At 70.3% G+C, this 113,522-nt stretch carries 111 protein-coding genes and 2 pseudogenes (2 of these 113 running past the window's edge); 53 read left to right on the forward strand and 60 right to left on the reverse strand.

Annotated features, from left to right (window positions below; genetic code table 11):
- Window positions 1-1,799 carry the final stretch of a PDDEXK-like endonuclease domain-containing protein gene (locus F4560_RS41995; protein ID WP_184928568.1) on the forward strand. It extends 3,253 nt beyond the left edge of the window, so 1,799 of the gene's 5,052 nt are visible here — the last part of the coding sequence; its start codon lies beyond the left edge, outside the window; its stop codon occupies window positions 1,797-1,799.
- A gap of 231 nt (window positions 1,800-2,030) precedes the next feature.
- Here the strand turns inward: F4560_RS41995 and F4560_RS46410 are convergent, their stop codons facing one another.
- From F4560_RS46410 to F4560_RS42020, 5 genes are all read right to left on the reverse strand, one after another.
- A complete protein-coding gene (locus tag F4560_RS46410; protein WP_312869803.1) occupies window positions 2,031-3,437 on the reverse strand; it encodes a plasmid pRiA4b ORF-3 family protein in 1,407 nt (468 codons plus the stop codon).
- 78 nt (window positions 3,438-3,515) lie between these two features.
- Window positions 3,516-3,959 carry a hypothetical protein gene (locus F4560_RS42005; protein WP_184928569.1) on the reverse strand — a complete coding sequence of 148 codons (444 nt, stop codon included), beginning with the start codon at window positions 3,957-3,959 and terminating at the stop codon, window positions 3,516-3,518.
- Window positions 3,960-4,045: 86 nt separating this feature from the next.
- On the reverse strand, window positions 4,046-4,810 hold the full coding sequence (locus F4560_RS42010; protein WP_184928570.1) for a hypothetical protein: 765 nt from the start codon (window positions 4,808-4,810) through the stop codon (window positions 4,046-4,048).
- Complete coding sequence (locus tag F4560_RS42015) at window positions 4,807-5,133, reverse strand: hypothetical protein (RefSeq protein ID WP_184928571.1); 327 nt, start codon at window positions 5,131-5,133, stop codon at window positions 4,807-4,809. The genes F4560_RS42010 and F4560_RS42015 overlap by 4 nt, the downstream gene beginning before the upstream one ends.
- A complete protein-coding gene (locus F4560_RS42020) occupies window positions 5,130-5,816 on the reverse strand; it encodes a YbaB/EbfC family nucleoid-associated protein (RefSeq protein ID WP_184928572.1) in 687 nt (228 codons plus the stop codon). The genes F4560_RS42015 and F4560_RS42020 overlap by 4 nt, the downstream gene beginning before the upstream one ends.
- Before the next feature lie 186 nt (window positions 5,817-6,002).
- On the opposite strand from F4560_RS42020, the gene F4560_RS45880 reads away from it, so the two are divergent.
- Entirely contained in the window at window positions 6,003-6,134 is a 132-nt protein-coding gene (locus F4560_RS45880; RefSeq protein WP_281392002.1) for a hypothetical protein, read from the forward strand.
- Here the strand turns inward: F4560_RS45880 and F4560_RS42025 are convergent.
- The 8 genes from F4560_RS42025 to F4560_RS42060 all read right to left on the reverse strand — a co-directional run bounded on the left by F4560_RS42025 (window position 6,083) and on the right by F4560_RS42060 (window position 14,621).
- Window positions 6,083-6,874 carry an ESX secretion-associated protein EspG gene (locus F4560_RS42025; RefSeq protein WP_184928573.1) on the reverse strand — a complete coding sequence of 264 codons (792 nt, stop codon included), beginning with the start codon at window positions 6,872-6,874 and terminating at the stop codon, window positions 6,083-6,085. The two genes, F4560_RS45880 and F4560_RS42025, sit on opposite strands and share 52 nt — an antisense overlap.
- Complete coding sequence (locus tag F4560_RS42030) at window positions 6,871-8,154, reverse strand: PPE domain-containing protein (RefSeq protein ID WP_184928574.1); 1,284 nt, start codon at window positions 8,152-8,154, stop codon at window positions 6,871-6,873. The genes F4560_RS42025 and F4560_RS42030 overlap by 4 nt, the downstream gene beginning before the upstream one ends.
- 10 nt (window positions 8,155-8,164) lie before the next feature.
- Window positions 8,165-8,752, reverse strand: coding sequence for a DUF3558 domain-containing protein (locus tag F4560_RS42035; RefSeq protein ID WP_184928575.1), 588 nt, complete (start codon window positions 8,750-8,752; stop codon window positions 8,165-8,167).
- Window positions 8,749-9,054 carry a PE domain-containing protein gene (locus tag F4560_RS42040; RefSeq protein ID WP_184928576.1) on the reverse strand — a complete coding sequence of 102 codons (306 nt, stop codon included), beginning with the start codon at window positions 9,052-9,054 and terminating at the stop codon, window positions 8,749-8,751. Before F4560_RS42040 ends, F4560_RS42035 begins: the two co-directional genes overlap by 4 nt.
- A gap of 773 nt (window positions 9,055-9,827) precedes the next feature.
- Window positions 9,828-11,939 (reverse strand): 3-hydroxyacyl-CoA dehydrogenase NAD-binding domain-containing protein, encoded by a 2,112-nt coding sequence (locus F4560_RS42045; protein WP_184928577.1) that lies wholly within the window; start codon window positions 11,937-11,939, stop codon window positions 9,828-9,830.
- The gene (locus F4560_RS42050; protein ID WP_184928578.1) at window positions 11,936-13,156 is read right to left on the reverse strand and encodes a thiolase family protein; all 1,221 of its coding nucleotides are present in this window, start codon (window positions 13,154-13,156) and stop codon (window positions 11,936-11,938) included. Before F4560_RS42050 ends, F4560_RS42045 begins: the two co-directional genes overlap by 4 nt.
- Window positions 13,157-13,239: 83 nt before the next feature.
- Window positions 13,240-13,689, reverse strand: coding sequence for an ABA4-like family protein (locus tag F4560_RS42055; protein ID WP_184928579.1), 450 nt, complete (start codon window positions 13,687-13,689; stop codon window positions 13,240-13,242).
- Complete coding sequence (locus F4560_RS42060) at window positions 13,686-14,621, reverse strand: hypothetical protein (RefSeq protein ID WP_184928580.1); 936 nt, start codon at window positions 14,619-14,621, stop codon at window positions 13,686-13,688. Before F4560_RS42060 ends, F4560_RS42055 begins: the two co-directional genes overlap by 4 nt.
- Before the next feature lie 91 nt (window positions 14,622-14,712).
- Between F4560_RS42060 and F4560_RS42065 the strand changes: the two genes are divergently transcribed.
- Window positions 14,713-15,351 carry a MerR family transcriptional regulator gene (locus tag F4560_RS42065; RefSeq protein WP_184928581.1) on the forward strand — a complete coding sequence of 213 codons (639 nt, stop codon included), beginning with the start codon at window positions 14,713-14,715 and terminating at the stop codon, window positions 15,349-15,351.
- A gap of 297 nt (window positions 15,352-15,648) precedes the next feature.
- On the opposite strand, the gene F4560_RS42070 is transcribed toward F4560_RS42065, so the two are convergent.
- Both F4560_RS42070 and F4560_RS42075 read right to left on the reverse strand, forming a co-directional pair.
- Complete coding sequence (locus tag F4560_RS42070; RefSeq protein WP_184928582.1) at window positions 15,649-16,896, reverse strand: ribonuclease D; 1,248 nt, start codon at window positions 16,894-16,896, stop codon at window positions 15,649-15,651.
- A 67-nt stretch (window positions 16,897-16,963) separates the two neighbouring features.
- Complete coding sequence (locus tag F4560_RS42075; RefSeq protein WP_015099292.1) at window positions 16,964-17,680, reverse strand: response regulator; 717 nt, start codon at window positions 17,678-17,680, stop codon at window positions 16,964-16,966.
- A gap of 254 nt (window positions 17,681-17,934) precedes the next feature.
- On the opposite strand from F4560_RS42075, the gene F4560_RS42080 reads away from it, so the two are divergent.
- A complete protein-coding gene (locus tag F4560_RS42080) occupies window positions 17,935-19,098 on the forward strand; it encodes a dipeptidase (RefSeq protein ID WP_184928583.1) in 1,164 nt (387 codons plus the stop codon).
- 25 nt (window positions 19,099-19,123) lie between these two features.
- Here F4560_RS42080 and F4560_RS42085 read toward each other — a convergent pair whose 3' ends face one another.
- Window positions 19,124-19,660 (reverse strand): DUF3000 domain-containing protein, encoded by a 537-nt coding sequence (locus F4560_RS42085; RefSeq protein ID WP_184928584.1) that lies wholly within the window; start codon window positions 19,658-19,660, stop codon window positions 19,124-19,126.
- Between the two features lie 96 nt (window positions 19,661-19,756).
- Here F4560_RS42085 and hemE point away from each other — a divergent pair, with 96 nt between their 5' ends.
- The 3 genes from hemE to hemQ are packed head-to-tail and all read left to right on the forward strand — an operon-like array spanning window position 19,757 to window position 22,966.
- Window positions 19,757-20,827, forward strand: coding sequence for a uroporphyrinogen decarboxylase (gene hemE, locus F4560_RS42090; protein ID WP_184928585.1), 1,071 nt, complete (start codon window positions 19,757-19,759; stop codon window positions 20,825-20,827).
- 10 nt (window positions 20,828-20,837) lie between these two features.
- Window positions 20,838-22,256, forward strand: coding sequence for a protoporphyrinogen oxidase (gene hemG / locus F4560_RS42095; RefSeq protein ID WP_184928586.1), 1,419 nt, complete (start codon window positions 20,838-20,840; stop codon window positions 22,254-22,256).
- Between the two features lie 17 nt (window positions 22,257-22,273).
- Entirely contained in the window at window positions 22,274-22,966 is a 693-nt protein-coding gene (gene hemQ / locus F4560_RS42100) for a hydrogen peroxide-dependent heme synthase (RefSeq protein ID WP_184928587.1), read from the forward strand.
- A gap of 40 nt (window positions 22,967-23,006) precedes the next feature.
- On the opposite strand, the gene F4560_RS42105 is transcribed toward hemQ, so the two are convergent.
- The 10 genes from F4560_RS42105 to F4560_RS42150 form a co-directional block, all read right to left on the reverse strand.
- Window positions 23,007-26,225 (reverse strand): S8 family serine peptidase, encoded by a 3,219-nt coding sequence (locus tag F4560_RS42105; RefSeq protein WP_184928588.1) that lies wholly within the window; start codon window positions 26,223-26,225, stop codon window positions 23,007-23,009.
- A gap of 278 nt (window positions 26,226-26,503) precedes the next feature.
- Complete coding sequence (locus F4560_RS42110) at window positions 26,504-29,755, reverse strand: S8 family serine peptidase (protein ID WP_312869804.1); 3,252 nt, start codon at window positions 29,753-29,755, stop codon at window positions 26,504-26,506.
- 755 nt (window positions 29,756-30,510) lie between these two features.
- The gene (locus F4560_RS42115; protein WP_184928589.1) at window positions 30,511-30,855 is read right to left on the reverse strand and encodes an SCO6045 C-terminal-like domain-containing protein; all 345 of its coding nucleotides are present in this window, start codon (window positions 30,853-30,855) and stop codon (window positions 30,511-30,513) included.
- Window positions 30,852-31,649 carry an MbnB/TglH/ChrH family RiPP precursor modification enzyme gene (locus tag F4560_RS42120; protein ID WP_184928590.1) on the reverse strand — a complete coding sequence of 266 codons (798 nt, stop codon included), beginning with the start codon at window positions 31,647-31,649 and terminating at the stop codon, window positions 30,852-30,854. The genes F4560_RS42115 and F4560_RS42120 overlap by 4 nt, the downstream gene beginning before the upstream one ends.
- Before the next feature lie 239 nt (window positions 31,650-31,888).
- Entirely contained in the window at window positions 31,889-32,821 is a 933-nt protein-coding gene (locus tag F4560_RS42125) for a TIGR04222 domain-containing membrane protein (RefSeq protein ID WP_184928591.1), read from the reverse strand.
- Window positions 32,778-33,719 (reverse strand): TIGR04222 domain-containing membrane protein, encoded by a 942-nt coding sequence (locus F4560_RS42130; protein ID WP_184928592.1) that lies wholly within the window; start codon window positions 33,717-33,719, stop codon window positions 32,778-32,780. Before F4560_RS42130 ends, F4560_RS42125 begins: the two co-directional genes overlap by 44 nt.
- 139 nt (window positions 33,720-33,858) lie before the next feature.
- Entirely contained in the window at window positions 33,859-34,830 is a 972-nt protein-coding gene (locus F4560_RS42135; protein ID WP_184928593.1) for a TIGR04222 domain-containing membrane protein, read from the reverse strand.
- Window positions 34,831-35,075: 245 nt separating this feature from the next.
- Window positions 35,076-35,513 (reverse strand): peptide-methionine (R)-S-oxide reductase MsrB, encoded by a 438-nt coding sequence (gene msrB / locus F4560_RS42140; protein ID WP_184928594.1) that lies wholly within the window; start codon window positions 35,511-35,513, stop codon window positions 35,076-35,078.
- A gap of 31 nt (window positions 35,514-35,544) precedes the next feature.
- On the reverse strand, window positions 35,545-35,856 hold the full coding sequence (locus F4560_RS42145; RefSeq protein WP_184928595.1) for a hypothetical protein: 312 nt from the start codon (window positions 35,854-35,856) through the stop codon (window positions 35,545-35,547).
- 39 nt (window positions 35,857-35,895) lie between these two features.
- Window positions 35,896-36,840: an asparaginase gene (locus tag F4560_RS42150; RefSeq protein ID WP_184928596.1), complete on the reverse strand. Its 945-nt coding sequence runs from the start codon at window positions 36,838-36,840 to the stop codon at window positions 35,896-35,898.
- Window positions 36,841-36,916: 76 nt separating this feature from the next.
- On the opposite strand from F4560_RS42150, the gene F4560_RS42155 reads away from it, so the two are divergent.
- A complete protein-coding gene (locus F4560_RS42155) occupies window positions 36,917-37,561 on the forward strand; it encodes a GntR family transcriptional regulator (protein ID WP_184928597.1) in 645 nt (214 codons plus the stop codon).
- Between the two features lie 5 nt (window positions 37,562-37,566).
- On the opposite strand, the gene F4560_RS42160 is transcribed toward F4560_RS42155, so the two are convergent.
- Together F4560_RS42160 and F4560_RS42165 are read right to left on the reverse strand one after the other, a co-directional pair.
- Window positions 37,567-37,755 (reverse strand): DUF397 domain-containing protein, encoded by a 189-nt coding sequence (locus F4560_RS42160; protein WP_184928598.1) that lies wholly within the window; start codon window positions 37,753-37,755, stop codon window positions 37,567-37,569.
- Window positions 37,756-37,778: 23 nt separating this feature from the next.
- Complete coding sequence (locus tag F4560_RS42165) at window positions 37,779-38,633, reverse strand: helix-turn-helix domain-containing protein (RefSeq protein WP_312869805.1); 855 nt, start codon at window positions 38,631-38,633, stop codon at window positions 37,779-37,781.
- A gap of 183 nt (window positions 38,634-38,816) precedes the next feature.
- On the opposite strand from F4560_RS42165, the gene F4560_RS42170 reads away from it, so the two are divergent.
- Window positions 38,817-39,092, forward strand: coding sequence for a hypothetical protein (locus F4560_RS42170; RefSeq protein WP_184928600.1), 276 nt, complete (start codon window positions 38,817-38,819; stop codon window positions 39,090-39,092).
- A gap of 71 nt (window positions 39,093-39,163) precedes the next feature.
- Here the strand turns inward: F4560_RS42170 and F4560_RS42175 are convergent, their stop codons facing one another.
- Complete coding sequence (locus tag F4560_RS42175) at window positions 39,164-40,333, reverse strand: acyl-CoA dehydrogenase family protein (RefSeq protein WP_184928601.1); 1,170 nt, start codon at window positions 40,331-40,333, stop codon at window positions 39,164-39,166.
- Window positions 40,334-40,353: 20 nt separating this feature from the next.
- Window positions 40,354-41,505 carry an acyl-CoA dehydrogenase family protein gene (locus F4560_RS42180; protein ID WP_184928602.1) on the reverse strand — a complete coding sequence of 384 codons (1,152 nt, stop codon included), beginning with the start codon at window positions 41,503-41,505 and terminating at the stop codon, window positions 40,354-40,356.
- Window positions 41,506-41,584: 79 nt separating this feature from the next.
- On the opposite strand from F4560_RS42180, the gene F4560_RS42185 reads away from it, so the two are divergent.
- Complete coding sequence (locus tag F4560_RS42185) at window positions 41,585-42,199, forward strand: TetR/AcrR family transcriptional regulator (protein ID WP_184928603.1); 615 nt, start codon at window positions 41,585-41,587, stop codon at window positions 42,197-42,199.
- Here the strand turns inward: F4560_RS42185 and F4560_RS42190 are convergent.
- From F4560_RS42190 to F4560_RS42205, 4 genes are read right to left on the reverse strand one after another with little or no spacing between them, the layout of a single operon-like run.
- Window positions 42,168-42,890 (reverse strand): ESX secretion-associated protein EspG, encoded by a 723-nt coding sequence (locus F4560_RS42190; protein ID WP_184928604.1) that lies wholly within the window; start codon window positions 42,888-42,890, stop codon window positions 42,168-42,170. The two genes, F4560_RS42185 and F4560_RS42190, sit on opposite strands and share 32 nt — an antisense overlap.
- 16 nt (window positions 42,891-42,906) lie before the next feature.
- Window positions 42,907-44,205: a hypothetical protein gene (locus tag F4560_RS42195; RefSeq protein ID WP_184928605.1), complete on the reverse strand. Its 1,299-nt coding sequence runs from the start codon at window positions 44,203-44,205 to the stop codon at window positions 42,907-42,909.
- Between the two features lie 31 nt (window positions 44,206-44,236).
- Window positions 44,237-44,785, reverse strand: coding sequence for a DUF3558 domain-containing protein (locus tag F4560_RS42200; protein ID WP_184928606.1), 549 nt, complete (start codon window positions 44,783-44,785; stop codon window positions 44,237-44,239).
- 18 nt (window positions 44,786-44,803) lie between these two features.
- On the reverse strand, window positions 44,804-45,259 hold the full coding sequence (locus F4560_RS42205; protein ID WP_184928607.1) for a hypothetical protein: 456 nt from the start codon (window positions 45,257-45,259) through the stop codon (window positions 44,804-44,806).
- A 261-nt stretch (window positions 45,260-45,520) separates the two neighbouring features.
- Here F4560_RS42205 and ligD point away from each other — a divergent pair, with 261 nt between their 5' ends.
- The 6 genes from ligD to F4560_RS42235 all read left to right on the forward strand — a co-directional run bounded on the left by ligD (window position 45,521) and on the right by F4560_RS42235 (window position 51,540).
- A complete protein-coding gene (gene ligD, locus F4560_RS42210; RefSeq protein WP_184928608.1) occupies window positions 45,521-46,534 on the forward strand; it encodes a non-homologous end-joining DNA ligase in 1,014 nt (337 codons plus the stop codon).
- Window positions 46,535-46,597: 63 nt separating this feature from the next.
- The gene (locus tag F4560_RS42215) at window positions 46,598-46,822 is read left to right on the forward strand and encodes a hypothetical protein (protein ID WP_184928609.1); all 225 of its coding nucleotides are present in this window, start codon (window positions 46,598-46,600) and stop codon (window positions 46,820-46,822) included.
- A 171-nt stretch (window positions 46,823-46,993) separates the two neighbouring features.
- On the forward strand, window positions 46,994-47,191 hold the full coding sequence (locus tag F4560_RS42220; RefSeq protein WP_184928610.1) for a DUF8847 domain-containing protein: 198 nt from the start codon (window positions 46,994-46,996) through the stop codon (window positions 47,189-47,191).
- A 128-nt stretch (window positions 47,192-47,319) separates the two neighbouring features.
- Window positions 47,320-50,091, forward strand: coding sequence for a glycosyl hydrolase (locus tag F4560_RS45265; protein ID WP_184928611.1), 2,772 nt, complete (start codon window positions 47,320-47,322; stop codon window positions 50,089-50,091).
- Window positions 50,092-50,208: 117 nt separating this feature from the next.
- Window positions 50,209-50,814: a DUF2238 domain-containing protein gene (locus F4560_RS42230; RefSeq protein WP_184928612.1), complete on the forward strand. Its 606-nt coding sequence runs from the start codon at window positions 50,209-50,211 to the stop codon at window positions 50,812-50,814.
- A gap of 45 nt (window positions 50,815-50,859) precedes the next feature.
- A complete protein-coding gene (locus F4560_RS42235; RefSeq protein WP_184928613.1) occupies window positions 50,860-51,540 on the forward strand; it encodes a DUF6319 family protein in 681 nt (226 codons plus the stop codon).
- A gap of 352 nt (window positions 51,541-51,892) precedes the next feature.
- On the opposite strand, the gene F4560_RS42240 is transcribed toward F4560_RS42235, so the two are convergent.
- The gene (locus F4560_RS42240) at window positions 51,893-53,410 is read right to left on the reverse strand and encodes an alpha/beta hydrolase (protein ID WP_246477954.1); all 1,518 of its coding nucleotides are present in this window, start codon (window positions 53,408-53,410) and stop codon (window positions 51,893-51,895) included.
- A gap of 118 nt (window positions 53,411-53,528) precedes the next feature.
- On the opposite strand from F4560_RS42240, the gene F4560_RS42245 reads away from it, so the two are divergent.
- Both F4560_RS42245 and F4560_RS42250 read left to right on the forward strand, forming a co-directional pair.
- Complete coding sequence (locus tag F4560_RS42245) at window positions 53,529-54,440, forward strand: EamA family transporter (RefSeq protein WP_184929717.1); 912 nt, start codon at window positions 53,529-53,531, stop codon at window positions 54,438-54,440.
- Window positions 54,441-54,443: 3 nt separating this feature from the next.
- On the forward strand, window positions 54,444-54,881 hold the full coding sequence (locus tag F4560_RS42250) for an iron chaperone (protein ID WP_312869807.1): 438 nt from the start codon (window positions 54,444-54,446) through the stop codon (window positions 54,879-54,881).
- 3 nt (window positions 54,882-54,884) lie between these two features.
- On the opposite strand, the gene F4560_RS42255 is transcribed toward F4560_RS42250, so the two are convergent.
- Together F4560_RS42255 and F4560_RS42260 are read right to left on the reverse strand one after the other, a co-directional pair.
- A complete protein-coding gene (locus tag F4560_RS42255; protein ID WP_184928615.1) occupies window positions 54,885-55,958 on the reverse strand; it encodes an ATP-dependent DNA ligase in 1,074 nt (357 codons plus the stop codon).
- Between the two features lie 44 nt (window positions 55,959-56,002).
- Window positions 56,003-56,743: a pyrimidine reductase family protein gene (locus F4560_RS42260; RefSeq protein WP_184928616.1), complete on the reverse strand. Its 741-nt coding sequence runs from the start codon at window positions 56,741-56,743 to the stop codon at window positions 56,003-56,005.
- Between the two features lie 39 nt (window positions 56,744-56,782).
- Between F4560_RS42260 and zapE the strand changes: the two genes are divergently transcribed.
- The 3 genes from zapE to F4560_RS42275 all read left to right on the forward strand — a co-directional run bounded on the left by zapE (window position 56,783) and on the right by F4560_RS42275 (window position 59,864).
- A complete protein-coding gene (zapE, locus tag F4560_RS42265; protein ID WP_184928617.1) occupies window positions 56,783-57,793 on the forward strand; it encodes a cell division protein ZapE in 1,011 nt (336 codons plus the stop codon).
- Window positions 57,794-57,861: 68 nt separating this feature from the next.
- Window positions 57,862-58,104 carry a DUF3040 domain-containing protein gene (locus F4560_RS42270; protein ID WP_184928618.1) on the forward strand — a complete coding sequence of 81 codons (243 nt, stop codon included), beginning with the start codon at window positions 57,862-57,864 and terminating at the stop codon, window positions 58,102-58,104.
- A 122-nt stretch (window positions 58,105-58,226) separates the two neighbouring features.
- Complete coding sequence (locus tag F4560_RS42275) at window positions 58,227-59,864, forward strand: ABC-F family ATP-binding cassette domain-containing protein (protein WP_184928619.1); 1,638 nt, start codon at window positions 58,227-58,229, stop codon at window positions 59,862-59,864.
- A 50-nt stretch (window positions 59,865-59,914) separates the two neighbouring features.
- Here the strand turns inward: F4560_RS42275 and F4560_RS42280 are convergent, their stop codons facing one another.
- The gene (locus tag F4560_RS42280) at window positions 59,915-60,901 is read right to left on the reverse strand and encodes a hypothetical protein (RefSeq protein WP_184928620.1); all 987 of its coding nucleotides are present in this window, start codon (window positions 60,899-60,901) and stop codon (window positions 59,915-59,917) included.
- Between the two features lie 324 nt (window positions 60,902-61,225).
- On the opposite strand from F4560_RS42280, the gene F4560_RS42285 reads away from it, so the two are divergent.
- Window positions 61,226-62,089: a COX15/CtaA family protein gene (locus tag F4560_RS42285; RefSeq protein WP_184928621.1), complete on the forward strand. Its 864-nt coding sequence runs from the start codon at window positions 61,226-61,228 to the stop codon at window positions 62,087-62,089.
- Here the strand turns inward: F4560_RS42285 and F4560_RS42290 are convergent.
- The gene (locus F4560_RS42290; RefSeq protein WP_312869808.1) at window positions 62,086-62,802 is read right to left on the reverse strand and encodes a histidine phosphatase family protein; all 717 of its coding nucleotides are present in this window, start codon (window positions 62,800-62,802) and stop codon (window positions 62,086-62,088) included. The genes F4560_RS42285 and F4560_RS42290 overlap by 4 nt on opposite strands.
- A gap of 73 nt (window positions 62,803-62,875) precedes the next feature.
- On the opposite strand from F4560_RS42290, the gene F4560_RS42295 reads away from it, so the two are divergent.
- A complete protein-coding gene (locus F4560_RS42295; RefSeq protein ID WP_184928623.1) occupies window positions 62,876-63,511 on the forward strand; it encodes a ceramidase domain-containing protein in 636 nt (211 codons plus the stop codon).
- Here the strand turns inward: F4560_RS42295 and F4560_RS42300 are convergent.
- Both F4560_RS42300 and rocD read right to left on the reverse strand, forming a co-directional pair.
- Window positions 63,477-64,850: a DUF2252 domain-containing protein gene (locus tag F4560_RS42300; protein ID WP_184928624.1), complete on the reverse strand. Its 1,374-nt coding sequence runs from the start codon at window positions 64,848-64,850 to the stop codon at window positions 63,477-63,479. The genes F4560_RS42295 and F4560_RS42300 overlap by 35 nt on opposite strands.
- Window positions 64,851-65,041: 191 nt before the next feature.
- The gene (gene rocD, locus F4560_RS42305; RefSeq protein WP_184928625.1) at window positions 65,042-66,289 is read right to left on the reverse strand and encodes an ornithine--oxo-acid transaminase; all 1,248 of its coding nucleotides are present in this window, start codon (window positions 66,287-66,289) and stop codon (window positions 65,042-65,044) included.
- A 141-nt stretch (window positions 66,290-66,430) separates the two neighbouring features.
- Here rocD and F4560_RS42310 point away from each other — a divergent pair, with 141 nt between their 5' ends.
- The 8 genes from F4560_RS42310 to F4560_RS42345 all read left to right on the forward strand — a co-directional run bounded on the left by F4560_RS42310 (window position 66,431) and on the right by F4560_RS42345 (window position 72,546).
- Entirely contained in the window at window positions 66,431-67,300 is an 870-nt protein-coding gene (locus F4560_RS42310; RefSeq protein ID WP_184928626.1) for a PPK2 family polyphosphate kinase, read from the forward strand.
- 144 nt (window positions 67,301-67,444) lie between these two features.
- Window positions 67,445-68,524: a lactonase family protein gene (locus tag F4560_RS42315; RefSeq protein WP_184928627.1), complete on the forward strand. Its 1,080-nt coding sequence runs from the start codon at window positions 67,445-67,447 to the stop codon at window positions 68,522-68,524.
- Window positions 68,525-68,581: 57 nt separating this feature from the next.
- Complete coding sequence (locus F4560_RS42320; RefSeq protein ID WP_184928628.1) at window positions 68,582-69,322, forward strand: SGNH/GDSL hydrolase family protein; 741 nt, start codon at window positions 68,582-68,584, stop codon at window positions 69,320-69,322.
- 17 nt (window positions 69,323-69,339) lie between these two features.
- Window positions 69,340-69,642: an ArsR/SmtB family transcription factor gene (locus F4560_RS42325; protein ID WP_312869809.1), complete on the forward strand. Its 303-nt coding sequence runs from the start codon at window positions 69,340-69,342 to the stop codon at window positions 69,640-69,642.
- Window positions 69,639-70,094: an SRPBCC family protein gene (locus F4560_RS42330; protein ID WP_184928629.1), complete on the forward strand. Its 456-nt coding sequence runs from the start codon at window positions 69,639-69,641 to the stop codon at window positions 70,092-70,094. The genes F4560_RS42325 and F4560_RS42330 overlap by 4 nt, the downstream gene beginning before the upstream one ends.
- A gap of 73 nt (window positions 70,095-70,167) precedes the next feature.
- Window positions 70,168-70,962: a HipA family kinase gene (locus tag F4560_RS42335; RefSeq protein WP_184928630.1), complete on the forward strand. Its 795-nt coding sequence runs from the start codon at window positions 70,168-70,170 to the stop codon at window positions 70,960-70,962.
- Window positions 70,946-71,335, forward strand: coding sequence for a DUF3037 domain-containing protein (locus F4560_RS42340; protein WP_184928631.1), 390 nt, complete (start codon window positions 70,946-70,948; stop codon window positions 71,333-71,335). Before F4560_RS42335 ends, F4560_RS42340 begins: the two co-directional genes overlap by 17 nt.
- A gap of 71 nt (window positions 71,336-71,406) precedes the next feature.
- Window positions 71,407-72,546, forward strand: a complete 1,140-nt coding sequence (locus F4560_RS42345; protein ID WP_184928632.1) for an LCP family protein — start codon at window positions 71,407-71,409, stop codon at window positions 72,544-72,546.
- 161 nt (window positions 72,547-72,707) lie between these two features.
- Here F4560_RS42345 and F4560_RS42350 read toward each other — a convergent pair whose 3' ends face one another.
- Window positions 72,708-73,052 carry a hypothetical protein gene (locus tag F4560_RS42350; RefSeq protein WP_184928633.1) on the reverse strand — a complete coding sequence of 115 codons (345 nt, stop codon included), beginning with the start codon at window positions 73,050-73,052 and terminating at the stop codon, window positions 72,708-72,710.
- A gap of 195 nt (window positions 73,053-73,247) precedes the next feature.
- Between F4560_RS42350 and F4560_RS42355 the strand changes: the two genes are divergently transcribed.
- From F4560_RS42355 to F4560_RS42365, 3 genes are read left to right on the forward strand one after another with little or no spacing between them, the layout of a single operon-like run.
- Window positions 73,248-74,015: a 3-hydroxybutyrate dehydrogenase gene (locus F4560_RS42355; RefSeq protein ID WP_184928634.1), complete on the forward strand. Its 768-nt coding sequence runs from the start codon at window positions 73,248-73,250 to the stop codon at window positions 74,013-74,015.
- A gap of 52 nt (window positions 74,016-74,067) precedes the next feature.
- A complete protein-coding gene (locus F4560_RS42360; RefSeq protein WP_184928635.1) occupies window positions 74,068-75,420 on the forward strand; it encodes an MFS transporter in 1,353 nt (450 codons plus the stop codon).
- A gap of 4 nt (window positions 75,421-75,424) precedes the next feature.
- Window positions 75,425-77,278: a helix-turn-helix domain-containing protein gene (locus tag F4560_RS42365; protein WP_184928636.1), complete on the forward strand. Its 1,854-nt coding sequence runs from the start codon at window positions 75,425-75,427 to the stop codon at window positions 77,276-77,278.
- On the opposite strand, the gene F4560_RS42370 is transcribed toward F4560_RS42365, so the two are convergent.
- The 3 genes from F4560_RS42370 to F4560_RS42380 are packed head-to-tail and all read right to left on the reverse strand — an operon-like array spanning window position 77,275 to window position 79,829.
- Window positions 77,275-77,715, reverse strand: a complete 441-nt coding sequence (locus F4560_RS42370; RefSeq protein WP_184928637.1) for a hypothetical protein — start codon at window positions 77,713-77,715, stop codon at window positions 77,275-77,277. The genes F4560_RS42365 and F4560_RS42370 overlap by 4 nt on opposite strands.
- 15 nt (window positions 77,716-77,730) lie before the next feature.
- A complete protein-coding gene (locus F4560_RS42375) occupies window positions 77,731-79,224 on the reverse strand; it encodes a carboxylesterase/lipase family protein (protein WP_184928638.1) in 1,494 nt (497 codons plus the stop codon).
- Window positions 79,221-79,829, reverse strand: coding sequence for a TetR/AcrR family transcriptional regulator (locus F4560_RS42380; protein ID WP_184928639.1), 609 nt, complete (start codon window positions 79,827-79,829; stop codon window positions 79,221-79,223). The genes F4560_RS42375 and F4560_RS42380 overlap by 4 nt, the downstream gene beginning before the upstream one ends.
- A gap of 53 nt (window positions 79,830-79,882) precedes the next feature.
- On the opposite strand from F4560_RS42380, the gene F4560_RS42385 reads away from it, so the two are divergent.
- Window positions 79,883-80,236, forward strand: coding sequence for a GatB/YqeY domain-containing protein (locus F4560_RS42385; protein WP_184928640.1), 354 nt, complete (start codon window positions 79,883-79,885; stop codon window positions 80,234-80,236).
- A 67-nt stretch (window positions 80,237-80,303) separates the two neighbouring features.
- Here F4560_RS42385 and F4560_RS42390 read toward each other — a convergent pair whose 3' ends face one another.
- Window positions 80,304-81,605 (reverse strand): tannase/feruloyl esterase family alpha/beta hydrolase, encoded by a 1,302-nt coding sequence (locus F4560_RS42390; protein WP_376775401.1) that lies wholly within the window; start codon window positions 81,603-81,605, stop codon window positions 80,304-80,306.
- A 137-nt stretch (window positions 81,606-81,742) separates the two neighbouring features.
- Between F4560_RS42390 and F4560_RS42395 the strand changes: the two genes are divergently transcribed.
- Both F4560_RS42395 and F4560_RS42400 read left to right on the forward strand, forming a co-directional pair.
- Window positions 81,743-82,678, forward strand: a complete 936-nt coding sequence (locus tag F4560_RS42395; RefSeq protein ID WP_184928642.1) for an extracellular catalytic domain type 1 short-chain-length polyhydroxyalkanoate depolymerase — start codon at window positions 81,743-81,745, stop codon at window positions 82,676-82,678.
- A gap of 112 nt (window positions 82,679-82,790) precedes the next feature.
- Entirely contained in the window at window positions 82,791-83,057 is a 267-nt protein-coding gene (locus F4560_RS42400; protein WP_184928643.1) for a hypothetical protein, read from the forward strand.
- A 74-nt stretch (window positions 83,058-83,131) separates the two neighbouring features.
- Here F4560_RS42400 and secA2 read toward each other — a convergent pair whose 3' ends face one another.
- The 3 genes from secA2 to F4560_RS42415 form a co-directional block, all read right to left on the reverse strand.
- Window positions 83,132-85,450, reverse strand: coding sequence for an accessory Sec system translocase SecA2 (gene secA2 / locus F4560_RS42405; RefSeq protein WP_184928644.1), 2,319 nt, complete (start codon window positions 85,448-85,450; stop codon window positions 83,132-83,134).
- A 77-nt stretch (window positions 85,451-85,527) separates the two neighbouring features.
- Window positions 85,528-86,709 (reverse strand): MFS transporter, encoded by a 1,182-nt coding sequence (locus tag F4560_RS42410; protein WP_312869811.1) that lies wholly within the window; start codon window positions 86,707-86,709, stop codon window positions 85,528-85,530.
- A 129-nt stretch (window positions 86,710-86,838) separates the two neighbouring features.
- A complete protein-coding gene (locus tag F4560_RS42415) occupies window positions 86,839-89,805 on the reverse strand; it encodes an acetyl-CoA carboxylase family protein (protein WP_184928645.1) in 2,967 nt (988 codons plus the stop codon).
- A 156-nt stretch (window positions 89,806-89,961) separates the two neighbouring features.
- On the opposite strand from F4560_RS42415, the gene F4560_RS42420 reads away from it, so the two are divergent.
- Together F4560_RS42420 and F4560_RS42425 are read left to right on the forward strand one after the other, a co-directional pair.
- Window positions 89,962-90,906, forward strand: a complete 945-nt coding sequence (locus F4560_RS42420) for a sporulation protein (protein ID WP_312869812.1) — start codon at window positions 89,962-89,964, stop codon at window positions 90,904-90,906.
- A gap of 15 nt (window positions 90,907-90,921) precedes the next feature.
- Window positions 90,922-91,194, forward strand: coding sequence for a GlsB/YeaQ/YmgE family stress response membrane protein (locus F4560_RS42425; RefSeq protein ID WP_033442749.1), 273 nt, complete (start codon window positions 90,922-90,924; stop codon window positions 91,192-91,194).
- 193 nt (window positions 91,195-91,387) lie between these two features.
- On the opposite strand, the gene F4560_RS42430 is transcribed toward F4560_RS42425, so the two are convergent.
- Complete coding sequence (locus F4560_RS42430; protein ID WP_184928646.1) at window positions 91,388-92,029, reverse strand: TetR/AcrR family transcriptional regulator; 642 nt, start codon at window positions 92,027-92,029, stop codon at window positions 91,388-91,390.
- Window positions 92,030-92,117: 88 nt separating this feature from the next.
- Between F4560_RS42430 and F4560_RS42435 the strand changes: the two genes are divergently transcribed.
- The 9 genes and pseudogenes from F4560_RS42435 to F4560_RS42475 all read left to right on the forward strand — a co-directional run bounded on the left by F4560_RS42435 (window position 92,118) and on the right by F4560_RS42475 (window position 100,892).
- The gene (locus tag F4560_RS42435; protein ID WP_184928647.1) at window positions 92,118-93,263 is read left to right on the forward strand and encodes an acyl-CoA dehydrogenase family protein; all 1,146 of its coding nucleotides are present in this window, start codon (window positions 92,118-92,120) and stop codon (window positions 93,261-93,263) included.
- Between the two features lie 12 nt (window positions 93,264-93,275).
- Window positions 93,276-94,478, forward strand: coding sequence for an acetyl-CoA C-acetyltransferase (locus F4560_RS42440; protein WP_184928648.1), 1,203 nt, complete (start codon window positions 93,276-93,278; stop codon window positions 94,476-94,478).
- On the forward strand, window positions 94,479-95,240 hold the full coding sequence (locus F4560_RS42445; protein ID WP_184928649.1) for an SDR family NAD(P)-dependent oxidoreductase: 762 nt from the start codon (window positions 94,479-94,481) through the stop codon (window positions 95,238-95,240).
- Window positions 95,241-95,321: 81 nt separating this feature from the next.
- The gene (locus tag F4560_RS42450; protein WP_184928650.1) at window positions 95,322-96,515 is read left to right on the forward strand and encodes a hypothetical protein; all 1,194 of its coding nucleotides are present in this window, start codon (window positions 95,322-95,324) and stop codon (window positions 96,513-96,515) included.
- Window positions 96,512-97,975, forward strand: coding sequence for a vWA domain-containing protein (locus F4560_RS42455; protein ID WP_184928651.1), 1,464 nt, complete (start codon window positions 96,512-96,514; stop codon window positions 97,973-97,975). Before F4560_RS42450 ends, F4560_RS42455 begins: the two co-directional genes overlap by 4 nt.
- Window positions 97,962-98,720 carry a hypothetical protein gene (locus F4560_RS42460; protein ID WP_184928652.1) on the forward strand — a complete coding sequence of 253 codons (759 nt, stop codon included), beginning with the start codon at window positions 97,962-97,964 and terminating at the stop codon, window positions 98,718-98,720. The genes F4560_RS42455 and F4560_RS42460 overlap by 14 nt, the downstream gene beginning before the upstream one ends.
- A gap of 22 nt (window positions 98,721-98,742) precedes the next feature.
- Window positions 98,743-99,333 carry a TetR/AcrR family transcriptional regulator gene (locus tag F4560_RS42465; RefSeq protein ID WP_184928653.1) on the forward strand — a complete coding sequence of 197 codons (591 nt, stop codon included), beginning with the start codon at window positions 98,743-98,745 and terminating at the stop codon, window positions 99,331-99,333.
- Window positions 99,330-99,899 (forward strand): DinB family protein, encoded by a 570-nt coding sequence (locus F4560_RS42470; RefSeq protein WP_184928654.1) that lies wholly within the window; start codon window positions 99,330-99,332, stop codon window positions 99,897-99,899. Before F4560_RS42465 ends, F4560_RS42470 begins: the two co-directional genes overlap by 4 nt.
- Window positions 99,900-100,050: 151 nt before the next feature.
- Window positions 100,051-100,892 (forward strand): annotated as a pseudogene (locus tag F4560_RS42475) (IS5 family transposase).
- Window positions 100,893-101,121: 229 nt separating this feature from the next.
- Here the strand turns inward: F4560_RS42475 and F4560_RS45270 are convergent.
- The 3 genes from F4560_RS45270 to fabG all read right to left on the reverse strand — a co-directional run bounded on the left by F4560_RS45270 (window position 101,122) and on the right by fabG (window position 103,507).
- The gene (locus tag F4560_RS45270; protein WP_184928656.1) at window positions 101,122-102,069 is read right to left on the reverse strand and encodes a cold-shock protein; all 948 of its coding nucleotides are present in this window, start codon (window positions 102,067-102,069) and stop codon (window positions 101,122-101,124) included.
- A gap of 221 nt (window positions 102,070-102,290) precedes the next feature.
- Window positions 102,291-102,743 (reverse strand): MaoC family dehydratase, encoded by a 453-nt coding sequence (locus F4560_RS42485; RefSeq protein WP_184928657.1) that lies wholly within the window; start codon window positions 102,741-102,743, stop codon window positions 102,291-102,293.
- A gap of 2 nt (window positions 102,744-102,745) precedes the next feature.
- Window positions 102,746-103,507, reverse strand: coding sequence for a 3-oxoacyl-ACP reductase FabG (gene fabG, locus F4560_RS42490; protein ID WP_184928658.1), 762 nt, complete (start codon window positions 103,505-103,507; stop codon window positions 102,746-102,748).
- A 105-nt stretch (window positions 103,508-103,612) separates the two neighbouring features.
- Between fabG and F4560_RS42495 the strand changes: the two genes are divergently transcribed.
- Both F4560_RS42495 and F4560_RS42500 read left to right on the forward strand, forming a co-directional pair.
- Window positions 103,613-104,428, forward strand: coding sequence for an SDR family NAD(P)-dependent oxidoreductase (locus F4560_RS42495; protein ID WP_184928659.1), 816 nt, complete (start codon window positions 103,613-103,615; stop codon window positions 104,426-104,428).
- Window positions 104,429-104,432: 4 nt separating this feature from the next.
- A complete protein-coding gene (locus F4560_RS42500) occupies window positions 104,433-105,386 on the forward strand; it encodes a quinone oxidoreductase family protein (RefSeq protein ID WP_184928660.1) in 954 nt (317 codons plus the stop codon).
- A 60-nt stretch (window positions 105,387-105,446) separates the two neighbouring features.
- Here F4560_RS42500 and F4560_RS42505 read toward each other — a convergent pair whose 3' ends face one another.
- Entirely contained in the window at window positions 105,447-105,884 is a 438-nt protein-coding gene (locus F4560_RS42505; RefSeq protein ID WP_221483849.1) for a DUF6319 family protein, read from the reverse strand.
- A gap of 79 nt (window positions 105,885-105,963) precedes the next feature.
- Between F4560_RS42505 and F4560_RS42510 the strand changes: the two genes are divergently transcribed.
- Window positions 105,964-106,311: a DUF6401 family natural product biosynthesis protein gene (locus F4560_RS42510; protein ID WP_184928662.1), complete on the forward strand. Its 348-nt coding sequence runs from the start codon at window positions 105,964-105,966 to the stop codon at window positions 106,309-106,311.
- Between the two features lie 151 nt (window positions 106,312-106,462).
- On the opposite strand, the pseudogene F4560_RS46800 reads toward F4560_RS42510, so the two are convergent.
- From F4560_RS46800 to F4560_RS42540, 6 genes and pseudogenes are all read right to left on the reverse strand, one after another.
- A pseudogene (locus F4560_RS46800) lies at window positions 106,463-107,211 on the reverse strand (IS30 family transposase); the annotation flags it as partial.
- Between the two features lie 204 nt (window positions 107,212-107,415).
- On the reverse strand, window positions 107,416-108,390 hold the full coding sequence (locus tag F4560_RS42520) for a mechanosensitive ion channel family protein (protein WP_184928664.1): 975 nt from the start codon (window positions 108,388-108,390) through the stop codon (window positions 107,416-107,418).
- A 128-nt stretch (window positions 108,391-108,518) separates the two neighbouring features.
- A complete protein-coding gene (locus tag F4560_RS42525; protein WP_184928665.1) occupies window positions 108,519-108,749 on the reverse strand; it encodes a hypothetical protein in 231 nt (76 codons plus the stop codon).
- Between the two features lie 19 nt (window positions 108,750-108,768).
- Window positions 108,769-109,968, reverse strand: coding sequence for a S8 family serine peptidase (locus tag F4560_RS42530; RefSeq protein ID WP_184928666.1), 1,200 nt, complete (start codon window positions 109,966-109,968; stop codon window positions 108,769-108,771).
- A 140-nt stretch (window positions 109,969-110,108) separates the two neighbouring features.
- A complete protein-coding gene (locus F4560_RS42535; protein WP_184928667.1) occupies window positions 110,109-111,293 on the reverse strand; it encodes a cation:proton antiporter in 1,185 nt (394 codons plus the stop codon).
- Between the two features lie 5 nt (window positions 111,294-111,298).
- Window positions 111,299-111,781 carry a cation:proton antiporter regulatory subunit gene (locus F4560_RS42540; RefSeq protein WP_184928668.1) on the reverse strand — a complete coding sequence of 161 codons (483 nt, stop codon included), beginning with the start codon at window positions 111,779-111,781 and terminating at the stop codon, window positions 111,299-111,301.
- A gap of 20 nt (window positions 111,782-111,801) precedes the next feature.
- Here F4560_RS42540 and F4560_RS42545 point away from each other — a divergent pair, with 20 nt between their 5' ends.
- Entirely contained in the window at window positions 111,802-112,908 is a 1,107-nt protein-coding gene (locus tag F4560_RS42545) for a DUF1015 family protein (RefSeq protein ID WP_184928669.1), read from the forward strand.
- A 218-nt stretch (window positions 112,909-113,126) separates the two neighbouring features.
- Window positions 113,127-113,522, forward strand: partial view of a MarR family winged helix-turn-helix transcriptional regulator gene (locus tag F4560_RS42550; protein WP_184928670.1) — the 5' portion only. Its footprint extends 33 nt past the window's final position; only the first 396 of its 429 coding nucleotides appear in the window; its start codon is at window positions 113,127-113,129; the stop codon falls past the right edge of the window.

Consider the following 113,522-nt stretch of genomic DNA (forward strand, 5'->3'; position numbering starts at 1 on the left):
CGGAGGTGGCGTCCGGTTCGCTGGAGGAGATCTTCAAGCGCATCGACACCGACCTGTCGGACATCCCGAGCTACCTGCGCACCGAGTTCACCCCGCGCTCCAGCGTGTTCTCCATGCTGCGCACCAGGTTCGGGCAGGTGGTGCGGCTGCGCGAGCACTTCCGGTGCATGCCGGAGATCATCACGTGGTCCTCCAACGAGTTCTACCGGGACGCGCCGCTGGTGCCGGTGCGCCAGTTCGGGGCCGACCGGCTGCCGCCGCTGCGCACGACGTACGTGCGCGGCGGTTACTCGGAGGGGGCCAACGCCCGGCTGGTCAACCGCCCCGAGGCCGCGGCCATCGCGGAGTCGGTGGCGGCGTGCCTGGACGACCCCGCCTACGAAGGCAGGACGTTCGGCGTCGTGGTCCTTCAGGGACAGTCCCAGGTCGAGCTGATCCAGCAGGAGCTGATCGACCGCATCACCCCGGCGCAGTGGGACGAACGGCGGCTGCGCATCGGCACGCCACCGGACTTCCAGGGCGACGAGCGCAACGTCGTGTGGCTGTCCCTGGTGGTGGGGCCCGAGCAGAACTTCGCGTCGCTGACCAGGCGGGAGTTCCAGCAGCGGTTCAACGTGGCCGCCTCCCGCGCCCAGGACCAGCTGTGGCTGTTCCACTCGGTCACGACCGACCGGCTGAGGGCCGGCGATCTCCGGCATTCGCTGCTGACCTACCTGTCCACGGCGGGCTCCGTTCCGGTGCCGCCGATGCCCACCGCCGTCGACCCGGACAACCGCCACCCGGACTTCGACTCCCTGTTCGAGCAGCGCGTGTTCCTCGACATCACCGCCCGCGGCTACCACGTCACACCCCAGGTGGAGACCAACGGCAGGCGGATCGATCTGGTGGTCACCGGCGCGGCGGGCAAGTTGGCCGTGGAGTGCGACGGCGACGCGTTCCACTCGACGCCGGAGCAGCGGTCCGCGGACCTCCAGCGCGAGCAGGAGCTGAAGCGGTGCGGGTGGACGTTCTGGCGGGTTCGCGGATCCACCTATTACCTCGACCGCGTCGCCGCGCTCGCTCCGCTGTGGGAAACGCTGGACCGCCTCGGCATCGGGCCGATCGGCTCAGGTGTCGGCGACGGCACCCCGACCGCGACGGTGTGGACCCCGACCGCGCTCGACCGACCCCGGCCCGCGCACCCCGACACCGGCACCGATGACCCGGAGGACGACACCGCCGCCGGATTCGCGGACGCCCGCACTGCGGAACCCGTCGTGGCGGAACCCGTTGTGGCCGAACCCGTTGTGGAAGAGCCGGCACTGACCGAATCCGTTGTGGCGCAGCCGGCCCTGACGGAACAGGCCGTGGTGGAATCGGCCGTTGCGGAGCCGATTCCCTCCGGCCGACACGTCGCGGACGACCGTGTGCGTGACCTCTTGGTCGAGGAGTCCCGCCGCAGGCCGCTGCTGACCGAGGACGTGTGCGACCTGTTGGGCGTCGACACGACCACCGCCAGGGACGTGCTCAACGCGTTGGTGAACACAGGAGCACTCCTCAGGTCGGGGAGTCCGCTCGGTGCCAGCTACCGCCCAGCGGAGCAGCAAGAGGCGCCGGTGGCCGACCAACCGGAGGACCCGAGGCTCGACGTGGTCCGGCGGTTGGCGAGCCGGGTCGGAGGTGTCGGCAACGCTGGGGTGCGAGACGCCCTCGGTATCAGCGCGGGCGAGGCCCAGTTGCTGCTTCGTGCGCTCTACGAAGCCGGTCAAGTGGATCGGATCGGCTCGAAAGGGGCGCGTGTGTACCGGCGGAGGCGCTGATCCACGTGTGACGACCGGTGCGGAGTGGCGAATGAGCGATAAGTCGGTGCGTGACATCTTCGACGTGCGAGCGCGACTGGTCGACGACTACCGCGGCTTCACATCGGCCTTTGTCGGAATCCGGGATACCAGGGTTCGACCACCCGGTGCGGGTTCGACTTGTCCTGGCTGCGGGAGATGGCGGCGCCGGTCGGGCGCGTTACCCGCCGGACCGGCGCGGCGAGGCGGGCGTCATGGCTTGACCAGGACCTTCGCCCGGCGTTCGAGGTACTCGTTCACCTCTTCGGCGTCGAAGGCGGCCGGGTCGAAGTCGGCGGCCGAGTCCAGATCGAGCCACTCCAGCCGTTCCGCGTGCTCGGGGTGCTCCGGGTCGGCCAGCACGTCGCACAGGTTCGCGTAGCCCCAGATGCCGCCGCTGTCCTCCGGCGGGGCGGCACGGCGGCCGGTGAGGCAGCGGGGGTAGGCGGCACCCGGTTCGGCTTGGACGACGTCCTCCACCACGATGTCGTGGTCCCAGGCGTCGCCGAAGTCGTACAGGTAACCGACGCGGTCCTTCGGCGCTTTCGCAGCGTCGGCCAGCGTCACGGTCGCGGCGTCGCCGTGGCCCAGTTCCGGGTCAGGCATCCCGTACTCGCCTTCCGGGGTGTCGAAGACCCACATGTGGTAGTCCTCCCAGGCGAACGCGTCCTGGATGATCTGGTGCAGCCGCACCAGCGACGTGGAGGACGGCACTTCCAGTCGGCGCCAGATCGGCGGCTTCGACCCGCGCAGCGTGATCTTCAGCCGGTGCACGCTGGTGTCGAGGGCGGTCGGGGCGGCGGGAGGGAGCAGCTCCAGCCGCTGCTCCAGCAGGGCGAGGTGGGACCGCATGTCCTCCACCTGGTCCGGCTCGACCGGGCACGGCTCGCGCTTCAACGCGTCCTCGACGATCGCGCGTGCCTGTTCGGGCGTGTACTCGCGGAACGGGAAGCCGAACTCGGCGGCCGCGTGGACGTACCCGGCCCGGATCGGCTTCGGCTGGTCGCTGACGAAGCAGTCCTTGACGCCGCCGAGGTCGTGGTCGATCAACAGGACGAGGACGTGTGGCTTGCGGCCGTACGAGAAGGTCAGCGCCAGCCCTTCCTGGGCGCCGCGCGGGTCCGCGTAGCCGAAGCACGCGCCGACGGTCGGCTTGCCCACCGCCCGCACCCACTTCGGGTCCCGCAGCCCGCTAGCGACGAGGCGGTCGGCGGCCTGGGACGCGACCGGCCGCACCTCCGGCGGCGCGAGCACCGCGAACGACCGCGCCAGCGCGAGCGCTTCCGGCCTGCCCGTGGCCTCGGCGTCGGCGATCATGGCCGCCACCATCTCCGGGAAGTCCTGCGGATCGGTGCTGTCGCCCATCGCGCCCAGGAACTCGGACGCGCACAGCTCGGCCTCCAGCGGTCCGCAACCCTGCTCCAGCAGTGGCGTGAAGACGTCGAGGAACGCCATCGCGAGGTCCGCCACCGGCTGGATGAAACCCGCTGTGGTCAGGCGCTCCAAAGCGTCCGGCACGTCGCGGGCGGCATCGACCAGTCGCAACACCTGATCGGGTGCACCCTGATCCGCCAGCATCGCGCGGAGATCGGACAAGGTCGGTTCGACATTGTTCGGCACCCGCGTCATCGTGCCACGCACGTGACGGGGCGTTGCCAGGGCTCCCAGAGGCGCCAGGAACGCAGTGGCCACCCCCGGTCAGCCACGCCACTGAGGCCTGGGTGTTGGCGCAATAGGCAGTCGGAACAGCGCGCGTCCAAGGAAGAAGAGAACGCCCGCTGCCACCGAAGGCGCGGCCAGCAGGAACAGATAAGCCCACACACCACTGGTGAACCCGACCTGCCGACTACCGCTTGTCACCGTCATGACCAGCAGGAACCAAGCGATGACGGCGACGATCACCGCACCCGTCCAACCGCCCGCCAGCGCGCGCCTCGCCACTCTCGCGCCGTTCACGTCGAGGTACTCGCCCCGGACGTAGGACCGTGCCGCCAGCAGGCTCACAGAGGACAGGAACACCGCGAACATCGAACCGCACCCGGCGATCCAGACCAACGCGTTGATCGGGTGGTAGGCCGTCGGCAATGCCCGGCCGAACCCCACGATCGCCCATCCGAGCGCCAGGCAAGCCACGAGGCCCACCGCGCCGAGTACGCCGCACAGGCCCCGGATCCTCCGAGCCTGGGCAGCCGGTATCCACACATAGAGGGGAGGTGGTCCCGGGTACGTCACGAGCCGGGTCGCCAGTCCGAGCCGTCCCCGTCGGTGACACTCGCGTCCGCCATGTCGGCGGTGTTCGGCATCGCCCACGTGGAGCCGAGGTCGTGGATCTTCTGCCGGATCGCGGACTGCTCGGTCTCGATCGTGTTGACGTGCGACTCCAACGCCATGACCGTCGCGGCGATAACGCCGATCGTCGCGGCCACCGTTCCGACGATGAACGCGATCGCCGCGGGGATGCCCACGAGCGTGCACGCGGCGGCCACCGCGGCGACGATGCCGACGACCAGGCCGGCGAGCGCGAAGCCCATCGCCATCCAGAACATGTCGATCGAGTTCGCCAGGCTGTTCAGGGACGAACGCAGTTGTCCGGCGATGTCCTTCACCGAGTTCAGCCCGGCCGCCTGTGGTGGCACCGTCGCCTGGTAGGCGCGGGCCGCGCGACCTTCCCACTCGATCGTGGTGCGGAGCTTGTCCAACCCGATCGTGCCCGCGATGTCGCCGAGTGCGTTGCCGACCTGCGACACCCACTGCTCGCCGACGTTCTTAAGGCGGTCCGAGTCACCGGGCTGCTCCCACAACAGCTTGACGCGGTCCCACAACTCGCGCAGCTTCTCGTTGAGCAGCTGCATGCCGCGGATAATGGGGTCGACGAGGTACTCCAGCGGCGCGGGAACCCAGCTCATGACGCTGTTGACCTGGTCGAAGAACCTCGTGGCGTTCTGGTCGATCTCCTGCGACTTGCGGTGCGCCTCCTGCACGAGCGGGTTCATCGGCCACCGCCGTCGGTGTGGATGTTGTTCATGGCGTGCCGGTTCGCTTCCTCTTCGGCTTCATAGGTGTTCGCCGCCGCCTGGAGGGTTTCGCTGAGGCTGCCGAACGCCTGGGTCGCCTGGGCAAGCATGTCCTCCAAGGCCAGGCGAGCGTCGTTGTACGTGCGGTCCAAGCCGCGGTCGACCGCCCACAGCGACAGGTCGGCGCCGGTCAGAACCAGACCACCGATCGCGGAGCGCGGGCCGTCGAGGTTGTCGGCTGCGGTCGCCCACGCGGTGGCGTCGGACCGCATCGCTTCGAGAGCTACGGAGACATCGGTCATGGCAGCAACCCCACTCGGCGCAGCAGTGTGTCGGGATCACTCACCAGCGCGGTGAGTTCGGTGATGGCGGGGCTCTGCGGACCCTGCGCCAGGTCGGCGGGAACGTTCTGGGCGCGCAGGTTCCGCAGCACTTCCAGGAACTCCTGCTGCATCTCCGTCACGCGAGCCGAATGCGTCCAGGCGGGATCGATCTCCAGGTTGAGGACCTGTCCCCGGTGGATCGTGCCGCGGACGTGTCCACCCCGGCTCTCCACCGTCAACGGACGGTCCACGGCCTCGGTCATCCGCTGCGTGAACTCGGCCAAGTCGGCGCTGACGGCGGCCATCAACCGCAACGCCTGCTCGGGCGTGATGCGTTCGTGGGACTGAGGTGGCGGCATCTCGCGCTGTGGCGCGGTTTCGGCCGGCCGCTCGACCTGCTTGGCCAACGCCGACATGGCGGCCGCGTTCGCGGCTTGGGTGACCGCCGAGCCCAGGACACGAGGGTCGACCGACTGCCGCCACTGCGCTGCGATGGTGACCGACTGGACCTCCGCCTCGTCGTTCACCGCCACGGTGACCACGCCATCCGGGTCGCGTCCCGCCAGGAGGTCCTGTCGCCTGTCCGGTTGCTCCGTTGACCGCGGTGGTGACCGGTCCTCCTCGTCGCCGTCCTCGAAGCCGAATCTGAATTCGCCGCTCACGTCTCCCCTTGCGGTCGGTGATCAGATGGTTTCGCAAAGTAGCGCGCATCGTGGGGAGCCGGTAGGCAATCAGCGGCAATTCCGGACAGGTTTCCCGTTCTCCACCTGTTCGGATGAGCGGCTCCAGCACACGCCCACCTGGTCACCGCGGTGCGGTCACTCCGGCTGCGGCCCTAGGCTGAACCGGTGACGCCCGAGAAGCCCGTCGAGGGCATGACGATGGCGGAACTCCTGACCAACCAGATCGATCAGAAGTCCGGCGACGGTCAGCGAGCCGAGGCCCTGTCGGTCGACGCGAGCAGCTCCGACACGGCGTGAACGAGTCGGGGCTGGTCGGCCGGGCTCAGCGTGGCCCACTCCCGGCCGTCATTGGAAGGGCGGCGGGTGAACTGCCACCGCCCCTCGGCGCTGTCGTAGAAGGACACCGCGTACGGGCCGCGTCGTCGCGGTCCCGACCGACCGTGCCGCACGGACCGCGAGGCCGTGCCGAACTGGCCCATGCGCGTCACGCCGCCGAGCACCTGGGAGACCTTCTGCGCGTCGGCACGGGCGAGCCCGCTCTCCCGCAGCGCGTTCTCCATCCGTGACACCGACTGCCCGGCCACCGCGGCCCGGTCGAGGTCGGCGGCCGGCACGCTGACCGACCGCGAGCGCGGCGTCGGGTGCGGGGGCAGCAGGCCCACAACCGAGGCGACCAGCGCTGTCTCGTCGATGCCGGCGAGGCTGAGCCCGTCGGCGGTGAGGACTGCCAGCACGGCTCGACTGGACCTGGCGGCGGCGACCGCGCGCACCCTCGGACCCCCGTCCAGGCGCAAGCGCGCGTCGACCTCGCGCTCGGGGTGGGCCAGCAACGCCAGCCAGTCGGCGAGGCGCGCGTCGAGCGCGCCCCGTGCGGCCAGACCGCGCGCCTCCAACTCACGCCACGCGCCCTGGAAGAGCGCCCGGCGTTCGTCCAAGGTGCCGCCGTGGGACGGGATGGACAGGATCGTGGGGTAGTCGCCCGGCCTCAGGTGGTCCCAGCACAGCTCGAACTCCAACCGGGACAGCGTGACCGTCACCGGTCGTCTTCCCCGATCACCGGCGGTGCGACCCGGGGGATGCTGTCCGCGCCCCAGACGTCGTCCAGTTCCTCGAGGTACGGCGCGGTCCGGTGATCGAGGTCGTCCTCGCCCTTGGCGGCCTGCGGGGTGGCCGCCAGGCCGGCCGCGGGCGGAGGACTGCCCGCCGTGGCGCGGGCGGCGGCGGCGTTCGTGCGGCTCGACCGGGTGTCGTCGCCGACTCCGGTCGACCCGCCGGACCCGGGTGGTGTGGCGGTGACGCCGCCTCCGGGTACGCCGGGGGACAACGGTTTCGTCCCCCTCCCGCCCGCTCCGCGTGCCATGCCGCCCATCACGCCGCTCCCCGCTTTCTCCGACGAGCCACCGGGGCGGCCGGTCGGCGTGTGGGTCGGCAGGCGGGTCGCGGGTGGCCGGTTTCCCGGTGGGGCAATGCCGACCGGTGCGGTGGCCGGGGGAGCGGGCGCGTGCTGTGGCAGCGTGGCCTGACCTGGCGGCAACCGCGAAAGGGCTTCCTGTGGCGTCGTCGCGGCGGATGTGGCGGTCCGGCCGACCTCGCGCCCCTCGGTCACCGCACCACCCGAGGGCTCGACCGACCCCGGCGCTTCCCCCTCGGACGTCGTCGGACGTTCCTGTCTGGCTGTCCCGGTCGTCTCGACCCCGTGCCGCTCGACTGCGGGCGGCTCCACCATCTGCGTGGTCACCGACGGCGGCGGCACGAACTCGCCGAGGGAATCCACCGCAGCCGACGCCCGTTCGCGGTAGCCGATCATCACCGCTACGGCCAAGCGCTTGGCCTCCTGCGCCTGCGCCTCCTGGAGGTCCTGGTCGGTCTGGCCACCGACGAGGTGCGTGAAACCGGCGGGGATGCCCCACAAGTCGTCATTGGCGGTCGAGGTCACCTTCACCGGTTCCGGCATCTCGCCTTTCGCGTCCACATAGGACAAGGCTTGTGCCTCGAACGAAGCCCGGGTCACCGTGGCGGCGGTGCACGCGTCCTCGGCCCACTGCACCAAGGGCGCATTACTACTGGTGAACCGTTCGCCCGCCGCACCCTGCCACACCGCGCCGGATCGGCGGATCGTGGTCTCCAGCTCGACGCGAGCGGTCCGCATCACGTCGAGGAACTTGGCCCATGCGTCGTCGACGGCCTGGGCCGCCGAGTACCCGGGACCACCGTGGATCTTGTCGTACAGCTGTCGGTGTGACTGCGCGTCGAAGTTGTGGTTCCCGATGCTGCGGCCTGTCCGGTGTCTGCCTGAGTCGTGCTCCGAAGTCGCCATTGCCGCCCCCTCACTTCAGCAGGTTCTCCATCGCCGCCTCGACCACCTCGCGCGCTCCGGCGCAAGGTGCGGGGAAGCGGTCCTCGTACGTGGGCAGTACGGAGAACGTCGCGGCCAGGTACTGCCCCTCAGCGGTGTCGACCATGACGTCACAGCGGCCTTCGTCCTTCGGCAGGGTCACCGTGATGGCGGGGAAACCGAGCACCGGATCGGTCACGGCCGCCTGTCCGGTCCGCTCGCCGTCGGTCCACGCGGAGATGCCCTCGGTGGTCACGGGAACGAGATGGCTGCTGGCTCCGATGACCGTCCACGAGCAACCCTTGGCCCGGTAGAAGTCGCTGTCCACGACACGGCCCGCCCGGTCGATCTTCAGGACGGGCAGTTGCTCGGCGGTGAGCAGACCGCAGGGATCCGTGCCGCCGAGTTCGACCTCGCGCGGACGGTCGGGAGGCGGCGTCGAAGACGGTGAAGTGCCGGGGAACGAGCCTGCTCCACTCGCCGAACGCGGAGTGCCGGCCGTGGTGTTGCACCCGGCGACGAGGATGACAACCGCTGTCGCGCAGAGGACGGGGTGGGGTTTCGCTGTCCGGAGACTCATCGGTCGCCGACCTCGCGGAGCTTCCGGATCACGTCGGTGTTGCCGTCCTCGACGAGACCGTAAGTCTTCGCCGCGGCCATGAGTTGCTCGATGTTGGCGTTCAACTCGCCGAGAAACCTCTCCGTGACGTCGAGTGCGTGCATCGAGTGGTCGGTGAACACGCCGGCGGCGTCCCCGGAGACTTCGTCATCGGCGAGGGGCCGCCCTCGGAGGGAATTGCCGTGCTCCTGAAGGAAATCCGACACGGAATCGCGCACCCCCTCGTAGCTCGCGATGAGGTCCAGCAGCTTCTCCGGCTCCACCTGCATGCTCGTCAGTTGCGGTGCGGGAGGTCCCGCAGGTTGGCCGACACGCTGATACGGCACGATGTCCGCTCCCCCTTGCGAGAATGGCTCCCGTGTGCGATCCGGGTGTGACTGCGTATGGAGGTTCTCATGTCGGACGACCTCGATGGTCCGCAATTCACGTGCAGCCCACGAATGGCGTACATCGTTGGATTCTTGCGAGCGGGTTCGCCCGTAGGAACCAGATGGCACTAGGCAGAACCGGTGTTCCAGGTGCTTCCGTGCAGGGCAGAACTAGGTCATTTGGGCTGGTGACGCCCGTCTTTCGAGGTTCCACCGCGAGTGGATCCGGTATCCCGTCGGACGTTTGCGATCTTCAGGGCGACGCTTCGAACGAGTGAATCGGAACCGTCAGGGCCGTGGGTCCATAACGGGTTTACGACGGTATGGTGCACGCTTGTTCGACTATTCGATCCAATATTCCACCTGATTGGGTCCGGTGTCGGGTCGTTACCGATTGGCGCTGTTCACTCGGCGGAGTCGGGCCGTGAGGTGCGGGCGGGCGCGACGTTGGCCGCCTCGGGTGGCGATGGCTTGGGCCAGGGATTCCAGGACCCTGGCCACGCGCGCGGGACGAACGCGTCCGCCGCGTGCTGGAATCGGCCGAGGCTCTCGCGGTTTGGCACTGCTCCGCGCACCGGGCGCAGTGGCGGTGGTGTTCGCGGTAGTCGTCCAGCGGAACGCACTGTGCCCCGGCCGTCGCACGACAGCCGGGGCACAGGGAACTGGGATCAGGCAGGAACGGACGCGACGCCGGGAGCCAGGAAGCGCTTGCCGGTCACCTTCTCCGAGATGCCCGAACGGTCCAGGTACGGGGTGATGCCGCCGAGCCAGAACGGCCAGCCGGCGCCGAGGAGCATGCACAGGTCGATGTCCTGCGCCTCCGCGACCACGCCTTCGTCCAGCATGATCCGGATCTCTTCGGCCATCGCCTCCAGCGCCCGCGCGAAGACCTCTTCACCGGTCAACGGCTTGTCGCCGAACGACCACAGCGCCTGCACCTCGGGGTCGACCGTCTGCTTGCCGGCCGAGTCCCACTGGTAGACGGCGGTCTTGCCGGCCTTCACGAACGCCTTCATGTTCTCCGACACGCCGAACCGGTCCGGGAACGCCCGGTTCATCGTCTCGGCCACGTGCAGCGCCACAGCGGGCCCCACGAGCTGGAGCAGGATCAGGGGCGACATCGGCAGGCCCAGCGGCTCGGTGGCCTTGTCCGCCACCTCGAACTGCGTGCCCTCGTCGATGGACTTCACGACCTCGCCCATGAACCGCGTCAGCAGCCGGTTCACCACGAACGCCGGCGCGTCCTTCACCAGCACCGAGGACTTCTTGAGCTGCTTGCCCACCGCGAACGCCGTCGCCAGCGTCGCGTCGTCGGTGCGCTCGGCCCGCACGATCTCCAGCAGCGGCATGATCGCCACCGGGTTGAAGAAGTGGAAGCCCACGACCCGCTCGGGGTGCTTGAGGCCCGACGCCATCTCGGTGATCGACAGCGACGACGTGTTGGTCGCCAGCACGGCCTCGGCCGACACGTGCTCCTCGACCTCGGCGAACACCTTCTGCTTCACGCCCAGGTCCTCGAACACGGCCTCGATGACGAAGTCCGCGTCCGAGAACGCCGCCTTGTCCAGCGAACCGGACACCAGCGCCTTGAGCCGGTTCGCCTTGTCCGCCGACACGCGCTTCTTGCCGAGCAGCTTGTCGATTTCGCCGTGCACGTACCCGACGCCCTTGTCCACCCGCGCCTGGTCGATGTCGGTGAGCACCACCGGCACCTCGAGCCGCCGCGCGAACAGCAGCGCCATCTGCGACGCCATCAGGCCCGCGCCGACGATGCCGACCTTGGTCACCTTGCGCGCCAACGACTTGTCCGGCGCCCCCGCCGGCCGCTTGGCCCGCTTCTGCACCAGGTTGAACGAGTAGAGCCCGGCCCGCAGCTCGTCGCTCATCACGACGTCCGCCAGTGCCTCGGTCTCCGCCGCGTACCCGGCGTCCAAGTCGTTGGCACGGGCCAACTCCAGCAGCTCAAGAGCCTTCAACGCACCCGGCGCCGCGCCCTTGGTCTTGCCCTCGACGATGGCCCGCGCACGCGCCACAGCCGCGTCCCAGCCGGCACCGCGGTCGATCTCACGACGCGGGGGCACGACGTCGCCGCGCACCACGGAGGCCAGCCACAGCAGCGACTGCTCCAGGTAGTCCGCCGAGTCGAACAGCACGTCCGCGATGCCCAGGTCCAACGCCTGCTTGGGGTTGAGCATCTTGTTCTGGTTCAACGCGTTCTCGAAGATCACGGTGACCGCGTCGTTCGCGCCGATCAGGTTCGGCAGCAGCTGCGTGCCGCCCCAACCGGGGAACAGGCCGAGGAACACCTCGGGCAGCGCGATGGCCGCCGCGTTGGACGCCAGCGTCCGGTAGTGGCACGACAGCGCCAGCTCCAGGCCGCCGCCCATCACCGCGCCGTTGACGAACGCGAAGGTCGGCACGGACGACTCGGTGAACTTGCGGAACACATCGTGCCCGAGCTGTCCGATGGTCAGCGCCTGCTCGCGCGCCGTAGCGCCTTCGACGGCCGTCAGGTCCGCGCCCACGGCGAAGATGAACGGCTTGCCGGTGACCGCGATCGCCGCCGGGGACGCCGCCACGGCCTCGTCGAACGCGGCGTTCAGGCTCACCAGCGACTGCGGGCCGAACGTGGACGGCCGGGTGTGGTCGTGGCCGTTGTCGATGGTGATCAGCGCGACCTCGCCGTCGACACCGGGCACGGAGATCAGCCGGGTGCGGGCGTGGGTCACGACCTCGTCGGGGAAGAGGGCCTTGGCCTCGTCAGCGGTCAACGTGGTCACTTGTTCTCCCCGTTCCACAGCGGGTTCTCCCAGATAACGGTGCCGCCCATGCCGATGCCGATGCACATGGTGGTGATGCCGTAGCGCACGTCGGGGCGCTCGGCGAACTGCCGCGACAGCTGGGTCATCAGCCGCACGCCGGACGACGCGAGCGGGTGGCCGGTGGCGATCGCGCCACCCCACTGGTTGACCCGCGGGTCGTCGTCGGCGATGCCGAAGTGGTCCAGGAAGGCGAGCACCTGCACGGCGAACGCCTCGTTGATCTCGAACAGGCCGATGTCCTCGATGGACAGACCCGCGCGCTTCAGGGCCTTCTCCGTCGCGGGCACCGGGCCGATCCCCATCACGTCGGGCTCGACGCCCAGGAACGAGTAGCCCACCATGCGCATGCCGACCGGCAGGCCCAGCTCGCGGGCGGTCTCCTCCTCGGCCAGGATGCAGCCGGTCGCGCCGTCGTTCAGGCCCGCGGCGTTGCCCGCGGTGACCCGGCCGTGCGGGCGGAACGGCGTCTTCAGCTTGCCCAGGTCCTCGACCGTGGTGCCGGGACGCGGCGGCTCGTCGGCCGTCGCCAGGCCCCAGCCGTGCTCGGTGGACCGGGTCGCGACGGGCACGAGCTCCGGGCCGATCTTGCCGTTCTTCACCGCGTCGGCGTACTTGGCCTGCGACGCCGCCGCGAACGCGTCCGTGCGGTCCTTGGTGATGGCCGGGAACCGGTCGTGCAGGTTCTCCGCCGTCGAGCCCATGACGAGCGCGGACGGGTCCACGATCTTGTCGGACAGGAACCGCGGGTTCGGGTCGACGCCCTCGCCCATCGGGTGCCGGCCCATGTGCTCGACACCGCCCGCGATGACCACGTCGTACGCGCCGAACGCGATGCCGCTGGCCGACGTCGTCACGGCCGTCATCGCGCCCGCGCACATGCGGTCGATGGCGTAGCCGGGCACGGACTTCGGCAGGCCCGCGAGCAGCGCCGCCGTGCGGCCGATGGTCAGGCCCTGATCACCGGTCTGCGTGGTGGCCGCGATCGCCACCTCGTCGATCCGCTCCGGTGGCAGCTCGGGGTGGCGCCGCAGCAGCTCGCGGATGACCTTGACGACCAGGTCGTCGGCACGGGTCTCCGCGAAGATTCCCTTGGGGCCGGCTTTGCCGAACGGCGTGCGCACGCCGTCGACGAAGACCACGTTTCGAACGCGTGCCGGCGCTACTGGTGCGGCCACGGCGTCTCCTCCACTTGTGGTGACGATTCGCCCGAACGGCGGGGCGCGACTCCTACCGATCGGTAACACAACTCTAGCCCCTGTTACTGACCGGTAACCACCGTGCCCGCCCTGTCGGGTCGGTCACAGAACGCGCGGACGGCCAGGAACAGCGCGAAACCGAACGGGGACATGATGATCGTGAACGCCAGCAGCGGGCCCATGAGCAGGGGGTGCAGCCCCAGTCGGCGGCCCTCCCGGTACATCCACGCCCCGATCAGCAGGTCCCACGCGATCACCTGCGCCCAGATCGCCGCGGCGCCCCAGGACGTGGCCAGGAACTCTCTCAGCGTGTCCAGGTTCGGACTGCTCATCGTCGCCCACAACTCCGGCAGGTGCGCGGCGACCAGGATTGTGTAGACGATCAGCGGCGGCACCGCGATCAGTGGCGACGACACGATTCGGGCCGTCACCGACCACTTCGGTGTGAAGATCATCAAAGCCCAGAAGGGCACGGTGAGCCAGAACGTGATCTCGAACAGGAATCCGGTCATGCCCGCATCTCCTCGGTCGTCTCGGTCGTCTCGGTCGTCTTGGTGGTCCCGGCCGTCGTGCCGGGTGTCGCGCGCAGCGCACGCGCGACGACCGCAGCGGTCCACGTGAGCACGGCCAGCGCGCCCAGCGCGGTGAGCAGGTCCGGGCGCAACAGCGGCTGCCCGCGCAGCGCCTGCCACGTCAGCAGCGCCATCAGGCCCGCGTAGCCGATGGCGAGGCCCCAGATGAGCTGCGGCGTGGCGCGCCGGCGGAACAGCATCGCGGCCAACGGGAGGAGTTGGAGCGCGTGGATGCCGATGAAGTGCGGGATCCGCAGGTCGCCGCCCGTGGTGCTCCACCCGGTCACCGGCATCTGCGGTCCGCCGTCGGGCACGCCGACGCTGTGCGCGCCCATGATGCCGCCGCTGCTGTTCTGGCCGGGCGCGGGCGTGGTCATCATGAAGCCGAGCGCGAGGCCGACCAGGGTGATGCCGGTGCCGAGTCGGATCGCGAGACCGGTGGCGCGCTCCGCGAACCTCGTGAACAGCAGTGTGACGGCGATGAGCGCGTGCATGACCCAGACGACGGCGATGGTGACCGCCATGGCGCGCCACAGCAGCTGGTCGAAGGGGGTGGCGACGTTGAAGTGGCTCGCCCTGCCCCGGATCACCTGGCCGACGACGATCGCCATCTCGGCGGCGCTCGCCACCGCGAGCACGGTGCCCGCCCACCAGCCGGTTCGGCGCAACCTGGTGGTGAGGGTGAGCATCCACGCCAAGGTGACGCCGTAGAGGGCGAAGGACACCGCGAACTTGAACGGCTTGAACCAGATCGGGGACCCCGCGACAATCCGGTCGTCGATGATCAGTCCCGCGAGGGACACCGGGATCAGGGTCAGCATGAGCAGGGAGAAGAGCATCAACGGCGGATGTGGGCGAAGGAAGCGGATCACGGTCGGCTCCTCGTACGGATAGCGGCACTTTCCACTATTAGATAGTTACAGTATCCGTACTGAGAGTCGTCTCAGAAAGGGACGCGTGTCGATGCGCATCGCCGAGTTGAGCCGTCGCAGCGGCGTGCCCGTGCCGACGATCAAGTTCTACCTGCGGGAGGGCCTGCTCCCGGCCGGGCAGCTGACCAGCCCCAACCAGGCCCGGTACTCCGACGCGCACCTGCACCGGCTGCGGCTGGTGCGGGCGATGGTCGAGCTGGGCGGGCTGTCGATCGCGGCCGTGCGCGAGGTGCTGGGTGCGTTGGACGACCCGGCCAAGTCCATGCAGAAGGCGTTGGGCACGATCTCCGCCGCCGTCGCGCCGCCGGACTTGGGCACCGAGGACGAGGTGGCGCACCAGCAGGTCGAGGAGTTCCTGGCGCGGCAGGGGTGGGTGTCCCGTCCGGCGTCGTACGCGCACAAGGCATTGGTCGGCGTGCTGGCCACGGCCCGGGAGGTCGGGCACGAGCGGTTCACGGACCTGCTGGACGGGTTCGGACGGGCCGCCATGCCGCTGGCGGAGGCCGATATGGAGTACGTGCTGGCGGCGAAAACCAAGGACGGCGCGCTGGAGGGCGTCGTCGTGGGGACCGTGCTGGGTGACGCGGCGATGGCGGCGGTGCGCGCCATGGCCCGGCGTGAGCTGTCGGGGCGGCTCACGGGCGAGGAGGACGAGCCGCAGCCCTGCTAGGAGCCGGCCGACGCCGACCCGGTCGTTCGAACACCTGACCGCGCGAGTCGAACGTCCAGGCCCCGCGTGTCGAACCCTCAGACCCCGTGAGTCCTACGTTCAGAACGCGCGAGTCGTACCTTCAGGACCACCGTGTCCTACGTTCAGGACCCCCGAATTCAACGCTCAGAACAGCCGATCTTGTACTGAGCGTTGAACTCGGGGGTCGCGAACGTAGGACTCACGGGTCCTGAACGTAGGACTCGCGGGGTCTGGAGGTTCGACACGCGGGGCCTGAGCGTTCGACTCGCGCGGGGGTTAGGGCTCTGGGGCTGGGGTTAGGGCCTTTGACAGGACGTCGGCGGTGAGGGTGATCTGCCAGTTGCGGGCGCCGCCGGCTCGCAAGGTCGCGGCCACGCCCTCGGGCGAGACGTCCTCCGGCGGCTGCCAGCACGTGCGGCGCACGAGGTCAGGCAACAGCAGGTTCTCGACCGGCAGGGTGTTCGCCTCGGCTACCGCCGTCAACGCCGTCCGTGCGGCCGCCAGACGGGCCGCGGCGGCCGGGTCCTTGTCGGCCCACCGGTTGGCGGGCGGAGGACCGTCATGCTGCTGTGAGGGCTCCGGAAGCTCGGACTTGGGCAGTGCCGCGGCGCGTTGCAACGCACCGAGCCACACGCCGACCATGCGCCGTTGCGCCCGACCCCGGAACACCGGCAACGCCGACAGCGTCGCCTCGTCCGCCGGAGCACGCACGGCCGCGTCGACGAGCGCCGCGTCCGGCAGCACCCGGCCCGGCGCGATGTCGCGTTCACGGGCCAGCGCGTCCCGGGCCTCCCACAGCGCCCGCACCGCGGCCAGCTGCCGGGGGTTGCGGATCCGGTGGATGCCCGACGTGCGGCGCCAAGGCTCCACACGTGGACGCGGCAGGGGCGCCAGGCGGGCGGCCTCGAATTCTTCGAGCGCCCACTCCAGCTTCCCCTGCCGCTTCAGCTCCTGTTCGAGCACGTCACGCAGCTCGACCAGCAGTTCCACGTCGAGGGCGGCGTAGTTGAGCCAGTCGGCGGGAAGGGGGCGGCGCGACCAGTCGGCCGCACCGTGCCCCTTCTCCAACCGGTAGCCCAAAAGCCGCTCGACGAGCGTTCCCAGCGCCACCCGTTCGAACCCGGCCAGCCTGCCCGCCAGCTCGGTGTCGAACAACACGCTCGGACGAAGCCCGAGTTCGGCGAGGCACGGCAGGTCTTGCGACGCCGCGTGCAGCACCCACTCGGTCCCGTCCAGCGCCTCGACCAGCGGGTCTATCCGGCCGCCAAGGGCGATCGGATCGACCAGCACGGTCCCGGCGCCCGCCCGGCGCAATTGCACCAGGTAGGCCCGTTGCGAGTAGCGGTATCCCGAGGCTCGCTCGGTGTCCACCGCAACCGGACCCGTCGCTCCGGCGAGCGCATCAGCGGCACGCCGGAGCGACGGTGCGTCGGCGACGACAGGCGGAACGCCGTCAGCGGGTTCCACCAGCGGCACCGGATCAGCACCGGTTGGTTCGGTTGGCTCGTCGGAGGGTACGTCCACGGCGGAAGACCCTACGACGAACGCACCACTCGCGGGTGTGTTCGGCCGGTTCAGTGTGCCGACCTGCTCAGCGGATCACGCCGGCACGCATGGCCAGCGCCACCATCTGAGCCCGATCCCCGGTGCCCAGCTTGCGCCCGATCCGCGACAGGTGAGACTTCACCGTCAGCGCGGAAAGGCTGAGCGCTTCGCCGATTTCCTTGTTGCTCTGGCCATCGGCGACCAGCTGGAGGACCTCGACCTCACGCGCGGACAGTTCCCGCGGCGTGTTGTCGGTGCCCGGCACCCTCGTGCCCGCAGCAAGCACGGGCGCAACGCTCGGATCTGCGTAAACGCCACCATCGAGCACCCTGCGCACCCCGTCGGTGACCACCATCGGAGAGGCGGACTTCAGCAGGTACGCCTGAGCGCCCGCCTGGAAGGCCGACCTGACCGCATAGGGGTCGTCGGAGGACGCGAGCACCACGATGCGGGGCCAGCCCTGGGCACGGAGTTCCGTGACCAGGTCGATGCCGGTGCCATCCGGCAGACCCAGATCGAGGATCGCGAGGTCGCACGGTCCTGTCGCGAGTGCCCGCGCCCGAGCCTCCGCGACCGAAGCCGCCTCATGCACTGTCCCGGCTCCCATCTGGGTGAGCCGAGCCGATATCGCCTCCCTCAGCAGTGGGTGGTCGTCGACCACCAGCACTGAAAAAAGCTCCTCCCGCGGATGCGGGACCATGTTCGCCGGCAACGAGCCGGCTGGCGTGGTACGAACGGCCTGACCTAAGCCGACGGCAGCCACGTCACTACCTCCCTGGAGTCGGTCGTGCCCCCCGACCGGCACCGGGACTTTCGTCCAATCAGCCGCGCCACTGATCGACCGAAAGTGGTGTCGTCTGGGGCAGCGTAGCCGCCCAAGCGGGTCTACGGGACGATCAATCGGGTATCTATCCCGAATGAGTTGTCACTGATCGCTCCTGTTGTCACACGATCGGCTGACAACTCGATAGGGCGGGTAACGCGAGCGGTTCTCACGACGACATCTAGGAGTTGCGGGTGGCGAGCACCACAGGTCGAGCCCGAGCCGAGGAACTGCTGGCCCGAGTGCCCCTGGTCGACGGGCACAACGACCTGCCCTGGGCGCTACGGGATCTGGTCACCGAGGGGCAAATCGGTGAAAAGTCAACACCGGGTGACCTGGCCGCCGCCGTCTCCGTCATCGACCTGACGACGCGGCAGCCGGCGTTGCAGACCGATCTGGTACGGGCGCGCGACGGCCGGTTGGGGATGCAGTTCTGGTCCGTCTGGGTCCCCTGCCGACTGGCGGGCGACGCAGCCGTCACCGCCGTCCTGGAGCAAGTGGAGTTGGTCCACGACCTCGCCGCGCGGTACCCGGAGCACTTGGCGATCGCGACCACGGCGGACGAGGCCGAACGGGCGTTCCGGGACGGGCGGATAGCGTCGCTGATCGGGGCGGAGGGCGGACACAGCATCAACGGCTCGTTGGACGTGCTGCGCGCGCTGCGGCGGCTGGGCGTGCGGTACATGACCCTTACTCACAATGAGAACACCGAGTGGGCCGATTCGGCGACGGACGAGCCGGTGCACGGCGGGCTGTCCGACTTCGGTCGGGACGTGGTGCGCGAGATGAACCGGATCGGGATGCTGGTCGACCTGTCGCACGTGGCGCCGTCGACGATGCGGGACGCGCTGGACGTGTCGTCCCGGCCGGTCGTGTTCAGCCACTCGTCGTGCCGGGCGGTCGCCGACCACCCGCGCAACGTGCCGGACGACGTGCTGGGACGGCTCAGGGACAACGACGGCGTGTGCATGGTGACGTTCGTGCCGCAGTTCGTGTCCCAGCCGTACGTGGAGTGGGATGCCCGGCTCAAATCCGCGATGGACGCGGCGGGGGAGAGCCACAACGACCTGGACGCGCGGCACCGGTTCGCCGACTCGTGGCCGGACGCCGGCCCGACCCCTCGCGTGACGATGGACGACGTGGTCGAGCACCTGGAGCACGCGCGTGAGGTGGCCGGGATCGACCACATCGGGCTGGGTGGGGACTACGACGGGACGCGGAGCCTGCCGGAGGGGATGGAGGACGTGTCCTGCTACCCGAGCCTGATCGGGGCGCTGCTGGACCGGGGTTGGAGCGAGGACGACTGCGCCAAGCTCGCCGGCCGCAACGTCCTCCGCGTCCTCCGCGCCAACGACTGAGTCGTGGCTGATGGATAACCGCGGGTCAGCGGAGGGTGGTCACGCCTACCGGAGGGAGGCCTACGGCGGTGGCCATGACGTCGAAGAACGCGGTGCCGTGGGTGGCCAGTTCGGCGGTCTCGGCGGTCCATGAGGCGCGTAGTTCCAGGTCGTCCGTGCGCGCCGGGCCGGCGATGTCGCCGAAGCGGGCCGACGACGTCTGGGTGACAGTGCCCCCCAGCGCCAGGAACGCGGCCCCGGACACTTCCAGTGCCTCCACCAGCCACGACCAGCCGACCTCGGGCAGCAGCGGGTCGGCGGCCAGTTCCGCGTCCAACTCCACCCGCACGTACGCCACCAGTCGGAACACGCCGGACCAGGCCTCGACCCCCTCGGGATCGTGCAGCAGCACCAGCCGTCCGGTGGACAACTCGTCGGCGGGCCCGGTCACCTCCGCGGTCAACGCGAAGGACCAAGGCGCAAGCCGCTGCGGCGGGCGCACCTCGGTCAACTCCAGTTCGGGTCGGGTTCGCACCGACCGGAGCGTCGCCACCGCCCGCTGGAACAGTTCGGGCTCCGTCACACCACGGACTGTAGGCCCCTAAACCTCGGAACGTGAGCGCGGCACGCCGGACCTCACGACGCCGCTCGTCCAACGCGTGGGACGATGGGAAACGAGATGAACGACATCACCGAAGCCGAAGCCCAAGCCGGAACAGAAGCAGAAGCGCCGCTGCTGGTCGCGGCGCGCGGCGGCCGGCCGTCGCGCACCCCGGTCTGGTTCATGCGCCAGGCGGGCCGCTCCCTCCCGGAGTACCGCAAACTGCGCGAAGGCACCGCGATGCTGGACGCCTGCATGGATCCGGACATGGTCTGCGAGATCACCATGCAGCCCGTCCGCCGCCACGACGTGGACGCCGCGATCCTGTTCTCCGACATCGTCGTGCCGCTCAAGGCCGCCGGTGTCGACCTGGACATCGTGCCCGGCACCGGGCCGGTCGTGGCCAACCCGATCGCCACGGAAGCCGACGTCAAGGCCATCCCCGAGCTGCACGAGGAGCAGGTGCAGCCGGTGGTGGACGCGATCGGCCTGCTGAACAAGGAGCTCGGTGACGTGCCGCTGATCGGCTTCGCCGGCGCGCCGTTCACCCTCGCCTCCTACCTGGTCGAAGGCGGCCCGAGCAAGCACCACGAGCGCACCAAGGCGCTTATGCACGGCAACCCCGACCTGTGGCACGCCCTGCTCGGCCGACTGGCCGACATCACCGCCGAATTCCTGCGCGTGCAGGTCCAGGCGGGCGTGAAGGCGGTGCAGCTGTTCGACTCCTGGGCCGGCGCGCTGTCCGAGCGCGACTACCGCGAGTTCGTGCTGCCGCACTCGACCAGGGTGCTCAGCGGCATCACGGGCGTGCCGCGCATCCACTTCGGCGTCGGCACGGGCGAGCTGCTGCCCGCGATGCGCGAGGCCGGCGCGGACGTGGTGGGCGTCGACTGGCGCACGCCGCTGGACGTCGCCGTCCAACGACTCGAGAACGCCGCGCCCCACCTGCCGAAACCGGTGGTGCAGGGCAACCTCGACCCGGCGCTGCTGTTCGCGGGAGTGCCCGCGTTGGAACGCGAGGTCGCCCGGATCAAGCGCGAGGGCGAGGCCGCCGCCGGCCACATCTTCAACCTCGGTCACGGCGTGCTGCCCGACACCGATCCGGACATGATCACCCGGGCCGTCGAGCTGGTGCACCGGCAGGGATGACGGCACCACGATGAGAGCGCTGCGAGTCGCGGTGGTCGGGGGCGGGATCTCCGGCCTGGCCGCCGCGCACCGGCTGCGTCAACTCCTCGGCCCGTCCGCCGAGATCACCGTGTTCGAGCAGGCCGAGCGGCTGGGCGGCAAGCTGCGCACGGTCGAGGTCGCCGGACGTGCCTACGACGTGGGCGCGGAAGCGTTCCTGCACCGCCGTCCCGAGGCCGCCGACCTGATCGCCGAGGTCGGCCTGGCCGACCAGGTCGCGCACCCGACGAAGGCGTCGTCGAGCATCCACGCCGACGGCGACACCCGGCCCATCCCCTCGCACACCCTGATGGGCGTCCCCGCATCGGTGGAAGCCGTGCGCCAGGTGCTGTCCGGCGAAGGCCTGCGCCGGGTCGCCGCCGAACCCGACCTGCCACCGATCCGGCTGGACGGCGCGGACGTCGCGGTGGGCGCGCTGCTGACCGAACGCTTCGGCCCCGAGGTGGGACAACGCCTGGTGGGGCCGCTGCTGGGCGGCGTGTACGCGGGCCGCACGGACGTCCTCGGCCTGCGCGCGACCATGCCGCAACTGGCCTGCGCGCTCGACTCGGGCGTCGGCTCGCTGATGGCCGCCGCCGCGACCGTGATGCCCGCTCCGCCCCAACCGAGGGCCACCCGACCGCCGGTCTTCGGCACGCTCCGCGACGGCCTGTCGACGCTGGTGACACGCCTCGCCGAGGTGTCGAGGCCGGACATCAGGCTCGGCCTGCCGGTGCGCGCCCTGATCCGCCGGGGGCAGGACTGGCGGCTGGAGATCGGCTCCGCCGCCGCGCCACGGCACCTGGACGTGGACGGCGTGGTGCTCGCGGTGCCCGCGCCCGCGTCCCGCAAACTGCTCGCCGACGTCGTGCCCGCCGCGTCCCGCCGCTACGCCGAGGTGGAGCTGGCGTCGATGGCGCTGGTGGCGCTCGCGCTGCCGCCCGGGACCGAGCTGCCCGACCGTTCCGGCGTGCTGCTGGCGGAGGGTGAGAAGGCGGCGGACGGCGTCCCGTTCACCGCGAAGGCGTTCACCTTCTCCAGCCGCAAGTGGGCGCACCTGGCCGGGGAACCGGTGCTCGTGCGCGGCAGCGTCGGACGGCACGGCGAGACGTACCTGTTGCAGCGCGACGACGAAGACCTGGTCGCAGCGGTCCGGCACGACTTGCACCAGTTGACCGGGATCACGGCCGAGCCCATCGACACCGTCGTGACGCGCTGGGGCGGCGGCCTGCCGCAGTACGGCGTGGGCCACCTCGACCTGGTCAAGGGCATCGAGGACGCGGTCGCGGACGTGCCCGGTCTGGCCGTGGCGGGCGCGACGCTGCACGGCGTCGGCATCCCCGCGTGCATCGCGACGGCGGACGCCGCGGCGGCCCGTGTCGCCGCTCACGTGCTCAGCCGCGTTCGCTGAGTGAGAGGATTGACCGCATGGCCCGCCTGAACTTCAACGAGCTCAACGACACCATCCGCTACACCATGTGGTCGGTCTTCCGGGTGGAGCCCGGTCGCCTGCCCGACGACCGCGGCCCGGCCGCGTCCGAGGCGCAGGAGTACCTGGACGGCCTGGAGTCCAAGGGCGTCGTGGTGCGCGGTGTGTACGACGTGGCGGGCCTGCGGGCGGACGCGGACTACATGATCTGGTGGCACTCCGAGGAGATCGAGCAGGTCCAGCACGCGTACAGCGGGTTCCGCCGCACCGCCGTCGGCCGCGCGTCCACCCCGGTGTGGAGCCAGGTCGCGCTGCACCGGCCCGCCGAGTTCAACCGCAGCCACATCCCGGCGTTCCTGGCGGGCGAGGACCCCCGCAAGTACGTCTGCGTGTACCCGTTCGTGCGGTCCTACGAGTGGTACCTGCTGCCCGAGGAGGACCGCCGCCGCATGCTCGCCGACCACGGCAAGGAGGCGCGGGACTACCCGGACGTGCGGGCGAACACCGTGGCGTCGTTCGCGCTCGGCGACTACGAGTGGATGCTGGCGTTCGAGGCCGACGAGCTGCACCGCATCGTGGACCTGATGCGGCACCTGCGGAACACCGAAGCGCGGCGGCACGTGCGCGAGGAGATCCCGTTCTACACGGGCACCCGCGTGCCGGCCTCCGAACTGGTCACGAACCTGCCGTAGTGGGGGAGGGGCGTCCGACGTGGACGCCCCTCCGCAGCGGCTAGCCGGTGATCCGGTAGGCCCTGATCACCGAGTGCTCGAACGTGTTGCCCTTGCTGTCGGAGCCCTTGGCCCGCAAGGAAGCGAAGCCCGCCCGGTCGTTGCGCACGAGTGCCGTGCCGCCGACCACCGGGACCTCGGACCACGTCTTGCCGTCGTCGAACGACACGTCGACCTTGACCCTGCGCACCTGGCCGTTGTCCGCGCCCTGCTGCTGTTCCACGGTCAGCGGGATGCGCAGCACCCGGCCCGCGGGCGTGCCGCCGTTGCCGTCGAGCTTGGGCGCGAACCGCACCACCGACAGCGGCAGTTTGCGGCTCTGCCCACCGGCCACGGTGTCGGAGCGGAACGTCCACGCGCCGGTGACGCGGGTGCTGAAGTCGGAGACTCCCGGCGCCCGGACGAGGTCCACCTCGGCCCGGAAACCGGCCGGGCCCGGCGGCACGGTGAACTCCCCACCTGGATACGCGATCTCGCCGACCTTCTGCCCGTCGCGGTAGAGGGTCGTGCGGGCGGAGTCGATGGAGGTCCAGCCGGAGTTGTTCGCGGCATCGTTGACCAGCGGCACATGCACGGTGATGTCGTCGCCGAGTCGGGCGAGGTAGTCGTAGCGCGATGGAGGCAGGCCAGGGCCGAACACCGGGAAGTTGAACCGCTCCTCGTGCGTGCGGCCGTCGCGGTAGGTGCGCCCCTCGATCGAGAAGTCGGCCACGGGACCGGCAGCGGGGTCCGACTGCGACATCAGCCAGTGCCACCGGAAGCCGTCGCCGGTGAGGTAGTCGACCGCGTCGCCGCCCGCGGGCACGGGGTACAGCGTGCCCATCGGGCTGGAGCCGTCGGGTGCGATGGGCAAGCCGCCGTGCCTGACCTCGTGCCCGGCCGGCGTGGGTCCGAACGTCGTCCGCACCTCGGCCAGGTCACGCCGGGAGGGCGTGCGCACGAAACCGGTCGGCACCTGGCCGTGTTCGAGCCACGCGAACCGGTAGCGGACCACGGTCGTGCCGACCGGCCTGCCGGTCATCTGGGTCGACATCATGAAGTGGGCTTGGTCGTCCGGCAGCGCCGGGCCGACGCCGCCGAGCGTCAGGTTGTCGGGGAATCCCTCGAAGAACAGCATGCCGAGCCCGTACCGCGTGTCGTGGTAGGCGCGGGTGAGGCTGAGTTCGGAGAGCCCCGGTGTCGGGTCCGGATCGGGTGCGGTGATCCTGACCGGCTTGGCGGTCCGGGCGTCGAAGGTGATCGACGTGTTCCCGGTGACCGACAGGGACGGCTGGAACAGCACGGCGATCGGGCCGTCCTGCGGGTCACCGGTCGTCACGTCCGCGGCCACCACGTAGTCACCCTTGGGCAGGCGGGTGGTGAGGGTGTTGTCGGTGCCGGACAGGGACTTGAACACGCCGTTGTCCATGCCCATCACGACGCCGCTGTAGCCCGCCGGCGCTTGGCCGTTCGCGTCGACGAACGTCGTGGTGACGTCGTAGCTCTCCACCTCGCGGTCGACGCTGACGGGCGTGCGCAGGACTTCGCCCGCGATGACAGCGCCGGAGAACGCGCCCTCGGCCGTGCCGACCCTGGTGTCGGCGGTGACGGACACCGTCGCCTCACCACCCGCCGGGACGGTGACCGTCGCCGGGGTGACGGTGAACAGGCCGGCGGGCGCGGGCTCGCCGCGCGGACCCTTGGCCTCGACCGAGACGGGGAACGTGACCGGGGCCGCGCCGCTGTTGCGGTACGTCAGTTCCTTGGTGATCGGGGTGTCGTCGCCGTGCGGCCACTGCTGGAAACCCATGGCGAGGCTGGTGGGCTCGGATGTCACCGTGGTGGTGAGGGCTTCGGTGAGGTCCACGCGGCCGGCGCCCTGGTCGAACGCCGTCAGCGCCGGGTTGTCCTTCGCCGAGGCCATGAGCGTCGCCTTGATCCGCGCGCCGGTCCAGTCGGGGTGCTGCTGGGCGATGAGCGCCGCCGCGCCCGCGACGTGCGGGGTGGCCATCGAAGTGCCGGACATGGACACGTGGTCCTCGTCGACCGGGGTGCCGATCCGGCCGGTGGAGGACTTGGCCGCGACGACGTCCACGCCCGGCGCGGTGATGTCGGGCTTGACCGCGCCGTCGCCGGCCCGCGGACCCCGGCTGGAGAACGGCGCGATGCCGTCCTCGCGGTCCACCGCGCCGACGGTGAGCGCGGCGTCGGCGCTGCCGGGTGAGCCGATCGTGCCGCCCCGGCCGGAGTTGCCGGCCGCGATCACGAACAGCGCGCCGGTCTGCGCGGACAGCGTGTTCACGGCCTCTTCGAGCGGGTCGACGCCGGGGGTGTCCTCACCGCCGAGGCTGAGGTTGACCACGTCGGCGCCCTGGTCGACGGCCCACTGCATGCCGCCCAGGATCCAGGATTCCGCGCAGCCGTAAGCGCCGCACACCTTGCCGTCGAGGATCTCCGCACCCGGTGCGACGCCCTTGTACTTCCCGCCCGCACTGGCGATGGTGGCGGCGACGTGCGTGCCGTGGCCGACCAGGTCGGCGGTGTCGGGTTCGTCGGTGAAGTTCCGCTCCGCGACCTCCTTGCCGGCGAGGTCGGCGTGCCCCTGGTCGACGCCCGTGTCGAGGACGGCGACCTTCACACCAGCGCCGGTGAACCCGGCCTGCCAGGCCGCGGGCGCGCCGATCTGGGCGGTGGAGCGGTCGAGGTCGGGGTGGCGCACGCCGTCGAGCCAGATCTTCTCGACGCCAGGATCGTCCACCAGGGACCGGAACGTCGTGGCCGCGTCGGCTTTCGCGGTTCGCGTCGCCACGGCGCCGACCGCGGGCAGGGCTCGGGTGACGTGGACGCCGGTCGGCGGCCGGCCGGTGATGATCAGCGGCATGGTGTCCCGCTTCGCGTCGTCGTAGCCCGCCTCCACGAGCCCGGTCACGTCGAACAACCGCGGGTCGAGCCTGCCGTTCCCGAGCGCCCGGGTCGCGTCACGCGGGACGACGTGCAGCCGTCCGTCGCGGTTGTACTTGTGGAAGCCGATCCGTTCGCGGCCGGGGCCGGGAACGACCGAGGTGAACGCCGAGCCGTGGAGCACGACCCGGTCACCCGTGATGAGGGTCACGGTCGTGCCGGGGGTGTCGCGGTGCGCCGGTTCCGGTGTCGCGCCGGCCACTCCGGTGGCAGTGGTGGTGACGAGCCCGGCGGCGGCCAGCACGGCCGCGGCGACTCGTCGTGATCTAGCGGTCAACACAGATATCCTCCCGGATCTGTTGTGCGCGGTGGAAAAACGCGCAGCCGGAAGGCGCCGCTGACCCAAGGCGGCGGGAATTGCCGGAACAGTCGAAGCCCCCCAACGACTTCGACGCTATCCACCCGCAATGGTGAGTTCAGCGTCTTTTCGTGGGTAGTCCGCCACTCGATCAGCCCAGCTATTGATCACTCAAAGTCGCGGTGTCGGGCGAGAGGGGGCATCCATGTGAGTGAATGCCCCCTCTCGTCAGGGGTTCCAGCGATTTCCGGGATTCCGCATCAGGCGATCTTGTATGCCCGGATCACGGTGTGCTCCAAGGCGTTCCCATTGCTGTCGGTCGCCTTCACCCGCAGCGACCCGTACCCCGCCGCGTTCGGGTTGGCGATCGTGGCCACGCCCGCGGACACGGTCACCGGGGTCCACGTCGTGCCGTCGTTGAACGACACCTCGACGTCGATCCGGTCCACCCGGCCGTTGGTCGCGCCCGCCTGCTGCTGCACGGTCAGCGGCACGCGCAGCGACTGACCCCTCGGGGCCGCACCCGCCACGTCCAACTCCGGCGTGAACCGGACCACCGACAACGGCAGCGGCACGTACGCGTCGCTTGCCGTCGTGGTGGAGTTGAACGTCCACGCGGCGCTCACCTTCGTGGCGAACTCCGACGTGCCGGTCGACCGCACCGCGTCCGTCTCCAGCCGGTACGCCGCCGTGCCCGCCGGCACCTCGAACAGCCCGTTCGCCGCGTACGCCGTCTCACCGACCCTGACACCGTTGCGCAACAACGTGGTCCGCGCCGACGACACCGCCGCGTTGCCGCCGTTGCCCGCACGGTCGGTGAACAGCGGCAGCGCGAAGCTGATCCGGTCACCGTTGCGCGACAAGTAAGGCGACCGCGACACGGGCAGCGCGGGGGAGAACACCGGATCGTTGAACCGCTCCTCGCTCGCCCCACCCCGCTGGTAGGTGCGCTCCGGTGACGTCAGCGTCGCCTCCACCGCGCCGTCCGCGCCGAACTGGATGAAACCCCACGACCAAGCCAGATCCGTGGTGATCCGGCTGACCGCCTCACCCGGCGCCGCCACGTCCGGCAGCCAAGCCCAGCCGCCGACACCGCCCGCGGTGATCGGGTTGCCGCCGTGGCCGTACTCGCGGCCCGTCGGTCCGGGACCGAACTTCGTGCGCACTTCGGCCAGGTCCGCCGCGGCCGGCGCGCGCGTGAACCCTGTCGGCATGCTGCCTTCCATCGACCACGCGAATCGGTACGTCACCGGCTTGTCGCCGTCCGGCGTGCCGCGGAACTGCGCGCCCAGCAAGCCGGTCACGTCACCGGCGGGCAGTTGCGGACCCGAGTGCGCGATGGACACGTTCGGACCGAACCCGCCGAGGAACGCGGTGCTCACGCTGGCCGTCCGGTCACCGTGGCGGCGCACCATCGTGACGTCGCCCAACGCCTCCGCCGCCGCCGGATCCGGCGCGGTGATCTTCAACGGCTTCGCGGTGCGGGCGTCGAGCACCACAGAGGTGTTCGCCGTGACGGACAGGCCGGGCCGGGGCAGCAGCGCCAGCCGGGTGTCGTCCGTCTGCACGTCGGAGTTGGTGAAGTAGTCGCCCTTGGGCAGCCGCAACGTGAACGAGCCGTCCGCGTCGTAGGGGAAGGCGAACGTGTCGTTGCTCAGCCCGATGATCGACGTGTAGTAGTCGACCGACGGCACGCCCTTGTCGTCCAGGAAGCTGAACGCCACGTCGTAGCTCTCCACCTCCCGGTTCACGCTGAGCGCGGTGCGCAGCGGCGTCACCCCGCCGGTCGCCACCACCGACCCGACGTACAGGCCGTCCGCCGAGCCGAGCCGGGTGTCCGCGGTGACCGTGGCTGCTGCCTCACCGCCCGCCGGAACGGTCACCTTCTCCGGTGACACGCTGATCAGACCCGCGGGCACGGCCGCGCCGCCCGGACCCTTCACCTCGGTGGTCAGCGTCAACGTGACCGGCGCCGTGCCACCGTTGCGATAGGTGACCGTCTTCGTCACCGGCACGTCGTCGTTGTGCGGCCACTTCTGCAAACCCATTGCCAGGCTCGCCGGCTCCGCCGTGACCGCGACCTTGAGCGCGTTGGCCACGTCCACCCGGCCCGAACCCTGGTCGAACGCGGTCAGCACCGGGTTGTTCTTCGCCGACGCCACCAGCGCCGCCTTGATCTGCGCGCCAGACCAGTCCGGGTGCTGCTGCGCGATCAACGCCGCCGCGCCCGCCACGTGCGGGGTCGCCATCGACGTGCCCGACATGGACACGTGACCGTCGCCGACCGGCGTGCCGATCGAACCAGTGCTCGACTTCGCGGCCACGATGTCCACGCCCGGCGCGGTGATGTCCGGCTTCACCGCGCCGTCGCCGACACGCGGCCCACGGCTGGAGAACGGCGCGATACCGTCCTGCCGGTCCACCGCACCCACCGTCAACGCCGCGTCCGCGCTGCCAGGCGAGCTGATCGTCTCCGGACGGCCGTTGTTGCCCGCCGCGACCACGAACAGCACGCCGGTCTGCGCGGACAGCGTGTTGACGGCCTCCTCCAACGGGTCCATCTCGGCCGTGTCACCGCCGCCCAGGCTCAGGTTGACGATGTCCGCGCCCTGCTCGACGGCCCACTGCATGGCCGCCACGATCGCCGACTCCGTGCAGCCCTCCATCACGCACACCTTGGCGTCCAACAGGTCCGCGTCCGGCGCGACGCCCTTGTACTTCGCGCCCGAACCCGCGATCGTCGCGGCGACGTGCGTGCCGTGGCCGACGCCGTCCGCGTTGTCCGGCGCGTCGGTGAAGTTCCGCTCCGCGACCTCGTGACCGGCCAGGTCCGGGTGGTCCTGGTCGATGCCGGTGTCCAGCACGGCGACCTTCACGCCCTTGCCGGTGTGCCCGGCCTGCCACGCGGCCGGCGCGCCGATCTGCGCGGTGGACCGGTCCAGGCTCGGCCGGCGCAACCCGTCCAGCCACACCTTGCGCACGCTCGCCCTCGACACGAGCGTGTGCCAGGTGTCCGTCGCCTGGGACTTGACCACCTGCGCGGCGTACGAGCCGACCGCGGGCAGGGGGAGACCGACGCGCAGACCCGGTGTCGCCGGTGGGTCGTCGCCGGTCACGATCAGCGGCACGGTGTCGCGCTTCGCGTCGTCGTACCCGTACTCGATCAGGGTCGTGACGTCGAACAGCCGCGGGTCGAGCCGGCCTTGGGAGACCGCTTTCGCCGCGTCGCGCGGGACGACGTGCAGGCGCCCGTCACGCCGGTAGCTGTGGAACACGGTCCGTTCTCGTCCGGCGGCGGGGATCAGCGTGCTGACCTCGTCACCGAGGAGCACGACCTTGTCGCCGGTGATCAGCGTGACTTCGTGGTGATCGGCCTGCTCGGCGGTCGCCTTCTCAGCCTTGGTCGCGGTCGGGACGTCCTCGGCTCCCGACACGCCTGGGCTGCTCGCGGTGAGGCCTGCCGCGACCAGCACGGCTCCCCATGTCATACCGCGCCAACGTTTGCTCTTCACTTTCTCGAACCTCCCGGTGAGGTGCCGCGCATGGCGGAACGCGGCCGGAAGGGCGTGCGATCCGCGGTCGCGGCAGCGGATGTACCGGGAGCGACGTTGCCCTTGACCTCACCGACGCTAGAGGCTTCGGAGGAGGCGGACAGCCGCTGATTGGTCGGTATGTTCTTGACCAATTCAGCGGAGTCGGCCGTTCACTCAGCGTTCGGATACTGCGCCGTGAGGATCAACTGAGATACCTGCCTGCGGACCACCGGCTGGGCAGTCCGGACCGTTGGGGTAGACCATTTCGGGGTGGAGGGGGATGTGGCGGTCCACCAGCAAAGATCCGGATTGGTCTAGTAGCCGGAGGGCGGCTGTGACCTCCCTGGCGGGCAGGTCCTGGACGGGTGCGAAACCCTGCACGCCTCCGGTCGGCTCCATCCGCGCGCCGCACGAGTCGTCGGGGGCGGTGCCGGTGCACGTCGTCTCAACGGCCCTGGTTGACGGGTGCAGCTCCAGTACGGGGGTCACGCATCGGCCGTCCCAGCAAACCTCGATCGTCCCGGACACGACGCCGGGGTGTTCGACGTCCACGTTGACGCCGAGGGGCGTGCCGATGTCAGTGCAGGGTGTCGTGCCTCCACCGACGTTCGCCGTGCCGCACGCGGTGGCGAGTAACAGGACGCCCAAGGGCCAGGTCCGCTTCCACATGTCAACGGGACGGAAGCCGGGTGCTTTCTGGTTGCGCGGTCGGTTGGCGCGGTCGGTTGGCGTGCTCAGGTCGAGCGTTGCCACCAACGCTTCTTCTTCGGCGGCTTGAGCTCGCCACGGGCGACGGCCCAGTCGGCGAACCTGGCGGCGTCCTCGCGGAAGCGCGTGCCGTCCTCCTTGGGGTGCGTCTCGGCGTAGGCGTCGAACAGCGGCCGGAAGCGTTCGCCCAACTCGTCGGCCACGTCGGGGCGCACCATCTCCACGATCCCTCGCCGTTTGTTGCGCAGCGCCCGTTTCTCGATACGCACGCGGTCTTCGTCGAACCCCGGTGGCGTCGCGCCGTCGGCCAACAACGCCCGCAGCAGCTCGGTCTGAGCCGCCGCCAACCGGTCGCGCTGGGGTTGGGTCATCCCAGTACTGCCCTGATCGCGGCCAGTTCACCGGCCAGTTCGGCGTCGGCGGGGTAGTGGTCGTCGCGTTCGAGGAGGACGCCGGGCGGGTCGACGCGGGTGCGGAGTTGGGCGAGCACGTCCAGCACTTCGGGGCGGACGGCGTGGGCGTGGGTGTCGTGGTAGACGCCCTGGTGCTCTTCGCCGCCGGCGACGTGGACGTAGGCGAGGCGTTCGAGGGGGATTTCGTCCAGGAAGCGGGAGACGTCGGTGCCGAGGTTGCGGGCGTTGGCGTAGAGGTTGGCGACGTCGATCAGGAGGCGGCAGTCGGTGCGGTCGACCAGTTCGGCGAGGAACTGGCCTTCGGTGAGCTCGCCGTCGGGCCATTCGAGGAGCGCGGCGACGTTTTCGAGGGCGAGGGGGACGGGGAGGTCCTGCTGGGCGGCTTTGACGTTGGCGACCAGGACGTCGAGCGCGTCGCGGGTGCGGGGGAGGGGCATGAGGTGCCCGGAATCCAGCCCGCCGGCGCGCACGAAGCAGACGTGGTCGCTGACGAGTGGGGCGTCGAGGGCTTCGGCGAGGGCGGCGAGGTGCGCGACTCTTTTGTGGTCGACCGGTTCCGCGCCGCCGAGTGAGAGTGAGACTGCGTGCGGGAGGACCGGGAGGCCGCGTTCGCGGAGGAGCAGGACGGATTCGGGCAGGTGGGAGGCGTGCAGGTTCTCGGCGACGACCTCCACGAAGTCGACGCCGGGCAACCGTTCGACGGTGAGATCGATCTCCGGCCGCCAGCCGATACCCACACCCAGCTTCTCCACGAGCGACCCGCCCTTCCCGCTGCTACGGTGCTTCTGATCTTCAGAACTGCCTGCCCCGGCAACACTTTCGGGTGATCATCACCGAAATATGTACGGAAACACTGTTACCACCACTCCGTTGAAAGAGTAAGGAGCCCGGCAACCACACCAGTCCGCCAACACCCCGTCCAACCACCCTCCAATCACCCTCCAATCACCCTCCGCCCAGTCGCCTGATCAGTCGCCAGACCCTCGCCTGATCAGTCGCCCCCACCACCACCCCCACCACAGCTGCTACCCCCACCGCACGACGACCCACCGCTGTCCGAGCTGGAACTGCTCCCGCTGTCCGAGCCGGACCCACCACCACAGCTGCTGCTGGAGCAACTGCCACACCCACCGCCGCACGAAGCCCCACCGGTCGACCCCTGCCCCTGCGACCGCCGCCGAAGCGTCGCCGCAGCTGCCGGCGCGATGCCCAGCAAATCCCACACGTGCCGGCGCCCGACCCGGCCCAGCAGCCCGTAGTAGGCCACCAGCGCGACCCGGTCCGCCGCCCCCACCACACGCCCCGGCCCCTTCGCCCCGGCCCTGCCTGTCGCGGCTGCCGCGCCCGATGACACCGCGGCCAACCGCAGGTGGCGCACTGCGGCCCGTCCCGAGCCGGTCAGCGGACGCGCCGCGCGGGTGAGCATGATCGACACCACCAGCGCGCCCACCACCGTTCCGCCGGTCACCGCGAACGGCAGGTCCAGCGCGATCGCGGCGATCAACGCGGCCACGGTCGACAGCATCACCAGCAGCCGGAGTCCTCGCGCTGTGCGCCGGCGTCCGGCCGAGACCACCAAGCCGCGGGCGATCAGGTGCTGGCGGAGCTGGCTCGTCTCGGGGCCGCCGGCGGTCGCGGTGATCAAGTCGCCCAGCGGGCGGGAGAGGGAGTTGAGGGCGCGTGCCTGGAGCGGGGTGCGTGGCTGGGTGCGGGAGTGGACGGGGCTGGCCAGGCCGTCGCGGGAGATTCGTAGGGCGCCGGCCTCGATCAGTGACACGACGGCGACCTCGGCGGCCCGGCCTGGGCCGCCGACCAGGAAGGCCTGCTCTTCCGGGCTCAGGCCGGTGGTTTGCGGCGGGCCGGCCTGACCCTGCCACGGGTCAGGCGTCGAACCCGCCGAAGTCGGAGTCCACGAACTCGCCACCGTCATCACCCTCCAACCACTGCGCGGCCAACCAACCACCCGCGAACCACCCACCGGCCACCAACAACCCGTTGCGGCGCTGCCAGCGTTGCGGTTCGACGACCACGGCACGCCTGCGCCGGGGAAGCGGATGCTGGGACGTTTCCGCAGGTGCGATCGGTTCCACCCGTTCGCCGTCGAACACCCCCGTCGCCGCCCGCGCCGACCCCTTATGCGGAGCGGGCGGTGACGGGGGAGCCGGCGGAACGGACATGCGAGCCAGGCCGTAACGGGCGGTCACCTCGGCCGGGTCGACCGGGGCGAGGCCCGCGGTGGCCTCCTCGTACGCCCGCGCGCCCCTCCTGGTCAGGACGGGCGGCGGACCCAGCAGCAGCAAAACCACGAGCGCAGCGGTTACGGACAGTGCGGTTGCTGTCTGCCAACCGGGTTGACTTGCGAAAACAGCCACCACGGCGAGCAAGAGCAGTGGGACGACGGCCAGCGCCGCCCGTACCAGACGCCGACGCGGCGCCACCAGCAGACCACCGGCCACCAGACGTTGTCCGATATGCCGGGCCGGTCCACTGGTGGCCACACCGACCACCAACTCGTCCAGATCCCGAGGCCGGTCGAGCCTGGCCAGCACGACCGACTGCAACGCGGTCACCGGATGTTCCGGAACAGAACCGGGCACCGCCGCGACCGTCGCCCCCGACACCCTCGCCAGGTTCTCGGCCACCAACCCCGACACCGCCACCTCGACCGCACGCACCGGCCCACCGCCGAGGTAACCGATCTCCTCGAACGTCAACGGCCGGTCGGGCACGGCGCCGGTGACCCGCTTCAACCACAGCCCCACCACCACCGCGACGACGAGCGCCGGGCCGTACCACCACAGGAACGTCGACGAGAACGTCATGGCGCCACCCTAGGAGCCGTCAGGCCCGGAACCGGTCCCGATCGGCCAAGCCGTAAGGATCGGCCAAGCCGTAAGGAGTCGTAAGGAGCGGAAGGGAGCCGGTGGGGACGATGAGCACCGGTCAGCTTCCGCCGCCGCGTCAGCTTCCGCCGCCGCCGCCACCGCAGCCCCCGCCGCCGCCACCGCAACTGCTGCCACTACTACTACTGCTGCTGCTGCATGTGCTCGCACTGCTGCCGCACCCACCGCCCGTAGCGGAATACGTCCCACCCGCGTAAGCACCACCCGAAGCCGCACGACGACGAGAACCCGCGCGGACACCGGAACGCGGAAGCGGCGCGGTACGGGCAGCGGCACGCAGCGAGACGTCCGGGTGCGCGTTGAACCCGTCGAGAGCAACCAGCTCGGCGGCGTTCACCGAACCGGTTGCTCCCGACCCCCCGGTCACCCCGCCCGCGCGGGCTTTCGCCACCGCCTCACGACCCGAAGCGGTGAGCGTCGAAGGCGCCACCTTCACCAACAGCGCGACCAGCACCCCGGTCAGCACGAGCTGCAACGTCAACCACCCCACGGGCGCACCGATCGACAGCCCGTTCACCCACCGCACCACACCGACGACGAACAACAGCGCCATCGGCACGACACCCACCCGCAACCGCGACTTCACCACGTCCTGCGCGACCAGGTAGTCCATTGAGGACAGTCGACGGCCGACGTCGAGAGTCGCGTCGTGACCCGACACCGACGTGATGAGCAGCGTCAACGTCCGGTGCTTGTAACGGGTCGCGTCGGCGAGAACGGCCTTGTCAACCGGGTGACTGGCAACGGCGGAACCAGCGGAACCAGCAGAACCGGCGATCCGCACGGCCCCATTGCGCGCGGGCGCCAGCGTGCCCGCCGCGATGAGCCCGGCCACCGACGTCTCGGCCACCCGTCGTGGCCCGCCGGTCAGGTAAGCGATGTCAAACAGGCCGAGCACGCCTGCGGGGACGACTCCCCGTGCCCCTCGCAGGCGCACTCGGACGAAGATCGCGAACCCCAGCGTCACCGCCAGCGCGATCCAGTACAGATCCAGGAACTCCGGGCCCGAAAGCCCCCACGGTCGCTCCACGGTCCACCCCCTGTGGGCCTCGGTGGAACCAGCAGGTCCACCAGCTCAGGAGGCAATCGTGTGCGCCAGGCCACACCCCAGCAAGAGGGCTTTAGCAAGCCTTAGGGTTCACGACCCGGTGGCGTCAAGCGAACGTCAGGATGACGAAGCGCCGTCCACGCCGCCCGAACCTTCACCGTCAGTGCCCTTGAAGATGCGCATGATTCCTCCTGGTGTGGATCTCGACATCATTCGGAGTAGCGCCCTCAGTCTGCTTGACCGGCCGGGCTTTCGACCAGACGCAAGCTGATCGAGTTGATGCAGTACCGCTGGTCCGTTGGCGTCGCATAGCCCTCACCCTCGAAAACGTGCCCGAGGTGGCTGTGGCATGTGGCGCACAACACTTCTGTCCGGACCATGCCCATGGCCCGGTCCTCGCGAAGGATCACCGTGTCCGCGTCCGCCGGCGAGAAGAACGACGGCCAACCGCAGTGCGAGTCGAATTTCGCGTCGCTGCGGAACAGCTCGGCCCCGCACGCACGGCAGCTGTAGACGCCCTCGGACTTGGTGTCCGTGTACTCGCCGACGAACGCCGGTTCGGTGCCCGCCTCGCGCAGCACCGCGTACTCCTTGGGCTTCAGGATCTCCCGCCACTCCAGCTCGGAGTGGACCACCTTCGGGGTGGCGCCGACGACAGGTTCCATGGCTCCAGGTTAGTCCGACTCAGCCGAAGACTCAGCCGAAGAAGACCGTGATCAGGTCGCCCAGGTAGTACCAGACGCTGACCGCGACACCCAGCAGGATCAGGCCGACCACGACCACCGCGAGCTGCCTGCGCAGACCGCCCGCCCGGTTCGCCGAGTCCGCGAACTGCTCGACGCCCGCCAGCGACCCCTCGATGGTGAGGTTCGGGGGCTGTCGCTTCATCCGGTTGAGGTGTTCGGCGAACGCCTTGGTCTCGGGGTCGTCTGGGTCGAGGCCGATCAGCTCGTCGTCGAGGTCGCCCAGTGGGCGCTCGTCCGGTCCGTCGGCGGTGGCGCTGGCCATGACCTCAGCGTAATGGGCGTTTCAACCGCGGGGCAGGGCCTAACCGACGAGAGCGGGGGAGGGCTTGATCGCACCCACCGCACGGCCGTGACCGAGCACGGGGAACGTGGCCAGCTCGTCCGGCGCCCGAACGCCGAGCCGACGCAGCGCGGCCACCAGCACCACGGCCCGTGCCCTGCTGGACCCGTCCGCGATCTTGCACGCCACGGCCTCACCGGTGGGCAGACCGATCGCGTAAACGCCCTCCGCGCCGTCCTTGGCCACCGCGCCAGGGATCGCCCGCATCAACTTCGTGACGTCGCGGTTCGTGCCGCCGACCCACTCCGGGTGGCGGTTCATCGCCTGCGCGATCCGCTGCTCAGGGCCTTCCGACGCACCCGCCAACGTCCCGAAAGCCCTGGCCAGGCCGGTGAGGCTGATCCCGAACAACGGCGCGCCGCAGCCGTCCACGCCCTCGGCGCCGATGCGTTCACCGGCCAGTTCCTCCAACGTGTCGCGGACGGCGCGCTGGAGGGGGTGGGCCGGGTCGAGGTAGTCGCGCGTCGACCAGTCGTTGACGACGCAGGTGGCGAGCATGGCGGCGTGCTTGCCCGAGCAGTTCATGTACTTCGGGGCCTTGGTCCGACCGGCCGCGAGGTGCGCCCTGAGGGCGTCTTCGCCGATCGGCAGGTCGGGCGTGCACTGGAGGGCGGACTCGTCCAGGCCGTGCCGTTCGAGGATCCGGTGGACGCCCTCGATGTGGAAGTCCTCACCGGAGTGGCTGGCGCAGGCCAGGGCCAGCAGCTCGCCGTCGAGGTCAAGGCCGTGGCGGAGCATGGCCAGCGTCTGGATCGGCTTGTTCGAGGAGCGCGGGTACGTGGTGTCGTGCGGCCGGCCGACGGAGAACACCTCACGGCCCGCCGCGTCCAGGACGATCACCGAGCCGTGGTGCACGGACTCCAGGAACTCGCCTCGCCACACCTCGGCGACCAGTTCGTGTGCCATGCCGACCCCTCCTCGATGTCCTGCCAACTGTCGACAGTTAACATGGCGGGGGTTGCCTGGCGCTAGGGAGACGTTCGTGACACCTCCGCTGCACATGAGCTTGGCCGGTCAGACCGTGGACGTGCTCCGCGAGCTGGTGCTGACGGGCGACATCCCGCCGGGCGCGCGCGTGAACGAGGTCGAGCTGGCCCAACGGCTCGGCATCTCGCGCGGACCGCTGCGTGAGGCGATCCGACACCTGGCGTCCGAAGGGCTGCTCGTGCTCGCGCCGCACCGGGGCGCATCCGTGCCGGAGGCCGACGCAGCCGACGTGCAGGCCCTGTTCGAGCTGCGGACGGCGCTGGAATGCGCGGCGGCCGAGCTGGCGGCTTCACGGCGTTCGGACGCGGACGTGGTGCGGCTGCGTGCGGTCTGCGAGGAGTCGCGGCGGGCGTACTCAGCGGGAGAGCGCTTCCCGTACCGGCTGGACTTGGCGTTCCACCAGGCGTTGTTGGACGCCGCGCGCAGCCCTCGGATCGCAGAGCAGGTGCGGTTGGTGCAGCAGCGGGTGGTGTTGCTGCGCAGTGGTTTGCGGGACGACCCGCCGCACCAGCAGGCGTCGTTGGACGATCACGACGCCCTGGTGACGGCTATCGCGGCCGGCGACCCGCCCCGCGCTTCGGACGTGATGCGCAAGCACCTCGCCCGCGTCTGCGCCCAGATGCTCACCAGCCTGGGCTGACCGACCTACTGGTCGAGTCCGGCGAGGAACTTCCGCCACTGCTCGATCGTGAACGACAGCGTCGGTCCGGTCAGGTTCTTGGAGTCACGCGCGGCGACGCCATCGCCCACCGGCGCGATCTCCACGCAGGACGGACCTTCCCCGCTGAAGCTGCTCTTGCGCCACGCCGCATCCGACAGATCCCCATGCTTCACAGTCGCCCCAACCTCCGTTTTTCCTAGCCAGCGGCAATCTCGGTGATCAGAGCCACCGAGTCGTCAGGGCTCTTGGCCACCGCCACCAGGTGATCGAACTCAGCCCGGAAGTGCTTGATGTCGACGTCCGACTCCAAGAATATCTCACCTGCCTGGCCGTCGACGTGGATCAGGTCGGTGTCCAACGGGTCCTCGAAGTCCATGACGATGAACTCGCCCGGCATCCCGGGGTGCGCGCCCGAGCTGAACGGGATGACCTGGATCGTCACGTGCGGAACTTTGGCCGCTTCGACCAAGTGCTTGAGTTGCGTCCGCATGACGTGCCTTCCACCGACCTTGCGGCGCAGTGCCGCTTCGTCGATGATCACCCAGAGCTTGAGCGGCTTCTCGTTGGACAGCAGGGCCTGTCGCTCGATCCGGGTGCGAACGCGGTCTTCGACCTGTTCGTCGGTGGCTTCGTGCAGGACGCCACGGATCACGGCACGGGCGTAGTCCTCGGTCTGGAGCAAGCCGGGGACGAACTGTCCCGAGTAGTTGCGGACGCCGTATGCGCCTGCCTCGAAGCTGATGTAGGCGGTGTACTCCTCGCGTAGGTCCTCGTGCCACGGTTGGATCCAGCCCTGGTTGGCGGACTGCTTGTACAGCGACTTCAGGCGTTCCTGCTCGTCGGACGGAACCACGTACAGCTTCAGCAGAGCGGCCAACGTGCGGTACTGCGGGCGCGTCCGGGCGGTCTCGATGCGGTAGAGGGTGGTGGCGTTGATGCCGGTGCGCTCCTCGACGTCCTCCCGGCGCAGCCCCGTCCCGTCACGAAGCCTTCTGAGCTGACCGGCCAACCTGCGCAGTCGGATGGTCGGCGCGCTCTTCTTCGTGGCCACGGTGTTCCGGTCCTTCCGTACACGTGCGTCCGCCGAACGCTGCATGGCAAATGCAAGGTAGAGCTATGCATATTTTGCGTTTCGCGGGCGAGTCTGGGACATCTTATGTGCGGTCACCGTAGCGGATCGGTCACGTTGCGTGGTCGCAACGAAGGCGGCACCTACAACGGAAGGGGAACGCGCGTGCAACCGTGGACCAAGGAAGAGTTCGTCGGCCTTATGCACCAGTTGGCGGTCAGCGAGGCGCCGAGGCTGTTCGCGATCGTGGAGGAGTATGGCGAGGCGGAGGACGCGCGCGTCGCGGGCTACGGCCTCGCCTACGCCGACCGGGCCGAGGTCGATGGCGTGGAGGGCGGTTTCCGGCTCAGCTCCAAGAGCGCGGAGAGCGCCCGGAGTTTGTTCGAGATCAGCTCACGGTCGTCCGGGACGCGACAAGCGCACGTGGTCTGGCTGGGTTGACGTGCCAGGTTGATGACGTGGTGGACCGGAGGGCTGATGGCGGCCAGCCCTCCGGCCGACGGAAAGTGTTGTCAGCCAAGCGTTCCGGTGACCTTGGAGTGTCCCTTGAGGAGGTTCCGGGCGATGGTGCGGCGCTGGATCTCGTCCGTGCCCTCGTAGATGCGCAGCAGCCGGAGTTCGCGGTACCAGCGTTCGATCGGCAGTTCGCGGGTGTAGCCCATGCCGCCGTGGATCTGGAGCACCCGGTCCACGATCTCGTTGGCCTTGATGCCGCCGTAGAGCTTCGCCATCGACTGCGCCTGCCGTGAATCGGCCTTCTGGTCGACCAGCCACGCGGCGTGGAGGACGAGCCAGCGCAGTGCCTCGATCTCCGTCGCCGAGTCCGCGATCATCCACTGGATGGCCTGGTACTCGGCGATCGGCTGGCCGAACGTGACCCGGTTGTTGGCCTGCTCGATGGCCATCTCCACCAGTCGCTCGCACGAGCCGATCGCGCGCGCCGGGAGCAGGTAGCGGCCCTGGCCGATCCACTGCATGGCCAGGTGGAAGCCCTTGCCCACCTCGCCGAGGATGTTCTCCTCGGGCACCCGGACGTTGTCGAACACGAGCGCGGCCGGACCCCACTGGCCCATGGTCGGGATGGGCTCGGACTTCCAGCCCATGTCCCGGTCGACGAGGAAGCACGTGACGCCGCCGTCGGCGCCCTTCTCCTTGTCGGTCACCGCGAACACCATCGCGAAGTCCGCTTCGTTGCCCTGCGTGATGAACGTCTTCTCGCCGTTGATCACCCAGTCGCCGCCCTCCTTGCGGGCGGACGTGCGGATGGCCTTGGCATCCGACCCGGCGCCGGGCTCGGTGATCGCGAAGCACGACACGCGTTCACCGGAGATCGTCGGCATCAGGTAGCGCTGCTTCTGCTCCTCGTTGCCGTGGAACAGGATGTTGTCCGCGTAGCCGCCAAAGCGGAACGGGACGAACGAGCGGCCGAGTTCGGCCTCCACGAGGGCCGTCATGAGCGCGCCCAGGCCCATGCCGCCGTACTCCGTCGGCGTGAGCATGCCGAAGAAGCCGGCCGCCTTCGCCTTGTCCTGGAGCTCTTTCAGCTCGTCACGGGTCAGGCCGGGCTCGCCCAGGCGTTCACGGCGCAGCACCTCCGGTTCGAGCGGGGCGATCTCCTTGCGCACGAAGGTCCGCACCCAGTCGCGGATCTCCTTCTGCTCCTCGTCGAGCGTGAAGTCCATGCCGTCCTCCCTCTACCCGTCTACATGAACGCGTTGATGCCGGTCAGCGCCCGGCCGATGAGCAACTTCTGGATCTGGCTGGTGCCCTCGTAGAGCGTCGTGACCCTGGTGTCCCGCAGGTACTTGCCCACCGGGTACTCGTCGATGTACCCGTACCCGCCGAAGACCTGGATGGCGTTGTTCGCCACCCGGACGGCGGCTTCGCTGGCGTAGAGCTTCGCCATGGACGCCTCGGTGCTGAACGGTTCGCCCCGGTCGGCGAGGTCCGCGCACCGCCACGTGAGCAGCCTCGCGGCGTCCGTTTCCACGGCCATGTCGGCCAAGAGTTCCTGCACGAGTTGGAAACCGGCGATGGGCTTGCCGAACTGCTCGCGTTCCTTGGCGTACTTGAGGCTTGCCTCCAGCGCGCCACGGGCGGCTCCGACGCAACCGGCGGCGACGGACATCCGGCCCCGGTCCAGGGCGGCCATGGCCAGCTTGAAGCCCGTGCCTTCGTCGCCGATGCGGCTGTCGTCCCCGACTCGGACCTGGTCGAGGGTCAGTTCGGCGGTGGCCTGGCCGCGCATGCCGAGCTTGCCGTGGATCTCGGTGGCGTGGAAGCCCGGGGAGCCGGTCGGCACGAGGAACGCGGTGATGCCCTTCGGGCCGGGGCCGCCGGTGCGGGCGAAGATCAACGCCACGTCGGCCCAGGTGCCGTTGGTGATGAAGACCTTCCGGCCGGTGATCAGCCAGTCGTCGCCGTCGCGGACCGCCTTGGTGGCGAGGGAGGCGGCGTCGGAGCCGGTACCGGGTTCCGTCAGGCCGAAACAGCCTAGTTGGCTGCCCGAGCACAGTCCGGGGAGCCACCGTTGTTTCTGCTGCTCGGTGCCGTGTTTGTAGATGGTTTTCCCGACCAGGCCCAGGGAGACGGAGATGATGCCGCGCACCGCCGAGTCGCCGCGGGCTATCTCTTCGAGCACGAGGCAGTACGCCAGGCTGTCGCCGCCGCTGCCGCCGTACTCCTCGGGGATGCCCAGACCGAGGAAACCGACCTCGCCGAGCGCGGGCACAAGGTCACGATCGATGGCCTCGTCGCGGTCCCAGCGGGTGGCGTGGGGGACGATCTGCTCCTCGGTGAACCGGTGCGCCAGGTCCTTGAGTTGCCGGTGTTCGTCCGGGATGCGCAGATCCACCGGGGTGACCTCCTTACCGAACGGTGTTAGGTTATCTAACCTAGGCGCGGAATCGACCACAGGCAAGGGGAGCGGACAAATGCCGAGGAGCCCGATCCTGAGTGCCTCGCGCATCCGGACCGCCGCACTGCACATCATCGACCGGGATGGGCTGGACGGCCTGTCCATGCGCAAACTGGCCTCTGAGCTGGGCGTTCAGGCCGCGTCGCTGTACGGGCACGTGAGCACGAAGGACGACCTGCTGCACGACGTGGCGGCCGGGATCCTGGAGAAGGTCGACGTGTCCGGGTTCGAGGGCGGGGACTGGCGGCAGGGTCTGCTGAGCTGTGCGCGCTCGTACCGGGCGGCGTTGGCCGCGCACCCGAACATCGTGCCGTTCCTGGCTTACGGGCCTGCGCACCGGGAGGCGTCGCTGCGCCGGCTGGACGTCGTGCACGGTGGTTTGGTGTCGGCCGGGTGGTCGCGGCGGGAGGCGACCATGATCGCGGCGTCGTTGATGTACCTGGTGTTCGGGGCGGCGTTGAGCTCGTTCTCCAGCGGGTTCTCAGAGGACCAGACGTTCTACCAGGACCGGTACCCGAACCTGGACAAGGCGCACTTGCTGCCCGCGGTGGCTCGGGAACTCGATCACGACAGCTTCGAGCTGGCGCTGACCGCGTTCGTCACCGGGCTTGAGGCGCGAGTGCCTGGCTGATCCTGCGCACCAGGCCGGTGTGGTCGGCGGGTGCGACCGTGAGCCAGTCGGTGCCCATGCTGGCGTACCGGCCGCGTGGGGTGTCGATCCAGGTGACGGCCGTTCCGTGGGGGTGGGCGGTGAAGTGGCCGGTGCCGGTGATGGGGCCGGACAGCATTTCCCTCAGTGCCCGGACGTCGTCGTTGCCGGCTGTGCGCACGTTCTGCCGGATGCCGCTTTGGTTCGTCTGTGCCTGTAGTGCTGCTGCGGGGACGGTCACCGGGCGGCCTGGACCGGGTGGTCGTGGGGGCAGGACGCGTACTGCGGCTTGGGCGAGGCCGGCTTCTTTGATGAGGTCGAGCTGGACGCCTTCCGTTCCTTGGACGGCCAGGACGACGTACCGGCCTCGGGCGGCTACCAGGGCGCGGACCAGGTCTTCTCTGGCTACGTCCAGCATGCCCATGACGGTGATCGACGTGTCCGGGGTGGCGAGGAGGCGGAGGGCGTCTTCGAGTTCCGGTTCGGGACGGCCGCGTCTGGCCAGGCCTCGGCGTTCGAGGTCGGCGTGGACGTCGTTGCGGACGCGGGCGCGCTCGTCCAACGTCGTGCCGTGTTGGGTGATGTCGAAGGGGTAGGGGATGGCTGCCCCGGCCCGCAGGTCCTCCCAGAGGACTTCGAAGGCGGGCAGGGACAGCCTCGCGATGGTGCTCATGCGGTGTTGTTCGCTCTTATTCGCCAATGGTGGGTGGGGAGACGAGGCGGTTGTCGTCGAAGTACTCATCGGTGGGGATGAGGTACTTGGCCTTGTGCTCCTGGTCCTCGGCGCCTTGTCCTTGACCACCTGCGCCTGCTCCTGCGCCGCCCATGGCTGGGTTTGCTCCCGCGCCACGTCCGCTTTGGCCCGGTGCGCCTGCGTGGTTCTGGTTCGGTGTGCCGTTCGGCCCGAAGCCGCTTTGGCTGCCTGGACCCATCTGGCCTACCTGGCCCATCTGGCCCATCGGTCCGAAGCCTGGCCGTCCTGCGCTGCCACCGGGTCCGTTCGGCATACCGCCGGGCATTCCGGACCGTCCGCCCGGTCCACCTGGTCCGTTCGGCCCGTTCAGTCCGTTCGGCCCGCGTCCGGGCATGCCGGGTGGGCGGGTGTTGGGCGGCGGGAGGTGGCGGCCTGGCGGGGTCGGAACCCTGCCCGGCATGTTGGTCGGTGGCCTCGTGCCGGGAGGCATCGCCCAAGGTGGGGTGACGGGTGGTGCCGGTGGGCCGGAGGGCGGCAGGTTGACCGGCGGGGTGACGGGTGGCGGCGGTGCGACGGTGGGCGGTGCGGTCCAGGAGGTGTTCGTCGTGCCGCCTGTCGTCCCGGTGGTGCCTGTGCCTTGGGTGTTGGCGCCGACCCTGCTGCTCGGTTCGACCGTGTGCGTGTTGACGGATGAGGTTTGGGTGTTGCTGGTGGCGACGCCCTGTTCCTGGGTGACGGTCGGCATCTCGGCGAAGGCGGGCATCGAGGTGGTCGCCGAGCGCATCGAGTCGTCGCGGGACTGCATCACCTGGATGGCTTCCGCCTTGGCGCCGTCCGACTTCGCCTTCTGCATGGGCATCGCCATGGGCAGTGCCGCCAACTGCACGATGTTCCCGCTGCTGATGGCGTCGGTGAACATCTTCTTCGGGTCGTAGGCGACGGGTTCCGGCATCCGCGCCTTCGCCTCGGAGGCGGCCGTCGTCTGCGAGTGCAGAGCGGTGCCGGTAGCCGTGAAGTGATCGCCGGTCATGTCACTGAACTTGCCCACCTTGGCCAGCGCAGCCCGAGCCCCCTCCGCCGCGCTACCCGTCCAGGCGGCTTGTGAGCCGTTGACGATGACCTGGAAGTCGACCGCCAGATCGGTCAACGTAGACCCGATGGTCTTCCACTCGTCGGCGATCTCGCCCGCGAGACCGGGATCGAACTTGTCCTCGACCTGCCGCTTCATCTCCTCGTGCGGGTGCGCCGGGTAGTTGGCGGTCGGTTCGGGCGCCTGAGGCTTTTCGCGAGTCATGTCATCCCCCCTCGGGACGGTCGAACAGCAGTCAGGGAAGCTTGGGCGCGATCAACTCGGCAGCCTTAGTCGCCCGTTCGCAGGCAGCAGCCGTGTCGGTAGAACTGGCCGTGAGGTTGGCGATCACCACCAAGCTCGACGAATCGGTGACTTCGATCGCCACTGTGCACAGAGAGGCGGCCCCATTCGGGGCCTTCACCAGCACGGCTTCGTACTTGCCCACATCGATCGAGGAACTGGCGGCCTTGTCCAGGTTGAGGTCCGCGACTCCCTTTTCAGCTCCCGCCGAAAGGCCGCCATTGCCGCTGATCTTCCATTCGCAGAGTTCCTTGCCGCCGAGCTTTTCGGGACTCCCGGGGGCCGTTAGGCCAAGACTGCCGATCTCGGCTGCGGTGAGCAGGTCACAAGGCTTGAGGGCGGCTAGTGGGTCCTTGGCTGCCGCAGCGCTGGTGGTTGTGCTGGTGGTCTCGGTGCGAGGGTCTGGCGACGGGTTGCCCGTTTGAGGGCTGGAGCAAGCAGTCGCCAACAAGGCGACACCGGCGAACGAGACCACCGGGATTCGAGTGAGTGCGCGATTCATCGCAGGTGTGTCATCCCGTCAGAGGTTGTGGAACGTCTGAGCCTTGGCTTCATCGATGTTCTGGTACGAAGCCCGGCTCTTCTCGATCTGCACCTTGAGTTCCGTGATTGCCTTCACCATATCCGGAATGATCTCTACGGTGACCTGATTGCCGAGTTGGGCGTTGACAGCACCGATCTCCTCGGCGTAGCCGCCGCCCAGTGGAGTCCTCATGTTCAAACGTTCGGACCGCCGTTGGATCTTGTCGAGCGCGTCCTGCATCTCGGTGAGCTTCTTCAGCATCGTGTCGACAGCCTGCGGGTCGACTGAGAGTGCCTGCGCCTCACTTGCCGCAGACAGGGCCTTGGTGGCGGCGATCACGTCGCTCATGCCCATGGTGAACAGGCTCGCCAGCCCGCCACCGCCCTGCTGGCGGTACTGCCCTAAGGCGTACTGGCCGACGTCTCCCGTCAGCCCCCCGTTGTCGCCGGTCACAGCACAAACCTCCCCGATTGCGCTCCGTGGTCAGTCGGGAACTGTATCGAAGCGCCGTACCGGAGGGGGCGAGATCATCCGCGTACACGCGAACGGGCTAAGGAGTGTCGGGGCGACACGGTCTGGAGGCAGCGGTGGAGAGGTGGGAAATCGCTGGTCCGGCGGCTGATCTGAAGACTGGATACATCAGATTCCTGTGCTGATCACCACCACGGCGGGTTTGGCCTGCCCAGCACGTCCGCCGTTGTTACGCTCGCCCGCGTGGCGGCCCAAGCTGTGGAACTGAACGTAGGCGAGCGTGTGGTCCGGGTGTCGAATCCGGGCAAGGTCTACTTCCCCGACCGCGGGATCACCAAGCTTCAGGTGGTCGAGTACTACCTTGCCGTCTCCGAACCCCTGCTCCGCGTGCTGCGGGACCGGCCGACCACGTTGAAGCGGTACGTCGACGGCGTCACTGGGGAGGCGTTTTACCAGAAGCGGCTGCCCAAGGGGGCGCCTGAGTGGGTCGAGACGGCACGGATCAAGTTTCCGTCCGGGCGGCCGGCGGACGAGGTGTGTCCGACCGAGCCCGCGGTGCTGGCTTGGGCGGCGAACCTGGGCACGTTCGACTTCCACCCGTGGCCCGTGCGGCGCTCTGACGCGGATCGGCCGGACGAGTTGCGCGTCGACCTCGACCCGCAGCCGGGCACGGACTTCCGGGATGCCGTGGACGTCGCCATGGTGCTGCGTGAGGTGTTGGAGGAGTTGGGGTTCACCGGTTACCCGAAGACGTCCGGTGGGCGGGGCATCCACGTGGCCGTGCGGATTCGGCCTGAGTGGGACTTCGTGGACGTTCGGCACGCCGTGATCGCGTTGGCCCGCGAGGTGGAGCGGCGGACGCCGGACAAGGCGACGACGTCGTGGTGGAAAGAGGAACGCGGTGAGCGGGTCTTCCTCGACTTCAACCAGGCCGCCCGGGACCGCACCATCGCGTCCGCCTGGTCCGTCCGCGGCACTCCACGCGCCACCGTGTCGACGCCGGTGACGTGGGACCACCTGTCCACTGTGGACCCGGACGACTTCGACGTGCTCACCGTGCCGAAGTACTTGACGGACAACGGGGATCCGCACGCGGGCCTGGACGACGAGGCGTTCGGCATCGAGACGCTGCTGGACTGGTACGCGAACGACGAGCGAGGCGAGATGCCGTACCCGCCCGACTACCCGAAGATGCCCGGTGAACCGATGCGCGTCCAGCCGTCGCGGAAGCGGAACCAGCCCCACGCTCACGGGTGAGCCACCGAACTCTGCCCGGTCGGGGCATGGTCGGGCCATTGGTCCACGGGCAGGCTTGACGGTATGCCTTCTCGACGCCTCGAAGTGTTGCTGCCCGCCGACGTGTCCGCCCGCGATTACGCGGCCGTCGCCCACGCCATATGGGCGGTGCTGGACACGGCGGGGTTCGGGGAGGACGGCTCGTTGCGGCCCGACGACGGGATCGCGGGCGACGGGATCGCGGGCGACCGGTTGGACGAACGGTTCGACGTCGAGGTGGAGGGCGGAGACGCCGATCGGGAAGTGTAGGGCGGAGCCGTCGATCGGCTGAGGGCTTCCCGGTGCCATCACGGTGCAGGCGGGGCGCAGCCGGCTACCGAACGTTTGCGCCAACCGGCTGTTTCAGGCCGCAGTTCGGCCGCGATCGGACTGGTCCTCTCGTACCATGGACAGGATGCCGGAGGAGAGGGAGGCAAGGCGATGACGCAGGCGTACGTGGTGCGGTTCGTCGGTGGGCCTCTCGACGGCCGGGTCGACTCGCACGCCAAGGCGCCCGAGGCGCCGAAGCAGACCGTCACCCACGTCCACCTGCACGGCGGCCCCAAGATCGTGCACCACTACGACCTCCAGTACGCCGTCGAGTACGGGTGCGAGTACCGGCTCCGGGTCGAGGAGTAAGGGCTCTCCGCACCGCTACTCAGCGAAGTCGGAGGCAGTCGACAGTAGACACGAGGCAGGCATCGGTTTACCGTTTGCGATGCGTGAGAGCGCTCTCACAAGGTCGTGAGTCCCTGCTGGAGGTCCCTGTGCGTTCAATCCGCCCACACTTGGCGGCCGCTGTCGCCGCTTTGGCCGTGGCCGCGGCGATACCGCTCGCCCTGACCGGAACGGCCAACGCCGTCACGGTCGGAGCGGGCAGCTACGCCACCACACGCCCGGCCGGCACGGTCGGCCCGTCCGACTACAACGGCGCCCCCGTCACGCCGAAGGTCACCGCCCGGATGGCCGGCCGCCCCGTCCCGACCAACGACTGGTGGTCGTCGCTGGCCTTCCAGCGCTACCCCGGCAACCCGTACTCCGAGAACATGTACGGCCACCCGCTGACCTTCCACGCGGCGGCTCAAGGGCTCGGTGTCGGCTCCCCGAACACCCCGAGCATCACGCCGGACGGCCGGTTCTACGAGTTCATGCACCAGGACGACCTCTTCGTCGGCGTCTCCGGCCTGAACGCGCCGCGCACCGCGGTCGACGGCTGGTCCGACTGGACGGTCAGTCCTCTGTGGACCGACGGGACGCGCACCCTGCGCACGACCATCGGCCACGGCTCGCCGTACGTCTACGCGGAGGCCTCCGGGGGCACGGCCAGGGTCGGCTTCAACGGCGCCACCACGATCTGGAGCAACACCGGCACCACGCTCGGCGTCACGATCAACGGCCGTGACTACGCGCTGTTCTCCCCGGCCCAGTGGAACGTCGTCGGCACCGCCGAGGCCACCTCGTCGGCCGCCTTCTTCTCGGTCGCCGCACTGCCGAGCCGCGACGCGCTGTCCCTGTTCCAGCGCTACGCGTTCTCGTTCGTCACCGACACCAAGGTCAACTGGTCGTACAACGCGGGGAACGCGCAGCTCACCGCCACCTACACGGCCACGACCACGCCCCGTCAGGGCACCCAGACGGGCACGCTCCAGGCCCTCTACCGGCACCAGTGGATCAACTCCACCGACACCATGACCGCCTACCGCTACAACTCGCCGCGCGGTGAGATGCGGCTGCGCGAAGGCTCGTCGTTCACCACCCGCAGCACGTTCAACGGCGTCCTGCCGGCGCTCCCCCTGTCCTCGGCAGCCGACCAGAACCGGCTGCGCGCCGAGATCGACCAGGAGCTGAACGCCGCCGACCCGTGGAAGGGCGCGAAGGACACCTACTGGACCGGCAAGGCGTTGTGGCGTCTCGCGGCACTCGCCCGCGTCGCCAACCAGATCGGCTACACGGCGGGCCGCGACCGGCTGCTGGGCATGGTCCGCGACCGGCTCTCCGACTGGCTCACCGCCACGCCGGGTGAGGCGGACAAGCACTTCGTCTACGACTCCACCTGGGGCGCGCTGACCGGCTACCCCGCCTCGTACGGCACCGACGCCGAGCTGAACGACCACCACTTCCACCACGGCTACTACGTGCTCGCGGCGGCGATCCTGGCCCAGCACGACCAGGCGTGGGCGGCGGACTCCCGTTACGGCGGCATGGTCAAGCTGCTCGTCAAGGACGCCAACAACTACGACCGCGGCGAGACCCGCTTCCCGTTCCTGCGCAACTTCGACGCGTACGCGGGCCACGGCTGGGCGTCCGGCCACGCCGGTTTCGCGCACGGCAACAACGAGGAGTCCTCGTCCGAGGGGATGATGTTCGCCACCGCCGCGGTGCTGTTCGGCCAGGCGACCGGTGACACCGCCCTGCGCGACGCGGGCATCTACCTGCACACCACGCAGGAGTCCACGATCGCCCAGTACTGGTTCGACAAGGACGACACCGTGTTCCCGGCCGCCTACAAGCACGGCACGGTCGGCATGGTGTGGGGCGCGGGCGCCAGCTACAGCACGTGGTGGACGGCGAACCCCGAGGAGATCCACGGCATCAACATGCTGCCGATCACCGGCGGCTCGCTGTACCACGCCGACTACAAGGCCGACGTCATCCAGAACGTCAACGAGCTGCGGGCCAACAACGGCGGCACCGAGGTCGAGTGGAAGGACATCATCACCCAGTTCCTCGCGATCGCCGACCCGGCGCAGGCACTGGCGAACTACGGCAGCGGCCTCCCGCCGGAGGACGGTGACTCACGGGCGCACGCCTACCACTGGATCACGTCGCTCAACACCTACGGCACGCCCGACACGTCCGTCACCGCGAACGTGCCGACGCACACCGTGCTGAGCAAGAACGGCGCCCGCACGTACGTGGCCTACAACCCAGGTGCGACGGCGACCACGGTGACGTTCTCCGACGGGCAGACGCTGAACGTCCCGGCGTCGTCCACCGCGTGGCGCGGTCCGGCCGGCAGCGGCGTGGACTCCGGCTCGGGTGGCGTGAACCCCACCGACCCGACGACGACGACCACCACTACGACTACCACCACCACTACGACGACAACTACGGCTCCGCCGGTCTCCCGTGACGCGTTCGGCACCATCCAGGCCGAGTCCTACGACACGCACAAGGGCGTGTTCAAGGAGACGACCACGGACACCGGCGGCGGCCAGAACATCGCGGGCATCGCCAACGGCGAGTGGACGCTCTACCGGGGCGTCGACTTCGGCACCCGCACCGGGCGGCAGTTCGTCGCACGGGTCGCCAGCGGCGCGGCGGGCGGTGTGAGCGGCCTGGTGGAGGTCCGGCTCGGCAGCTCCACGGCCGCCCCGGTCGGCAGCTTCGCCATCGGCAACACCGGCGGCTGGCAGAGCTGGCGGACGGTGCCGGCCAACATCACCGGCGTGACCGGCAAGCACGACGTCTACCTGACCTTCACCAGCGGCCAGCCGGCCGACTTCGTGAACGTCAACTGGATCCAGTTCGGGTCCTGATCCCACCGCCGCATCGGCGGCGCGAAGGATGAACAGCACGGGCGGCGAGGGCTCACCTCGCCGCCCGTGTCCTGTTTGGACTTATGGGCGGGCGCGCGAGCCGGCAGGATCCGGTGGATGGAACCGAGGGTTCGCCTGCCGCTCGCCCTGGCCGGACTGGTCGTGGTGGCGGTAGCGGTGTCCGCCATCCGGCCCAAGAGCTACGGCACCTGGCTGCTGGAGGTGGCGCCGATCCTCATCGCTCTGCCGCTGCTCGCGGTGACGTACCGCCGGTTCCCGCTGACCCGGCTCGCGTACTGGCTGATCTTCGGGCACGCGCTGGTGCTCGCGCTCGGCGGCCACTACACCTACGCCGAGGTGCCGCTGGGCGACCTGCCCTGGACCGACCGCAACCATTACGACCGTTTCGCACATTTCGTGCAGGGCTTCGTGCCCGCGGTGCTGGTGCGGGAGATCCTGTTGCGCCGGTCGCCGCTGCGGCCGGGCCGGTGGACGTTCTTCCTCGTCTCCGCGACCTGTCTGGCGATCAGCGCCGGCTATGAGTTCATCGAGTGGGCGGGCGCGATCATCGGCGGCGAGTCGGCGACGGATTTCCTTGGCACACAAGGGGATGTGTGGGACACGCACTGGGACATGCTCCTCGCGCTCGTCGGTTCGGTGGTCGCGCAGTGGCTCCTCGCGCGCCCGCACGACCGGCAGCTCGCGGAATTGTCGGTGCGGTAGGGCAAGCTGCACACGACGGATCTTGTGCAAGTCGTGGAGGTACCGATGGCGAAGGCGAAGCAGAACTCGTTGTCCGAGGAGGACATCGACTACTTGCGCGCGGAGCTGACCGCGGGTCGTCCGGCCGCGGTCTGGTTCACCTCCGCCGCGGTGGGGGTGGAGGCCGGGCGGTCGGCGAAGGTGATCTCGTTCACCGAACCGGCCGAAGGCGATTTCATCCAGGTGCGGCCGACCGGTGACAAGGACGAGCTGTCGTTCTCACCGGCCGAGCTGACGCTGGAGAAGCCGGCGCCGCGCAGACGCACGCCGGCGCCCGCCGCCGCTGTGAAGGAGGAGACCGAGGAGCCCGCGCCGGTCGAGCACATCTACACGCCCGCGCCGCCACCGGCGAAGCCGAAGCCGGCGCCCGCACCAGCGGCGCCCGTCGCCGAACGCAAGCCCGCCGCGCGCAAGCAGGCGAAGCCGGCCGAGGTGACGGTGACGCTGGTGTCGACCGTCGAGGGCGAGTGGACGGTCGACGTGCAGTGGGGGTCGAAGCGGACGTTGAAGGCGTCGCCGGTGGCCGCGTCGGCGGTGTCGCAGGCGGCGAAGTTGCTGCCGCCTGAGGTGGACGAGGCGGTGGAGAGCGTGATCGACGCGGCTCGGGAACGTCATCTCGCCCGGGTCGAGCAGTTGCGGGCGGAGCTGGCGGAGGCGCAACGGGCGTTGGACGAGCTGTCCGGCTGAGGGTGGCGAACACGTATTGCAACGTCTTGATGATTGGCGTTCCGCGATCGGGTGAGGGGGCTTCCCCTGCCCAGCGGTAGGGCGGACGGTGGGGTCGAAATACCTTCGGTCGCAGGAGGAAGTCCGACTCCGGGGAGGCACAGATGGTGGTAGAGATCGAGACCGTGGAAGAGCCACAGCTCGGCAGTTGCGGTTGCTGCACCGGTTGCACGGGTCCGGGTTGCGGGTGTTGTTCCAGCTGCTAGACCCGCGACCGCCACACCGATGAACGAAACGCCCGGCCCCGGCCGCCCCAGCGCGCCGGGGCTCAGGGCTCCCGTAAAGTCAGTACGGGCTCAACGGTGGGCAGGGCTCACGGCGGGCAGACGGTGCCGCTGGTCGGCACCTTCGCGTTCACCAGGAACTCCTCGGCCGCCTTCATCGCGCACGCCGACTGCCCCAACGCGCCGTGCCCGCTGCCCTGCCAGCCCACGACGATCCCGGCCGGCAATGCCTGCGCGGCCCGTTCGCTGCCCTCGCGCGGCGTCACCGGGTCGGCGGCGGTCGTCAGCACCAGCACCGGCGGCGCCCCGGCGGGCCTCGGCACCTTCACCTGCTGCGGCACCGGGAACGGGCCGCAGGTCAAGAGCTTGCGGGCGAAGTAGGCGCCGAACAACGGGTGCTTGGTCCGCCAGTCCGCGGCCATCCCCTCCACCCGCTCCGGCGGGATCCGGGTCGCGGTGTCGTTGCACCCCGTGACGATCCCCGCGTCCAGCCACGGCGGGTCCTCTTCCCGGTTCACCAGCAGCGGCTCGACGAACGCGCTCAGCTTCGCGCCGTCACCGCCCTCCGCCGCGACCAGGGCGTCCACCAGCGCCGGCCACCGCGACCGGTCCGCCAACCCCGCCAGCACGGCCACCGTCGCCGTGCCCGGCGTCACGTCGAAGTCGCGCCCGTCCAACGGCTCGTCCCGCAACGACTCCAGCAACGCCTTGAACCGGCCCGTCGCGTCCGAGCCCAACGGACAACCCCGGATCACGCAGTCCTTGCCGAACGCGGAGAACGCCTCCTCCGCCGCCACCGCCCGCATTTCCGCCACCCCGGGCACGTCCAGCGTCGGGTCGGGCGCGCCGTCGAACACCATCCGCCCGATCCGGTCCGGGTACCGGCTCGCGTACAGCGACAGCACCCGCGAGCCCTCGCCGACGCCGATGCCGTTCAGGTGCGGCACGCCCAGCGCCTCACGCAGCTGCTCGAGGTCCGCTGACGCACGCCACGAGTCCACCGCCGTCAGCCGGTTCTCCAGGTCGAGCACGCACTCCCGGCTGGCCAGCGTGTAGGCCTCGGACAGCTCCTCGTGCGTCTGCGAATCCGGATCGGACTCCACGATCCCCACCCGCGCCGCGTCCGGCACGCACTGCACGCCGTCCGACTCGCCGGTGCCCCGCCGGTCCACGCCGATCAGCGTGAACGTGCTCAGCACCTGCGGCGGGAGGCTCGCGGCCAGCCGTGCGGCCTTCACCGTGCCGGGCTCGCCGTCCGCGTCACCGACCACCACCAGCGGGCTGCCGCCGGTGCCGACGCGCAGCAGCGCCAGACCCAGGCTGCCCCGACCGGGACGGCTCGGCGCGTCCAGCCGCACGGTCAGCCGCGCGCACTCGTACTCGCCGCCGGCCGACGGCGCGGTGTCGCCCATCCGGGCGTTGGTGGAGTCGGTGCACTTCGACCAGGCCAGCCGGTCCGCCTCGTAGTTCTCCAGCGGGGGCACCTCGCGGGGCCCGGACGGCACGGAGGCCGTCGACGGTTCCTCGCCGTCACCGTGCACGGCTATCACCGGCCGGGTCGACGGGCCCGCGCTGCACGCCGCCAGCGCGCTCAGGGCCGCCAACATCAAGGCGGCGTGACGCCGACGCGGCACAGTGGTCCCTCGCTCTCTCCCGGCAGGCAGGTGGAAAGCCTCACACAGTCCAGGTGAGACTTCGGTGAGCGGGCTGGGGGAGGATGGCCGGGTGGTCGTCGTACACGTCGAAGGCATTCCCGAACGCCCGTATCCGCGTCCGGGGCCGTTCACGCTCGCCGCCAAGGCGTACGGCGCGATCCCGCCGCCCGCTCTTGTGCTGCTGGGCGTGGTCAGCGTGCAGGTCGGCGCGGCGGTGGCCAAGCAGTTGTTCACCCTGGCGGGCGCCGCGGGAACCGTCACGCTGCGGCTCGTGCTGGCGGCCGCGGTGCTGCTGCTGATCTGGCGGCCGTCGTTGCGGCTGGACCGGCGGACGTACCTGGTCATCGCGGGTTACGGGCTGGTGCTGGGCGCCATGAACCTGACCTTCTACCAGTCGATCAAGTACATCCCGCTCGGCGCGGCGGTGACCATCGAGTTCCTGGGGCCGCTGGCGGTCGCGGTGTTCGGCTCGCGGCGCTGGCTGGACGGGGTGTGGGCGCTGCTCGCGGCGGGCGGCGTGCTGCTGCTGACCAGGGTGGACGGTGGCCTGGCACTGCCCGGCGTGCTGTTCGCGCTGGCCGCGGCGGTGTGCTGGGCCGGGTACATCCTGCTGGCGACGGCGCTGGGCAGCCGCACGTCCGACGGCAAGGGCCTGGCGTTGGCGATGGTGTTCGGCGCGGCGCTGGCGCTGCCGTTCGGCGTGGCCGAGGCGGGCCTCATGCTGCTGGACCCGATCGTGCTGATCGTGGGCGCCGGGGTGGCGCTGCTGTCGTCGGTGATCCCGTACTCGCTGGAGCTGGAGGCGCTGCGCCGCATGCCGCCGCGGGTGTTCGGCATCCTGATGAGCCTGGAACCGGCGGTCGCGGCGCTGGCCGGGTTGATCGTGCTGCACGAGGCGCTGCACCCGGCGCAGTGGGCCGCGGTGTTCTGCGTGGTGTTGGCGTCGGTCGGGGCGACCCGGACCGCTAGACCGGAGGTGTGACCCGTGGTGCAGAGCAAGGCCGAGACGGTCGAGGAGTACCTGGCCGAGCTGCCGGAGGAGCGCCGCGCGACGGTGTCGGCGGTGCGGGACGTGATCCTGGCGAACCTGCCCGAGGGGTACGACGAGGGCATCCAGTGGGGGATGATCACCTACTCGGTGCCGCTGGAGGTGTCCGGCAAGACGTACAACGGCCAGCCGCTCGCGTACGTGTCGCTCGCGTCGCAGAAGAACTACCTGTCGCTGTACCTGATGGGCGTGTACGGCGAGCGTGAGCAGGAGTTCCGGGTCGAGTTCGAGGCGACCGGGCGGAAGCTGGACATGGGCAAGAGCTGCGTGCGGTTCAAGCGGGCAGACGACCTGCCGCTGGACCTGATCGGGCGTGAAGTCGCACGTCACAGCGTCGCCGACTACGTGGCCAAGGTCCAAGCGGCCAGGTCTTAGGTCTCAGGCGGGGCGGACCTCGCCGCGCAGCACCGAGTCCACGTCGTAGCGGGCGGGCTGGTCGAGCTGGTCGTAGCGGCACGACTCGGGCTCGCGGTCCGGGCGCCAGCGCCGGAACTGGCCGTTGTGGCGCAGCCGGGCCGGTGCGCCGCCCTCGGTCTGGCTGTACGAGATCTCCAGCACGCGTTCCGGCCGCAACGGCACCCAGTCGGCGTGCTTGCCGCGCCACCGGTTGATCTCACCGGGCAGCCGACGGCCGTCCGGCTCGACCAGCCACGGGTGGTCTTCGGACGTGATCAGGCCTTGCAGCTCCTGCGCGAGCGCACGCCGTTCGGCGGCCTTGAAGGAGCCGACCACGCCCACGTGGTGCAGGATGCCGGCGTCGTCGTGCAGGCCGAGCAGCAGCGAGCCGACGGCCGTGCCCGGTTCGGTGTCCTTGTGCCAGCGCAGCCCGGCCACCACGCAGTCGGCGGTGCGGGCGTGCTTGACCTTGATCATGGAACGCTTGCCGGGCGTGTACTCGCCGGCGGCGGGCTTGCCGATGATGCCGTCCAGCCCCGCGCCCTCGAACAGCTCGAACCACTGGAGCGCCAGGGCGGCGTCGGTGGTCGCGGGGGTGAGGTAGAGGCCGTCGCCGGGCGTGATCAGGCCCTCCAGCGTGGACCGCCGCTTCGTGCCCGGCTGGTCCAGCAGCACGTCGTCGCCCACGGCCAGCACGTCGAACGCCACGAAGCTCGCCGGTGTCTGCTCGGACAGCAGCTTCACCCGGCTCGCCGCCGGGTGGATGCGCTCGGACAGCGCGTCGAAGTCGAGCTTGTCGTCCTTCGCCACGACCAGCTCGCCGTCGACCACGATCCGCGGCGGCAGGGTGCGCAGCAACGCGGCCTCGGCCTCCGGGAAGTACCGGTTGAGCGGCTTGCCGCTGCGGGACTGGAGGAACACCTCGTCACCGTCGCGGAACACCAGGCAGCGGTAGCCGTCCCACTTCGGCTCGAACACGAGGTCGACGCCGGTCGGGATGGTGTCCACCGCGTTGGCCAGCATCGGCTGCACGGGAGGGTTCAACGGGAGCGCCACCCGGCCATCCTGCCTGGCGGAACGTCCCGGCGCACGTGATGACGCTAAGCGGCCCTGCGGTAACGGAGCAGCAGCGCGCTGTCGTGGTGGAGCACGGACTCCAGTTCCAGCGACCGGGGCGCCGGCGGCAGCGGGCCCGCCGCGATCCGCCCGGCGTCACCGGCCGCGAGCAGCGGCGAGAACGTCACGCACAGCACGTCCACCAGGTCGGCGTCGATCAGCGAGCCGAACACCTTCGGCCCGCCCTCGCAGTCGACCCGGCGCAGCCCGCGTTCGTCGAGCGCCTTCAACGCCACGTTCATGTCCACCGACTCGTCACCGGCCACGACCACGTCCGCACCCGCCGCCGCCAGCGCGTCTCGCCGTTCGACCGGGGCGGAGGCGGTGGTGAGGATGATCGGCGGCATGGACGTGCTGGTCAGCAGGGGTGAAGTCGGCTCGATCGAGCACCGCCCGGTGACCACCGCGATCGGCGGCACCGGCGCCAGTCCCAGCCTCGCCCGCCGTGACGCGCGCACCTCGCCCACCTTGACGCCCTGGTAGCCCTCGACCAGGGCCGTGCCCGCGCCGACGAGCACCACGTCGCACAGGTCGCGCCCGAGCATGAACACCTTGTGGTCGGCGTCGTTGCCCAGCCCTTCGGACCGGCCCGCCACCGACACCGCGCCGTCCACGCTGGACACGAAGTTCACCTGCACCCAGGGCCGGTCGAGCCCGTCGGGGTAGTCGTAGAGCCGTTCCAGCTCGCCGTCCGTGATCTCGCCCTCGCGTGGTGGCCACAACATCCGCACGACCACATCCCAGCACGCCACTACGATCCGGGCATGTCCGCCCCGCCGCGCCTGTCCGACCGGATCCCGCACGTCGCCGCGGCCGAGTTGGTGGACGCGATGGTCCCGCCGCCGCGCTTCGACGGCGTCCGCTTCGCCACCTACCTGCCGAACCCGGACGAGCCGAGCCAAGAGGCGGCCGTCCGGGCGTGCCGCGAGTTCGCCGAACGGGTCTCCGAGGGCGGCAGCCGTGGCTGGCTGGGGCAGCTGTTCAAGCGGTCGGACGAGGACGCGGCCAAGCCCGGCCTCTACCTGGACGGTGGGTTCGGCGTCGGCAAGACCCACCTGCTGGCCTCGATCTGGCACGCCGTGCCCGGCCCCAAGGCGTACGGCACGTTCGTGGAGCTGACCAACCTGGTCGGCGCGCTGGGCTTCGGCGAGACGGTGAAGCGGCTGTCGTCGCACAAGCTGCTCGCGATCGACGAGTTCGAGCTGGACGACCCGGGCGACACCATGCTGGTCACCCGGCTGATCAAGGAGCTGACCGCGGCGGGCGTGTCGGTCGCGGCCACCTCGAACACGCTGCCGGACAAGTTGGGCGAAGGCCGGTTTGCCGCCGCCGACTTCCTGCGCGAGATCCAGTCGATGTCGGCCAAGTTCACCGTGGTCCGGGTGGACGGGCCCGACTACCGCCACCGCGGCCTGCCCGACGCGCCGCCGCCGATGGCGGACGAAGAGCTGCTGGCCAAGTCCGAGAGCACGCCGGGCAGCACGCTGGACGACTTCGCCGACCTGTGCGACGCGCTGGCCAGGATCCACCCGTCGAGCTACGGCCGGCTGGTGGACGGCGTCACCGCGGTGCACTTGCGCCACGTCCGGCCCGCGCCCGATCAGGCGGTCGCGCTGCGGCTGGTGGCGCTCGGCGACCGGCTCTACGACCGGGACATCCCGGTGGCGGTGTCCGGCGAGCCGCTGTCGGAGCTGTTCACGGCCGAAATGCTGCGCGGCGGCTACCGCAAGAAGTACCTCCGGGCGGTGTCCCGACTCGTCGCGCTCTCCCGGTGAGTTCTTGCCGCTAAACCCCCGTTCAGCGGTGGTTTTGCGGGGTAGGCGCCGGGTATCCCACCGCCGTGATGAGCGAAGCGGAACGCCGCACCCTGAGTGAGATCGAGAGCAGACTCGCGGACGAGGAGCCGGGCCTGGCCTCGGCGCTCGTCGCCGGCAAACCGCGGCACCCGGTGCTCAGCTACGCGCTCGTGGGGATTTTCACCGTCCTGGGCGTGCTGCTGCTGTTCCTCGGGGCGTTCGGTCCGGCCCTGGCCTCGTTGGGGTTCGGCGCGATCCTCATGCTGATGCGCGGTTACACCTGGCGTTGAGCGGCCCTCGGTCGCCCGCGTCCGGTCCACCGGAGCCGCGCGGCGATCGCGCGTGCCCTTCGCGCATGCCTTCGGTCACACATTCCGGATAAGGCCAAATCCGCTGGCCACCGGACGTCGTCATGCCCGACCATGCGCGGGTGGGATTCCTGGACGCGAACGGCCTCGCTTTCCGACTGCCCGACGGTCGGGAGCTGTTCCGCGACGTGTCGTTCAAAGTCGGCACCAACAGCGTGGTCGCGCTGGTCGGCGCGAACGGCGTCGGCAAGACGACCCTCCTCCGCATCCTCTCGAACGAGCTGGTGCCCACCGCGGGCAGTGTCCGCGTGCAGGGCGGCCTGGGCGTGATGCCGCAGTTCGTCGGCTCCGTCCGGGACGAGAGCACCGTCCGCGACCTGCTGCTGGCCGCGTCACCCGCGCCGCTGCGGGCCGCCGCCGAAGCGCTGGACGCCGTCGAACTCCAGCTCATGGAGACCGACGACGAGCCCACCCAGATGCGTTACGCCGACGCCATCACCCTCTGGGGTGAGGTCGGCGGGTACGACGCCGAAGTCCTGTGGGACACGGTGACCGTCGCCGCGCTGGGCGTGCCGTTCGACCGGGCCCGGTTCCGCGAGGTCCGCACGCTCTCCGGCGGCGAGCAGAAACGCCTGGTGCTCGAAGCCCTGCTGCGCGGGCCGGAACAGGTGCTGCTGCTGGACGAGCCGGACAACTACCTGGACGTGCCGGGCAAGCGGTGGCTGGAGGACCGGCTCCGCGAGACGGGCAAAGGCGTGCTGCTGGTCAGCCACGACCGTGAACTCCTCGACATCGCCGCCACCCACGTGGTCACCGTGGAGGCGCACTCCGCGTGGACGCACCCCGGCTCGTTCGGCACCTGGCACGCCGCCCGTGCCGCCCGGATCGAACGTCTGGCCGAGCTGCACCGCCGGTGGAACGAAGAGCACGACCACCTCAAGGAACTGGTCCGCACGCTCCAGATCCAGGCCCGGATCAGCGAGGTGATGGCGGCCAAGTACCGGGTGATGCGGGCGAAGCTGGAGAAGTTCGAGGAGGCCGGCCCGCCGCCGGAGCTGCCGACGGACGAGAAGGTGACGCCACGGCTGCGCGGCGGACGCACGGGCGTGCGCGCGATCACCGTGGAGAACCTCGAACTGACCGGTCTGATGAAGCCGTTCGACGTGGAGATCTTCTTCGAGGACCGGGTGGCGGTGCTCGGCTCGAACGGCTCGGGCAAGAGCCACTTCCTGCGGCTGCTCGGCGGCGGCGACGTCGCCCACACCGGTGTGTGCCGCCTCGGCGCGCGTGTGGTGCCGGGTCTGTTCGCGCAGACCCACCAGCACCCGGAGTGGATCGGCCGCGACCTGGTCGACATCCTGTGGCACGGCTCGGACGGCCGCAAGGGACTCGACCGGGGCGCGGCGATGGCCGTCCTCAGCCGTTACGGCTTGGGGAAGCAGGGCGACCAGCGGTTCGAGACGCTGTCCGGTGGGCAGCAGGCGCGGTTCCAGGTGCTGCTGCTGGAGCTGTCCGGCGCGACGCTGCTGTTGCTGGACGAGCCGACCGACAACCTGGACCTGAACTCGGCCGAGGCGTTGCAGGACGCGCTGGAGGGTTTCACGGGGACGGTCGTCGCGGTCACGCACGACCGCTGGTTCGCCCGCGGGTTCGACCGGTTCCTGCTGTTCCGGTCGGACGGCGAGGTGGTCGAGGTCAGCGAGCCGGTGTGGGACGAGACGCGGGTCAAGCGGGCGCGGTAGTCCGTGATCCCGCCCGTTGGCTCGAACGTCGACACCGCGTGGTCGCGTCGTCAGCGGCGCGGCCGGCGCCGTTGCCAGATCAGTCGCCCTTGGTTCAGGACCACGAGTCCGACCATCGCGACGAGCGCGACGGTCGTGTCGGACAGGCCTGACCGGTCGATCGCCTTCGCAAGGCCGGCGGAACCGAGGTACAGCGAGACTGCGAGCGTGGGTGTGACCGGCGCGAACAGCAGCGGGTGTCTCGTGGCGAACCGGTTGAACCTGTTGTCCGGCAGGATCCTCGTCCGGTAGACGGGGTTGTCGGACTGGGAGTCGATGTAGGCGACGTCCTTGGTGCAGGCGGCGACGAAGAGCATCGAGCCGACCGCTCCGCCCACGATGCCGGCGTTGCTGACCCACCCGGCCCACGCGGTGAGGTCGCTCCTGTCGCCGCCGATGGCCGAGGCCACTACGAGGCCGAACGCGCCGCCGCGGCCCAGGTAGTCGAGGAATCGGCCGCCGAAGGGGAACCAGCGGGCCTTCATGTCGTCATCGAGCATCGCCCTGGCCAGGAACCAGATCCGGCTCACGGAGATCCGCCACCCCATCCGCCGGAGCTCACCGATCGAGGTCGCCCCGCGGATGCGGTCCTCCCAGATTTTCGTGGCGATCCTGGCGCGTTCCTCGGCCCTGTCGGACACACCGGCCACGGCGTTCTTCAGCCGTTGCGTCCGTGGCGTGTCGCCGTCGGTGATCTTCTCCATCGACGCGTGCGCCCGGTGGCGTTCGGACTCGTCGGGCATGGACTCGACGCGCGTCTCGATCTCCCGGATCCAGATCAGGTCTTTTCGAGTGTTGTGCAGCGTCGTCGGCAGCAGGTCCCGCAGGAACGCCCGCATGACCTGCCCGTCGGTCGGCCGATCACGAAGCCGGCCGATTTGGTCGTCGAGCGCCTTGTAGACGATGGCGTTGAACGCCGTTCCTCCGGCGGCCGAGAAGAGCAGCGCGGCGACGAGAGCGGTGCTCGTGAAGACCGAGGCGGCCAGGTAGAAGACCACTACGGCCCCGAATGACGGTAATGGCGTCACAAGCGCTCCCTCAACGTCCCGACGGCACGCCAGGATGCACGTCCGCCACAACGGCCCGGACCCGAACGTCGGCCGGTTCACCCGTCCGGAACAACACGCGCAGCAGGGCCCAGCGCTGACAGCGCTGCCGAACAGCACCCCGCCGGAGTTGGCCCCTGCCGGTAGTCGGACCCCGCCGGTAGTCGGACCCCGTACCTCATCCCGACCGGCGCATCCTGGCTCAACCTGGTCGAGCGACGGTCTTGCCCGACACCGCCGACGAATTTGACGACCCAGGACCCTAAGCTGCCGAACGTGAACGCTGTGCGGCTTTCCACCGGGCGGTCGGCCAGTGCGGCGGGCGTCGCGGCGCTGGTGGCCAACGTGTTGATCGTGTTGACCGGCGCGCTGGTCCGGTTGACCGGCTCCGGGCTCGGCTGTCCGACCTGGCCCACCTGCACGGGCGACTCGTTCGTGACCACGCCGGAGATGGGCCTGCACGGGGTGGTCGAGTTCGGCAACCGGGTGCTGGGCATCGTCGTCGGCCTGGTCGTGCTGGTGCTGGTGGTCGCCGTCGCCCGGCACCGCTCCCGACCGGCGAAGACGCTACCGCTGGCCATCGGCGTTCTCGTCGGTGTCGGCTTGCAGGGCCTGATCGGCGGGCTCAGCGTCCGCGTGGCCCTGGCGCCCGAGGTCGTCGCGGTGCACTTCCTGGTCAGCATGGTGCTGGTCGCGGCCCTCGTCGTGCTGGTCGACCTGCTCGCACGTCCACAAGCTGCCCCGCGCGTTCCGGTGGACCGGCGGGTGCGGTGGTCGGTGACGGCGTTGCCGGTGGCGCTGACGGCGACGCTGGTGCTGGGCACGCTGGTCACCGGCAGCGGTCCGCACGCGGGTGACGAGGACGCGCGCCGGTTCGGCTTCGACGCTGCAGCCCTGACGTCGGCGCACGCCATCGCTGTCGTGGTCCTGGTGGCGCTCCAGATCGGGGTGCTGGCGCTGGTGCGCAACCGTGCCGCGCTGGCCCTGGTTGCCGTATCGGTCGCTCAAGGCGTGGTCGGCAGTGTCCAGAGCGCGTTGGCGCTGCCGGTGCCGTTGGTGGCGGCCCACGTCGTCACCGCCGCCTTGGTCGTCGCGGCCACCGCCCACCTGGTCGTGCGGACGTTCCGGGCCCGCGCCTAGACCGCCGTCGCGGCGTCCTCGTCCGCTGTCGGCTCGGCGCCTTCCTCGACCAGGTGACCGGTCTCGGACTCGCGCTCCAGCACCCACAGCCCTTCCTCGCGCCGCCACGACGTGAGCGAGCCGTTGGGCACCACCATGTTCCGCGCGAACGTCGTCAGGTCGCGCTCCGGCAGGCCCTCCAGCAGGTAGCGCAGCAGGAACGCGGTGATCTCGTGCCCGAACAGCAGCACCCGCCGTCCGTCCAGGTCGCGCAGCAACGACCGCAGCCGCAACGCCACGTCCGCCCACGACTCGCCGCCCGGCGGCCGGTAGTAGAACTTGCCCAGCCGCCGCTCGCGGGCCGGCTCCTCCGGGTACCGCCGCGCCACGCCGTGCTTGGTCAGCACGTCGAACACGCCCAGCTCGCGGTCGCGCAGCCGTTCGTCCACCCGGCTCCGGGAATGGCCGGGCACGGCGAGGTGGGCGGTGTCGAGGGCACGCAGGTAGGGCGAGGACACCACCAGGTCCGGCCACTGCTCGCGCGGCATCGAGGCGAACCACCGGCCCAGCGCCTTGCCCTGCCGCTCGCCTTCGGGGGACAGCGGCACGTCCGCGTCGCGTTCCGGCAGGTCGACCACGTCGTGACCGGCCGCCTCCGCGGCCTCCCACGCCACGTTGCCGCTGCTCTCGCCGTGCCTGATCAACCCGATCCAGTCCACGCCAACAGGGTCCACGCGAGCCAACCTAGCCGGACCTCGCCACGCCGGCATTCCCTGGCGTTCACCCTGGCGCGGTAGAACTCCGGGCGTGGACGACGTGGACGCGTACTGCGAACGCCTGGCGCCCGGGCTCTGGGCCGAACCGCTCAACGCGGTGAGCAACGCGGCCTTCCTGATCGCGGCGGCCGTGCTGTGGTGGCGCTACCGCCCGCGGCAGAAGAGCCTGCGGGCGTTGCCGGTGCTGCTCGCCCTGGTCGGGTTGGGCAGCCTGAGCTTCCACACGGTGGCCGACACGCTCACCAACCTGTTCGACGTCGGCTTCATCGCGGTCTACGTGATCTGGTACCTGATCGTGTTCGCGCACCACTACCTGAACGTCCGGTGGGCGTTCGCCTGGCTCGCCGCTCCCGTGTTCATCGTCTTCGCGGTGGCCGTCGCACCGCTCGGCGCGAAGATCCCGGGTGGTTCGGGCATCTACCTGGCGCCGTTCCTGGCGCTGCTGCTCGTCACGGTCGTCGCGGTGGCGAAGCAGATGCCGTGGCACGACCTGGCGCTGGCCGCCGGCGTGTTCCTGGTGTCGGTGACGCTGCGGACGCTCGACCAGCCCGTGTGCGGGGCGTGGCCGAGCGGCACGCACTACTTTTGGCACCTGCTGAACGCGGTGGTGCTGTTCCTGGTGGCCCGGCAGGTCATTCTACTTCGGCGGCCAGCCGTCCGGACCTGACCGCCTTGGCCAGCTCCTCGTGGTCGGCGGCCGTGCGGTCGGCGTAGTCCAGCGCGTACCGGGCGATCGCCTCGTCCAGTTCCTCGCCGTCTTCGCAGTACCCGGCCAGCAGCCGCGGGTCCACCGAACGGCTGTGCGCACGGGCCAGCAGCGCGCCCGCGAGCCGGCCGTAGTCGTCCAGGTCGTCCCGCTTCAACGTGGTCGCGTCGATCTCGCCCTTGCGGTTGCGGAACTGGCGGACGATGTACGGCCGCCCGTCGATCGTGGTCCAGCCGAGCAGGATGTCCGTCTCCGCCTGCACGAGCCGCGCGCCGTGCACGATCCGCTTGCCCTCGTGCTTCACGGCCGGTGACCCGAGGAACGGGGCCAGCGCCGACGGCCGTGCCTCCTTGGCCTGGAGGACCAGCGCTTCGTCTCCGTTGCCGTGCAACAGGATCAGGTAGTTGCGCAAGCCGACGCTGCCGGTGCCGACCACCCGGAACGCCACGTCCGACACGCTGTAGCGCATGATCAGGTTGTACCGGGACTCGCGCAGGGTGTCCACATAGGACGGCAGCGCGTCAGCGACCTCCTGCGCGACCGACTCGGAGATCCGGGTCAGCACAGGGGGGTCGGGGACGAACCGGATGTGCTCGCCCTCGCGCCGGGTCCACTTCGCCGCCAACCGCGCGCTGGTGTTCTTGCGCGCCTTCGACGCCGCCTTGCTGAAGTTGTCCATCAGGTCGTCGGCCTTGGACTTGGTCAACACCGACTCGTCGCCCAGCGCGCTCCACGACTCCAGGAACGGGATCTCGGCCAGGTGCCGTGCCGCGCCCCGGTAGGCGCGCACCGCGTCGGACGCCGCGTCACGGCAACCCTTCTCGGACACGCCGCCCTCGCGGCCCGCCAGCACCAGCGACGTCGCCAGCCGCTTCAGGTCCCACTCCCACGGGCCGGGCAGGGTCTCGTCGAAATCGTTGATGTCCATCACGATCTGGCCTTCGGGCGTGCCGTAGAGGCCGAAGTTCGCCGCGTGCGCGTCACCGCACAGCTGCGCGTCCAGCCCACTGCCCGCGCCGACGGCCAGGTCGCCCGCCATGAGCCCGGCGCTGCCCCGGAAGAACGCGAACGGCGAGGCCAGCATCCGGCCGACCCGCAGCGGCACCAGCTCCGGCAGCCTGCCCTCGTTGGACGCGGCCATGAACTCGACCACGGCCGGCCGGTCCGGCGCGAGCGGCATCTCGCGGTGCGCCTCGTGACCCACCGCCGCCCGCAACTCGCGGCCGCGCGCCAGGACGTCCTCGGGTTCGACCCACTGCCCCAGCGCCGCAGCCGCTTCCGCCCTTTTGCGTTCTCCCATGTGGGTAATGATGGGTGGCGGGGCCGCCAAATACATCGGCCTCGACACGTCTGTGACCTGCGTTAACGCTGCGTGGTCGCGTCGGTCGTTCCGGTGCTCGTTTCGCGTCGGTCACGCTTTTTCGACCGACGCGAAACGAGCGGCGGAGCGGCCGACTTCCGGGCGACCACGCACGACCTGCCGGAGGCAGGTCAATCGGACACAGTGCCCAAGACCTCGCCAATTGCGTCGACACCGCGGTCCAACTCTTCGCGGGTGATCACGAGCGGGGGAGCGACGCGCAGGGTCGTGTCCTGGGTCTCCTTGCACAGCACGCCCAGCCCGGCCAGCGCCTCCGACGCCTCACGTCCGCGCGGCCCACCGGGCGCGATCTCGACGCCCGCCCACAGCCCGCGTCCGCGCACTTCGGCCACACCGTGCCCGATCAGCTCGCCGAGCCGTGCGTGCAGGTGGACGCCCAGCTCGCGGGACCGTTCCTGGAACTCGCCGGTCGCCAGCAGCTTCACCACGGCCCGGCCGACCGCGCAGGCCAGCGGGTTGCCGCCGAACGTCGACCCGTGTTCACCGGGCCGCAGCACGCCCAGCACCGCACGGCTGCCGACCACCGCGGACACCGGCAGGATGCCGCCGCCCAGCGCCTTGCCCAACGTGTACAGGTCGGCCCGCACGCCGTCGTGGTCCAACGCCAGCAGGTCGCCGGTGCGGCCGAGCCCGGACTGGATCTCGTCCGCGATCAGCAGCACGTTGTGCTCGTCGCACAGCGCCCGCGCGCCCGCCAGGTACCCCGCCGGCGGCACGACCACGCCCGCCTCGCCCTGGATCGGCTCCAGCAGCACGGCCGCGGTCCGCTCGGTGATCGCGTCGCGCAGCGCGTCCAGCGACCCGTACTCCACGACCTTGAAGCCCGGCGTGAACGGCCCGAAGTCGTTGCGGGCCACGTCGTCGGTGGAGAACGAGACGATCGTGGTGGTGCGGCCGTGGAAGTTCGACCCGGCGACGACGATCTCGGCCGTGCCGGACGGCACGCCCTTCACCCGGTACGCCCACTTGCGGGCCACCTTGATCGCCGACTCGACGGCCTCCGCGCCGGAGTTCATCGTCAGCACCATCTCGGTGCCGGTCAGCTCGGCGAGCTCGCGGCAGAACAGGCCGAACTGGTCGTGGTGGAACGCGCGGCTGGTCAGCGTGACGCGGCCCAGCTGCGCGATCGCGGCGGCCACCAGGTCCGGGTGCCGGTGGCCGAAGTTGAGCGAGGAGTAGCCGGACAGGAAGTCCAGGTACCGCCGGCCCTCGACATCGGTGACCCACGCGCCCTCGCCGTGCGAGATCACGATCGGCAGCGGGTGGTAGTTGTGCGTGCTCCATTCGTCGTCGAGCCCGATGAACTGCCGGGAGGTCGGAGCGGCGTGCCCTGCGGTGAACGGAGCCGTGGCGGTCATGTCACCAGGCTAAAGGGCCTACGCCAGCGATTTCATCCGCCAAGTGTTGCGCGTCCGACGTCTTCATTGCGCAAATCACCGGCCCGGCGGCGATCCGTTGCGCAGTGGGCGAAGCCATGATCGTCCGGTTACCCTCCGACGATGGCGAAGAAGTCCGCGCAGGTCCAGTCGATATCCGACGCGTTCCGGGTGCGCCCGGAGGACTTCGACCTGGCGAAGGTCGATCCGGCGGCCACGCCGGTCGGCCCGCAGTCGAAGGCCGAGGCCGCCGAGGACATGCCGAAGATCGGCGAGGAGCTGGACGGGCTCCAGGAGGCGCTGTACGCGGAGGGCACGGGCGGCAGCCGTCGGCGGGTGCTGCTGGTGCTCCAGGGCATGGACACCTCCGGCAAGGGCGGCACGATCCGGCACGTCGCCGGCCTCGTGAACCCGCAGGGCCTGCACATCTCCTCGTTCAAGAAGCCGACCCGCGCGGAACTGCGGCACGAGTTCCTGTGGCGCATCCGCCGCCAGGTCCCGCTGCCCGGCTACATCGGCGTGTTCGACCGCTCGCACTACGAGGACGTGCTGGTCGCGCGGGTGGACAACCTCGTGCCGTCGACCGAGTGGCGCCGCCGGTACCGGCAGATCAACGCCTTCGAGACCGAGTTGGCCGCGGAGGGCGTCACGACGATCAAGTGCTTCCTGCACATCTCGCCGGAACGCCAGCGGGAACGGCTCGTCGCCCGGCTGGAGGACCCGCTGAAGCGGTGGAAGTACAACCCGGCCGACCTAGAGGTGCGGGCCAAGTTCTCCCGGTACCAGCTGGCCTACCAGGACGCGCTGGCCAAGTGCTCGACGCCGGCCGCGCCGTGGTTCGCCGTGCCGTCGGACCGCAAGTGGTACCGGAACTGGGTGGTGGCCCGGCTGCTCCTGGAGACCCTGCGCGACCTCACGCCCACCTACCCCGAGCCCTCGTACGATCCGGCCGTCGAGTTGGCACGGCTCCGGGAATCCGACCCGTTGCGCTAGACGCAATCTTCGTTGCGCCTCTTGCTTGTTCGCGGTGATCCACGCCACTGTGGGACTCGCCGCGGGCCGTTGGAGCGGAGGTTCGGTGTGGGTGTGGACAGGCGTCAATTCCTGGGGGCCGTTGGTGTGGGAGCGGGGTTGTTGATGACCGAGGGTGCCGCCCGAGCGGATCGGCCGGAGCACGGGCACAGGGCGGAGGTCCCCGTCTACCTGGGCACCTACACGTCCTGGGCGGGCGGTGGCGCGGGGATCGGGCTGGGCGTGTACGACGGCGCGACCGGGCGGCTGCGGGCCACCGGCGTGGTCGAGGGCGTGCCGAACCCGTCGTTCGTGATCGTCGAGGGCCGCCGGCTGTACGCGGTGAACGAGCAGTCCGACGGTGGGGTGACCGCGCTGGAGATCGGCGCGGACGGCGTGCCGAAGGTGATCAACACCCGGAGCACGGGCGGCGCCGACCCATGCCACCTGGCGTTGCACCGGGGTTTCGTCCTGTCGGCGAACTACAGCTCCGGCAGCGTGTCCGTGCACCCGGTGCGGCCCGACGGTGGCCTGGGCGAGCGCACGGACCTCGTCGTGCACGAGGGCGCCGGGCCGGACCCGGCGCGGCAGGAGGGGCCGCACGCACACCAGGTGCTGCCCGACCCGGCCGGCGAGTTCGTGCTGGCGGTCGACCTGGGCACCGACTCGGTCTACAGCTACCGGCTGGGCGACGACGGCAAGCTGACGCCGGTCGCCACGGCCCGCCTGCACGCGGGAGCCGGGCCGCGACACCTCGCGTTCCACCCGTCCGGGAAGTTCGCGTACATCGCCAACGAGTTGGACTCCACGATCGTGGTGGCGGCCTACGACGACGGGGTGCTCACGCCCGGCCAGAAGGTGAGCACACTCCCCGCCGGCACGCCGACCACGCCGCCCAACTACCCGGCCGAGATCCTGGTGTCTCCGGACGGACGGCACGTCTACCTGTCCAACCGGGGTCACGACAGCGTGGCCGTGTTCGCCGTCGAACGCGGCGGGGCGGAGCTGCGGCTGGTCGAGGCGACGCCGGTGGGCGGCAAGTTCCCCCGGCACATCACGCTCGACAGGTCCGGTCGGTTCCTGCTCGCGGCCAACCAGAACTCCAACAACATCACCACGTTCGCGGTGGACCGCGCCACCGGGAAGCTGCGCCAGGTCGGCGACTTCGCCTCGCCGATCCCGGTGTGTGTCGCCCTGAAGGGTTAAACCCCGACGGGTCAACTTCTCCCGGCCGCACTGTCCACAGTGGTACGTCAATGGGTCATGAACCTCATCTCGATCGCCATGGTGATGGCCTTGACCCCAGCCCCGGTCGCGCCGGAGCTCGTCGCGTTGGGTGACTCCTACGCGGCGGGCACCGGAGCGGGCAACGAGGCTTCCGACTCCTGCCGGCAGAGCCCGCACGCCTTCCCCCGGCTGTGGGCCGAACGCAACAGCGCGTCGTTGGTGCTGGCCGCCTGCGCCGGGGCGCGAACGGCGGATGTGGCCCGGCAGGCCGAGCGCATCAAGCCGTCCGCCACGTTGGTCACCATCACGGCCGGCGGCAACGACGCTGGATTCGCGGACGTCATGACGACCTGCACCACGGGCGATGACGAGGAGTGCGTGCAGCGGGTCGGCACCGCCGAGACGTTCATCCGGGACGAGTTGCCCGGCCGGTTGGACGCGCTGTACGGCGAGGTGGACAAGCGGACGTCGGCCAAGGTCGTCGTGCTGGGCTACCCGCGGCTGTTCTCGCACAGCGAGTTGTGCCTGATGAGCGAGCCGAAGCGGAACGCGATCAACCGGGCGGCCGACGTGATGGCCGAGGTCACGGCGGCGCGGGCCGAGGCGGCCGGGTTCGGGTTCGCCGACGTGCGGCGGACGTTCGACGGGCACGGCGTGTGCTCCGGCGACGCGTGGGTGAACGGCCTGGTGCTGATCCCCATCGACCGGTCGTACCACCCGAACCGGGCCGGCCACGAGCGCGGCTACCTCCCGGCCTTGACGACAGCGGCTTCGTAAGTGCAGACTTACCGTTCGTGGGCACTTACCAAGCGATGGCGGCGTTGGGCGACCCGACCCGGAGGCTGATCTTCGAACGACTCGTCGCCGGGCCGCTCGCGGTCGGCGAACTGGCCGCCGAGCTGCCGGTGAGCAGGCCCGCGGTGTCCCAGCACCTCAAGGTGCTCAAGCAGGCGCGACTCGTGCGTGACGACGCGGTCGGCACCCGGCGGGTCTACCGGGTCGACCCGGTGGGCGTGCGCGCGCTGCGGGACTACTTCGACGATCTGTGGGGCAAGGCGCTCGACGCTTTCGCCCAAGCCGTGGAGGAGGAGCAATGACGGAAGAAGTCCGCCGGTCGGTCACCGTGGCCGCATCACCGGAGCGCGCGTTCGAGGTGTTCACCGCGAAGTTCGCCACCTGGTGGCCGCCGACCCACCGCATCGGCGCGACCGACATCGCCGACGTGGTCGTGGAGCCGCACGAGGGCGGCCGGTGGTTCGAGCGCGGGGTGGACGGCGCCGAGTGCGATTGGGGCGCCGTGCTGGCCTACGAACCGCCCGACAGGCTCCTGCTGTCGTGGCACCTCGACGGGACGTGGTCGTACGACCCGGACCCGGAGCGCGCCAGCGAGGTCGAGGTCACGTTCACCGCGGTCGACGCCGGGACGCTCGTCGAGCTGGTGCACCGCGGCTTCGACCGGCACGCCACCCCGCCCGGCCAGGTCATGGCGCGCGTCTCGGGCGAGGGCGGCTGGGGCCACATCCTGGACCGCTTCGCCACGACCGTGTGACCGGTCGGCAGTGGCTTGACCGGGTGGCATAACCGGTTGGCGTCGGCGGCGGCCCATTGACCATGATGCGGGCGTGAAACCCACCGTCGGGCTGCGTCAGGTCGCCGCCACCCGCTATGTCACGCCCTTCCGGGAGGGCGGCTCCCTGCCGGGGCTGATCGAAGCCGACGACCTCGGCATGTACGTCGTCAAGTTCCGCGGCGCGGGCCAGGGCGTGAAGGCGCTGATCGCCGAGATCGTGGTCGGCGAACTGGCCCGCCGCCTCGGCTTCCGGGTGCCCGAGATCGTCCTGGTCGACCTGGACCCGGAGCTGGGCCGTTCCGAGCCCGACCAGGAGGTGCAGGAGCTGCTGAAGGCCAGCGGCGGGCTCAACCTGGGGCTGGACTACCTGCCCGGCTCGTTCGACTACAACCCGGTGGTGCGCGAGCCCGGCGCCGACCTCGCCACCCGGCTGCTGTGGCTGGACGCGCTCACGCTCAACGTGGACCGCAGCTGGCGCAACCCGAACACCCTGCTGTGGCACCGGGAGCTGTGGCTGATCGACCACGGCGCGTCGCTGTACTTCCACCACTCCTGGCGGCCCGACCGGTTCCCGGCGGCGACCTACCGGTTCGACGTGGCCGACCACCTGATGCTGCCGTTCACCGGCGCCATGGCCGAGGTGGACGCCGAGCTGACCGCCCTCGTCACGCCCGAGCTGGTGCGGGAGGTGCTGGCGCTGGTGCCGGACCCGTGGCTGGAGCAGGACGAGGCGTTCGGCACACCGCAGGCCGTGCGCGAGGCGTACGAGTCGTTCTTCACCGCCCGCCTGGCCGCGCCGCGGACCTGGGTCGACGCACTGGAGGCCGCTCGTGCCGCACGTGTTTGAGTACGCCGTGCTGCGCGCCGTGCCGCGGCAGGAACGTGGCGAGTTCGTGAACGTCGGGGTGTTGGTCTACTGCTCGGCGCTGAACTTCCTCGGCGCACGCGTGCACGTGGACGAGCAGCGGTTGCTGACGTTGGACCCGTTCCTGGACGTGGAGGTGTTGCGGGCCAGCCTGGAGCACTTGGGACTGTCGTGCGACGGCGTGCCCAATGCCGGTCCGGTGTCGCGCACGTCGGCCGGACAGCGGTTCCGCTGGCTCACCGCGCCGCGCAGCACGATCATCCAGACATCCCCCGCTCACACCGGCCTGACCGACGACCCGGAGGCCGAGTTGGACCGCCTGCTGGCGTCCCTCGTGCTGCCACCCGACCACTAGGGTGGCAACCTCTCGGAGCGCACCGCGTCTTTAGGTGCGAGCAGTGACCGACACACGGACGGGGTCGCTTGATGAGCGCCGGATACCAGCAGGGCGGGTATCAGCAGGGCGGATACCGCCAGGGTGGGCAACCGCGGCAGCGCGGTCCACAGCAGCGTGGTCCCCAACAGGCCGGCAACCGCCAGGGCGGTTACCAGCAGGGCGGGCACCAGCAGCAACCCGCGTACCAACAGCCTGGAGGACGTCCGGTGCCCAAGCGCCGCAAGCCGAGATTCCGCCGGATCATCGGCATCGTCCTCGTGCTGCTGCTGGCCTTCTCGATCGGCATGTGGTTCTACGTCGATTCTTCGTTGCGCCGGATCGACGCGCTGGCCGACTACCCGGACCGGCCGGCGGACACGCCGGGCACCAACTGGCTGCTGGTCGGGTCGGACGCGCGGGACGACCTGAGCGAGGAGCAGAAGGCTCAACTGTCCACAGGGGACGCGGGCGGTCGGCGCACGGACACCATCATGCTGCTGCACATCCCGGAGGGCTCCGGGAAGTCCACATTGGTGAGCATCCCTCGTGACTCCTATGTGGGCATTCCGGGCAACGGCCAGAACAAGATCAACGCGGCGTTCGCGTTCGGCGGGCCGTCGCTGCTGGTGCAGACGGTCGAGGGCGCCACGGGCATCCACATCGACCACTACATGGAGATCGGCTTCGGCGGCTTCGCCGGGATCGTGGACGCGGTCGGCGGCGTGGACATGTGCATCGACGAGCCGATGCAGGACCCGTTGGCCGGTCTCGACCTCCAGCCGGGCTGCCAGGAGTTGGACGGCACGCAGGCGCTGGGCTTCGTCCGGTCGCGGGCGTTCGCCACGGCCGACCTCCAGCGGGTGGAGAACCAGCGCAAGTTCCTCGCCGCGCTGTCGGACAAGGCGACGAGCTTCGGCACGCTGGCCAACCCGTTCCGCGCCTTCCCGCTGCTGTTCGCGAGCACCGACTCCATCTCGGTGAACTCCGACGACCACCTGCACCACCTGGCCGGCATGGCGTTCGCCATGGGCGGCGGAGTGGACACGGTCACCGTGCCGGTGGGCGGCACGCCGACCGTGGCGGGCGCCGGGTCCGTCGTGACTTGGGACAAGGAGAAGGCGCTGGCCCTCTTCGGCGCGCTGGAGCAGGACAAGCCCGTCCCCGCCGACCTCCTCCCGGCCCCGAAGTAGCCCTCACACCCTGACCACCACGCACACGCTGATCACCAACGCAACGGGCCGCCGGGCACCCCGCCCCGGCGGCCCGCTCCGCGTGAGTCCTACGTTCAGAACGCGCGAGTCCTACGTTCAGGACCACCGTGTCCTACGTTCAGGACCCCTGAATTCAACGCTCAGGACGCGTCAGCCGGCTGGGGCGTGGCGGCCGGGGTCTGCTCGGCGACGTCCACGGTGATCTTCTTGAAGACCTGCGTGGCGGCCTGCTTGGCGGACTGCTCGACGACCTGTGTGGCGGGCTCTTTCACCGGCGGCGTCACGGCCTGCGTCACCGGCGGCGTCACGACCTGCTGCACGGCAGCCTTCGGCGCCTGCTGCACGGCCTGCACGAGCGCGGCGTCCGGCGTGTTCGCGGTCTCAGGCGTATCCGCGGCGGCCTGCACTGCCTCGGCGGCCTCGCTGGCGAGGATGATCCCCTCGAACTCGCGCAGCAGGTCGTCGTAGATCGGCGTGAGTGACACTTTGTAACCCCCAAGACGTGGTTCGTCCCCCGAACGGGCCAAAGCAGCGTACCTATGGCCGCACCTCGGCTTCACCCGGTATTCAACATCCCGATCACATCGGCGCTAACTGTTGGCTAAACACACCCGCCACCCACCGGTTGTGGCGACCTGTCACATGGGCGGCGAACCGCAGGTCACCTAGCGTTTCACGGCATGACGAGTGTTCCCGGTCACAGCGACGACCTGTCCGGCCGCACCGCCCTGGTCACCGGCGCCGGCAGCGGCATCGGCCGGGCGTGTGCGGCGGCCCTCGCGCGCGCCGGGGCGAAAGTGCACCTGGTCGACCGCGACCGCGACTCGGTCACCGAGGCGGCACGGGAGTCCGGCGGCACCGAGCACGTGGTCGACCTCGCCGCCGACGACCCTGCCCGCGACCTGCCCACCGAAGTGGACATCCTGGTCAACAACGCGGGCCTCCAGCACGTCGCCCCGATCCACGAGTTCCCGCCCGACCGGTTCGAGCTCCTCCAGCGGGTCATGGTCACCGCGCCGTTCCTGCTCACCCGGCACGTGCTGCCGCACATGTACCAGCGCGGCTGGGGCCGGGTGGTGAACATCTCCAGCGTGCACGGCCTGCGGGCGAGCGCGTTCAAGGCCGCCTACGTCACCGCGAAGCACGGCCTCGAAGGGCTGAGCAAGGTCATCGCGCTGGAAGGCGCACCGAACGGCGTCACCAGCAACTGCGTCAGCCCCGGCTACGTGCGCACCCCGCTGGTCGAGAACCAGGTCGCCGACCAGGCCCGCGCGCACGGCATCGAGCCGGACCAGGTGCTGTCCGACGTGCTGCTCACCCGGCACGCCATCAAGCAGCTCGTCGAACCGGCGGAGGTGGCGTCCGTCGTGCTGTGGCTGTGCGGCGCGCATTCCGGCCACGTCACCGGCTCGTCCATCACGATCGACGGCGGCTGGACCGCCCAGTAACACGCCCAGTAACCCCCTCGTTCCCCCCAACCCCGACGAAGTGGTGACCGACATGACCAACGCCGCCCCTCCGCAGCCGAAACCGTCCTTCAAGAAGGTCGTCATAGGAAGCATGATCGGAACCACAATCGAGTGGTACGACTTCTTCCTCTACGGCTCTGCCGCCGCCCTGGTGTTCAACAAGCTGTTCTTCCCCACGGCGAACCCGCTCACCGGCACGCTGCTGGCGTTCTCCACGTACGCGATCGGCTTCCTGGCCCGTCCGCTGGGCGGCTTGGTGTTCGGCCACTTCGGCGACAAGCTGGGCCGCAAGAAGCTGCTGGTGCTGAGCCTGCTGCTGATGGGCGCGGCGACGTTCGCCATGGGCCTGCTGCCCACGTACGCCACGATCGGTTTCGTCGCACCGCTGCTGTTGACGTTGCTGCGCCTGGTCCAGGGCTTCGCGTTGGGCGGCGAGTGGGGCGGCGCGGTGCTCATCGTGTCCGAGCACGGCAGCGCGGAACGGCGTGGTTTCTGGGCGTCCTGGCCGCAGGCGGGCGCACCGGCGGGCAACCTGCTGGCCACGGCGGTGCTCGCGATCCTGGCGGCCGTGCAGACCGACGAGGCGTTCCTGTCGTGGGGTTGGCGGGTGCCGTTCCTGCTGTCCGGCGTGTTGGTCCTGATCGGACTGTGGATCCGGCTGAGCGTGTCCGAGTCGCCCGTGTTCCTTGAAGCGCAGCGGAAGTTGGAGCAGCAGAAGGTCGCGGCGGGCGCGGTCAAGGAGAAGGCGCCGATCGTGACCGTCATCCGGCACAGCTGGCGCGAGGTGCTGATCGCGATGGGCGCCCGGATGGCCGAGAACGTGTCGTACTACGTGATCACCGCGTTCATCCTGGTCTACATCACGTCGGAACTGGGCATGTCGAAGTCCGCCGGCCTGAACGCGGTGCTCATCGGCTCGGCCGTGCACCTGGTGACGATCCCGATGTGGGGCGCGCTGTCCGACGTGATCGGCCGCCGCGTCACGTACCTGATCGGCGCGATCGGCATCGCCGGGTGGATGTTCGTGTTCTTCGCCTTGTTGGACACGAAGTCGTTCCTGCCGATGACGCTGGCCGTCACCGTCGGTCTGGTGCTGCACGGCGCGATGTACGGGCCGCAGGCGGCGTTCTTCTCCGAGCTGTTCGGCACGAAGGTCCGCTACTCGGGCGCGTCCATCGGCTACCAGCTCGCGTCGATCGCGGCCGGCGCCGTGGCCCCGCTCATCGCCACCGCGCTGCTCTCGGCGTACAACAGCACGTTGCCGATCATCCTGTACGTGGTCGGGATGTGCGTGCTGACCGTGATCGCGGTGCTGGCGGCGAAGGAGACCAAGGGCACCTCCCTGAGCCGGACCGACAACGAACCCGCCGTGGTGCGAGCATGAGGGTATGAGCGAGGCGGACGCGGTGGAGCACCTGTTGGAGCTGCTCGACCTGCTCGCGACCGACGCGGGCAGCGAGCGGCTGGCGGCGGTGCTCCCCGCGGCCCGTGCGGCGGGTCTGCCCGATCACGAGGTGGACCGCGTCGCCCGCGCCGCGGAGTGGGCGTTGAAGATCCGCCGCACGCTCACCGCGCACCGCCGCCGTGAAACGGAACTGGAAGCGCTGTTCGACACGGCGAACGACCTGGCCGGCGTTCGTGACCCGGACGCCGTGCTGCGGTCCATCGTGCGCCGCGCCCGGCTGCTGCTGGGCGCGGACATCGCCTACCTGAGCATGAACGAGCCGGGCGAGCGCGGGACGTACATGCGGGTCACCGACGGGTCGATCTCCGCGCTGTTCCAACAGGTCCGGCTGGGTATGGGCGAGGGGTTGGGCGGGCTGGTGGCGCAGACCGCGCAGCCGTACGTGACCGCCGATTACTTCGCCGACGACCGGTTCAACCACACCGGCCCGATCGACTCGGCGGTGCGTGACGAGGGTCTGGTCGCGATCCTGGGCGTGCCGCTGAAGCTGGACCGCCGGGTGATCGGCGTGCTCTACGCGGCCAACCGGTCGCCGCGCCAGTTCCCGCCCGACGAGGTGGCCCTGCTGTCGTCGCTGGCCGACCACGCGGCCATCGCGCTGGACACGGCGCACCTGCTGGAGGAGACCCGCACGGCGGGCGAGACGATCCGCGCGCACAACGAGGCCATGCGTCGGGCCGAGGAGGCGCACGACCGGCTCACCGACCTGGTGCTGCGCGGCGCGGACGTGCCCGAGGTCGCGGCCGCGGTCGCCAAGGTGCTCGACGGCGGGATCGTGGTGCACGACAACGACGGTGGCGAGCTGGCCCGCATCGGCACGTCGCGTGCGCTGGCACCCCGTGCGGCGGTCAACGCCTCCCGTGCCAGCGGTCGGGCGATTCCGCAGGACGGCACGTGGGTGTGCGCGGTGCTGGCGGGACGTGAGCTGCTGGGTAGCATCACGCTCACCGACCGACCGGACCTCGGTGACGCGGACCGCAGGCTGTTCGAACGCGCCGGTGTCGTCACCGCGCTGCTGCTGCTCTTGCGGCGGACGGTGGCGGAGGCGGAGAACAAGGTGCGCGGCGAGCTGATCACCGACCTGCTGACGTCCGCGGTCGACTCGGTCGCGTTGCGCGCCCGTGCCCGCCGGGTGGGCGTGGAGCTGGCCGCGGACCACGTGGTGCTGGTGGCGGACGGTCCGCGTGACCGACTCCTGGCCGCCGCCGCGCACCACGCGTCGTCGTGCCGCGGGTTGGCGGGTGTGCACGGTGAGCACGTGGTGCTGGTGCTGCCCGGGGCGGATCTGGAGTTCGCGGCGAAGGACGCGGCGCGGGTGCTCGGCAAGGCGGTCGGCCTGCCGGTGACGGTCGGGTCCGGTGGGCCGGCGCACGGTCCCGAAGGCGTGGCCGCCGCGCACGCCGAGGCGGTGCGGTGCCTCAAGGCGTTGCTCCAGCTCGACCGGAAGGGCACTGGCGGGACGTTGGCGGACCTGGGGTTCGTCGGCGTGCTGCTGGGCGACCGGGCCGATGTCGCCGGGTACGTCCGGTCCACCCTCGGGCCGTTGCTGGACTACGACGCCAGCCGCGGAACTGAGCTGGTCCGCACGGTGACGGCGTACTTCGCGTGCGGCGCGAACCTCAGCCGGGCGAAGGACGAGCTGCACGTGCACGTGAACACGGTGGTGCAGCGGCTGGACCGGGTGGCGAGCCTGCTGGGGGACGACTGGCAGTCACCGGAACGGGTGCTGGAGGTGCAGCTCGCGCTCAGGCTGATGAAGGTGCTGGGCGCCCGCTAAGCCCGCCCAGGAATGTCCAGCCACGGTGCTGAGGTGTGGGAGCGCATGTGGCCGCTTGAGCAGGCGGTGCAGTCGAACATGGCGGCCTCTGACCCACGCAGCTCGAAATCGCCCATGTACACGCCATTGCGTTGCATCGGCGTCTCGCACCGGGGGCAGGGTGGGGTCGGTTCCGCCCAGGTCTCAAAGGGCGACAGCGGGAACGTTCCCTTCTCGTCGGGTTCCCCCACAGCGGCTTCGAAGCTGCGACCGCCGTCCAGCCGAAGCGTGAAAGGGCTGCCCCAGTAGAGGAAGGCCCGATCTTCGACCGTCGCCGGAACGGCGTGGCCCGACCACCCGTCCTCGGTGAACGTGATCTTGCCGTGGGCGTTCAGCTCCAGGGACATCGAGTCGTTCATGACCCACTCGAGCTCCAGCCGGCCTTCGTACGATTCCACGCCCGGAAGTGTGCCTCAGGGCATCCCCGCCCAGAACTCCAGTCGGTGCTCGGCCCGGTAGTCCGTGCCCTCGATCCGTCCGGGCGCCAGGGACTGGACGTGGCCCGCGCCGAAGGAAGGCCAAGCCGGCAGGTCGGCGCAAGCCGGGTCGCCGTGGGTGGCGAAGGCTGCCCAGTACCGGTTCATCGCGTCCGCGAGTTCCCGTTGTGCCGCCGACAGCGACGGACCGCCGGGGAGGTCGAACTGGTACGCCAGCTCACTGGCGTGCACGGGTCCGGCCGGCAACCCAGGCGCGATCGGTGGCGCGTCCAGGTCCGCGAACTCGTAGAACCACGTGTCGGCGTGCGCGGCGATGGTCTGGCCGAGGTCCCAAGCGGGCCGTGCCCAGGCTCGATCCGTGCAGATCCGCGCCCAGACGAGGCTCGGGGAGCGGTCGAGCGGGTAGCGCGCGGCGACGTCGTCCGCCGCGCCGCCGAACGCCTCGGAAAGCAATCGCGGGTAGCTCTCGGCGGTGACGGGGTTGCCGGCGAGGTCCGCGAACAGGCTGACGAAGAACCGCGCCTCGTCACGCGAGGTGCCCAGCATCAGCGGCACCCGGTGGAAGCGCCCGGCGGGCAACGCCTCCTCCGGTGACTCGGGCAGGACAGGCCCACCGAAGGCCGGCCGGATGAACGCGGCCGACGTCTGGAGCAGGTCCGCCACCGGAACCCGCCGGAGCTGCGCGAGAGCCGACTCGGGATCACCGCCCGGCGTGACCCAGCCGTGCTCGGCGGCGGTGGCGGCGCCGAATTGCTCCAGTTCGGCACTGGGCAGCCACCTCGGCGGCAGCGCCGGAACACCGGGGATGAGGGTGTGCGCGGGCGTCGAGCCCATGACCGCGAACGCGCTCTGGAGGATCGCGCGGTGGAACAGCCCGGCCGACGTGGGCGACACCAGGTGCGCCCCGATCATGAGCGCCCCGTACGACACCCCGACCAGGGTCACGTTCGCCGGATCGCCGCCGAACCGGGCGATCTCCCGCCGCACCCAGAGCAACGCTGCCCGCTGGTCCAGCAGACCGAAAGTCCCGCTGCCGGCGAGCCCCGGGTAGCCGAAGCACCCGAACACGCCGAGCCGGAAGTTCGGAGCCACCACGACGACGTCGCCGGTGACGGCGAGCCGTCGCGGGTCGCAGGCGGCAGCGGACCCGTTCGTCCCGCCACCGCCGTGCAGCAACACCAGAACGGGACGACCGGTGCCCGGCGTCGCGGGCACGGTGACGTCCAGCGTCAGGCAGTCCTCGTCGAGCGAGGTGACGTCCGCGAACGACTGGGCGGTCTGCGGGGCCGGGTTCCCGGGCACGGTCGCGTCCAGGACGCCGGACCAGGGCACGACCGGCGCGGGCGGACGCCATCGCCGCTCGCCGACCGGTGGCGCGGCGTAGGGGATCCCGCGGAACGACAGGTGTCCGTCGAACCGGTGGCCGCGGATCGCGCCGCCGCTCAGCCGCACGGTCACGGGCCCGGTCATCGCGAGCCGCCGAACACCATGCCGATGACCGGCCACAGCACGTCCCGCGCGGGGAACGCGTCCACGCCCGAGAGCGCGACCTGATCGGCCAACCCCTGCACGGTCGCGAGGATCGTGCGGGCGGCGAGCACGGGGTCGACACCGGGCTCGACCTCACCGCGTTCGATGCCGTCCTCGACCACTGCCGAGACGTAACCGAGCAGGTCACGGCCTGCCCGCCGGGCGACGTCGGCCAAACCGGGGTGGTGCGACGCCTGGGCCTGCAACCCCTGCCGGACGCGGTACTCGACGTCCCGCTCCGGGTCGAGCGGCAGCAGTTCGACCAGGCTGTCGAGCAGCACCTCCGCGATCGGAAGCCGGGCCGCCTCGCCATCGCGGACCCGAACCCGCACCCGCTCGCTCAGGCGCCGCGAGGCGTCCTCGTAGGCGAAGTGGAGCAGCACGTCCTTGCCTGCGAAGTAGTGCTGGATGAGCCCGACCGAGATCCCGGCCTCGGCCGCCACCCGGGAGAACGAGACGGCGGCGAACCCCTCCGCGGCGAGCAGGCGTTGGAACGCACGGGCGATCTGGGCCCGGCGCTGGTCATGATCGGCAACTCGCGGCATCCGGTTACCATACAGTCGTATTGCTATCGTCCCTCGACCGGATCGGAAGACACATGCGCGCCAACCTGCGCGGCGACCTGAAAGCGGCACTCAAGGGCCGGGACGTCGTCGCCGTCACCGCACTCCGCTCCGCCTTGGCCGCGATCGACAACGCCGAAGCCGTTCCCACCGACCACCCGTCGGCCGCAGCCCAGGGGAGTGAACACTTCGCGGGAGCGGCAAGCGGCCTCGGTGCGGCGGAAGCGGAACGCCGCCACCTCACCGAGGCCGACCTGCGGTCGATCGTCGAGAACGAGATCGGTGAACGCTCGGTCGCCGCCGCCGAGTACGACCGGCTGGGCCGCACCGACCTCGCCGACCGCCTCCGCGCCGAAGCCGAGGTCCTGAGCCGGTACCTGCCACTCTGACGATTGACGATCAAGGGGGAATCCCGCCGCTCGGCCGCCCCCAGAGCACGCCGAGCGGCGGGACGATTCAGGACAGCGCGCACTCCGTGGCGTTCACCGCCGCCGGACGAGGCACCGTCGCGGACGCCGGGGGTCGGGTGCCGGACGACAACCACCCCTCCAGCGCCGCGAACGCCGACCGGTGGCACGGCGTCAACGGCCGCAGCCGGTCCGGGAACGCGTCGAACAGCGAGTCCACGTGCGTCCCGCCCTCGATCCGGTAGTAGCGGAACAGCGCGCCACGACCCGCCGCCCGCACCATGTCCGCGTACACGTCGGAGTCCTGCGAGATCGGCAGCAGCGTGTCCAACGTGCCGTGCAACGTGAGCAGCGGCCGTCCGATCCGCCCCGTCAACGCGATCCGCGACACCGCCCGCTGCGCCTCCGGCCGCGAGAAGTAGTCGTAGTCCGCGTCGCACGACGGTGTGCCGGGCGCGCAGAACGGCGTGCCGGCCACCGTGTCACCGTCCCACGTCGGGTCCAGCTCCTCGCGGTAGATCCGCTGGGTCAGGTCCCAGTAGTACTGGTGGTGGAACGCCCACAGGAACTCCGACTCGGCGGGGAACCCGGCCGCCGCCATCGCCGCCTTGTCACCGGTCGGGTACCCCGTCAACACCGGCGGCAGGAACGTCAGCAGGTTCGGGCCGTTCGCGGACCACAGCGTGCCCTCCCAGTCCACGCCGCCGTCGTACAGCTCGGGGTGGTTCTCCAGCTGCCACCGCACCAGGTAGCCGCCGTTGGAGATGCCGGTGGCCAGCGTGCGCGACGGCGGCCGGCAGTACCGCTGCGCCACCACGACCTTCGCCGCACGGGTCAGCTGCGTGACCCGGTGGTTCCACTCCACGATCGCGTCACCGGGCCGCTTGCCGTCCTGGTGGAACGCCGCACCGGTGTTGCCCTTGTCGGTGGACGCGAACGCGTACCCGCGGGCCAGCACGAAGTCGCTGATGGCGCGGTCGTTGGCGTACTGCTCGCGGACGCCGGGGGAGCCGGCCACGACGAGGCCGCCGTTCCAGCGCTCCGGCAGCCGGATCACGAACTGCGAGTCGTGCGCCCAGCCGTTGTTGGTGTTGCCGGTGGACGTGTCGGGGAAGTAGCCGTCCACCTGCGTCCCGGACACCGGCGTGGGCGCGGGCAGACCGGCCGGGGTGAGCCCGGCCCAGTCGGCGGGATCGGTGCGCCCGCCCGCGGTGGACAGGTCGGCGAGGTGGGTCGGTTCCTGGTGCGCGGCACCGGGAACGCGCAGGGGCCCGCATCCTTGGGCGGACGCGGGAACGGCCTGCGCCGTCGTCGCGAGGAGCGCTGCGATCAGCGGAACGGCGATGTTCACCCATGGCACGGTAAGTCGCTCCGCGTGGCCGCGTAATGGGTCCGGTCGCCATGCCGAACGCGGCCGATGTGGTGCGCCGCGCCATCGTGCCGCTCGGGGAGGACTTCTACGGTCGAGAAGCGGACAAGGAGGTCCGCATGCGCGTACTGACATTGATCGCCCTGCTGTCGGCAACCCTGCTGATCGCGCCGCAGGCCAACGCCGCGACCGTCACCGAAGTGCCGTTGTTCGGGTCGAACCCCGGGAACCTGAAGATGTTCCGCTACGTGCCGGACGGCCTGCCCGCCGGCCGACCGCTGGTGGTGGTGCTGCACGGCTGCACCCAGGACGCCCGCTACGGCACGTCCAGCGGCTGGGTGTCGCTGGCGGAACGGCTCAGGTTCGCCGTCGTGCTGCCGCAGCAGCAGAGCACGAACAACTACAACAAGTGCTTCAACTGGTTCCAGGCCGCGGACACGACCCGCGGTTATGGCGAGGTCGCGTCGATCGCGTCGATGGTGACGCGGATGAAGGCCGACTTCGGCACGTCGACCAGCTACGCCACCGGCTTGTCCGCGGGCGGTGCGATGACGTCCGTGCTGCTGGCCACGTACCCGGAGGTGTTCTCGGGTGGCGGGGTGGTGGCCGGGCTGCCGTTCGGCTGCGCCACCACCATGGTCGACGCGTTCAGCTGCATGAACCCGGGCAAGAACCTGACCGCCCGGCAGTGGGGCGACAAGGTGCGCGCGGCGACGTCCCACCGGGGCCCGTGGCCGACCATGACGGTGTGGCACGGCACCGCGGACTACACCGTCGCGGTGGCCAACCAGCGGGAGATCGTGGAGCAGTGGACCGACGTGCACGGCGCAGACGCCACCGCTGACGTCACCGACACCGTGGCGGGTTACCCCCATGCGGTGTACCGCGACAGCGGTGGGTCACCAGTGGTCGAAACCCACACCGTCACCGGAATGGGTCATGGTCAACCGGTGGATCCGGGCACCGCGGCCCACCAATGCGGCACCGCGACCGCGTATGTGCTGGATGTCAATGCCTGTGCGGCGTGGCACCTCGCCCAGCGGTGGAGGCTTTAGTCGCACGATCGGTGCGTTTCGATGACACGGGCACGGGTAGCTGAGTTGACCCAGCGAAGTTCGCACTGCCAGGTGATTTACGTTCACCCGGCGTGAGGTGTCTGCTTCCGGGGTGACTGAGCAACGGCGCTCGACGCGCGAGGACCAGGAGTGGGACCTGATCCGGCGCATTCAGAACCTCGCCCACAAGGCCGAACGCACCGCGTTCGACCATTCGAACCTCGTCGGTCCGCCACCGTCCCAGCACCACTTGGACATCCTGGCGGAGATCCGTGCGCTGACCGAGCAGGCGGTGGCGCAGCGGATGCCGAGACCGGCCACCCTCCCGCGCCAAGCGGAGCCGGTCGAGGGCAAGAAGGTGTCCGCCCCCGTCCACTAGACAGCCGCCGCGGGCTGGGCCTGCTCCCAGCCCGCACGGCCCCGTGCCGCTAGCGACGCCGTCAGCGACGCGAGTCAGCGACGCCGGACGAGCTTCACCAACCCCTTGAACGTCTCCTCCAGGCCGGAGGAGAACGGGTTGTCGTTGACCAGGTAGGTCCAGGTGGTGTTCGGCCGCTGCACGCCCGCCTCGGCCAGGTGCGCGCCGTCCGCGTCGATCTCCACCTTGGCGAAGGTCTCCTCCGCCTCGTCCCACGCGTCCGGGATGATCTTGTGGAAGGCCGGGATGGCCTCCCGGTGGAACTCGTCCAGCGGGTTCTGCCGCGCCAGCGCCCGCAGGTGGATGCCCTCGCGCAGGTCGGTCAGGAACGTCAGGTGGTCGCTCCACCGCTGGTCCAGGTGGTGCAGCGCGATCAGCCTCGCCGCCTTGACCTTGACCTCCTCGTCCAGGTCCTTCAGGTCGAGCGTCTTGTCCGCGTTCCGCTCGGACAGCTCCTTCCACGCGGCGTCCGTGGTGAGCAGCTTGTCCCGGAACTCGAGCAGCAGCTGGCGCTGGTGCTCGATCAGCTTGTTGTACCGCCAGGTGTTGCGGTGGATCTCCAGGTGGACGCCCTCGGCGACGCGCTGCGCGTGCTCCACGGTGTGCAGCGTGCCCGCGTCCGTGATGCGGCCGTCCTCGTCCACCTCGGCCGGCTCGTCGTGGTCCGGCACGTACTGCGTGACCAGCTCGTCCTGCAACGACGAGAAGAACACCGAGCCGCCCGGGTCGCCCTGACGTCCGGCGCGACCGCGCAGCTGGTCGTCCAGTCGGCTGCTGGAGTGCCGGCCGGTGCCGATCACGTAGAGGCCGCCCAGTTCGGCGATGCGCTCCCGGTCGGTCGAGTCGTGGCCGCCGAGCCGGATGTCCGTGCCGCGGCCCGCCATCTGGGTGGACACGGTGACCCGCTGGAACGAGCCCGCGTCGGCGATGATCGAGGCTTCCTCGGCGTCGTTCTTCGCGTTGAGGACGACGCAGTCGAGGCCGGCGTCGGCGAGCTTGCGGGACAGCCGCTCCGACTCGGCCACGTCGAGGGTGCCGACGAGGATCGGGCGCCCGCTCTCGTGCGCCTCCTTGATCTCGGCGACGATCGCGGCTTCCTTCTGCTCCAGCGTCGTGTACAGCCGGGGCGCCTCGTCCTCCCGGATCGTCTCCACGTTCGGCGGGATGACCAGCACTTCCAGCTTGTAGAAGTCGCGCAGCTGCTCGGCGACGGCCACCGCGGTGCCCGTCATGCCGCACACCGACGGGTAGCGGTTGAGCAGCGCCTGGACGGTGATCGAGTCCAGCACCTCGCCCGCGTCCGTGGTCGCCACGTTCTCCTTCGCCTCGACCGCCGCCTGGAGGCCGTCGGGCCAGCGCTGGAGCTTCGCGATCCGGCCGCGGGTGTCGTTGATCAGGTGCACCTTGCCGTCGCGGACGATGTAGTCCACGTCCCGGTGCAGCAGGACCTGCGCGTGCAGGGCCACGTTGACCTTGCTCAGCGTGGTGGAGACGTGCTCGTCGGAGTACAGGTCGATGCCGCCGAGCTGGCGTTCGACCAGCTCGCTGCCCGCGCCGGTGAGGTAGACGTTGCGCTCTTCGTCGTCGATCTCGAAGTGCAGGTCGCGGCGCAGTCGCTTGACCAGGTCGGCCAGCGCCGGGTCGACCGCCGGGCCCGCGGTGGAGCCCGCCAGGACCAGCGGCACGCGTGCCTCGTCCACCAGGACCGAGTCGGCCTCGTCCACCAGGGCGACGCGCGGCGCGGGCACGATGCGGTCGTCCACGTCCGTGGCCAGCCGGTCGCGCAGCATGTCGAAGCCGATCTCGGAGACCGACGCGTAGGTGACTTCGGCCTGGTAGGCGGCGCGGCGCTCGTCGGGCTTGGAGCTCTGGTCGAGCCAGCCGACGGTCACGCCGAGGAGCCGGTAGAGCGGGCCCATCCAGTCGGCGTCGCGCTGGGCGAGGTAGTCGTTCACCGAGACCACGTGCACCTGGTCGCCGCGCAGCGCGAAACCGGCCGCGGCGATGGCGCCGGAGAGGGTCTTGCCCTCACCGGTGGCCATCTCGACCACGTGACCCTCCATGAGACCGAGGGCGCCGAGGATCTGCACGTCGAACGGGCGCAGGCCCAGCGCGCGGTCCGCCGCCTCCCGGCCGAGCGCGCACACCTCGACCAGTTCGGGACGGCCGAAGGTCTCTTTGCCACGCAGCCCGGCCGCCGCGGCGGTCAGCTCCTCGTCGCTGAGCTTCTGCACGCGTTCGGCCTGCTCGTTGACCTCGTCGAGCAGCTTCCGGTAGGGCGTGAGGTCGGCGGAGCCGGGCTTCTGCGCGAACCGACGCAGCCGCTGCTTGAAGCGTCCCAGGAGAGTGGTCACGGCACGGCAACGTACGGCAAGCGCCCAACGTTCCGCACGTCACCCGTTTGACAGTTCACGATTTCACCCTGCTCTGGTTACTCGCGGTGATGAGTCTCTCGCAGTCCGAGTGCCGATGCCAGCGTCACCACACCCATGACCAGCAGGAACGCGGACACGGAAGCGGACGAGCCGGTGGTGACGAGCAGTGCCGTCATGATGAACGGTGTGCCGCCGCTGACCAGGATCGACGCCAACTGGTACGCCAGCGACGCGCCCGAGTACCGCACGTGCGGCTCGAACAGCTCCGCCAGGTACGCCGCCACCGGCCCGTAGACCAGGCTCGACGCCACCCCGCCCACGGCCAGCGCGACGAAGATCAGCCCCAGCGACGCCGTGTCGATCAGCCAGAAGTACGGGAACGCCCACAAGATCAACCCCACCGCGCCCACCACGATCAGCGGACGCCTGCCGTGCCGGTCCGACCACCGCCCGGCCAGCAGGATCACCGGCACGCTGAGCGGCGACGACAGCAACGTCACCACCAGCACCGAGTTGCGCGCCAACCCCAGCTCACGGGTCGAGTAGTCGAGCACACCCGCGATGCTCACGTAGAAGATCGCGTTGGACGCGAACATCAGCCCGGAGCCGAGCAGCACCGTCCGCCAGTGCGTCCGCAGCACCTCCCGCAACGGCGCGGGGGCCGCCACCGCGGGCGCCTCCGCACGCCGCTCCTTGATCTCCCGGAACACCGGGCTGTCCTCCACCTTCAGCTGGATGAACAGCACCACTGGGAACAGCAGCGCGCTCGCCAGGAACGGCACCCGCCACCCCCACGCGGCGAAGTCGGCCGGCGGCACGGTCGCGCCCACGACGAGGAACGCCACGTTGCCCAGGATCACGCCCAGCGGCACACCGGCCTGCCCGAACGTCCCGGCGAACCCGCGCTTGTCCGGCCCAGCGGTCTCGGTCAGCAGCAGCACGACGCCGCCCCACTGCCCACCGACCGCGATGCCCTGCACGAACCGCAGCAGCACCAGCAGCACCGGCGCCAGCACACCCAGCGTCGCGCTGGTCGGCAGCAGACCGATCAGGAACGTCGCCGCCGCCATCATCCCCAGGCACGCCACCAGCGCGGGCTTGCGGCCGAACTTGTCGCCGACGTGCCCGAACACCAGCCCGCCGACCGGCCGCGCGATGAACCCGGCCCAGAACGTGCTGAACGAGAGGAGCAACCCGATCAGCGGCGACGCGTCGGGGAAGAAAAACTTCGGGAACACCAGCGCCGCGGCAGTGGCGAAAATGAAGAAGTCGTATCACTCAAGCGACGACCCGACGAGGCCGGCGGCCATGAGCTTGCGCAACGTGCGCCGCTCGGGAGGAGCGGTCGTGACCATGAAGAGTCCCTTTCACCAGGTGTCCACGAACGGGCGTTTCTTGCCGGTCCGGACCGGGGCCGGGTCGGGACCGGTGAGCAGGGTCGTGATCCAGCGCCGGGTGTCCGCCGGGTCGATCACGTCGTCGATCTCGTACGCGGACGCCACGTTGAGCGCCTTGCCGTGCTCGTAGGCGGCCGAGACCATCGCCTCGAACATCTCCTTGCGCTGCTCGGGGTCGTCGATGGCGTCCAGTTCCCGCCGGTACCCGAGCCGGACCGCGCCTTCCAGCCCCATCGGGCCGAACTCGCCGCTGGGCCACGACACGGCGAACAGCGGCACCTTCAAGCTGCCCGCCGCCATCGCCTGCGCGCCCAGCCCGTACGCCTTGCGCAGCGCCACGAACCCGAACGGCACGTCGAGGTTCGCGCCGGTCACGAGCATCCGCGTCAGGTGCCGCACGGTGGCGGTGCGCTCGGCGTCCGGCCCGACCATGAACCCCGGCGTGTCGCACAGGGACACCACCGGCAGGTCGAACGCGTCGCACAGCTGGAGGAACCGCGCCGCCTTGTCGGCCGAGTCCGCGTCGATCGCACCGCCCAAGTGCGCGGGGTCGTTCGCGATCAGCCCCAGCGGCCGGCCCTCGACGCGGACCAGTGCGGTGACCATGCCGCGGCCGAACTCGCGCCGCAGCTCCAGCACCGACCCGGCGTCCGCGACCGTCTCCACCACGGTCCGCACGTCGTACGCGCGCACCCGGTTCTCCGGCACGAGGTGCCGCAGCAGCCGCTGATCCGGGCACTCCCAGTTGTCAACGGGGCCTTGGAAGTACGAGAGGTACTTCTTGGCGACGTCGACGGCCTCGGCCTCGTCCGACACCAGCACGTCGATCACGCCGTTGGGCGACTGCACGTCGACCGGCCCGATCTCCTCCGGCCGGAACACGCCGAGCCCGCCGCCCTCGATCATCGCCGGGCCGCCCATGCCGATCGTCGCGTCACGGGTCGCGATCACCACGTCGCACGTGCCCAGCAGCACCGCGTTGCCGGCGAAGCACCGGCCGGACGCGATGCCGACCAGCGGCACCAAACCGGACAGCTTCGCGAACAGGTGGAACGCCATGCAGTCCAGCCCGCTGACGCCGCCGTGGTCGGTGTCGCCCGGACGACCGCCGCCACCCTCGGCGAACAGCACCACGGGCAGCCGCCGTTGCTCGGCGAGGGCGAACATCCGGTCCTTCTTGGCGTGGTTGCGCAGCCCTTGGGTGCCCGCGAGCACCGTGTAGTCGTAGGACATCGCGACGACCTGGCCGCCGTTCACCTTGCCGACGCCCGCGACCAGCCCGTCCGCGGGCGTGCGCTCGACCAGCTCGTCCAACGACCGCCGCCGGCGTTGCGCGGCGATGGTGAGGCCGCCGTACTCCACGAACTCCGTGCACAGGTCGGCGATGTTCTCCCGGACCGTCCGCCGACCCCGCGAGTGCCGCTTCTCCTCCGCCTCGGGACGCGAGAAGTCGTGCCGCGCCAACGTTTCCGCCAGGTCCGGCCGGACGTCGTCCAGGTCGAACTCGACGGCCTTCTCCTCGACCGCGACGTCCACGCCCTCGGCCAGCAACGCGCCTTCCGCGACCGTGTCACCGACCTCCACCAGCACCCGCGCGTCACCGATCGGCACGACGTGCTGCATCTTCATCGCTTCCACGACGACCGCGCCCGACTCGATCGCCACGACGGTTCCCTGCACGGGAGAGCGCGCGCCGGTGTCCTCACGCGGCAGCGAATCCACCAGACCCGTGTGTGCTTTCAGGACGTCCGGGTGGTCCAGCAGCCCGCGCAGGAAGCCGATGTTCGTCTTCGCACCGTCCACTGTGAACTCGTCCAGCGCACGGCGGGCGCGGCGCAGCGCGGTTTCCAGGTCGTCGGCGTGCACCACGACCTTCGCCAGCAACGGGTCGAAGTCGAGGCCCGCGCGGTAGCCGACGGACGCGTGCGTGTCGACGCGGACGCCCGGACCGGACGGCGGCACGAACGTCGACAGCCGTCCCGTCGTGGTCAGGCTGACCCGCAGTTGCAGCGCGCTGCCGCGTGGCGTGTGGGTCAGGTCGGGCTCGACCTCGGTCGCCAGCAGCAGTTGGGCCCGCACCAGGTCCAGCCCGGTGACCTGCTCGGTGACCGTGTGCTCGACCTGGAGGCGGGGATTGGCCTCCAGGAACGCGAACCGGCCGTCCGGCGCGACCAGGAACTCCACCGTGCCCAGCCCGGTGTACCGGACTGCACGCGCGATCGTCGCCGCCGCCTCGTGCAGCGCGGTGCGGAGGTCGGGGGAGAGGTCGGGGGCGGGCGCGATCTCGACCAGCTTCTGGTGCCGGACCTGCAACGAGCAGTCTCGGTCGCCGAGCACCGTCGTGCCGACCAGTTGCACCTCGACGTGCCGCGCCGGTTCGAGCAGCTCTTCCACGAACACCGTGCCGTCGCCGAACGCGGCCAGCGCCTCGGCCCGGCAGCGTTCGACGGCGGCCCGGAGGTCGGCGAGCCGCCGCACGACCCGCACTCCCTTGCCACCACCCCCGGCGACGGCCTTCACGACCACGGCGCCGTGCGTGCGGAAGAAGTCCTCGAACCCGTCCTCGGCGCCCGCGAGCACCGGCACGCCCACCTCGGTGGCCAGCGCGCGGGCCCGGCCCTTGTCGCCGAGCAGTTCCAGCACCTCGGGCGGTGGGCCGACGAACGTCAGCCCGGCCTCGGCGCACCGCCGCGCGAACCCGGCGTTCTCGGCCAGGAACCCGTAGCCGGGGTGGACCAGGTCGCACCCCTCGGCGGCGGCGAGCACCGCGTCCGCGTCCAGGTAGGAGCCGTGCAGCCGGACCGCGCGGTCGGCGAACCGGCCGTGGGCGTCATCGGAGTCGGTGACCAGGGCGACGGTGCGCCAGCCGAGGTCCGCGGCGGCGCGGAGCACTCGGACGGCGATCTCTCCCCGGTTGGCGACGAGCAGCGTGGGCACTTCGACCTCCTGAGCGACCGCTTAGTATGTGACCGCGGTCGCATAGTGACACCTGCGCTTAGCGTTCGTCCAGAGGGAACCGATGCCAGTACCGAGGCGTCCTTGGGACAATCAGCCCAAGGGCGTGACCGAAAAGCAGGCCAGGAGGCACCCACCGTGGTTTTCAAGAGGATGTTGCGCGCGTTCGGGGTCGGCGGTCCGTCCGTCGACACGGTGGTGGCCAACCCCAACGTCAGGCCCGGCGAGGTGCTGACCGGTGAGGTCCGCATCGCGGGCGGCGACCACCCGGTCGACATCGACCAGGTCAAGCTGTCGCTGGTCACCCGGGTCGAGGTGGAGAGCGGTGACAACGAACACAACCGCAACCTCGAGTTCGCGCGGGTCGTCGTCGCGCAGCGGGTGTCCGTCGCCGCCGGGCAGAACCTCGTGCTGCCGTTCCAGTTCCCGATGCCGCTGGAGACGCCGGTGACGGTGGTGCACGGGCAGCCGCTGCACGGGATGACGATGGGTCTGCGCACGGAGCTGGAGGTGCGCGGCGCGGTCGACCCCGGTGACCTCGACGCCGTCGCGGTGCACCCGATGCAGTCGCAGGAGCACGTGCTGAACGCGTTCGGCGCGCTCGGGTTCCGGTTCCAGCGGGCGGACAACGAGTCGGGGCGCATCCACGGCGTGCCGCAGCAGCTGCCGTTCTACCAGGAGATCGAGTTCCTGCCGCCCGGCCAGTTCCTGAGCAAGATCAGCCAGCTGGAGCTGACGTTCGTGGCCGACCCGCACCGGCTGTACGTGGTGCTGGAGGCGGACCGCCGCGGCGGGCTGTTCCGGGCGGGCGGGGACTCGTTCGGACACTTCGCCATGTCCCACGATGAGGTGATCCGCACGGACTGGGCGGCGCTGCTCCACCAGTGGATGGATCAGGTGTCCGGCAGGCGATCTTCCGGCGGTTATGGGTCGCACGGCGGTCACAGCGGCCACCACGGAGGTCACCATGGCGGGGGAATCGGGGCCGGCGGCGTGGTCGCTGGAGCTGCGGCCGGCGTTTTCGGTGGGATGATGATGGGCGAGGCCCTCGACGAGGTCGGGGACTTCTTCGAAGGCGACTAACCCGCAGGAGGCATAGTGGGCATCGGCGGTGTGATCAGCGCTCTGATCGTCGGCCTCATCATCGGTTTGCTGGGCAAGCTCATCGCCCCGGGCAAGCAGGCCATCCCCATCTGGCTGACCATTATTGTCGGCATCGTGGCGGCGTTCCTGGGCACGTTCCTCGCCCGGGCTCTCGGCGTGGAGGACACGCCCGGCATCGACTGGATCGAGATCATCGTGCAGGTGATCATCGCCGCCATCGGCGTCAGCCTCGTCGCAGGCTTCTACGGCAAGAAATCCGTCCGCTAGCCCCGGATCGGACCAGCAGGGCCTCCCGGAACGTTCCGGGAGGCCCTGCCCCGTCCGCGTGAGTCCTACGTTCAGGCCCCGTGAGTCCTACGTTCAGGACCCCCGAATTCAACGCTCAGAACACCCGCCGGTCGCCGGTCGCGCCGCGCGGGCCGCACCTGAGCGTTGAACTCAGGGGTTCTGAACGTAGGACTCACGCGTTCTGAACGTAGGACTCACGGGGGGCGCCGAGCATGCGGAGGACGAGGTCGGCGTAGAGGTCGCCGATCTCGGCGGGGGTGCGGCGGCCGGCGGGCTGGTACCAGCGGGCCACGTCGATGCACAGCGAGAGCACGGCCAGCGTCGCGCCGCGCACGTCGGGGACTTCGAACACACCGGCGTCGACACCGGCCGAGATCATCTCCCGCACCGCCGCCTCGATCCGGCGACGCAGCACGACCACCTCCGCCAGGTGCTCCGGCGTCAACGCGCTCAACTCGTACTGGACGACCCGCGCCGTCGTGTGGAACTCGGCGTGCCACGACGCGAAAGCCCGCACCGCCGACGCCAACCGCACCACCGGGTCCGGCTCCGACACGGCCGTCAGCACCGACAACGACGTGGCGTGCCCGACCCGGGAGATCTGGAACAGCAGCTCCTCTTTGGACCGGTAGTGGATGTACACGGCGGCGGGCGACATGCCGGCCTTCGCCGCGATGTCACGGGTGGTCGTCGCGTGGTACCCACGCACGGAGAACGCGGCGGCGGCGGCGATCAGCATCCGCCGGGCCGCCGGTGGCTCGACCGAGGACCACGTCTCGTCCAGGAGCGCGAACTCATCACGGGTCGACGTCATGCACCTCTCCTTGACACGGGCCCGAACGATACCGCAGGCTAAGCGCACGCTTACGCCTAAGCAACCGCTTAGTATGGAGGATCCGAGAGTGCGCCGCACGCTGTTCGAACCCGACCACGAAGCGTTCCGCGAGACCGCGCAGGCGTTCTGCGACCGCACCCTCAAGCCGGACTACGAGAAGTTCGTCCAGCAGCGCCACATCGACCGGGACGTCTGGCTGGAGGCCGGCAAGCAGGGCCTGCTCGGCCTGGAGGTCCCCGAGGAGTACGGCGGCAGCGGCGCGAACGACTACCGGTTCAACGCCGTGCTCGGCGAGGAGCTGTCCAGGGTCAGCGCCGGCATGGCCTCCTGCCTGGGCATCCACGGCGACGTCGTGGCCCCGTACCTGGTCGACCTGTGCACCGAGGAGCAGAAGCAGCGCTGGCTGCCCCGGTTCTGCGCGGGCGAGATGACGACCGGCATCGGCATGACCGAACCGTCCGGCGGCTCCGACCTCGCGGCGCTCAAGAGCAACGCGGTCAAGCAGGGCACGGACTGGATCCTCAACGGCTCCAAGACGTTCATCACCAACGGCTTCTCCGCCGACATGATCGTGGTCGCCGCCCGCACCAGCCCGGAGAAGAAGGCCAGGGGCATCACCCTGTTCGCCGTCGAGACCGGCATGAAGGGCTTCGAACGGGGCCGCAAGCTGGACAAGGTCGGCCAGCCCGAGTCCGACACCGCCGAGCTGTTCTTCGAGGACGTGCGCGTCCCGCAGGAGAACGTCATCGGCGACGTCGACCAGGGCTTCATCTACATGATGGAACGCCTGCCCCAGGAACGCCTCGGCGGCGCGATCTCCAACCTCGCCCACGCCAAGCAGATCCTGCTGGAGACGATCGCCTACGTGAAGGAGCGCAAGGCGTTCGGCCAGGCCATCGGCTCGTTCCAGCACAACAAGTTCACCCTCGCGGAGCTGGTCACCAAGATCGACGTGACGCAGGCGTTCCTGGACCAGTGCACCGACGCGCACACCCGGCGCGAGCTGACCGCCGTGGACGCGGCGAAGGCCAAGTGGTGGAGCGCGGACGTGCAGAACGACGTCATCGACGCGTGCGTGCAGCTGCACGGCGGCTACGGCTACATGACCGAGTACCGCGTGGCCCGCGCCTGGATGGACGCCCGCGTGACGCGGATCTGGGCCGGCTCCAACGAGATCATGAAGGAACTCATCGGCCGCGACCTCGGCCTCTAAGGAGACCCCGCCATGCCCGAGGCTGTCATCGTCGCCACCTCCCGTTCCCCGATCGGCCGCGCCCGCAAGGGCTCGCTGGTCGACCTCCGCCCGGACGACCTGGCCGCGCAGATCGTCGGCGCCGCGCTGGACCAGGTCCCCGCGCTGGACCGCAAGGACATCACCGACCTGCACATGGGCTGCGCCGAGCCGCAGGACGAGCACGGCCAGAACGTGGCCCGCCGGGTCGCCGTCCAACTCGGACTGGACGGCTTGCCCGGCACCACCGTCAACCGGTTCTGCGCGTCCTCGGTGCAGACCACGCGGATGGCGTTCCACGCGATCAAGGCCGGCGAGGGCCACGCGTTCATCAGCGCAGGCGTTGAGTGCGTCTCCCGCTACCGGCAGGGCGACCCGCACCAGAACCCGCTGTTCGACGAGGCCCGCGCACGCACCGAGCACACCGCGCAGTCCAACGAGCTGTGGCACGACCCGCGCGACGACGGCAAGCTGCCGGACTACTACATCTCGATGGGCCAGACCGCCGAGAACGTCGCCACCCTGCTCGGCATCAGCCGCCGTGACCAGGACGAGTTCGGCGTCCGCTCGCACAACCTGGCCGAGAAGGCCATCGCGGACGGCTTCTTCGACCGCGAGATCACCCCGGTGACGCTCCCGGACGGCACGGTCGTCGCCACCGACGACGGCCCCCGCAGAGGGGTCACCTACGACGCCGTCTCGGCGCTCAACCCGTCGTTCCGTCCACAAGGGACGGTGACGCCCGGCAACTGCTGCCCCCTCAACGACGGCGCGGCGGCGGTGGTCGTCATGAGCGCCACCAAGGCGAAGGAACTGGGCCTGACCCCGTTGGCGCGCATCGTGTCCACCGGTGTGTCCGGCCTGTCGCCCGAGATCATGGGCCTCGGCCCGGTCGACGCCACCAAGCAGGCGCTCGCGCACGCGAACATGACGATCGACGACATCGACCTGGTCGAGATCAACGAGGCGTTCGCCGTGCAGGTGCTGGGCAGCCAGCGCGCGCTCGGCATCGACATGGACAAGCTGAACGTGCACGGTGGGGCGATCGCGCTCGGTCACCCGTTCGGCTCCACCGGCGCCCGCATCATGACCACCCTGATCAACGGGATGCGCAGCCGGGACGCGCAGTTCGGGCTGGAGACGATGTGCGTCGGCGGCGGTCAGGGCATGGCGATCATCCTGGAGAGGTTGAGCTGAATGGGAATCCTGGACAAGTTCCGGCTGGACGGGCAGGTCGCGATCGTCACCGGCGCGTCCTCGGGCCTGGGTGTGGCGTTCGCCAAGGGCCTGGCCGAGGCGGGCGCGGACGTCGTGCTCGCGGCCCGGCGGGTGGACCGGCTGAAGGAGACCGCGAAGCTGGTGGAGGGCGCCGGCCGCCGTGCGCTGATCGTGCAGGCCGACGTGGCGCAGCCGGACGACTGCCGTGAGGTCGCCCGTGCCGCCGCCGAGTTCGGCGACGTCCGCGTGCTGGTGAACAACGCGGGTGTGGCGTCGGCGGTGCCCGCGTCCCGGGAGACGCCCGAGCAGTTCCTCGGCGTCATGGACGTCAACCTCAACGGCGCGTACTGGATGGCGCAGGCGGCGGCGGCCGTGATGACCGACGGCGGGTCGATCATCAACGTGTCCAGCGTGCTCGGCATCATCTCCGGCGGCCTGCCGCAGGCCGCGTACTCCGCGTCGAAGGCCGGTCTGCTCGGGCTGACCCGCGACCTGGCGCAGCAGTGGACCGGTCGCAAGGGCATCCGGGTCAACGCGCTCGCGCCCGGCTACTTCGGCTCCGAGATGACCGACCAGTACCCCGACGGCTACCTCGAATCGCACATCGCACGGCTGCCGATGGGCCGAGTGGGCGATCCGGAAGAGCTTGCGGCAGCAGTGGTGTTCCTCGCTTCGGCGGCAGGCGGCTACACCACCGGTGCGACGTTCGTGGTGGACGGCGGTGCGACGATCGGGGGCTGAACCCCGACTTGTGACCCACGGCGGCGGCACGGCGATCTAGCCTGGAGACAGGGGAGATCGCCGTCCGCACGGGGGAGTTCCGTGGTCGCGAAGAGCTCGACCGAAGAACCCAGCTTCGCCATCCTCGACCCGCCCAGATCGGCGTTCCGGCGCAGGCGCTTCCTGCTGCCGTTCGGAGTGTCGGCGGGCATCGCGTTGGCCGGCGCGATCGCGTTGTTCGCGTCCGGCACGGTGGCGCTGCCGTTCCAGCAGATCACCGTCGTGACCGCCATGATGGCCTCGAAGTCGGTGTACTTCCAGGATTCCGAGGTGCGCCGGATCCTGATGGCCAACGGCGTCGACGTGCGCGTCTCCGACTCGGGCGGCTCCCGGGAGATCGCCCGTGACCGGCAGGAACGCGTCCGCGAGTTCGACTTCGTGATGCCGTCCGGGCAGGCGGCGGCCGAGTTGATCCGGGACCGGTTCGGCGGCCGGGTGTACTTCCCGTTCGCCAGCCCGCTCGTGCTGGGCGCGTTCAGGGAGTACGCCGAGGCGCTGGAAGCCGAAGGGGTCGCGAAGGGCCAGAAGGGCGATCTCTACTACACGCTCGACATGACCGCGTTCGTCAAGCTGTCGCTGCCCGACGACGGGGGAGCGCCGAAGACCTGGAACAAGCTGAAGCAGTCCGTCGACAACCGCAACCAGATCGTCGCGCAGTCGCCCAACCCGTGCGATTCCTACTCCGGCTCGGCGTGGCTCGGGCTGGTCGCGTTCGCCGCCAACGACTCCGCCGCGCCGACCGACAAGAACGCGCTGGAGGTCGCCCGGCGGGTCAAGCCGGTGTTCGAGATCGAGGGCCTGCACGGCTCCGGCATCGGCACCACGTTCTTCTACCCGGACGGCCGCACCAGCGCGCCGGTCGGCGTCATGTACGAGCACCAGTACATGGCGCACCAGTTCGCGACGGTGGCGCGCACCGGCAAGCCCGACCCGGAACGGGTCCTGCTCTACCCCGACACGCACCACCGCACCGAGCCGTGGCTGATCGCGTTCAGCCCGGCGGGCGAACGGGTCGGCGACCTGATCCGCAACAACGCCGACCTGCGCCGACGTGCCCTGGAACTGGGGTTCCGGCTGGACAACCAGGACTCCACCGCGCTGCCGGACCTGCTGAAGGAGCGCGGTCTGCCGGAGCCGGTGCTGAGCCTCACCGAGGGGTTCCTGCCCAAGCCGCCGGACCTGGAGACGATGATCAGGGAGGTCGGCCGCTGCCCGGAGATCCGGGTGCCCATATGAGGCGGCCCGTCTTACTCCTCGTGGCCGCCGCCGTCCTGGCCGGCTGCACGTCCGGCAAGCCCGAGCCGACCACGTTGACCGTGCTGGCCAGCTCGGAGTTGGCCGATCTCTCGTCCGTGCTCGCCGACCTGCGCCGGGACACCGGGGTGGAGTTGAAGCTCGACTACGAGGGCACGGTCCGGGCCAGCGAGGAGCTGGCGGCGGGAGTCGACCACGACCTCGCGTGGCTGTCCACGAACCGGTACCTGAAGCTGAAGAACGTCGACCTGCCGCCGTCCGCCACGACGATGCTGTCGCCGCTGGTGCTGGGCGTGAAGGCGGGCAAGGCGGAGGCGTTGCGGGGTGCGTCGTGGGCCGAGGTGGCCGGGCGTGCGGCGGCGGGGGAGTTGCGGTTCGGCATGGCCGACCCGCGGGTGTCCGGTAGCGGCATGGCGGCGCTGATCGGCGTGGCGACGGCCGCGGCGGGCACGGGAGCGGCGTTGCGGTCCGAGGACGTCACCTGCGACAAGCTCCAGGGCTTCCTCACCGGACGGGCGTTCGGCGCGTCCGGCGCGGCGGAGGTCGTGGACGAGTACGTGAAGCGGCAGGACGACGTGGACGCCGTGGTGACGTACGAGTCGGCGGTGTTGTCGCTGAACGCGTCCGGTCAGCTGCGCGAGCCGTTGGAGGTCGTGTACCCGCGGGACGGGATCGTGCTGTCGGACTACCCGTTGATGCTGCTCAAGCCGGACAAGCGGGCCGCCTACGACCGGGTGGTGGAGTGGCTGCGCTCGCCGTCCGCCCAGCGGGCGATCATGGAACGCACCTCGCGCCGGCCGGTGGACCCGCAGGTCGAGCGCACGGAGGAGCTGCGTGAGCCGATCGGCACCGCGCTGTACTTCCCGGGCAAGCAGGAGGTGGTGGACGCCCTGCTCGCCGCCTACGACCGCGCGGGCGAACCGGGGCGCGTGGTGTTCGTGCTCGACCACTCGACGTCCATGGCCGGCGGGCGGATCGCGGGGCTGCGGGAGGCGTTCGCGACGTTGAGCCGGGCGGGCGGGTTCGACCAGTTCAGGGTGGGGGAGACGGTCGTGCTCGTGCGGTTCGCGGGGACCGTGAAGGAGGAACGCAGCGTCGTGGTCCGGGGCGCGGCGGACCTGGAAGCGCTTGCCGGCGCGCTGGCGTCGGCCGAACTGGCGGACGACGGCACCGCGATCTGGTCGGCGCTGGACCACGCGTACCGGATCGTCGGCGACGGCACGGTCGTGCTGATGACCGACGGCGAGAACAACGCCGGGATGAGCGCGGACGACTTCCTCGCCGCGTGGCCGAACCCGCCGGCGCGCACGTACGCGATCCGGTTCGGCGAGGCCGACCCGGTGGAGCTGGACCGGGTGGCGCGGGCGACCGGCGGGCGGGTGGTGGACGCCGGTTCGGGGTCGCTGCTGGAGGCGGTGAAGGAGATCCGTGGCTGTCGATAGAGGACTGTGGTGGTCGGTGTGGTGGCCGTGGGCGGTCGTGTGGATCGTCACCGTGCTGGCGCTCGTGGTGGCCATCGGGGTGGCGGTGGTGACCTGGCGCGCGGCACGCCGGTCCGACGCGCGGCCGACGTTGGGCGTGCCCGTCTACCTGGACGGGAAGGCAGTGCTGCACATCGTCGCCACCGGCCGGTTCGGCATCGAGCGGCTGCCCGCGGAGATCATCTCGCGGGCCGTGCTGACGAAGGACGGCAAGATCTCCATCCCGTGGCTGGGCAACTCGGGCGCCGACGTCGCCACCACCCGCGAGGAGATCAAGTCCTATCAGAAGACCTACGAGCCGATCGACCTGATCGGTGAGCTGATGGAAGGGCTGGAGCACCGGAACGACCTGCTGCACGTCGACCTGGACGAGCGCACGTTGTTGCGCAACACGGCCTTGGAACAGGCCGAGTCGGGCCCGCCCGCCCGTTCCTTGAAGCTGCGGCGGATCCAGCGCTTCGTGTCCATGCAGGGTGTGTTCCGGGTGGTCCAGCAGCAGAACGGCATGACGGTGCTGCTGGCGCCGGTGGGCGACCCGGACGACCCGGAAGAGGGGCCGCAGGTTCGGGTCGAGTGCAGCGACGACTGGCTGCTGCGCGACTCCGTGCCCGAGGGGACGTTCAACGCGCGGTGCGTGGGCAAGGTGCAGCGGTGGAAGGCCGATACGGAGGAGCTGGTCGTGCTGCCGATCGCGATGTTCCAGTGAGCCGGCGTGCGATGCTTTCCCCATGGCATCGGTACCGGAACGGCTGATCGACGCCGCGACGCGGTTGTTCGCCGCCAAGGGCTTCGACCGGGTCGCGGTGCAGGAGATCGTGGACCTGGCGGGCGTCACCAAGGGCGCCATGTACCACTACTTCGGGTCCAAGGACGACCTGCTGCACGAGATCTACGGCAGCCTGCTGCGGATGCAGACGGAGCGGCTGGACGAGTTCGCGTCCGGTTCCGCGCCCGTCGCCGAGCGGCTGCACGCGGTGGCGGTCGACGTCGTGGTGACGTCGGTGGAGAACTTCGACCAGGCCCGGGTGTACTTCCGCTCGGCGGACCACCTGGCCGAGGACAAGGTGCGGGAGATGCGCGCGGAACGCCGCCGGTACCACGAGCGGTTCCGGTCGCTTGTGGAGGAAGGGCAGGCGTCGGGGGTGTTCCGGACCGACGTGCCCGCGGACCTGACCGTGCACTACTTCTTCGGCACCGTCCACCACCTCGGCCAGTGGTACAGCGCGGAAGGGCCGTTGTCGGCCAAGCAGGTGGGCCGCCACTTCGCCGACCTGTTCCTGGCGTCCCTGCGTCCCGGTTCCGTGGAAGGCACTTCGTGAAGACTGACCTGCACCGCTACCTCCGCACCGCGCGTGAGGCTCTGCTGTGGAAGCTGGAAGGGCTGTCGGAGTACGACGTGCGCCGACCGTTGACGCCGACGGGGACGAACCTGTTGGGCCTGGTCAAGCACCTCGCGGGGGTCGAGGTCGGGTACTTCGGCGAGACGTTCGGCCGCCCGTTCGCCGAGCCCCTGGCGTGGCTGGAGAGCGACGAGCCGAACGTCGACATGTGGGCGAGGGCGGACGAGTCCCGTGCGGACATCGTCGGCCTCTACCAGCGCGCGTGCGCCCATGCCGACAAGACGATCGACGAGCTGGACCTCGACTCGCCGGGCACGGTCCCGTGGTGGCCGGCCGAGCGCGGGGCGATCACCCTCCACTTCGTCCTGATCCACATGATCGCGGAGACGAACCGCCACGCCGGGCACGCCGACATCGTCCGCGAACTGATCGACGGCACGGCCGGCCTGCGCCCGGGCAACGACAATCTGGCCCCGGTGGACTCGTCCTGGTGGGACGACTACCGCGCCCGGCTGGAACGCGTCGCCCGCGAGGCGGACGGCTGACGGTCGACCAGGGTGCCGCGCTGTTGTCCACAGTTCGCGCTTTCGCGCCCGACATCGTCGGTCCCTTGTGGCAGGGTTAAGACCTGGTCTCAAAACTTAAGGGTGTGTCACTGCGTAACCTGCCGGTCCTGGTCGTCGATCGCGGGCAGTCATGGCGAAGACGACGCAGCAGCGGCGGGTCGAAGACCGGCTCTGGGAGCTGATCGAACCCCTGATCCCGTCCCGACCAGCGCCGCGCGGTCCGGGTGGGCGGCCCCGGATCGATGACCGTGCCGCGCTAGAGGGGATCTTGTTCGTGCTCGACACCGGCTGCCGCTGGCGAGACCTACCCGAGCAGCTCGGATGCGGTTCCGGGCACACCGCGTGGCGGCGGTTGCGTGAGTGGCAGGACGCTGGTGTGTGGGACCGGCTGCACCAGCTCGTGCTCGACGAGCTGTCCAACATCGACGAGCTCGACTGGACCAGAGGCTGCATCGACGCGGTGTCGGTGCGGTCGAAAAGGGGGGCGAGCTGACCGGCCGCAGCCCCACTGACCGGGGTAAAGCCGGCTCCAAATACCACGTTCTGTGCGACGCGAACGGGCTACCGCTGCACATCATGTTGTCGGCGGCAAACACCCACGACAGCATGCTGTTCGAGCCGCTGCTGGACACGAACCCGACCGTGCGTGGTCACCACGGCCGGGCGGGCCGGCCACGATGCCGACCGGACAAGTTGCACGCCGACAAGGGCTACGACTACCGCCGCTGCCGCCGCTACCTGACCCGCCGCGGTATCAAGGTCCGTATCGCCCGGCGCGGGATTGAGGGCAAGTCCCGCCTCGGCCGGGTCCGCTGGGTCGTCGAACGCACCATCTCCTGGCTGCTGCGGTTCAAACGCCTCGGGCTGCGCTACGACCGGACCGAACGCACCACGCTGGCGCTACTCACGCTGGCCTGCACCGTGATCAACGTCCGCCGGCTCATAAAGATCGAGCTCTGCGACCAGGTCTAACGCATCCATTCACTCGTTGGGGATACATCGGTGGCTCTGTGTCGTCGGGTGGGGTGACTGGTGAGCTTCTGAGCGCGGAGCAGGTCCTCGGGTCGGCACGGGGTCCCCGTCACCACGAGGGAGATCGATCTCCTGGAGGAGGCTGCAGCCGCGTTGCTGACGGCACCATCGACGGGGATGAACGAGCACTCTCGTCGGGAAGTGATCAGCCATCGGTGGGGCCGCCTCTTCAGAGGCGTTCGATGCGGTCGGCCTGCGGGCCCCGGTCGCTCTGACGCACCGCGTACCGGACCCGGTCACCCTTCTGCAGCGGCTCCGACCCCATGATCATGGACACGTGGGCGAAGAGATCGTCGCCGCCTGCGTCCGGGGTGATGAAGCCGAAGCCGCGGTCGCCGTCGTAGCGCGCGACGACGCCCTCGCCGCCTCGTACGGGCACGTCCCGCGCGGCCGGCCCTGCGGCCGCGGCAGGTGCCGACCGCTGCGGCGCCGCCTGGGGCTCGGCGCTCCGGACCAGGTGCACGTCGCGGGCCTGCGGGCCCTTGTCTCCACTAGCCACCTCGTAGGCGACGCGGTCGCCCTCCGCGAGCCACGTCAGCCCCTCGGCCAGGGCCTGGGCGTGAACGAAGATGTCCCCGGCGCCGGAGTCGGGGTTGATGAAGCCGAAGCCCTTGTCCTCGTCGTACCAGGCCACCGTGCCGTCGGCACCGTCCGAGATACCAGCCGCAGCGGGGGAGCCGGCCCCTGCTCCCAGCGGGATCACGTGCCCGGCCTGCGGGCCGCGCTCGCCTTCGACGATCAGGAATGCCACCCGCTGCCCCTCGGTGACCACGCCGCCGGTCACGATGGCGGAGCTGTGCACGAAGATGTCGGCGCCGCCGCCGTCCGGCGACGCGAAGCCGTACCCCTTGCCCGGCTCGTACCAGTTGACGGTGCCGAGCAGGCCCACGGCGCTGCCGGTGGCCGCATCGGCGGTGACGCGAACGCGCAGCGCCTGGGGCCCGCGGTCGTTCTCGCCGACCTCGAACACCACGGCCTGACCCTCGCGGAGCACTTTCGCGCCGCCGTCCTCGACGATCTCGGAGGCGTGCACGAACACGTCCGGCGAGCCGTCCTCGGGCGCGAGGAAGCCGAAACCACGTTCGGCGTCGAACCAACGGACGGTCCCTTGCGGCATCAAAGGCTCCAGGTCGAGAGGGCGGGCACTGGCCCCCAGTCTCTCTGACGGACTTCCGGTCCGTCGGGCCGGGCCCACGGGCGGGCGGTGCGGAGCCAGGGGCGGGCCGTTGGTTCACCTAGCGACACGCCGAGTTTTGAGACCAGGTCTAAAGCAGGGGTCCCCTTGGCGAGGACCCCTGCGTAGCCGGCGCGACGGCCGTTGTGGCCAGGCTGGCGCGGTCAGGCCACCAGCAGGACGACGGTTTCCGCCACGCAAGCGGGCTTCGGGTTGTTCTCGATCTCGAGGGTCACCCTCACCACCGCCTGCTTGCCCTGCGGCACGTCGGCGATCTCGACCAGCTCGGCCCCCGCGCGCACCCGCGACCCGACGACCACCGGGCTCGGGAACCGCACCTTGTTCAACCCGTAGTTCACGCCCATGGACAACCCCTGCACCGTGTAGATGTCCCGCACCAGCAGCGGAATCAGGGACAGGGTCAGGTAACCGTGCGCGACCGGCGCGCCGAACGGCCCGGCGGCGGCCTTCTCCAAGTCCACGTGGATCCACTGGTGGTCACCGGTGGCGTCGGCGAACAGGTTGATCTCCGCCTGCGTGATCTCGTGCCACTCGCCGTAACCGAGGTGCTCGCCCTTGGTCGCCGCGAACTCCGCCAAATCAGCGAATACCCGCATCATCAGTCCTTCGGTCCGCCGGCGACGTAGACGACCTGACCGGACACGAACCCGGCACCCTCACTGACCAGGAACGACGCCGTGTGCGCGATGTCCTCGGGCGTGCCGACGCGCTGCACCGGGATCGCCGCCGCCGCACCCTTCTTGAAGTCCTCGAAGTCGATGCCGACGCGGGCCGCCGTCGCCGCCGTCATGTCGGTCGCGATGAACCCCGGCGCGATCGCGTTCACCGTCACGTTGAACTTGCCCAGCTCGATCGCCAGCGTCTTGGTGAACCCCTGCAACCCAGCCTTGGCGGCCGAGTAGTTCGCCTGACCCCGGTTGCCCAGCGCCGACGTGCTGGACAGGTTCACGATGCGGCCCCACTTCGCCGCCGTCTGGAACCTCTGCACCGCCCGGCTCATCAGGAACGTGCCGCGCAGGTGGACGTTGATCACCGCGTCCCAGTCGTCGTCGGTCATCTTGAACAGCAGGTTGTCCCGCAGGATCCCCGCGTTGTTGACCAGCACGGTCGGCGCGCCGAGCTCGTCCGCCACCCGCTGCACCGCCGCGTCGACCGCCGCGCTGTCACTGACGTCCACACCCACCGCGATGGCCGTCCCGCCGGACGCCTTGATCTTCTCCACGGCCTCGGCGCAGCTTCCCTCGTCGAGGTCGAGCAGCGCGACGGCCATGCCGTCCTGCGCGAGCCGGGTGGCTACGGCGGCGCCGATGCCACGTGCGGCACCGGTGACGATGGCCACCCGTGCGTCCGTCTGGGCCACGGTCGATCCTCCTTGATGTACGGGCCTAAGCAACCGCTTAGTAACCTACCGGCGACGCCGGCTTGACGCCAGGGCTTGTCAGGAGAACCATACCGACTGGTCGGAATGTCAGCCAGAGGAGGCGCGGTGGAGTTCTCGGGCAAGGTCGCACTGGTCACCGGAGCCGCGAACGGCATCGGCGCGGGGGTCGCGCGCCGACTCGCCGCCGCCGGCGCGTCCGTCGTCGTCGCCGATGTGGACGACGTCCAGGGCAAAGCCGTGGCCGACGAGGTGAACGGCGTGTTCGTCCACTGCGACGTCAGCGATCCCCGGCAGAGCGAGGTCGCGGTGGCGACAGCCGTGGAGCGGTTCGGCGGGCTGGACTTCGCGGTGCTGAACGCGGGCATCGGCACCGGGTTCGGCCTCGGCGACGACTTCGACGCGGAGCGGTACCGCAAGGTCATGGGGATCAACCTCGACGGCGTCGTGTACGGCGTGCACGCGGCGTTGGCGGCGCTGAAGAAGCGTGGCGGCGGGCGCATCGTGGCCACCGCCAGCATGGCCGGCTTGATGGCGATGCCCATGGACCCCCTGTACGGCGCGAACAAGGCCGCCGTCGTCGGTCTCGTCCGCGGCCTCGGACCGGTGCTCGCGGCCGACGGCGTCACCGTCAACGCCGTGTGCCCGTCCTTCGCCGACACCGCGATCATCACCGGCTTCAAAGCCACCCTGGAATCCGCCGGGATGCCCGTGATGAGCGTGGACGATGTGGTGGACGCGTTCGTCGCCGTGTTGCGGGACGGCAAGGCGGGTGAATGCTGGTTCGTGCAGGCCGGACGTCCCAGCGCGCCGTTCACCTTCCCCAACCCGCCCGGCCCGCGCACCGCCACCGGCGAGCGCGTCGCCCTCGGCCGCGACCCCCTGATCACGAAGGAGAACTGACACCGTGCGCGCCATCCAGATCACCGAGTTCGGCGGACCGGAAGTCCTCAACGAGGTCGACCTCCCCGACCCCGTCGCGGGTCCCGGCGAACTGCTCGTCGACGTCAGCCGCGCGGGCCTCAACTACGCCGACACACATCAAGCTGAGAACAGCTACCTGTCGAAGATGGAACTTCCGCTGGTGCCCGGCGGCGAGGTCGTCGGCACGGCGGGCGGTCGGCGCGTGGTCGGCCTGACCAACTTCGGCGGTTACGCGGAGAAGGCCGTGGTGCCCGAGGCGACCGCGTTCGACGTGCCGGAAGGCGTGGACGACCTCACCGCGTTGAGCATGGTCGTGCAGGGCGCGACGGCGTGGCTCCTGCTCCGCAAGAGCGCCCACCTGGAGGCGGGGGAGAGCGTCGTCGTGCACGCTGCCGCCGGTGGGGTCGGGTCGCTGGCCGTGCAGCTGGCCAAGAAGTGGGGCGCGGGACGCGTCATTGCCACTGCCAGCACCGAGGACAAGCGTCAACTGGCGCTGGACCTGGGCGCGGACGTCGCGGTCGACTCCACCGCGGAGAACATGACCGACGTGCTGCGTGAGGCCAACGGCGGGCGGCGGGTCGACATCGTGCTGGACATGACCGGCGGCGCCGTCACCGACCAGAGCATCGCCGCGCTCGCGCCGTTCGGGCGGCTCGCGTTCTACGGGATGGCCAGTCGGGAGCAGCCGACGCCGGTCGAGCCCGGCCGGTTGCTGGTGCACTCGACGGCCATCGCGGGCATGTGGCTGCCGCACGCGTTCAGGTTGCCGGGTGGGGTCGTGCACCGGGCCATGGGCGAGCTGTTCGACCTGGTCCTGGCCGGTGAGCTGCGAGCCGTGCCGGGTGGGGAGTACGGGCTGTCGGAGGTGCGCCGGGCGCACGAGGACCTGCGGGCCCGCCGCACCACCGGCAAGCTGGTGCTGGACCCGTCACGCTGAGAACCGCGGGCATCGCGGATCGGGGGCCACTCGCCATCGGGCGGCCCCCGGTCCGGATGATCAGTCGCTCAGTTCGGCCAGCGCGGCCTTGACCTTCGCGAGCTCGGCCTCCAGCTCCTCCATCCGCGTGCGGTGCTGGGTGCGGGCTGCCTCGATGACCTCGTCGATACCGCCGGCGATGTCGTCGTGCAGCTCCTTGGCCGCCCGCGACACGGCCGCGGCCGAGATCGAGAGGCCCTGCACGACCCGCTTGGTGCCGTGCACCAGGTCGGCCTGCCACTCGCCGTCGGCGGTCCCGGTGACGGTCAGCGTGAGCTCGACCGTGCGGGTCTTCTTGGCCGTCGACTTGGCCCGCTTCACGGGCTTGGCCTCGGGCTCTTCCTGCGGCACGGGTGCGACCTCCTGCTGCACGGGTGCGGCGGGCGCCTCGGCGTCCACCGTCTCTTCCTGCTCCACGAGCGTGTCCGCCTGCACGTTCTCGTTTTCCTCTCTGCGCATCCGGCTCGACCCCGTGTGATGATAGAACACATGTTCGAGGGTGGGTCGATCGCCCCGCACAGCGTAGGGTGTCGGCCTTGTGAGCGGTTGGTGGGACTTCCCCGCTCGCCGGTTCTTGGACCGGTTGAGCGACGAACTCGGAATTGCGGCGGTGTTGGCCCCGGGCGTGTTGGCGCCCGGAGTGCTGGCCGCCGTCGACCAGCACGGCGCGGCGGTGCGCGACATCCTCGCGTTCGGCGTGCCCGCGGCGGCGGTGGCGGGGGTGGTGCTGCTCGCCGGGTACGCCAAGGGCGTGCTCGACGAGGCGACGGCACAGGGCTGGCAGGTGCCGGCGATCGTGGACTGGGCGAACGCGGACTGGACGACGTTGAGACTCGTCGCCGTCTGCCACCTCTCGCGCAGCGACGAGCCCGCACTCGAAGGCTAGCGACTGACGGCCCGTCCGCCGGCACGTTGTCCACAGCCCTGCCAGTTATCCACAACGGCGTCCGCACGGCCCTCGGCTGTCGTTCCCCTGGGGAAGAATAAGAGCAGAGGTCCCCTGGCGCGGATTCCAGGAGTCGTCGCAACACAGGCGATCAACTGGCTTTGGCCAGGAGCTTGGCGAGGCGCTCGGCTTGGGTGTCCCAGCGGAGTGTTGCGTGGGCCTCGGTTGAGTTGAGCGGCGACGGCGGCCGAGTCCTCGGGGGTGTGGACGGAGAGGTCGGCATGTCGGTGGCGAGAGTGAACTCGTGGTGTCGGCCCAGCCCGGAGCCCTGGTCCCGGGTCAGGGAGTGTTTCAGATGATCGAGCTGTGATCCGGTGGTGGCGGTGAGGGCGTCGCGGACGTGTTCGGCGGCGCGGGCGCGGCCCAGGTGCACGACCAGGACGTAGCGGGTAGCGCGTTCGACCAGGGTGCCGATCGCGGACTGCTGGTCGCCGCTGATGATCAGGTCGCCTTCCCTGTGGCCGGGCAAGGTGCGGTCCTCGATCTCGGCGGGCCGGTCGCTGATCATCACCATCGAAGCGGGGACGGCGTTGCCCGGCGCTGCGGCGGGGTGCGCGTCCGGTGCGCAATGCCAGGGCCAAATCGCGGCGCAGACGGCGGCTGATCCGCTCGGGGCTGAACCGGTCGTCGAGCATGTGCCGCACCAGCGCCCTCAGCTCCGGGTTCGAGCCGATTCTGCTCGGCTTGGGCCGGGGACGACGCGCGTCGGCGCGGGCCTGACCCGCATGGGGTCGGTAGACGCCCGAGTCGGGATCGGTGTTGCGTCGTACCTTCCTGGCTGACCGTCGACGCGACGCGACACAACCCCGCCGCGACCCAACCCCGCCGCGAGCAGGCCCGGTGGCAGAAGGACGTCGACCGGGCCACCCGGCGAGGTCTCCGCTGCCCTCGGGCAACGAATTCCCCCGATACACACCGCTCCCCCGAAAGCCGGACCTGGATTCCCAGTCCAACTTCGGGGGAGCGGTTCAGTGCGAGGACCCTGCGAAAGCGTTCGATCGGGCTAGCGTTCGATCCAGCTAAGCGCGCCGTGACCGGGCTCGGTCAACGCTGCTCACCCGGCGGGTACTGGCCCGGGTGCGGCTGCACCGGACGGCCCTGCATCGGCTGTCCCGGCGGCATGGTCTGGCCGGGAGGCATCGGCTGGCCCGCCGGAGGCATGGTCTGCCCCGGCTGCATCTGCTGGCCGCCCGGAGCGGTCGGCATGGACGACGCGTGCGCCGGAGTCTCGGCCATCCGGGTCGTCTGGTCGGCCGGCGAGACACCCGACGCGGTCCGCTGCACGTCCTCACGCCCGCGCTTGTACGCCTCGGCCTGAGCCTTGGCCTGCGGCGCCTCCGCCTCGGCCCGCGACAACCAGCCTTCCCAGCGCTGCTGCATGGGCCTGATCAGACCACCGCCGACACCGATGACCGCGATACCGCCGACCGTCGCCAGGATGGTGATCAGGATCGGCGTGGTCACCGTGGTGGCGACACCGATCTGGTTCAGCGCCGCGATCACGCCGAGCGCGATGATGAACCACGAGGCGATCTTGCCCAGCGTCGGACCGTAGGACAGCCCGCCGAGCGCCCGGGAGATGATGTCGCCCACGGCCCGCGCGATGGCGGCGGCGACCACGATGATGATGATCGCGACGATCGCCCTCGGCAGCCAGGCCACGATCTGGTTCAGCAGATCGCTCACGGGGTTCGACCCGAACACGCCGAACGCCACCTGGAGCGCGATCAGCAGCACGGCGTAGTACACGATTTGCGCGAGCAGACCCGACGCGTCGAACTTCGAACGCTTCAGCGCGTCGCCGATCCCACCGCGCTGCACCGCGCGGTCGAAGTGCAGCCGCTCCAACACCTTGTTCACCGCCGAGCGCAGCACCCGGGCGATGATCCACCCGATGAGCAGCACGACGAGGAACCCGACGAGTTTCGGCAGGAAGGTCACCACGTTGCGCAGGGCGTCACCGGTTGCGTCACCGATGCCTTGAGCCTGCACCGTCTGCGCGGCGAGCAGGGCTTTCATCGTCTTCGACCTCCTCGGACGACCGGTTCGTCTCTGAGATCGGTTACCCGAGGTGGTCGGGTCAAACCCCGGATCACCCTGGCGGGTGGTGTAGGCCGGGTAAAATGCGCAGCGTCACCGCCGGCCGATCACACGTCCGGGATCGGCGGCAGCCGCACGTCCTCGCGGTCCAGCTCCACGCGCGAGACGCCGGGCACGGCCCCGAGCAGGTCGCCCACTTCGGGGGCGACCGACCCGGTGACCAGGCCCAGCGTCTCCAGCACGTCCTCCACCACCATTCCGGCGTCGCGCAACGCGGACACCACGGCGGGCAGGTCGTCCAGGCTGTCGTCGGCGACCGAGACCACGACCTTGTCCACGGGCGCCTCCGTCAGGGCGTCAGGGTGATTGCACCAATCCTGCACCCACATCCGTGGAAGGCAAGCCCAGTCGACGAGCGGACTGCGACAACCTCGCCCACAGCTCCCACCCGCGAGAGCCGTACTTCTCCGCGATGAGCGCCGCCACGCCCGCCACGTGCGGCGTCGCCATGCTCGTGCCCGAGATCCGCTTGCGCATCCCGAGGCCGCCGTCCTCCTTGTTCCAGCTGGAGTAGACGTCCACGCCGGGTCCGACGACGTCGATCTGGCCGATGGTGTCGACCGTCCCGCAGGAGAAGGACGCGATCGCCCGCTGCACGTCGATCGCCCCCACGGAGAGGATCGACGGGCAGTTCGCCGGGTGGCCGACCGGGTTGACCCGCCCCGGCCGCTTGCTCTCGTTGCCGGCCGCGGCGACGATCAGCGTGCCCTTGCCCATCGCCCGCGTGGCGGCCTGCTCGAAGATCTGCGAGTGCGGCGTGCCCGGCCGGACGGCCGCGCCGAGCGACATCGAGATGACCGCGCAGCCGTTGGCGATGGCCCACTCGATGCCGGCCAGGATGCCGCTGTCCGAGCCGAAGCCCGAGTTCGACAGCACTTTGCCCGCGTAGATCTCGGCCTCGAACGCGACTCCGTAGCCGGGTCCGCCGCCGGCGGGCCGGCGCGGGCCGGTGGCGCTGCCGATGCAGTGCGTGCCGTGGCCGTGCGCGTCGTCCACCGTCTCGCCCGTGATGAACGACTGCGTGACCACGGTGCGGCCCGCGAAGTCCGGGTGCGCGACCGTGAAACCGGTGTCCAGCACGGCGACCCGCACGCCCTTGCCGGTGACCGTGCTGAGGTTCGCGCCGACGGCCTGGAGCCCCCACGTGAACACGGACTCGTCCACGGCGGGAGCCGCGGCCTCGTCGGTGCCCGTGTCGGTGGCGGTGTAGGCCTGCACGACCCGTTCGGCCTCGACCACGGAGATCGGGCCCGGGGCCGCGGCGGCCTCGGACAGCCTGGCGACCTGGTCCGGCGTCGCGTCGACGACGGCGATGCCCAGGTCCTGGAAGATCACGCCGTCCGCCGCGGCGAGCTCTTCCCTGGTCGCGGAATCCGCGCTGCTGGCGGTGCTGATGCCGGCGACGCGGCTCATCTCCCGCGCACCGGCCGCGACCGATCTGTCTTCGAGGAGCACCAGGTAGCGGCCAGTGGTCTCGGCGCCCGTTGGTTGTGACATGACGACCCCCTTCGGGGTGGGAATGCAGTCAGGTTTAACCCCGGAACACGCTTGTACTCAATCGGCCGTAAGTGTTGGCCCCTGGCGCAAACGTGGTTGGTATGCCTTAGTGGAGGCGCTGGACCGGCGGAAGATACAGATCACGCCGGCGCGGGTGCGGTGCCACGCATTCGGGTGAACTTCTGCGCCAACGGCTCCACCACGCGGGCAGCGACCGGACCGAGCACCGCCATGAGGAGCACGTACGCCGTCGCCAGCGCCGCCAACTCGCCGTCCACCGCGCCGGACGCCACCGTCAGCGACGCGATCACGATCGAGAACTCGCCGCGCGCCACCAGCGCCGCGCCCGCCCGTGCCCGGCCCATCCGCCCGATGCCCTGCCGTCGTGCGGCCCACCACCCGGTGGCCACCTTCGTCAACGTCGTCACCACGGCCAACGCCACCGCCCACCCGAGCACGGGCGGGATCGACGCCGGGTCCGTGTTCAGCCCGAACACCACGAAGAACATCGCCGCGAACAGGTCGCGCAGCGGCTCCAGCATCCGGGTGGCGTTCTCCGCCGTCGACCCCGAGATCGCGATGCCCAGCAGGAACGCGCCGACCGCCGCGGACACCTGCAACTGCGACGCCACGCCGGCCACCAGCAGCGCCGAGCCCAGCACCTTGAGCAGGAACACCTCCGGGTCGGGGCTGTCCACCAGCGCCGACACGTACCGGCCGAACTTCAGCGCGATGACCAAAACCACTGTGATCGCAGCGAGCGAGACGCCCACCGCGGTCAGCCCGCCGACGAAGCTCACGCCCGCCAGCACGGCGGTCAGGATCGGCAGGTACACCGCCATCGCCAGGTCCTCGAAGACCAGCACCGACAGCACCACCGGCGTCTCACGGTTGCCCAGCCGGCCCAGGTCGCCGAGCACCTTCGCGATGATCCCGGACGACGAGATGTAGGTGACGCCGCCCATCGCCAGCGCGCCCACCGGGCCCCAGCCCAGGACCAGCGCGGCGATCACGCCCGGCGTCGCGTTCAGCACGATGTCCACCACACCGGCCGTCCACGACCGCTTCAGCCCCGTCATCAGCTCGGCGGCCGAGTACTCCAGGCCGAGCAGGAGCAGCAGCAGGATGACGCCGATCTCGCTGGAGATGTGCGAGAACTCCTCGATGCCGTGCAACGGCACCAGGCCGCCCTGCCCGAAGGCCAGGCCGCCGATCAGGTAGAGCGGGATCGGGGAGATGCCGATCCGCCACGCCATCTTGCCGAGCAAGCCCAGCCCGAAGAAGACCGCACCCAATTGGATCAGTGCGATTGCGGTGTTGTGCAAGGTGCTCAGCCACCGCCCAGCAACTCGGCGGCGGCGGTGAGGCCGTCCGACGTGCCGACCACGACGACGAGGTCACCGCCCGCGAACACGAAGTCCGGGCGCGGCGACGGGTGCACCGAACCGGCGCGCACGACGGCCACGATGGACGCGCCGGTGCGGGTGCGCAGCTCGGTCTCGGCCAGCGGGCTGCCGTCGAACCGGGAGCCCGGGACGATCGGGAACTGCTTGGTGGAGATGCCCGCCACCTCGCGGTGCTGCTCTTCGAGGTGCGCCACCAGCTGCGGCGAGCCGAGCAGCCCGGCCAGGGTGCTCGCCTCCGACGGCGTCAGCGCGATCGAGGCCGCGCAGCCGTCCGGGTCGTCCTGGTGCGACACGATCAGCTCGAACTTGCCGTCACGGTGCGTCACCACCCCGACCCGTCGGCCCGCGCGAATCATGAAGTCCTGACGGGTGCCGATCCCCGGTAGCGGCGTCACCTCGACGTTCACACCGCGATCATAATCTGCCGATGGAACGTGTTCGGGCCATCGGCCGGGGATGGGTGGTGCGGGACCGCGTGCCCGGACCGGATGTGGACGAGTTCGCCGAGCCGGAGCGCATCGTCGCCGCGCTCGCCCGCGCTCGCCCCGGCACGTTGCTCGCCGTGCAGCACCCGCACCGCACGCCCGCCGCGCTGGCCGCCGGGTCGAGCCTGCTCGACGCCCTGCCCCAGGCCCGCGCCGAGCTCGCCCACCTGCGCCGCAACGCATACCGCGAGGTCAGGGACGTGGTCGCGCCTTACCGGGTCGACGGCCCGGACGGCACCGCGTACGGGCTGTTGTGCATGGTCGACCCGGCGGCGGTCGGGCACACCGAGGACGTCTACCCGGACGTGGTCGCCGAACGCGCCCGCGTGCTCTCCGGCCTGGGCTGCCTGACGAGTGCGGCGATGCTCGTGCCGGTGGGCCGTGAAGTCCGGCTGACGGAGCTGGTCGCGGAGGTGGACGACGAGCCCGCCGTGTCCGTGGTCGATCCGGGCGGGCGGCGGCACTGGCTCTGGCTGGTCGGGCCGGGCGAACGCCAGGACGCGCTGCTGGCCGCCGCGGGCGAGTACCCGCTGATGGTGGCCGACGGCAACCACCGGGTGGCCGCGACGGCCGGGCTGTCCGGCCTGTTGGCGCTGGTCACCGCCGGTCCCGACCTCCGGATCGGGCCGATCCACCGGGCCCTGGTCGGCACCGGGCTGACGTTGGCCGACCTCACCGCCGCGTGGCGCTCGGCCGGGCTGAAGGTGACGCAGGTCGACGCCTCGACCCGTCCGTCGCCGGGAGTGGTGGTCGCGGTGGCCGGTTCGAGCGCCGTCCGGGTCGAGCTGCCGCCGGGCGCCGACCACGCGTTCGTGGAGACCGTGCTGCTGGACAAGGCGCTCGGGCTCGACCCGGAGAGCCCGCACGTGCGTCCGGTGACCGGCGGCGCGCCCGTGGACGCGGACGCCCTGCTGCTGATCGCGCCCGTGCCGCTGGACGACGTGCTGGCGGTGCACGCCGCGGGCGGTCGGATGCCGCGCAAGAGCACCTACTTCACGCCCAAGCCGCGCAGCGGGCTGTTGCTCGCCGATCTCGATAGTGACGACTGACCTAGGGTCGGGCGCATGGTGACGGGGGTGGTCGAGGCGCCGGAAATGTCGGACCCCGCCGGCAGAATAAAAGCAGGGGTCCCCTGGGCGAGTACCCCTGCGAAGCAGTGCGTCTGCGCGCCACTGCGTCTGCGCGCCGGCCACGCGGTCCCGGCGATGCGGACGCGGACCGGACAGCAGTGACCGACAACCCGAGGGTGACAGAAGGATGGCCGGCTATGTATTCTGTCGGTGACCGGTTCGAGTCCGCCGACGTTTTCCAGTTGCTGTTGGCGTTCAAGCGGATGCGGTCGCGGATGCAGCAGGGGATGGCCGAGCTGGGTCTGGCGCCGGGGCAGGAGATGCTGCTCGGGGAGCTGTGGCGGCACGACGGTCTGAGTCAGCGTGAGCTGGTGGACCGGCTTGGCGTCGAGCAGTCGACGGTGGCCAAGACCGTGCGCAGGCTGGAGGCGGGCGGGTTCGTCCGCCGCGAGCCGGACGCGCGTGACGGGCGGGTGTCCCGGGTGCTGCTGGCCGACCGGGGCCGCGACGTCCGCGACGCAGTCGAACGACTGTGGCGGAAGGTGGACGAGGAGTTCGGCGCGGGCCTGGACCGGGGTGAACGCGAGCGCTTG

The sequence above is a fragment of the Saccharothrix ecbatanensis genome, from assembly GCF_014205015.1.
Taxonomy (GTDB): Bacteria; Actinomycetota; Actinomycetes; order Mycobacteriales; family Pseudonocardiaceae; genus Actinosynnema; species Actinosynnema ecbatanense.

Bases quoted from the DNA above. Each gene is read 5' to 3' on its own strand.
- F4560_RS42010 (WP_184928570.1), bottom strand. From the start codon at position 4,810: ATGAACCCGCTCGTGCAGGAGGCGCACCGCAAGTCGCAGGAGATCGAC.
- F4560_RS42015 (WP_184928571.1), bottom strand. From the start codon at position 5,133: ATGACCGATGTCTCCGTAGCTCTCGAAGCGATGCGGTCCGACGCCACC.
- F4560_RS42030 (WP_184928574.1), bottom strand. From the start codon at position 8,154: ATGGCGACTTCGGAGCACGACTCAGGCAGACACCGGACAGGCCGCAGC.
- F4560_RS42035 (WP_184928575.1), bottom strand. From the start codon at position 8,752: ATGAGTCTCCGGACAGCGAAACCCCACCCCGTCCTCTGCGCGACAGCG.
- F4560_RS42055 (WP_184928579.1), bottom strand. From the start codon at position 13,689: ATGACCGGATTCCTGTTCGAGATCACGTTCTGGCTCACCGTGCCCTTC.
- F4560_RS42065 (WP_184928581.1), top strand. From the start codon at position 14,713: ATGCGCATCGCCGAGTTGAGCCGTCGCAGCGGCGTGCCCGTGCCGACG.
- hemE (WP_184928585.1), top strand. From the start codon at position 19,757: ATGAACGACATCACCGAAGCCGAAGCCCAAGCCGGAACAGAAGCAGAA.
- hemG (WP_184928586.1), top strand. From the start codon at position 20,838: ATGAGAGCGCTGCGAGTCGCGGTGGTCGGGGGCGGGATCTCCGGCCTG.
- hemQ (WP_184928587.1), top strand. From the start codon at position 22,274: ATGGCCCGCCTGAACTTCAACGAGCTCAACGACACCATCCGCTACACC.
- F4560_RS42115 (WP_184928589.1), bottom strand. From the start codon at position 30,855: ATGACCCAACCCCAGCGCGACCGGTTGGCGGCGGCTCAGACCGAGCTG.
- F4560_RS42130 (WP_184928592.1), bottom strand. From the start codon at position 33,719: ATGACGTTCTCGTCGACGTTCCTGTGGTGGTACGGCCCGGCGCTCGTC.
- msrB (WP_184928594.1), bottom strand. From the start codon at position 35,513: ATGGAACCTGTCGTCGGCGCCACCCCGAAGGTGGTCCACTCCGAGCTG.
- F4560_RS42145 (WP_184928595.1), bottom strand. From the start codon at position 35,856: ATGGCCAGCGCCACCGCCGACGGACCGGACGAGCGCCCACTGGGCGAC.
- F4560_RS42150 (WP_184928596.1), bottom strand. From the start codon at position 36,840: ATGGCACACGAACTGGTCGCCGAGGTGTGGCGAGGCGAGTTCCTGGAG.
- F4560_RS42175 (WP_184928601.1), bottom strand. From the start codon at position 40,333: ATGGACTTCACGCTCGACGAGGAGCAGAAGGAGATCCGCGACTGGGTG.
- F4560_RS42185 (WP_184928603.1), top strand. From the start codon at position 41,585: ATGCCGAGGAGCCCGATCCTGAGTGCCTCGCGCATCCGGACCGCCGCA.
- F4560_RS42190 (WP_184928604.1), bottom strand. From the start codon at position 42,890: ATGAGCACCATCGCGAGGCTGTCCCTGCCCGCCTTCGAAGTCCTCTGG.
- F4560_RS42195 (WP_184928605.1), bottom strand. From the start codon at position 44,205: ATGACTCGCGAAAAGCCTCAGGCGCCCGAACCGACCGCCAACTACCCG.
- F4560_RS42200 (WP_184928606.1), bottom strand. From the start codon at position 44,785: ATGAATCGCGCACTCACTCGAATCCCGGTGGTCTCGTTCGCCGGTGTC.
- F4560_RS42215 (WP_184928609.1), top strand. From the start codon at position 46,598: ATGCCTTCTCGACGCCTCGAAGTGTTGCTGCCCGCCGACGTGTCCGCC.
- F4560_RS42220 (WP_184928610.1), top strand. From the start codon at position 46,994: ATGACGCAGGCGTACGTGGTGCGGTTCGTCGGTGGGCCTCTCGACGGC.
- F4560_RS42230 (WP_184928612.1), top strand. From the start codon at position 50,209: ATGGAACCGAGGGTTCGCCTGCCGCTCGCCCTGGCCGGACTGGTCGTG.
- F4560_RS42235 (WP_184928613.1), top strand. From the start codon at position 50,860: ATGGCGAAGGCGAAGCAGAACTCGTTGTCCGAGGAGGACATCGACTAC.
- F4560_RS42240 (WP_246477954.1), bottom strand. From the start codon at position 53,410: ATGTTGGCGGCCCTGAGCGCGCTGGCGGCGTGCAGCGCGGGCCCGTCG.
- F4560_RS42260 (WP_184928616.1), bottom strand. From the start codon at position 56,743: ATGTTGTGGCCACCACGCGAGGGCGAGATCACGGACGGCGAGCTGGAA.
- zapE (WP_184928617.1), top strand. From the start codon at position 56,783: ATGTCCGCCCCGCCGCGCCTGTCCGACCGGATCCCGCACGTCGCCGCG.
- F4560_RS42270 (WP_184928618.1), top strand. From the start codon at position 57,862: ATGAGCGAAGCGGAACGCCGCACCCTGAGTGAGATCGAGAGCAGACTC.
- F4560_RS42275 (WP_184928619.1), top strand. From the start codon at position 58,227: ATGCCCGACCATGCGCGGGTGGGATTCCTGGACGCGAACGGCCTCGCT.
- F4560_RS42300 (WP_184928624.1), bottom strand. From the start codon at position 64,850: ATGGGAGAACGCAAAAGGGCGGAAGCGGCTGCGGCGCTGGGGCAGTGG.
- rocD (WP_184928625.1), bottom strand. From the start codon at position 66,289: ATGACCGCCACGGCTCCGTTCACCGCAGGGCACGCCGCTCCGACCTCC.
- F4560_RS42310 (WP_184928626.1), top strand. From the start codon at position 66,431: ATGGCGAAGAAGTCCGCGCAGGTCCAGTCGATATCCGACGCGTTCCGG.
- F4560_RS42315 (WP_184928627.1), top strand. From the start codon at position 67,445: ATGACCGAGGGTGCCGCCCGAGCGGATCGGCCGGAGCACGGGCACAGG.
- F4560_RS42320 (WP_184928628.1), top strand. From the start codon at position 68,582: ATGAACCTCATCTCGATCGCCATGGTGATGGCCTTGACCCCAGCCCCG.
- F4560_RS42330 (WP_184928629.1), top strand. From the start codon at position 69,639: ATGACGGAAGAAGTCCGCCGGTCGGTCACCGTGGCCGCATCACCGGAG.
- F4560_RS42345 (WP_184928632.1), top strand. From the start codon at position 71,407: ATGAGCGCCGGATACCAGCAGGGCGGGTATCAGCAGGGCGGATACCGC.
- F4560_RS42355 (WP_184928634.1), top strand. From the start codon at position 73,248: ATGACGAGTGTTCCCGGTCACAGCGACGACCTGTCCGGCCGCACCGCC.
- F4560_RS42360 (WP_184928635.1), top strand. From the start codon at position 74,068: ATGACCAACGCCGCCCCTCCGCAGCCGAAACCGTCCTTCAAGAAGGTC.
- F4560_RS42365 (WP_184928636.1), top strand. From the start codon at position 75,425: ATGAGCGAGGCGGACGCGGTGGAGCACCTGTTGGAGCTGCTCGACCTG.
- F4560_RS42375 (WP_184928638.1), bottom strand. From the start codon at position 79,224: ATGACCGGGCCCGTGACCGTGCGGCTGAGCGGCGGCGCGATCCGCGGC.
- F4560_RS42380 (WP_184928639.1), bottom strand. From the start codon at position 79,829: ATGCCGCGAGTTGCCGATCATGACCAGCGCCGGGCCCAGATCGCCCGT.
- F4560_RS42385 (WP_184928640.1), top strand. From the start codon at position 79,883: ATGCGCGCCAACCTGCGCGGCGACCTGAAAGCGGCACTCAAGGGCCGG.
- F4560_RS42395 (WP_184928642.1), top strand. From the start codon at position 81,743: ATGCGCGTACTGACATTGATCGCCCTGCTGTCGGCAACCCTGCTGATC.
- F4560_RS42430 (WP_184928646.1), bottom strand. From the start codon at position 92,029: ATGACGTCGACCCGTGATGAGTTCGCGCTCCTGGACGAGACGTGGTCC.
- F4560_RS42440 (WP_184928648.1), top strand. From the start codon at position 93,276: ATGCCCGAGGCTGTCATCGTCGCCACCTCCCGTTCCCCGATCGGCCGC.
- F4560_RS42445 (WP_184928649.1), top strand. From the start codon at position 94,479: ATGGGAATCCTGGACAAGTTCCGGCTGGACGGGCAGGTCGCGATCGTC.
- F4560_RS42455 (WP_184928651.1), top strand. From the start codon at position 96,512: ATGAGGCGGCCCGTCTTACTCCTCGTGGCCGCCGCCGTCCTGGCCGGC.
- F4560_RS42465 (WP_184928653.1), top strand. From the start codon at position 98,743: ATGGCATCGGTACCGGAACGGCTGATCGACGCCGCGACGCGGTTGTTC.
- F4560_RS45270 (WP_184928656.1), bottom strand. From the start codon at position 102,069: ATGCCGCAAGGGACCGTCCGTTGGTTCGACGCCGAACGTGGTTTCGGC.
- F4560_RS42485 (WP_184928657.1), bottom strand. From the start codon at position 102,743: ATGCGGGTATTCGCTGATTTGGCGGAGTTCGCGGCGACCAAGGGCGAG.
- F4560_RS42495 (WP_184928659.1), top strand. From the start codon at position 103,613: ATGTCAGCCAGAGGAGGCGCGGTGGAGTTCTCGGGCAAGGTCGCACTG.
- F4560_RS42505 (WP_221483849.1), bottom strand. From the start codon at position 105,884: ATGCGCAGAGAGGAAAACGAGAACGTGCAGGCGGACACGCTCGTGGAG.
- F4560_RS42520 (WP_184928664.1), bottom strand. From the start codon at position 108,390: ATGAAAGCCCTGCTCGCCGCGCAGACGGTGCAGGCTCAAGGCATCGGT.
- F4560_RS42530 (WP_184928666.1), bottom strand. From the start codon at position 109,968: ATGTCACAACCAACGGGCGCCGAGACCACTGGCCGCTACCTGGTGCTC.
- F4560_RS42545 (WP_184928669.1), top strand. From the start codon at position 111,802: ATGGAACGTGTTCGGGCCATCGGCCGGGGATGGGTGGTGCGGGACCGC.